The sequence below is a fragment of the Micromonospora sp. LZ34 genome, from assembly GCF_052981855.1.
The window spans coordinates 57,672-158,354 of sequence record NZ_JBRIQN010000015.1 but is presented as its reverse complement, the minus strand read 5'-3'; the positions used below and the strand labels follow the sequence as shown (position 1 = coordinate 158,354).

The 100,683-nt window shown below is 72.5% G+C and carries 81 protein-coding genes and 1 pseudogene (1 of these 82 cut by a window edge); 49 read left to right on the top strand and 33 right to left on the bottom strand.

Annotated features, from left to right (window positions below; translation table 11 throughout):
• Window positions 1-562 precede the first annotated feature (562 nt).
• The 7 genes and pseudogenes from ACVCAH_RS18240 to ACVCAH_RS18210 form a co-directional block, all read right to left on the bottom strand.
• A complete protein-coding gene (locus ACVCAH_RS18240) occupies window positions 563-1,702 on the bottom strand; it encodes a low temperature requirement protein A (protein ID WP_447137349.1) in 1,140 nt (379 codons plus the stop codon).
• Between the two features lie 614 nt (window positions 1,703-2,316).
• A pseudogene (locus ACVCAH_RS18235) lies at window positions 2,317-3,462 on the bottom strand (low temperature requirement protein A).
• Window positions 3,463-3,564: 102 nt separating this feature from the next.
• Complete coding sequence (locus ACVCAH_RS18230; RefSeq protein ID WP_447137348.1) at window positions 3,565-4,518, bottom strand: redoxin domain-containing protein; 954 nt, start codon at window positions 4,516-4,518, stop codon at window positions 3,565-3,567.
• Window positions 4,519-5,745 carry an epoxide hydrolase family protein gene (locus ACVCAH_RS18225; RefSeq protein WP_447137347.1) on the bottom strand — a complete coding sequence of 409 codons (1,227 nt, stop codon included), beginning with the start codon at window positions 5,743-5,745 and terminating at the stop codon, window positions 4,519-4,521.
• 369 nt (window positions 5,746-6,114) lie between these two features.
• Entirely contained in the window at window positions 6,115-6,633 is a 519-nt protein-coding gene (msrA, locus tag ACVCAH_RS18220; RefSeq protein WP_447137346.1) for a peptide-methionine (S)-S-oxide reductase MsrA, read from the bottom strand.
• Between the two features lie 90 nt (window positions 6,634-6,723).
• On the bottom strand, window positions 6,724-7,554 hold the full coding sequence (locus tag ACVCAH_RS18215; protein ID WP_447137345.1) for a hypothetical protein: 831 nt from the start codon (window positions 7,552-7,554) through the stop codon (window positions 6,724-6,726).
• Between the two features lie 189 nt (window positions 7,555-7,743).
• Window positions 7,744-7,866: a 50S ribosomal protein L36 gene (locus tag ACVCAH_RS18210; RefSeq protein WP_447137344.1), complete on the bottom strand. Its 123-nt coding sequence runs from the start codon at window positions 7,864-7,866 to the stop codon at window positions 7,744-7,746.
• A 155-nt stretch (window positions 7,867-8,021) separates the two neighbouring features.
• On the opposite strand from ACVCAH_RS18210, the gene ACVCAH_RS18205 reads away from it, so the two are divergent.
• Window positions 8,022-8,954 carry a lytic polysaccharide monooxygenase auxiliary activity family 9 protein gene (locus ACVCAH_RS18205; protein WP_447137343.1) on the top strand — a complete coding sequence of 311 codons (933 nt, stop codon included), beginning with the start codon at window positions 8,022-8,024 and terminating at the stop codon, window positions 8,952-8,954.
• A 3-nt stretch (window positions 8,955-8,957) separates the two neighbouring features.
• Here the strand turns inward: ACVCAH_RS18205 and mgrA are convergent, their stop codons facing one another.
• Window positions 8,958-9,953 (bottom strand): L-glyceraldehyde 3-phosphate reductase, encoded by a 996-nt coding sequence (gene mgrA, locus ACVCAH_RS18200; protein WP_447137342.1) that lies wholly within the window; start codon window positions 9,951-9,953, stop codon window positions 8,958-8,960.
• Between the two features lie 102 nt (window positions 9,954-10,055).
• Here mgrA and ACVCAH_RS18195 point away from each other — a divergent pair, with 102 nt between their 5' ends.
• From ACVCAH_RS18195 to ACVCAH_RS18155, 9 genes are all read left to right on the top strand, one after another.
• Entirely contained in the window at window positions 10,056-10,553 is a 498-nt protein-coding gene (locus ACVCAH_RS18195) for a hemerythrin domain-containing protein (protein ID WP_447137341.1), read from the top strand.
• A 56-nt stretch (window positions 10,554-10,609) separates the two neighbouring features.
• A complete protein-coding gene (locus ACVCAH_RS18190) occupies window positions 10,610-11,854 on the top strand; it encodes a sensor histidine kinase (RefSeq protein ID WP_447137340.1) in 1,245 nt (414 codons plus the stop codon).
• Complete coding sequence (locus tag ACVCAH_RS18185) at window positions 11,851-12,528, top strand: response regulator transcription factor (RefSeq protein WP_447137339.1); 678 nt, start codon at window positions 11,851-11,853, stop codon at window positions 12,526-12,528. Before ACVCAH_RS18190 ends, ACVCAH_RS18185 begins: the two co-directional genes overlap by 4 nt.
• A gap of 77 nt (window positions 12,529-12,605) precedes the next feature.
• A complete protein-coding gene (locus ACVCAH_RS18180; protein ID WP_447137338.1) occupies window positions 12,606-13,682 on the top strand; it encodes a hypothetical protein in 1,077 nt (358 codons plus the stop codon).
• Between the two features lie 57 nt (window positions 13,683-13,739).
• A complete protein-coding gene (locus ACVCAH_RS18175) occupies window positions 13,740-15,203 on the top strand; it encodes a magnesium chelatase (protein WP_447137337.1) in 1,464 nt (487 codons plus the stop codon).
• 2 nt (window positions 15,204-15,205) lie between these two features.
• Window positions 15,206-17,158 carry a vWA domain-containing protein gene (locus ACVCAH_RS18170; protein ID WP_447137336.1) on the top strand — a complete coding sequence of 651 codons (1,953 nt, stop codon included), beginning with the start codon at window positions 15,206-15,208 and terminating at the stop codon, window positions 17,156-17,158.
• Window positions 17,159-17,228: 70 nt separating this feature from the next.
• Window positions 17,229-17,723: a hypothetical protein gene (locus ACVCAH_RS18165; protein WP_447137335.1), complete on the top strand. Its 495-nt coding sequence runs from the start codon at window positions 17,229-17,231 to the stop codon at window positions 17,721-17,723.
• A 4-nt stretch (window positions 17,724-17,727) separates the two neighbouring features.
• Window positions 17,728-18,810 carry an FUSC family protein gene (locus ACVCAH_RS18160; protein WP_447137334.1) on the top strand — a complete coding sequence of 361 codons (1,083 nt, stop codon included), beginning with the start codon at window positions 17,728-17,730 and terminating at the stop codon, window positions 18,808-18,810.
• Between the two features lie 89 nt (window positions 18,811-18,899).
• On the top strand, window positions 18,900-19,460 hold the full coding sequence (locus ACVCAH_RS18155) for a hypothetical protein (protein ID WP_447137333.1): 561 nt from the start codon (window positions 18,900-18,902) through the stop codon (window positions 19,458-19,460).
• A gap of 27 nt (window positions 19,461-19,487) precedes the next feature.
• Here ACVCAH_RS18155 and ACVCAH_RS18150 read toward each other — a convergent pair whose 3' ends face one another.
• On the bottom strand, window positions 19,488-20,504 hold the full coding sequence (locus ACVCAH_RS18150; RefSeq protein WP_447137332.1) for a GlxA family transcriptional regulator: 1,017 nt from the start codon (window positions 20,502-20,504) through the stop codon (window positions 19,488-19,490).
• Between the two features lie 53 nt (window positions 20,505-20,557).
• Between ACVCAH_RS18150 and ACVCAH_RS18145 the strand changes: the two genes are divergently transcribed.
• The gene (locus ACVCAH_RS18145) at window positions 20,558-21,862 is read left to right on the top strand and encodes an MFS transporter (protein WP_447137331.1); all 1,305 of its coding nucleotides are present in this window, start codon (window positions 20,558-20,560) and stop codon (window positions 21,860-21,862) included.
• A 4-nt stretch (window positions 21,863-21,866) separates the two neighbouring features.
• On the opposite strand, the gene ACVCAH_RS18140 is transcribed toward ACVCAH_RS18145, so the two are convergent.
• Together ACVCAH_RS18140 and ACVCAH_RS18135 are read right to left on the bottom strand one after the other, a co-directional pair.
• Complete coding sequence (locus ACVCAH_RS18140) at window positions 21,867-22,583, bottom strand: RICIN domain-containing protein (protein WP_447137330.1); 717 nt, start codon at window positions 22,581-22,583, stop codon at window positions 21,867-21,869.
• A 66-nt stretch (window positions 22,584-22,649) separates the two neighbouring features.
• Entirely contained in the window at window positions 22,650-22,934 is a 285-nt protein-coding gene (locus tag ACVCAH_RS18135; protein ID WP_447137329.1) for a DUF427 domain-containing protein, read from the bottom strand.
• Window positions 22,935-23,104: 170 nt separating this feature from the next.
• On the opposite strand from ACVCAH_RS18135, the gene ACVCAH_RS18130 reads away from it, so the two are divergent.
• Window positions 23,105-24,322 carry a sialidase family protein gene (locus ACVCAH_RS18130; protein ID WP_447137328.1) on the top strand — a complete coding sequence of 406 codons (1,218 nt, stop codon included), beginning with the start codon at window positions 23,105-23,107 and terminating at the stop codon, window positions 24,320-24,322.
• Between the two features lie 53 nt (window positions 24,323-24,375).
• Here ACVCAH_RS18130 and ACVCAH_RS18125 read toward each other — a convergent pair whose 3' ends face one another.
• Window positions 24,376-26,367: a beta-galactosidase gene (locus ACVCAH_RS18125; RefSeq protein WP_447137327.1), complete on the bottom strand. Its 1,992-nt coding sequence runs from the start codon at window positions 26,365-26,367 to the stop codon at window positions 24,376-24,378.
• Between the two features lie 226 nt (window positions 26,368-26,593).
• On the opposite strand from ACVCAH_RS18125, the gene ACVCAH_RS18120 reads away from it, so the two are divergent.
• From ACVCAH_RS18120 to ACVCAH_RS18110, 3 genes are all read left to right on the top strand, one after another.
• Complete coding sequence (locus ACVCAH_RS18120) at window positions 26,594-27,292, top strand: FadR/GntR family transcriptional regulator (protein ID WP_447137326.1); 699 nt, start codon at window positions 26,594-26,596, stop codon at window positions 27,290-27,292.
• Between the two features lie 172 nt (window positions 27,293-27,464).
• Window positions 27,465-29,405 (top strand): exo-alpha-sialidase, encoded by a 1,941-nt coding sequence (locus ACVCAH_RS18115; protein WP_447137325.1) that lies wholly within the window; start codon window positions 27,465-27,467, stop codon window positions 29,403-29,405.
• A gap of 75 nt (window positions 29,406-29,480) precedes the next feature.
• Window positions 29,481-30,506 (top strand): acetylxylan esterase, encoded by a 1,026-nt coding sequence (locus ACVCAH_RS18110; protein ID WP_447137324.1) that lies wholly within the window; start codon window positions 29,481-29,483, stop codon window positions 30,504-30,506.
• 5 nt (window positions 30,507-30,511) lie between these two features.
• Here ACVCAH_RS18110 and ACVCAH_RS18105 read toward each other — a convergent pair whose 3' ends face one another.
• The 7 genes from ACVCAH_RS18105 to ACVCAH_RS18075 all read right to left on the bottom strand — a co-directional run bounded on the left by ACVCAH_RS18105 (window position 30,512) and on the right by ACVCAH_RS18075 (window position 38,803).
• Window positions 30,512-31,216, bottom strand: coding sequence for an N-acetylmannosamine-6-phosphate 2-epimerase (locus tag ACVCAH_RS18105; protein ID WP_447137323.1), 705 nt, complete (start codon window positions 31,214-31,216; stop codon window positions 30,512-30,514).
• Window positions 31,213-32,115 (bottom strand): ROK family protein, encoded by a 903-nt coding sequence (locus ACVCAH_RS18100; RefSeq protein WP_447137322.1) that lies wholly within the window; start codon window positions 32,113-32,115, stop codon window positions 31,213-31,215. Before ACVCAH_RS18100 ends, ACVCAH_RS18105 begins: the two co-directional genes overlap by 4 nt.
• Before the next feature lie 121 nt (window positions 32,116-32,236).
• On the bottom strand, window positions 32,237-33,166 hold the full coding sequence (locus ACVCAH_RS18095) for a dihydrodipicolinate synthase family protein (protein WP_447137321.1): 930 nt from the start codon (window positions 33,164-33,166) through the stop codon (window positions 32,237-32,239).
• Window positions 33,163-34,185, bottom strand: coding sequence for an oligopeptide/dipeptide ABC transporter ATP-binding protein (locus tag ACVCAH_RS18090; protein ID WP_447137320.1), 1,023 nt, complete (start codon window positions 34,183-34,185; stop codon window positions 33,163-33,165). Before ACVCAH_RS18090 ends, ACVCAH_RS18095 begins: the two co-directional genes overlap by 4 nt.
• 5 nt (window positions 34,186-34,190) lie before the next feature.
• On the bottom strand, window positions 34,191-36,155 hold the full coding sequence (locus tag ACVCAH_RS18085; protein ID WP_447137319.1) for a dipeptide/oligopeptide/nickel ABC transporter permease/ATP-binding protein: 1,965 nt from the start codon (window positions 36,153-36,155) through the stop codon (window positions 34,191-34,193).
• On the bottom strand, window positions 36,155-37,114 hold the full coding sequence (locus ACVCAH_RS18080; RefSeq protein ID WP_447137318.1) for an ABC transporter permease: 960 nt from the start codon (window positions 37,112-37,114) through the stop codon (window positions 36,155-36,157). The genes ACVCAH_RS18085 and ACVCAH_RS18080 overlap by 1 nt, the downstream gene beginning before the upstream one ends.
• A gap of 72 nt (window positions 37,115-37,186) precedes the next feature.
• A complete protein-coding gene (locus tag ACVCAH_RS18075; protein WP_447137317.1) occupies window positions 37,187-38,803 on the bottom strand; it encodes an ABC transporter substrate-binding protein in 1,617 nt (538 codons plus the stop codon).
• 209 nt (window positions 38,804-39,012) lie between these two features.
• On the opposite strand from ACVCAH_RS18075, the gene ACVCAH_RS18070 reads away from it, so the two are divergent.
• Entirely contained in the window at window positions 39,013-39,735 is a 723-nt protein-coding gene (locus tag ACVCAH_RS18070) for a FadR/GntR family transcriptional regulator (protein WP_447137316.1), read from the top strand.
• Window positions 39,736-39,759: 24 nt separating this feature from the next.
• Here ACVCAH_RS18070 and ACVCAH_RS18065 read toward each other — a convergent pair whose 3' ends face one another.
• Window positions 39,760-40,230: an aminoacyl-tRNA deacylase gene (locus tag ACVCAH_RS18065; protein WP_447137315.1), complete on the bottom strand. Its 471-nt coding sequence runs from the start codon at window positions 40,228-40,230 to the stop codon at window positions 39,760-39,762.
• Between the two features lie 94 nt (window positions 40,231-40,324).
• Here ACVCAH_RS18065 and ACVCAH_RS18060 point away from each other — a divergent pair, with 94 nt between their 5' ends.
• The 12 genes from ACVCAH_RS18060 (at window position 40,325) to ACVCAH_RS18005 (ending at window position 52,157) form a co-directional block, all read left to right on the top strand.
• On the top strand, window positions 40,325-41,725 hold the full coding sequence (locus ACVCAH_RS18060) for an FAD-binding oxidoreductase (protein WP_447137314.1): 1,401 nt from the start codon (window positions 40,325-40,327) through the stop codon (window positions 41,723-41,725).
• Window positions 41,722-43,065: a class I SAM-dependent methyltransferase gene (locus ACVCAH_RS18055; protein ID WP_447137313.1), complete on the top strand. Its 1,344-nt coding sequence runs from the start codon at window positions 41,722-41,724 to the stop codon at window positions 43,063-43,065. The genes ACVCAH_RS18060 and ACVCAH_RS18055 overlap by 4 nt, the downstream gene beginning before the upstream one ends.
• Window positions 43,066-43,176: 111 nt before the next feature.
• Window positions 43,177-43,683, top strand: a complete 507-nt coding sequence (locus tag ACVCAH_RS18050; protein WP_447137312.1) for a SigE family RNA polymerase sigma factor — start codon at window positions 43,177-43,179, stop codon at window positions 43,681-43,683.
• Between the two features lie 13 nt (window positions 43,684-43,696).
• Window positions 43,697-44,632 (top strand): hypothetical protein, encoded by a 936-nt coding sequence (locus ACVCAH_RS18045; protein ID WP_447137311.1) that lies wholly within the window; start codon window positions 43,697-43,699, stop codon window positions 44,630-44,632.
• A gap of 92 nt (window positions 44,633-44,724) precedes the next feature.
• On the top strand, window positions 44,725-45,282 hold the full coding sequence (locus tag ACVCAH_RS18040) for a helix-turn-helix domain-containing protein (RefSeq protein ID WP_447137310.1): 558 nt from the start codon (window positions 44,725-44,727) through the stop codon (window positions 45,280-45,282).
• Window positions 45,275-46,153 (top strand): SRPBCC domain-containing protein, encoded by an 879-nt coding sequence (locus ACVCAH_RS18035; RefSeq protein ID WP_447137309.1) that lies wholly within the window; start codon window positions 45,275-45,277, stop codon window positions 46,151-46,153. The genes ACVCAH_RS18040 and ACVCAH_RS18035 overlap by 8 nt, the downstream gene beginning before the upstream one ends.
• 356 nt (window positions 46,154-46,509) lie before the next feature.
• Complete coding sequence (locus ACVCAH_RS18030; protein ID WP_447137308.1) at window positions 46,510-47,370, top strand: CHRD domain-containing protein; 861 nt, start codon at window positions 46,510-46,512, stop codon at window positions 47,368-47,370.
• A 130-nt stretch (window positions 47,371-47,500) separates the two neighbouring features.
• On the top strand, window positions 47,501-47,734 hold the full coding sequence (locus ACVCAH_RS18025; protein WP_447137307.1) for a zinc-ribbon domain-containing protein: 234 nt from the start codon (window positions 47,501-47,503) through the stop codon (window positions 47,732-47,734).
• Window positions 47,735-47,742: 8 nt separating this feature from the next.
• Window positions 47,743-47,916 (top strand): hypothetical protein, encoded by a 174-nt coding sequence (locus ACVCAH_RS18020; protein ID WP_447137306.1) that lies wholly within the window; start codon window positions 47,743-47,745, stop codon window positions 47,914-47,916.
• Window positions 47,917-48,027: 111 nt separating this feature from the next.
• Entirely contained in the window at window positions 48,028-49,422 is a 1,395-nt protein-coding gene (locus tag ACVCAH_RS18015; protein WP_447137305.1) for an MFS transporter, read from the top strand.
• A gap of 81 nt (window positions 49,423-49,503) precedes the next feature.
• Window positions 49,504-50,601: a hypothetical protein gene (locus ACVCAH_RS18010; RefSeq protein ID WP_447137304.1), complete on the top strand. Its 1,098-nt coding sequence runs from the start codon at window positions 49,504-49,506 to the stop codon at window positions 50,599-50,601.
• Complete coding sequence (locus ACVCAH_RS18005) at window positions 50,598-52,157, top strand: hypothetical protein (RefSeq protein ID WP_447137303.1); 1,560 nt, start codon at window positions 50,598-50,600, stop codon at window positions 52,155-52,157. Before ACVCAH_RS18010 ends, ACVCAH_RS18005 begins: the two co-directional genes overlap by 4 nt.
• 72 nt (window positions 52,158-52,229) lie before the next feature.
• On the opposite strand, the gene ACVCAH_RS18000 is transcribed toward ACVCAH_RS18005, so the two are convergent.
• Window positions 52,230-53,156 carry a S41 family peptidase gene (locus tag ACVCAH_RS18000; RefSeq protein ID WP_447137302.1) on the bottom strand — a complete coding sequence of 309 codons (927 nt, stop codon included), beginning with the start codon at window positions 53,154-53,156 and terminating at the stop codon, window positions 52,230-52,232.
• A 56-nt stretch (window positions 53,157-53,212) separates the two neighbouring features.
• Between ACVCAH_RS18000 and ACVCAH_RS17995 the strand changes: the two genes are divergently transcribed.
• From ACVCAH_RS17995 to ACVCAH_RS17980, 4 genes are all read left to right on the top strand, one after another.
• A complete protein-coding gene (locus ACVCAH_RS17995; protein WP_447137301.1) occupies window positions 53,213-53,740 on the top strand; it encodes an ArsR/SmtB family transcription factor in 528 nt (175 codons plus the stop codon).
• Between the two features lie 379 nt (window positions 53,741-54,119).
• On the top strand, window positions 54,120-56,234 hold the full coding sequence (locus ACVCAH_RS17990; RefSeq protein ID WP_447137356.1) for a putative bifunctional diguanylate cyclase/phosphodiesterase: 2,115 nt from the start codon (window positions 54,120-54,122) through the stop codon (window positions 56,232-56,234).
• A 123-nt stretch (window positions 56,235-56,357) separates the two neighbouring features.
• Window positions 56,358-57,116 carry a MerR family transcriptional regulator gene (locus tag ACVCAH_RS17985; protein WP_447137300.1) on the top strand — a complete coding sequence of 253 codons (759 nt, stop codon included), beginning with the start codon at window positions 56,358-56,360 and terminating at the stop codon, window positions 57,114-57,116.
• Window positions 57,117-57,221: 105 nt separating this feature from the next.
• Window positions 57,222-57,974 carry a hypothetical protein gene (locus ACVCAH_RS17980; RefSeq protein WP_447137299.1) on the top strand — a complete coding sequence of 251 codons (753 nt, stop codon included), beginning with the start codon at window positions 57,222-57,224 and terminating at the stop codon, window positions 57,972-57,974.
• Window positions 57,975-57,976: 2 nt separating this feature from the next.
• On the opposite strand, the gene ACVCAH_RS17975 is transcribed toward ACVCAH_RS17980, so the two are convergent.
• A complete protein-coding gene (locus ACVCAH_RS17975; RefSeq protein WP_447137298.1) occupies window positions 57,977-59,248 on the bottom strand; it encodes a serine hydrolase in 1,272 nt (423 codons plus the stop codon).
• 136 nt (window positions 59,249-59,384) lie between these two features.
• Between ACVCAH_RS17975 and ACVCAH_RS17970 the strand changes: the two genes are divergently transcribed.
• Window positions 59,385-59,669: a putative quinol monooxygenase gene (locus ACVCAH_RS17970; RefSeq protein WP_447137297.1), complete on the top strand. Its 285-nt coding sequence runs from the start codon at window positions 59,385-59,387 to the stop codon at window positions 59,667-59,669.
• A 45-nt stretch (window positions 59,670-59,714) separates the two neighbouring features.
• Here ACVCAH_RS17970 and ACVCAH_RS17965 read toward each other — a convergent pair whose 3' ends face one another.
• Window positions 59,715-61,268, bottom strand: a complete 1,554-nt coding sequence (locus tag ACVCAH_RS17965; protein WP_447137296.1) for a gluconokinase — start codon at window positions 61,266-61,268, stop codon at window positions 59,715-59,717.
• Window positions 61,269-61,433: 165 nt separating this feature from the next.
• Between ACVCAH_RS17965 and ACVCAH_RS17960 the strand changes: the two genes are divergently transcribed.
• Window positions 61,434-62,177, top strand: a complete 744-nt coding sequence (locus ACVCAH_RS17960; RefSeq protein ID WP_447137295.1) for an MBL fold metallo-hydrolase — start codon at window positions 61,434-61,436, stop codon at window positions 62,175-62,177.
• Window positions 62,178-62,331: 154 nt separating this feature from the next.
• Window positions 62,332-64,674: an acylase gene (locus ACVCAH_RS17955; RefSeq protein WP_447137355.1), complete on the top strand. Its 2,343-nt coding sequence runs from the start codon at window positions 62,332-62,334 to the stop codon at window positions 64,672-64,674.
• Window positions 64,675-64,731: 57 nt separating this feature from the next.
• On the opposite strand, the gene ACVCAH_RS17950 is transcribed toward ACVCAH_RS17955, so the two are convergent.
• Window positions 64,732-65,520 carry a DUF2637 domain-containing protein gene (locus tag ACVCAH_RS17950; RefSeq protein WP_447137354.1) on the bottom strand — a complete coding sequence of 263 codons (789 nt, stop codon included), beginning with the start codon at window positions 65,518-65,520 and terminating at the stop codon, window positions 64,732-64,734.
• 1,327 nt (window positions 65,521-66,847) lie between these two features.
• On the opposite strand from ACVCAH_RS17950, the gene ACVCAH_RS17945 reads away from it, so the two are divergent.
• Window positions 66,848-70,090 (top strand): S8 family serine peptidase, encoded by a 3,243-nt coding sequence (locus ACVCAH_RS17945; protein WP_447137294.1) that lies wholly within the window; start codon window positions 66,848-66,850, stop codon window positions 70,088-70,090.
• Window positions 70,091-70,137: 47 nt separating this feature from the next.
• Here the strand turns inward: ACVCAH_RS17945 and ACVCAH_RS17940 are convergent, their stop codons facing one another.
• Together ACVCAH_RS17940 and ACVCAH_RS17935 are read right to left on the bottom strand one after the other, a co-directional pair.
• Window positions 70,138-72,411, bottom strand: coding sequence for a helix-turn-helix domain-containing protein (locus ACVCAH_RS17940; RefSeq protein WP_447137293.1), 2,274 nt, complete (start codon window positions 72,409-72,411; stop codon window positions 70,138-70,140).
• Window positions 72,408-72,551 carry a hypothetical protein gene (locus ACVCAH_RS17935; RefSeq protein ID WP_447137292.1) on the bottom strand — a complete coding sequence of 48 codons (144 nt, stop codon included), beginning with the start codon at window positions 72,549-72,551 and terminating at the stop codon, window positions 72,408-72,410. Before ACVCAH_RS17935 ends, ACVCAH_RS17940 begins: the two co-directional genes overlap by 4 nt.
• 265 nt (window positions 72,552-72,816) lie before the next feature.
• Here ACVCAH_RS17935 and ACVCAH_RS17930 point away from each other — a divergent pair, with 265 nt between their 5' ends.
• The gene (locus ACVCAH_RS17930; protein ID WP_447137291.1) at window positions 72,817-73,962 is read left to right on the top strand and encodes a hypothetical protein; all 1,146 of its coding nucleotides are present in this window, start codon (window positions 72,817-72,819) and stop codon (window positions 73,960-73,962) included.
• 85 nt (window positions 73,963-74,047) lie between these two features.
• Here the strand turns inward: ACVCAH_RS17930 and ACVCAH_RS17925 are convergent, their stop codons facing one another.
• Entirely contained in the window at window positions 74,048-74,632 is a 585-nt protein-coding gene (locus ACVCAH_RS17925) for a hypothetical protein (RefSeq protein ID WP_447137290.1), read from the bottom strand.
• A 144-nt stretch (window positions 74,633-74,776) separates the two neighbouring features.
• Between ACVCAH_RS17925 and ACVCAH_RS17920 the strand changes: the two genes are divergently transcribed.
• Window positions 74,777-75,259: a WapI family immunity protein gene (locus tag ACVCAH_RS17920; RefSeq protein ID WP_447137289.1), complete on the top strand. Its 483-nt coding sequence runs from the start codon at window positions 74,777-74,779 to the stop codon at window positions 75,257-75,259.
• A 113-nt stretch (window positions 75,260-75,372) separates the two neighbouring features.
• Window positions 75,373-76,620, top strand: a complete 1,248-nt coding sequence (locus ACVCAH_RS17915) for a hypothetical protein (RefSeq protein ID WP_447137288.1) — start codon at window positions 75,373-75,375, stop codon at window positions 76,618-76,620.
• Between the two features lie 101 nt (window positions 76,621-76,721).
• Here the strand turns inward: ACVCAH_RS17915 and ACVCAH_RS17910 are convergent, their stop codons facing one another.
• Both ACVCAH_RS17910 and ACVCAH_RS17905 read right to left on the bottom strand, forming a co-directional pair.
• Window positions 76,722-77,084: a VOC family protein gene (locus tag ACVCAH_RS17910; RefSeq protein ID WP_447137287.1), complete on the bottom strand. Its 363-nt coding sequence runs from the start codon at window positions 77,082-77,084 to the stop codon at window positions 76,722-76,724.
• A gap of 21 nt (window positions 77,085-77,105) precedes the next feature.
• Window positions 77,106-77,474, bottom strand: coding sequence for a VOC family protein (locus tag ACVCAH_RS17905; protein ID WP_447137286.1), 369 nt, complete (start codon window positions 77,472-77,474; stop codon window positions 77,106-77,108).
• Between the two features lie 98 nt (window positions 77,475-77,572).
• Here ACVCAH_RS17905 and ACVCAH_RS17900 point away from each other — a divergent pair, with 98 nt between their 5' ends.
• Both ACVCAH_RS17900 and ACVCAH_RS17895 read left to right on the top strand, forming a co-directional pair.
• Window positions 77,573-78,346: a PPOX class F420-dependent oxidoreductase gene (locus tag ACVCAH_RS17900; protein WP_447137285.1), complete on the top strand. Its 774-nt coding sequence runs from the start codon at window positions 77,573-77,575 to the stop codon at window positions 78,344-78,346.
• Between the two features lie 50 nt (window positions 78,347-78,396).
• Complete coding sequence (locus ACVCAH_RS17895) at window positions 78,397-79,221, top strand: LLM class flavin-dependent oxidoreductase (RefSeq protein ID WP_447137284.1); 825 nt, start codon at window positions 78,397-78,399, stop codon at window positions 79,219-79,221.
• A gap of 24 nt (window positions 79,222-79,245) precedes the next feature.
• Here ACVCAH_RS17895 and ACVCAH_RS17890 read toward each other — a convergent pair whose 3' ends face one another.
• On the bottom strand, window positions 79,246-79,689 hold the full coding sequence (locus tag ACVCAH_RS17890; protein WP_447137283.1) for a MarR family winged helix-turn-helix transcriptional regulator: 444 nt from the start codon (window positions 79,687-79,689) through the stop codon (window positions 79,246-79,248).
• An 80-nt stretch (window positions 79,690-79,769) separates the two neighbouring features.
• Between ACVCAH_RS17890 and ACVCAH_RS17885 the strand changes: the two genes are divergently transcribed.
• Entirely contained in the window at window positions 79,770-81,002 is a 1,233-nt protein-coding gene (locus ACVCAH_RS17885; protein WP_447137282.1) for a multidrug effflux MFS transporter, read from the top strand.
• 54 nt (window positions 81,003-81,056) lie between these two features.
• Here ACVCAH_RS17885 and ACVCAH_RS17880 read toward each other — a convergent pair whose 3' ends face one another.
• The gene (locus ACVCAH_RS17880; RefSeq protein ID WP_447137281.1) at window positions 81,057-81,725 is read right to left on the bottom strand and encodes a hypothetical protein; all 669 of its coding nucleotides are present in this window, start codon (window positions 81,723-81,725) and stop codon (window positions 81,057-81,059) included.
• Between the two features lie 103 nt (window positions 81,726-81,828).
• Between ACVCAH_RS17880 and ACVCAH_RS17875 the strand changes: the two genes are divergently transcribed.
• Complete coding sequence (locus ACVCAH_RS17875; RefSeq protein ID WP_447137280.1) at window positions 81,829-83,067, top strand: aminoglycoside phosphotransferase family protein; 1,239 nt, start codon at window positions 81,829-81,831, stop codon at window positions 83,065-83,067.
• On the opposite strand, the gene ACVCAH_RS17870 is transcribed toward ACVCAH_RS17875, so the two are convergent.
• Together ACVCAH_RS17870 and ACVCAH_RS17865 are read right to left on the bottom strand one after the other, a co-directional pair.
• A complete protein-coding gene (locus ACVCAH_RS17870; protein ID WP_447137279.1) occupies window positions 83,056-83,550 on the bottom strand; it encodes a hypothetical protein in 495 nt (164 codons plus the stop codon). The genes ACVCAH_RS17875 and ACVCAH_RS17870 overlap by 12 nt on opposite strands.
• A gap of 60 nt (window positions 83,551-83,610) precedes the next feature.
• Window positions 83,611-86,634 carry a DUF3427 domain-containing protein gene (locus ACVCAH_RS17865; RefSeq protein WP_447137353.1) on the bottom strand — a complete coding sequence of 1,008 codons (3,024 nt, stop codon included), beginning with the start codon at window positions 86,632-86,634 and terminating at the stop codon, window positions 83,611-83,613.
• A gap of 579 nt (window positions 86,635-87,213) precedes the next feature.
• On the opposite strand from ACVCAH_RS17865, the gene dpdE reads away from it, so the two are divergent.
• The 6 genes in view from dpdE to dpdJ are tightly spaced (each overlapping or abutting the next) and all read left to right on the top strand, a layout consistent with a single transcriptional unit that may run on beyond the window.
• On the top strand, window positions 87,214-90,510 hold the full coding sequence (gene dpdE, locus ACVCAH_RS17860) for a protein DpdE (protein WP_447137278.1): 3,297 nt from the start codon (window positions 87,214-87,216) through the stop codon (window positions 90,508-90,510).
• Entirely contained in the window at window positions 90,497-93,046 is a 2,550-nt protein-coding gene (gene dpdF / locus ACVCAH_RS17855) for a protein DpdF (protein WP_447137277.1), read from the top strand. Before dpdE ends, dpdF begins: the two co-directional genes overlap by 14 nt.
• A complete protein-coding gene (gene dpdG, locus ACVCAH_RS17850; protein WP_447137276.1) occupies window positions 93,040-93,942 on the top strand; it encodes a protein DpdG in 903 nt (300 codons plus the stop codon). Before dpdF ends, dpdG begins: the two co-directional genes overlap by 7 nt.
• Complete coding sequence (gene dpdH / locus ACVCAH_RS17845) at window positions 93,935-97,012, top strand: protein DpdH (RefSeq protein ID WP_447137275.1); 3,078 nt, start codon at window positions 93,935-93,937, stop codon at window positions 97,010-97,012. The genes dpdG and dpdH overlap by 8 nt, the downstream gene beginning before the upstream one ends.
• A complete protein-coding gene (locus ACVCAH_RS17840) occupies window positions 97,005-97,676 on the top strand; it encodes a hypothetical protein (RefSeq protein WP_447137274.1) in 672 nt (223 codons plus the stop codon). The genes dpdH and ACVCAH_RS17840 overlap by 8 nt, the downstream gene beginning before the upstream one ends.
• On the top strand, window positions 97,673-100,683 hold the 5' portion of the coding sequence (dpdJ, locus tag ACVCAH_RS17835; RefSeq protein ID WP_447137273.1) for a protein DpdJ. Its footprint extends 1,411 nt past the window's final position; the window shows 3,011 of its 4,422 coding nt (coding positions 1-3,011); the start codon lies at window positions 97,673-97,675; the stop codon falls past the right edge of the window. The genes ACVCAH_RS17840 and dpdJ overlap by 4 nt, the downstream gene beginning before the upstream one ends.

Here is a 100,683-nt window from a genome sequence, read left to right as displayed (position 1 = left end):
GCCGACTATTTCGACACGCGCATCGACAAACAGCGCAGGGCCCGAAACCTCGCCACGCAACTCCAGGCCGTCACCGGTCAAAAGATCACCATCCGCGACGGCAAGGCCATCATCGCCGAACCCGAAGCCGCCTGACCCAGCCACCCACACCCGGCTCCGCTGCGCTGCGCCGGGTGCTGCCGCCTGCCCATTCACCATTGGATTTTCGGGTCTGAGCTTGCGCCGGTCAGCCCTTGGGCTTCCACCAGGCCGCGAGCAACCCTACGACTGCCATGAGGAAGAGGCAGGAGAACCCCGCGCAGAGCAGTATGCCGAAGCCGGCGAAGGTCCCGAATTCCACCAGGCGACTGTAGGTGAACCATTCTCGATCAATGCCGTCAGGAGACGCTGGCAACTTGGGGCACACAGGGGGCACAAGACACCGTGAAACGTTGCCAACCAGCGACCAACTATGGCAGACCGGAACGCCGTGCGAGCAGGCGTCGGGCGCTGTTGCTGGTGGGTCCGCCGGGACTCTAAGTTCCGCTTCAACGTCTGACACTTCGCGTAGGGCGGCTGATTCCTACGGCGTGGCGGCGCGCGGCGCCGGATGACGGGGACCGATGAGCAGCATGGCGGTAAGCAGCACGATAATTGCGGCGAGCTGCACGCCGGCGGCTGTCCGGGCGCCGAGGGGCACGGTGGCGAGGACGGCAGCGGCGCCGGCGGCCCGGCTGGCGGGCAGGCCGAGACGCAGGGCGAGCCGGGTGGCTCCGGTGCCGGCGAGGTAGAGGGCGACCCCGCCGGCGAGGGCGAGTGTGGCAGCGGTGCCGGCCGGGGCGTCGGGGTGGGCGACGGCGGCGTGGATGCCGGTGGCGGTGCCGACGACGCCGAGCAGCAGCAGGAAGTGGGGGAGGACGTAGGTGCGGGCGGCGATGTGGGTGCGGGCCCGCGGGTCTGCGGCGTCGAGCGTGCTGGCGGCATGGCGGGTGTCGGTGAAGTACGTCCACCACAGGGCGGCGGGCAGGGCGAGGGCCATGACGATCGCGCCGACCGTGCCAGGGGTGAGGTGACGAATGTCGACGCGGGCGCCGATGGCGACGACAGATTCGCCGAGCGCAACGATGACGAGCAGGCCGTGGCGTTCGACGAGGTGTCCGGCGGCCACCTCGTAGCTGCCGGCGACGCGGATCCAGGAGTGTTGCGGGGTGACGTACGGCAGCGCGGCCTGGACGATGGCGGCAGCAACCCACAGGGCGTAGGCGGCGGGGCCGGTGACGAACGCGGCGGAAACGATGAGCAGCACCGCGCCGAGGTTGTAGGGGGCTAGCCGGATCGCGGCGACGCGGGCTTCCGAGCGGCTGAACATGACCAGATGGACGGTGGTGAGGACGAGGAAGCCGAGGGCGAAGAGCAGCCCGGTGCCGTTGAAGACGGCGGGGATGGCGACGCTGGTGAGCAGGAAGCCGGCCATGCCGGCGAAGAGCGGGATCTTCTGGGCGGCGCCTCGGGGGGGCACCTGGTTGGTCAGCCAGGCGTATCCGGTGTACGGGTACCAAAGGACCGCGAAGACGAGGACGATGCGGCCGAGACCGGCCCAGGTCAGGTCGCCTTCGAGGACGCCGGTGAGCTGAGTGACGGTGAATACGAACACGACGTCGAAGAAGACCTCGACTGGGGTGACCCGGCGGGCGGGATCCAGGCGGGGGTCGGTCGGGCTCATGGATTCGGAGGGTACTGGCGCGGATGGGGGTGGAGGTCAGGGTTTGGAAGGCACGTCGCCCGGCACTTGCGGGTTGCCGGGGGAGGCTGGGTCGGCTGGGTCGTTGCGATGGGCTGCCATCGGGGACGACGAGATCCGGAACATTCGCGGAATGATCAACCGTAAGGCCGGCGAGGGATCGAGCGTCTGTCCTGGTAGGAGGACCGCTCGCCCGGCAAGCGCAATTGCCTTCCTATCGTGTGTCAAGGCGGCAAGGCGGCAAGGCGGCAAGGCGGCAAGGCGGCAAGGCGGCAAGGCGGCAAGGCGGGGCATGCTGGCCCGGCCCCGGCCTGCTGGCGACCTCCGGCCGGCATCGGCCGGGTCAGCCGGCCATGCACACGAGGGCGCAGCGTGCCAGATCCATGCCAGGTCAGTAGGTTGCGGCGGGTGATTGACGGGGACTAGCGGGGAGAGTGACCGCCTGGCCGCAGGTCACGGCCACCGCAGGCGAGGGCGATTCGAGAGAGCCCCCCTGGCAGTGTGGGGGTCAGGGGTTCGAGTCCCCTCGGCTCCACCCTTCACGACCAGGGCGTTCGCCGCAATGGCGGACGCCCTTCGTCATTTCGGACACCGGTTCAGGACGCCCGTGCGAGGACGGTCTCTAACCCGTCGTTGACACTACCGGCTAGCCCGGGTGGTGACGGCGGCTCGGGTGGGCGCCCGCGGGCGCGGGCCGCGTCGGCGATGGCGATCCCGGCCAGGACCGCGGTCGCGGCGAGGGCGGCCAGCAGCGGCGGCAGGAACAGCATCGCCGGTGCCAGGGCGGCCAGCACGAGCAAGCCGATCGGCCGATCCCGGGACACGCGGGCGAAGACGGCGTATTCGAAGCCGGCACGCCCGGCCAGGAACAGCGCGGGTCCGCCGAGAATGACGGCGACCCAGGCCGGTTGCGGGTGTCCGAGTGGATGGGCGATGACGAGTTCGACGCCGACGGCGGTGACGACGACGCCGGCCACCATGATCGGGTGGGAGTATGTCGCCGAGAAGCCGACGCGGGTCGGGTCCGGGGCCGCTGCGACAGCCTCGGCCAACAGTTCCCCGGCGCGGTAGATGTAGATCCGCCAGAACAGCACCGTGGTGGCGAACGACACCACGCGCGCCGCGCTCCGATCAGCCGCGAAGCCGCTGATGTAGAGGGTCAGACCGGAAACCAGGATCAACTCGCCGAGCACGATGATGAAGAACTGCCGGTAGCGGTCGGCCAGGTGCTCGCCCAGGATGCCCAGATCCGACTTGGTCGAGCGACCCAGCCTCGGCATGGGCCAGCGGAACGCGACCGCCGTGTAGTTCACCGCCACCGCCAGTGCCACAGCGTCCCACGCGCCGCACCGTGCGCGGCCGCTCCAGCGATCCACGGCACCGCGGACACACAGAACCAGAACAGCACCCGGATGCTTCTGCGCTGCAACTCGTGACCACGCAGGGCGACGACGAGGAAGAGCTGGCGGCCGACATGGATGGCGACGTACGTGCCTGCGAAGACCAGACCTCGCTCGCCGAACGCGTGGGGCACCGCGACCACCATCACCAAACTGCCGAGCATGGTCGCGGTGACCAATAGCTGTGTCGCCGGCTCGCGGGTCGTACAGGTCGGTTGTCCACGCTGTCATGGTCCAGACCCACCACATGGCCAACAGCAGCACCAGCGTCTGGAAGGCGCCGCTCCACCGGAGATCCTGGATCAGCCCGTGCGAGAGCTGGGCGAGCCCGACGACAAACACCAGGTCGAAGAACAGCTCCAGAAAGTTTGTCCGCGGCTCCTCGGGTCCTCGGGTCCTCGCAGCAGCTTCGCACCGCTCGGCATCATCGACTCGACGCTCCGGCTACCCGAACGTGAACACGTACGCCTCGGCCCCGGCCTCGAGAAACGTGATCTCCAGGGTGCGTTCACGGACCGCGTCGCGTTGGCGCACGAGCTGGTACAGGCGGCCGTCCCGGAGCAACCCGTTCCCACCCTCGTCAACGTCGACGCCGTGTGACGGTCCCGGGGCTTCGCCGTCGAGGAGCACGCGGAAAGGGATCGGCTCGCGCGCTCCGGGGAACAGCACGAGATGGGCGTCGCGCGCGTGGAACCGGTAGGCGATGCTGCCGCCGGGCTGGTCGAGCACGACGTTCTCCGGCCCGATCGTCCACTCGCCGGCGAGGGCCCAGTGGTTGAGCGGCAGGCCCTCGGGGAGCTCGTAGGAGCGGCGTTCGTCGTACGCGGCGCCGCCCGGCGACGCCAGGTGCTCGCTGCGCTGGTAGCCGAGGTACGTCTCGGGCGTACGCAGGTGGTCCCAGTCGGCGTCCGCCTCCACGCCGAGCCCCTCGACGGGTACGGGTTCGCGCTCTACGCCGAGCAGCCGTTGGATGAGGCGCTCCGATTGCTCGTAGCGTCCCTCACCGAAGTGGTGGTCGCGGATGACGCCCTCCGCGTCGACGAAGTAGAGCGCCGGCCAGTAGTGGTTGTCGAAGGCGCTCCAGACCTGGTAGCCGTTGTCGATCACCACCGGGTAGTCGATTCCCCGCGCCGTGACCGCCTGCCGCACCTGGTCGATCTCGTGCTCGAACGAGAACTCCGGCGTGTGGACTCCGACGACGACCAACCCGTCGTTCCGGTAGGCCTGCGACCACGCCCGGACGTACGGCTCCTGGCGCAGCCAGTTGATGCACGTCAGCGTCCAGAAGTTCACCAGGACGGCGCGGCCGCGCAGCTCGGCGGGGCCGAGTGGCTCGGAGTTGAGCCACTCGGTCGCCCCGCCGAGCGAGGGCAGGTGCTGACGTGCGAACACGGTCATCTAGCGAAGCGACCGGAATGCGGTGCGGAGCTCTTCGGAGAGAAGCTTCGGCTGTTCCCAGGCAGCGAAGTGCCCGCCCTTGTCGAGTCGGTTGTAGTGGATGAGATTGGGATACGCCCGCTCCGCCCAACTCTTCGGGGTCTGATAGAGCTCATCGGGGAAGACGCTAACGGCAGTCGGGACGGTGACGCCCTTGGCGGCGAAGAAGGAGAGCTTGTTCTCCCAGTAGATGCGAGCCGCGGAGGTCCCCGTGTTCGTCAGCCAGAAGAGCGTGATGTTGTCGAGGATGTCGTCTCGCGTGAGGCCTCCGGGTTGTCCGGCGAAGGCCTGGCAGATCAGCTCCAGGCTGGCCGCGTCATGGTCGAGCATGTAGCTCGCCAGAGCAATGGGCGAATCCGCGAACCCGGTCAACGTCTCCGGGCGGGTCCCCATCATGAGGGCGTAGGCGGAATGCTTCCAAAAGAAGTCCAGCTGCTCGTAGGCCCGCTTCTCCTCGTCGGAGAGGTTGGCCGGCATCGAGCCGAGGGCGTTGTTCGCTCCGGTGATGTCGCCCTGGATGAACGCATCGATGTCGGGCGGAACAGTACCGGGCATGTTGGTGTGGATGCCGAGCAGTTCCGGAGGCGCCTGCAGACCGATGAGGTCGGTGATGAGCGCGCCCCAGTCGCCGCCCTGCGCCACGAATCGCGTGTAGCCGAGGCGCTTCATCAGCTCGATCCAGGCAGCTGCGATGCGCTCCGGGCCCCAGCCGGGCGTGCTCGGCTTGCCCGAGAAACCGAAACCGGGCATCGACGGGATGACCAGGTGGAAGGCGTCGGACGCGTCCGCGCCGTGCGCGGTGGGGTTGGTGAGCGGGTCGATGATCTTCAGCTGCTCGACCACCGAGCCCGGCCAGCCGTGCGTGACGATGAGCGGCAGTGCGTCCTCGTGTTTCGACCGGACGTGCAGGAAATGGATGTCGAGCCCGTCGATCTCGGTGATGAACTGCGGTAGGGCGTTCAGTCTCGCCTCGACCTTGCGCCAGTCGTACTCCTTCTCCCAATAACGCGCGAGTGCCTGGCTCGTCGCGAGCGGTACGCCCTGCGACTGGTCGTTGACGGTCTCCGGTTCGGGCCAACGGGTGGCCGCTATGCGTGCCCGCAGCGCCTTGAGTTCCGATTCGGGGATTTCTATCGTGAACGGCCGGATCTCTGTGGCGCGCGGCGGCGCTACGGTCTTGACAGCCACGTAGGACTCCCTTTCGTTCGCGCTCATTGATGGTCGAGCGAGGGCTTGCGGCTCTTCTCTCGCAGCAGGCCCGGACGCCCCGCTCGTGCCTCGCGGACGCATCGTGGGTGAAGGAGCCGCCCGGACTCGTGCCAGTTCGGCCAAGGGACGCCGCCCCTGCATCCGACCCTAGAACGCCTTTTCCCTGATCGCGGGCCGATACGCGCAATCCCGCACGGCCCTCCCCGGGACGGGCGCCGGCCGGCGCGGGTCATGGACCCGAGCCCACCGGGCTCGTTTCATTCGTCGTCCGAACGGCGACGTTCGGCGGCATTCGGCACACACCAACCCGAGGCGGCCGTCCTAGTCAGAAACGCTGCTGACCGCGCACTAACCGGCGCTCTCCCCGCGTCGGGGCAGCTTCCAGTTCGGCCGGACGTAGTGGCAGGTGTAGCCCTCGGGATACTTCTCCAGGTAGTCCTGGTGTTCCGGCTCGGCCTCCCAGAAGGGCCCGGCGGGGCTGACCTCGGTGACCACCTTGCCGGGCCACAGGCCGGAGGCGTCCACGTCGGCGATCGTCTCTTCGGCGACCCGCCGCTGCTGCTCGTTGCAGTAGAAGATGGCTGACCGGTAGCTGGTTCCGATGTCGTTGCCCTGGCGGTTCTTCGTCGTCGGGTCGTGCACCTGGAAGAAGAACTCGAGAAGATCTCGGTAGGACAGTTCCGCGGGGTCGAAGACGATCTCGATCGCCTCGGCGTGGGTCCCGTGGTTCCGGTAGGTCGCGTTCGGCACGTCCCCGCCGGTGTACCCGACCCTGGTGGCGAGCACGCCGGGGCGCTTCCGGATGAGGTCCTGCATGCCCCAGAAGCAGCCGCCGGCCAGGATCGCCTTGTCAGTCGTCTCGGTCATCTCTTCGCCTCCCCGTCCGACACCGTCTTCAACGGGCCACCCCGCGCGCCTACCCCGGTTGCGGTCGACTAACCGCCGCTGCGCGGTCCGTTACTTCTTCACGAGGTTGCGCAGCGCCGCGACCGCCGCCCGGTTGCTGACCTCGGCGTAGATCTTCTTGTCGGCGTAGACCATGACGACGCTCGGGCACGCCTGGTCATCGCCGGGCATGGCCTTGTCGAGGAGCTTGCGGCCGGTCGCCACCTCGTACACCCGGAGACGCCAGCCCGCTCGCAGCAGCGTCACCGTGAGCGGCTTCGGGTCGTCGTACTTGCAGCGGCGGATCGTCGAGCCGGTGCTGACCCGGTCGAGGCAGGCGACCATCTGCACGTTCCTGGGGTCATCCGCCGCCCAGGTCTGCTCCACCCGCTTCGACAGGCCCTCGTCGTAGTAGTAGGTGCCGTTCTGGAAGCGAATGCCCGAGCCGTCCGCGACGAGCAGCACCACCGGGTGCGGGGGCTTGCCGGCGCGTTTCGGGGACTGCGGGTAGTAGACGTTCTCGTCGCACACCCGGTCCAGGTCCCGGATGTCGGTCGCGGGATACGTGCTCGCCTGCGGCCCCTCCTGCGCGGGCTGCTCGCTGGCGCTCGGCTCGGCGCTCGCGGTCGGGCTGGTGCCGGTCACGGGCGACAGCGGCGCCCCCGACGCGGGGCTGGACGCGGCGGTCTTCGTGGAGCGGAGCAGGACGGCGCCGCCGGCCAGGCCGAGACAGGCCATCAGCAGCACCGCGCCGACGGTCACGGCGGCGATGACGACGCCGCGGTTGCGGCGGGCGGGCGGCGGAAACGCGGGCCAGCCCACCGGCGGCTGCTGGCCGGGCGCTGCCTCCACCGTGGGTGGTCCGGACGGCTGCTCCGCCGCGGTCGCCGGTGTCGATGCCACCTCGGGCGTCGATGCCACCTCCGGAGCCGGTGTCGGCTCCGGTGTCGAACGTGCGCCAGGTTCGGCCCCCGTGCCGGTCATGCTGACGTCCTCTTCCTGATCAAGGCGAAGCGCGACTGTACCAAGGCGGGGGCCAGCGGTGGTGACGTCGAACCGGCCGGGCGCCGGTGACGACGCCCGGCCGATAGATCAACCCTGGCGGCCCTTCCACCTCGGGTTGGCGCGATTCACCACGACCACCCGGCCACGGCGGCGGACCACCACCGAACCCGGCTTCTGCTTCAGCGCGCGCAGGGAGCTGCGTACCTTCATGGCTGCCTCTTTTCGGCCTCGGGTCTGGCCTCTTGCGGTTCCGGCGGTGGAAACGCCGCAGTCGGTACCGGGATTCCCGCCGGAAGGGGGAGCGCCGGCACGATGTCGAACCCTTGGCGAGCCGTGCCCGTACCAGTGCACGGGAGGTCGAAACCATGACCGTACGCCGAGCCGCCGTCGCCGTGCTGGTCGCCGTCGCGACCCTGCCCGTCACCGCCGTACCGGCCGCCGCGCACGGCGCGCCGACCGATCCGCTCAGCCGCGCGGCGGCCTGCGGTCCGGAGGGCCGGCACGCGGCCACCCCGGCCTGCCGGGCGGCGGTGGAGGCGGGCGCCGCCGTCCGGGAGTGGGACAACGTCCGGGTGGCCGCGGTGAACGGGCGGGACCGGCAGCGGATCCCGGACGGGGAACTGTGCAGCGGCGGGCTGTCGGCCTATCGAGGGCTGGACCTGCCGCGCGCCGACTGGCCGGCCACCGAGGTGACGGCCGGCGGCAGGTTCACCTTCCGCTACCGCACCACGATCCCGCACCGGGGCACCTTCCGGCTCTACCTGACCCGCCCGGGCTACTCCGCCATGAACCGGCTGACCTGGGACGACCTGGAGTCGGTGCCGTTCCTGCGGGTGACCGACCCGCCGGTGCGCGACGGGGCGTACCAGCTGCGGGGGCGGCTGCCGGCGGACCGGACCGGCCGCCACCTGATCTACACGGTCTGGCAGAACTCCGACACGCCGGACACCTACTACTCCTGCTCCGACGTGGTGCTCCGGCCCCCGGCCGGCAACGCCGGCCTCGGCGGGCCGGCCGCCACCCCGGACCGAGGTGCGGCGAGCCCGGCTCCGCCGCCGCGTACCGGCGCGGCGGAGCCGAACGGCGCGGAGCCGGCGGCCGGCGAGCCCGGCGTGGCGGTGGCCTCGCTCCGCGACGTCGACGGCGGCGGCCGGCCGCTGCTGGCCGGCGCCGCCGTCGCGCTCGCCGTGCTGCTGCTCACCCTCGGGTGGGCGCGGCTGCGCCGCGCCGGCAGGGCTCCGGTGGGCCGGCCCTGCGAGGTCCGCAACCACCGGGCCACCCGGCCCCGCATCTGGTGAGGCTCAGCCGAGGTGCCGGTCGATCTCGGCCAGCTCCTCGGCGGTGAAGTCGAGGTTGCCCAGCGCGGCGGTGTTCGCCTCCAGCTGGGCCACGCTGCTCGCCCCGATGATCAGGCTGGTCATCCGCGGGTCGCGCAGCGCCCAGGCGAGCGCCAGCTGGGCCAGCGACTGGCCGCGCCGCTCGGCGATCGCGCCGAGCGCCCGGATGGTGGCCATCCGCTGCTCGTCCAGGTCGCTCTCGTTGAGGAAGACGCTGGTGCGCACCCGGGAATCCGCGGGGATCCCGGCGAGGTAGCGGTCGGTGAGCAGGCCCTGCGCCAGCGGGCTGTACGCGATGCAGCCGGCGCCCACCCGCTCCAGCGTGTCGAGCAGGCCGTCGGACTCGGTCCACCGGTTGAGCATCGAGTAGGACGGCTGGTTGATCAGCAGGGGCGTGCCCAGGTCGCGCAGGATGGCGGCGGCCCGCTCGGTCTGCTCGGAGTTGTAGTTCGAGATGCCGACGTAGAGAGCCTTGCCGGAGCGGACGATGGCGTCGAGCGCACCCATCGTCTCCTCCAGCGGAGTCTCCGGGTCGAAGCGGTGGGAGTAGAAGATGTCGACGTACTCCAGACCCATCCGGCGCAGCGACTGGTCGAGCGAGGAGACCAGGTACTTGCGGGAGCCCCATTCGCCGTAGGGGCCGGGCCACATGAGGTAGCCGGCCTTGCTGGAGATGACCAGCTCGTCCCGGTAGGGCGCCAGGTCGCCGGCGAGCAGCCGGCCGAAGTTCTCCTCGGCGGCGCCGGGCGGCGGGCCGTAGTTGTTGGCCAGGTCGAAGTGGGTGATCCCGAGGTCGAAGGCGCGACGGACGATGTCCCGCTGCCGCTCGAAGGGCCGGTCCGGGCCGAAGTTGTGCCACAGGCCGAGGGAGATGGCGGGCAGCCGCAGGCCACTGCGCCCGCTGCGCCGGTAGGTCATGGTGTCGTAGCGGTCGTCCGCGGCGAGGTAGTTCACGATCATGAGCCTAGTCGCCGGGTGGGACACGCCCGCGGGTCGCGTCACCCCGCCGGGCGCCGGGGAGTTGACCACCACGGCCGGCATCCGAAACGGGGGAATGACCAGATGGACGACATCACCGCGCTGATCCTCGACGACCACACCGCGTTCCGGCGCGGGTTCGCCCGCCTCGACGACGCCCGCGAGGAGCACGAGCTGCTGGCGATCTGGGAGGCGCTCGCCCTGCACCTGGACATCCACGCCGAGGCCGAGGAGGCGATCCTCTACCCGCACCTGGTCCGGCACGGCGACGACGGCGAGGCCGAGACGGCGGACGCGGTCGGCGACCACAACAAGATCCGCGACGCGATCGCCGAGGCGAAACTGCACCCGGTCGGCTCCGAGCAGTGGTGGGCGGCGGTGTGGAAGGCCCGCCGGGAGAACAGCGAGCACCTCGCCGAGGAGGAGGACGAGGCGCTGCCGGACTTCCGCCGGCACGCCGGCACCGAGCTGCGCGCGGAACTCGGCCGGCGCTGGCTGACCTTCTACGGCGAGCACAAGAACGGCCGGGACCTGCCGTTCCGGGACAAGGACCCGCAGCGCTACGTGCAGGAGCACCGGTGAGGATCTCCCCGGCACGGGGGAGTCGCCCGGCCGGGTGACGGCGGCAGAATGGGCGGATGACCCCCCGGGCGGCCCTGGTCCCGCTGGTCGCCGGCAGCACCTGGCGGCGCGGCGTGTTCCTGTTGCTGGGCGGGGTGCTGGTCCTGCCGTACGTGCTGCTCGCGGTCACCTTCGGGCAGCTGTTCGCCCAGGCGGACGTACAGCGGCCGCTGGCGCTCGGGCTGCTGGTGGTGGCGGCGGTGATCGCCGTGGTGCCGGTGTTCCTCGAGGGCAGCCGGGCGCTGGAGATCGCCGCGGCCCGGGCCCTGCTCGGCGTCGAGCTGCCCGACCCGGCCCCCGGGCACCGGGCGGACCGGGAGACCCGACTGCGGTCCGCGCTCTGGATCGCCACCCACCTCACCGTCGGCGGGCTGGTGATGTTCGCGCTGATCAGCGCGCTGCCGATGGCGCTGGCCTTCATCGCCCAGCAGTTCGGTCTCGGCGTCGACCTGATCAGCCGGCAACGGTTCGGGCCGCTGGACGGTTGGGACACCGGCTGGTTGACGCTGATCGGCGTGCTGATGCTGGTGGGCCTCGGCTACGCCGTCGCCGGGCTGGGAGCGCTGGCCGCCTCGATGGCGCCGGTGCTGCTCGGCCCCGCCCCGGCGGAACGGATCGCGGCCCTGGAGGCGCGGGCCACCCGGCTCGCCGAACGCAACCGGCTGGCCCGGGAACTGCACGACTCCGTCGGCCACGCGTTGACCGTGGCCACCCTCCAGGCGGGCGCGGCCCGCGAACTGCTGGACCGGGACCCGGAGTTCGTCCGGCGGGCGCTCACCGCGATCGAGGAGACCGCGCGGACCGCGACCGAGGACCTGGACCACGTGCTCGGGTTGTTGCGGGACAGCGAGGGCGGGCGCGCCGCGCCGGCGCCGCAGCGTACGCTCGCCGACCTGGACCGCTTGGTCGCCGACACCCGGGCGGCCGGGCTGGCGGTCGAGGCGCGGTGCGCCGGCGACCCGGCGGACCTGCCGGCGGCGGTCTCCCGGGAGGGCTACCGGATCGTGCAGGAGGGGCTCACCAACGCCGCCCGGTACGGCCGCGGGCCGGTGACGCTCCGGCTCGACGTGGGCGCGGAGGCGCTGGAGCTGGAGCTGGTGAACCGGCTGGCCGGCGACGTCGTGGCAGACCCGGGGCGCGGCGGGCGGGGCCTGGACGGGATGCGCGAGCGGGTGCTGCTGCTCGGCGGCCGGCTGACCGCCGGGCCGGAGGGCGACCGCTGGCGGATCCGGGTGCGACTGCCGCTGGAGGGGGCGCGATGACCGACGGCGTGACGACCGACCGCGCGACGACCGGGCTGCTGATCGTCGACGACGACGAGCTGGTCCGGATCGGCCTGCGGGCGATCCTGGACGCCCAGCCCGACCTGCGGGTGCTCGCCGAGGCCGCGGACGGCGCCGAGGTGCTGCCGCTGGTCGCCCGGCACCGGCCCCGGGTGGTGCTGATGGACGTGCGGATGCCGGGCATCGACGGCATCCAGGCCACCCGGTCGCTGCTCGCCGCGTCGGCCGACCCGCCCCGGGTGCTGGTGGTGACGACCTTCGAGAACGACGAGTACGTCTACGACGCGCTGCGCGCCGGGGCGAGCGGCTTCCTGCTCAAGCGGGCCCGGCCGGCCGAGGTGGTGGAGGCGGTCCGGGTGGTCGCCCGGGGCGAGTCGCTGCTCTTCCCGGCCGCGATCCGCCGGCTGGTGGGGGCGTACGGGGGGCGGGGCGCGGACCGGCTGGCGGCGGCCCGGCTCACCGATCGGGAGGCCGAGGTGCTCCGGCTGATGGCGACCGGCCGGTCCAACCCGGAGATCGCCGCGCACCTGGTGGTCGGGGTGGAGACGGTGAAGACCCACGTCGGCAACGTGCTGGCCAAGCTCGGGGTGCGCGACCGCACCCAGGCGGTGATCGCCGCGTACGAGTCGGGCTTCATCACGCCCGCCGGCTGACCCGTTCCCCCGGGCGGGGGAACGGGTTCACCGGCGCACGGGAGGGATCGCGGGGGCCGCCGGCCGAGGCTGGAGCCATGACGACGATCACCGCCACCCGCCACCGTCCCCTGTCCCGCTGGCCCGACCGCTTCGCCCCGCTGGGCGCCGGCTGGCTCGGCCTCTGGGGCGTGCTCGCCCTGGTCGCCACCGTCACCGGCGACGGCTACCCGTTCGGCGCGAACGACCCGCGCGGCGGCGACACCAACCTGCTCCGGCTGGTCCCGGTCAGCGTCGGGCCGCCGCTGTTCGCCGCGCTGCTGCTCGGCGCGGCGGTGGCCGCGCTGGCCATGGCCGGCCCCGTCGCCCGGGCGTCCCGGCCGCTGCGCGCGCTGCTGGCCGGGTACGCCTGGGCGGTGGCCGCCCTGCTGGCCGTGGTCGTCCCGGACGCCCAGGTGCTGGTCCTGCTCGGCTACGCGCCGATGCTGATCCTCGGGGCGCCGTTCGGCTGGCCGCCGGTGGACTACGCCGACGTCTTCACCTGGACGCTGTTCGCCCGGTTCGCCGCCCTCGCCGGCGGCGTGCTGCTGGCCGGCGCGGTGCTCGTCTGGCAGCGGCGGACCGTCGACGCCTGCGTGGGGTGCGGCCGCGGCGGCACCGGCCGGGGCTGGACGAGCCGGGCCGCCGCCGCCCGCTGGGGCCGGTGGGCCGCCTGGACCGCCGCCGCGATCCCCTTCGGGTACGCGCTGACCCGGTTCGCCTGGGCCGCCGGCATCCCGCTCGGCATCTCCCGCGAGTTCCTCACCGAGATGCAGGGCAACGGCATGGTCTGGGCCGGGTTCGGGCTGGGCGCCTTCGCCACCGTCGGCGCCCTGCTCACCCTCGGCCTGGTGCAGCGCTGGAGCGAGCGGTTCCCCGGCTGGGTGCCCCGCCTGGGCGGTCGCCCGGTGCCGGCGAAGCTGGCCGTGGTCCCGGCCACCCTGGTCGCGGTCGCGGTCACCGCGGCCACCGTGGGACTGGTCGCCAGCCCGGGCTTCTGGTCGCTGGCCGGCGGGTTCACCATGGCCAGCGCGCCGATGCTGCTCTGGCCGGCCTGGGGGCCGGCGCTCGGCGCCGCCGCCTACGCGTACCACCTGCGCCGCCGGGGCGGCTGCCGGCGCTGCGGGCGGGGCTGAGGGTGGGAGCGGGGGTACCCGTCAGCGTACGGGCGCCTCCGCCCGCACCGCGCTAGCGTGGGTCGGGTGACTGCGCCCTCCCAGCTGATCCCGGTCCCTCCGGCCGACCTGCCCGGCACGCTCGGCGCGCTGCGGGCGGCCGGCCACCGGTACCGCACCGTCAAACAGGAACTCCGCGACAACCTGCTGGCCCGGATGCGCGCCGGCGCCGACCGCTTCCCCGGCATCGTCGGTTACCAGGACACGGTGCTGCCGGAGGTCGAGCGGGCCCTGCTCGCCGGGCACGACATGGTGCTGCTCGGCGAGCGCGGCCAGGGCAAGACCCGGCTGATCCGCTCGCTGGTGGCGCTGCTGGACGAGTGGACCCCGGTGATCGCCGGCTCGGTGCTCAACGAGCACCCGCTGCACCCGATCACCCCGGCCTCCCGGGCGCTGGTCGCCGAGGCCGGCGACGACCTGCCGGTCGGCTGGCTGCACCGCTCGATGCGCTACGGCGAGAAACTGGCCACCCCGGACACCAGCGTCGGTGACCTGATCGGCGACGTGGACCCGGTCCGGCTGGCCCAGGGGCGCAGCCTCGGCGACCCGGAGACGATCCACTTCGGGTTGGTGCCGCGTACCAACCGGGGCATCTTCGCGGTCAACGAGCTGCCGGACCTGGCCGAGCGGATCCAGGTGGCGCTGCTCAACGTGCTGGAGGAGCGGGACATCCAGGTGCGCGGCTACCAGTTGCGGCTGCCGCTGGATCTGTTCCTGGTGGCCAGCGCCAACCCGGAGGACTACACCAACCGGGGCCGGATCATCACCCCGCTCAAGGACCGGTTCGGCGCCGAGGTCCGCACCCACTACCCGGTCGACCTGGAGCTGGAGCTGGCCCTGATCCGGCAGGAGGCCGACCTGGTCGCCGAGGTGCCGGAGCACGTGCTGGAGGTGCTCGCCCGGTTCGCCCGGGCGGTGCGCGAGTCGCCGTCGGTGGACCCGCGCTCCGGGGTCTCCGCCCGGTTCGGCATCGCCGCCGCCGAAACGGTCGCCGCCGCCGCGTTGCGCCGCGCCGGCCTGCTCGCCGCCGCGGGGACCACCGCGGGGGTACGCCCCGAAGCGCCGGTGGCCCGGGTCGGCGACGCGGTCTCGGTCACCTCGACCCTGCGCGGCAAGGTGGAGTTCGAGAGCGGTGAGGAGGGGCGGGAGATCGAGATCCTCGGTCACCTGCTGCGGACCGCCACCGCCGAGACCTTCCGGGCCCGGCTGGCCGGGCTGGACCTGTCCGGCTTCACCGGGTTGGTCGCCGAGGGCACCGTGATCGAAACCGGTGAGCTGGTCAGCTCGGCCGAGCTGCTGCGCCAGGTGGGCACCGTGCCCGGGCTGGCCAAGGTGCTGGACAAGCTCGGCATGGGCGACGCGCCCACCCCGGAGGAGGCCGCCGCCGGCGTGGAGTTCGTGCTGGAGGGGCTGCACCTGACCCGCCGGCTCGGCAAGGACGTCACCGAATCCGGCCGCACCCGCTACGGCGGCCGGGGCTGAGCGTGGCCGGCAACCGGTTCCGGTACGGGCAGTGGCGCGGCGGCCCCGACCCGCTGGCGCCCCCGTACGACGTGCGCGAGGCGGTGGACGCGGTCGGCGCGGAGGTGCTCGCCGGCGGCAGCCTGCGGGAGGCGCTGCGCGACCTGCTGCGCCGGGGCCCGCAGGGCCGGGGCGGCCTGGACGACCTGGCCGCCCGCGCCCGGCGGCTGCGCCGCGAGGCGCTGCGCCGGGGTGACCTGGACGGGGCGGTGACCCGGTCCCGGGCGCTGCTCGACCAGGCCCTCGCGGCGGAGCGGGACGAGCTGCGCGGCCGGGACGACGACGCCGCCCGGTTCGCCGAGTCGATGCTGGACAACCTGCCCCGCTCCACCGCCCGGGCGGTCGAGGAGCTGGCCGGCTACCAGTGGGCCAGCGACGAGGCCCGCCGGTCGTACCAGCAGATCCTGGACGGGCTGCGCGACGACGTGCTGGGCCAGCGGTTCGCCGGGCTGCGCGACGCGGTGCGGGCGTCCGCCGACCCGGCTGCGCAGCAGCGGCTGGCCGAGATGATGCACGACCTGAACGACCTGCTGGCCCGGCACGCGCGGTCGGAGGACACCACCGACGCGTTCGCCGAGTTCATGCGCCGGCACGGCGAGTTCTTCCCGGAGCAGCCGAAGGACGTCGACGAGCTGGTGGACGTGCTGGCCCGGCGGGCGGCGGCCGGTGAGCGGCTGATGCGGTCGCTGTCCGACCGGCAGCGCGAGGAGCTGGCCGGCCTGATGCGCCAGTCGCTCGGCGACCGGCTGGCCGGGGAACTGTCCGCGCTGGACGAGCACCTGCGCGCGCTCCGCCCCGACCTGGCCTGGGGGCGCGGCGAGCGGGTCCGCGGCGAGCAGCCGCTGGGCTACGGCGAGGCGGCCGGCGCGCTCGCCGAGATCGGCGAGCTGGACGAGCTGCTGGACGCCCTGGACCAGGACTATCCGGGGGCGACCCTGGACGACGTCGACGTGGACGCGGTGGCCCGGACGCTGGGCCGGGACGCCGCCGACGACGTACGCCGGTTGCGGGAGCTGGAGCGGGAGCTGCGCCGGCAGGGCTGGGTGAGCCGGGACGCCGACGGGCTGACCCTGAGCCCGAAGGCGCTGCGCCGGCTCGGCGGCACCGCGCTGCGGCGGGTCTTCGCCGACCTGACCGCCGGGCCGCGCGGGCAGCACGACCTGCGTTCGGCGGGCGCGGCCGGCGAGGTCAGCGGCGGTTCCCGGCCCTGGGAGTACGGCGACGAGCAGCCGCTGGACGTGGTGCGGACGCTGACCCGGGCGGTCCGCCGGGCCGGGCCGGGCGTGCCGGTGCAGCTCGCGGTCGAGGACTTCGAGGTGGTGGAGACCGAGCGGCGGGCCTCCGCCGCGGTGGCGCTCTGCGTCGACCTGTCCTACTCGATGATCTCGCAGGGCCGCTGGGGGCCGATGAAGCAGACCGCGCTGGCGCTCTCGCACCTGGTGGCGACCCGGTTCCCGCAGGACGCGCTGCAGATCATCGGGTTCGGTCGGCAGGCGCTGCCGCTGAGCCAGCAGGAGCTGGCCGCGGTGGAGCCGGACATGGAGCAGGGCACCAACCTGCAGCACGCGCTGCGGCTGGCCGCCCGGCACCTGCGCCGGCACCCGGACGCCGAGCCGGTGGTGCTGGTGGTCACCGACGGGGAGCCCACCGCCCACCTGGATCCGGACGACGGGGAGGCGCTGTTCCACTGGCCGCCGCTGCCGGAGACGATCGAGGCGACGATCCGGGAGGTGGACCGGCTCACCCGCTACGGCGCCACGCTCAACCTCTTCATGCTCGGCGAGGACGAGGGACTGCGGCGCTTCGTCGACGCGGTGGCCCGCCGCAGCCGCGGCCGGATGTTCACCCCCGACCTCGACGACCTGGGCGAGTACGTCGTCTCCGACTACCTGCGCGCCCGCCGCGGCCGCCGCTGACCCGCCCGTCCGGGTGAACCGGGCGCCACAACCGCCTGATCGGCGTCGGCGGAGCGGGTTGACTGAGCGTATGGACAGTGCGGCGATGCGGGAGGCGTACGAGGAGGTGCTCGCGGAGGTCGACGCGGGTGGGTTCGGGCCGCCGCCGGGGGGACAGTTGAGCGCCGAGCAGATCGTCGCCCACCTCGCCGCGAACGACGAGCTGATGACCGAGGCGACGGAGGCGGTCATCGCGGGCTCCCCGTTCGCGTACTACGACCTGGAGACGATCCACCGTCCGCAGGTCGACGCGCTGGTGGCCGAGTGCGGCGGGTTGGACGGCCTGGCCGCCCTGCTGCGGGCCACCAGCCAGAAGCTCTGCGCGCTCACCGAGCGGCTCGGTCCGGCCGCGGAGACCCCGGTGGACACCCATCTGCGGGAGGGCTTCGACCTGGTGGTCGACGACACGCTGCCCTGGGGTCGCACCCTCGACCTGCACACCCGGGTGCACCTGCCCAAGCACCTGGCCCAGCTCCGCATGCTCCGGACCGGGGGCGACGGCTCCGCCGGCTCGTCGGCGATCTGACCGGATGAGCCCGCGCCGGCCGACGCTGTCCCTGCACGCGGCGGTCGACGTCGCCGAGCCGCGTTCGGTGTGGCACCGGATGCGGCAGGCGCTGCCGGTGATCGGGCAGTGTGCCGTGACGGCGGGCGCGGCCTGGTGGATCGCCGGATCGGTCTTCGGCCATGACACGCCGGTCTTCGCGGCCACGGCCGCGGTTATCTGTCTGGCGGCCGGCGTGGGTCGCCGGGGCCGTCGGGCCGTCGACCTGATCGCGGGTGTGCTGTCCGGGGTCGCGGTCGGGCAGGTGATCCGCCTGCTGGACGTCGGCGTCGGTTTCTGGCAGATCGTGCTGGCGGTCGCGCTGGCGATGGCACTGGCGGCACTCTTCGACGCCCGGCCGGTGGCCTTCATCCAGTCCGGCACCGCCGTGCTGATCGTGCTGACGCTGGAGCCGCCGGATTCGCCCCTCGACCATGTCCTGGACGCCGCCGTCGGCGGCGCGCTCGGTCTGCTCGGCAGCCAGGTGCTCTTCAGCCCCGACCCGGTGAAGCTGATGGTGGCACCGGTCCGGGAGATCCTCGATGACGCCGCCGAGGCTCTCCGGGTCGCCGCCGAAGCGCTGCGGGAGGGTTCGACGCAGCTGGCGGATGCCTCCTGTGAGCGCGCCCAGGACGCGCACGCCCGACTGGGTGAGCTGGCCCGGGCCCGGATGACGGCGCGGCGGGTGACCGCGCGCACCGTACGGGGGCGCGATCAGGCCGCCCGGCTGCGTCACGTCGACCAGCGGCTCGACGACATCGACGTCCTGGTCGCCGCCGTCCTGCTGCTCTGCGACGACGTGCGGGACCATCTCGCGGCGCGTCCCGTGCCGGCCCCGGCCCGGCTGCCCGACCGTCTGGTCCAGCTGGCCGCCGGGCTGGCGGAGCTGGCGGCCCGGCCGCTGTCGTCGACCGCGGACATGATGAGCGGCCCGGAGGTCCGCCGGCGGGCCCCCGGCGCACCCGGTCCCGCCGCGCCGGCCGTCCCTGACGAGGTGCCGGACGCCGATGTCCACCTGCGCCACGCGGCCGCGGCGCTGCACCGGCTCCGCGCCGCTACGGAAGGCTGACTGACGCTCACGCTGCCTCGGGACGGCGGGACGGGACGGCGGGGCGACGGGGCGACGGGGCGTGGCGGTGGCCACCTACCCTCGCGGGCATGTCACGGGTGGGGCGATGGCTGCTGCGGCGGGTGGATCACGTCTGGGACCTCGGGTGGCTCAACCTGGTCGGGCTGGCGCTGGTCGGCTTCTTCCTCTTCCTGGCCTCCATGCCGCTGCGCGACGGCATCGACCAGCTGCGCGCCGAGAAGTGGGGGGTGGGCGGGACGGTCAGCCTCTCCCGGTGCGCCATCGACGACTGGCGCCGGGGTGACCCGTGGCGGTGCGAGGGCACGTTCGTCTCGGCCGGCGACGCCGTCCGGATCCACCGGGTCGTGTACGAGTGGGACTTCGACGAGGACCCCCGCGTCGAGGGTGGACCAGTCATCCGGGAGGCCCGGGTGACCGGTGCGGCGGCGTCGAGGGCGTGGCCGCCCGGGACCGAATGGCAGGCGAGCCTGATCGTCGGAATCTTCTGCCTCGTCCTGACGGCGATCGTCTTCGGCTGGTGGGTGAGCCCGGGCGAGGACGTGCAGAGGGCCTCCCGGCCCGCCGGCCGTCGCCGCCCCCGGTCGGCCAAGCCACCCGCCCGGCTGAGGATGCGCCGGCGCCGGCGGTGAGCCGCCGGTCGGCGACGGGTGGCGCGATCAGCCGGGTGTCGGGCCGGCCGGCTCGGGTTGGCGGCGGAAGGCACGGCGGTACGCCGACGGGGCCACCCCGATCCGCAGGTGCAGTTGCTGGCGCAGCGCGGCGGCGGTGCCGAAGCCGCAGCGGCGGGCCACCTGGTCGACGGTGAGGTCGGTGGTCTCCAGCAGCAGCCGGGCGTGGTCGGTGCGCTGCTGGAGCAGCCACTGCGCCGGGCTGAGCCCGGTCTCGGAGCGGAAGTGCCGGGTGAAGGTGCGGACGCTCATCCGGGCCTGCTCGGCCAGGTCGCGCAGGGTCACCGGCTCGTGCAGCCGCTGCCGGGCCCACTCCCGGGCGGCGGCGGTGCTGGCGCCGGTGGCCCGCGGCACCGGCCGCTCGATGTACTGGGCCTGGCCGCCCTCGCGCCACGGCGGCACCACGCACCGGCGGGCCGCCCGGTTGGCCACCTCGCTGCCGTGGTCGGTGCGGATGACGTGCAGGCACAGGTCGAGCCCGGCGGCCACCCCGGCGGAGCTGAGCAGCCGGTCGTCGTGGATGAAGAGCACGGCGGGGTCGAGGTCGACGTCCGGGTGCAGCCGGCGGAACCGGTCGGCGTACGCCCAGTGGGTGGTGGCCTGCCGGCCGTCCAGCAGTCCGGCGGCGGCCAGCACGAAGGCACCGGTGCAGATCGAGACGAGTCGGGCGCCCCGCCGGTACGCCGCGCGCAGCGCCTCGGCCACCTCCGCGTCGAGGGTGCCGTCGGTCAGCGGCGGCCCGCCGTGGATCCCGGGAACGATCACCGTGTCGGCGGTGGCGAGCAGTTCCAGGCCGTGGTCGGGGAGCACCCGGTAGCCGCCGCTGCTGCGGATCGGCCGGGCGCCGGGGGTGCAGACGTCGACGGTGTAGAGCGGCCGCTCGTCGTCGTCGCGGGCGGTGCCGAAGACCTGGGCGGGGGTGCCCAGGTCGAGGCCGACGACGTCGTCGAGGGCGAGCACCGCGACCCGGTGCCGGTGGAGGGTCATGGCCCGATTATTGCGCATGATGGCTTTCCGGCCACTCGTCGTCCGGGGCGCGGATCCCGAGACTCGATATCGTGACCCGATCCCGTCGCCTGCACCCGGCCTGGACCGTCGCCGCCGTCGCCTTCGTCGCGCTGGTCGGGGCGGCCGGCTTCCGCGCCGCCCCCTCGGTGCTGCTGCACCCGCTGCACGCCGAGTTCCGCTGGCCGCTGGCCACCATCTCCGCCGCGGTCTCGGTCAACCTGCTGCTCTACGGGCTCACCGCGCCGTTCGCCGCCGCCCTGATGGACCGGTTCGGCATCCGGCGGGTGGTCGCCGCCGCGCTGCTGCTGGTCGCGGCGGGCAGCGGGCTGACGGTCTTCATGACGGCGAGCTGGCAGCTCATCCTCTGCTGGGGCGTACTGGTCGGGCTGGGCACCGGGTCGATGGCGCTGGCCTTCGTGGCGACCGTCACCGGGCGCTGGTTCGTGCACCGCCGGGGACTGGTCACCGGCGTGCTCACCGCCGGCGGCGCTACCGGTCAGCTGGTCTTCCTCCCGCTGGTCGCGGTGCTGGTCCGCGAGCACGGGTGGCGGGCGGCGGCACTCGTCGTGGCCGGGGCCGCGCTGGCGGTCGTACCGCTGGTGGTGTGGCTGCTGCGCGAGCACCCGGCGGACCTGGGCCTGCCGGCCTACGGCGCCACCGAGGTGACGCCCCCGGCGCCGCCAGCCGGCGGGGCGGCCGGGCGGGCCCTCGGCGCGCTGGCCCAGGCCGCCCGGACCCGGCCGTTCTGGCTGCTGGCCGGCGGCTTCGCGATCTGCGGCGCGACCACCAACGGGCTGGTCGGTACGCACTTCGTGCCGGCCGCGCACGACCACGGCATGCCGCAGACCACCGCGGCCGGGCTGCTGGCGCTGGTCGGGCTCTTCGACATCGCCGGCACCATCGCCTCCGGCTGGCTGACCGACCGGGTGGACAGCCGGCTGCTGCTCGGCGGCTACTACGCGCTGCGCGGCGGTTCGCTGCTGGTGCTGCCCGGGCTCTTCGCGGCCACCGCCGAGCCGAGCATGCTGGTGTTCATCGTCTTCTACGGGCTGGACTGGGTGGCCACCGTGCCGCCGACGGTGGCGCTGTGCCGGGAGTACTTCGGCGCGTCCGCCGCGGTGGTCTTCGGCTGGGTGTTCGCCGCGCACCAGGTGGGCGCGGCGCTCGCCGCGACCGGCGCGGGGCTGGTCCGCGACCAGCTCGGCGACTACGCGCCGGCCTGGTACGCCGCCGGGGCGCTGTCGATCGGCGCGGCCGGGCTGTCCCTGCTGCTGCGCCGCCGGGGCGCCCCGGCCGCGCCGCCGGCCGTCGCGGTGCCGGTGACCGGCCGGCGGGCGTGGAACTACCGGGGCTGACCGGTCAGGCCAGGTTCCACTGCTGTTCGACGGCGCCGGTGCAGGCGGCCTGTTCCACGTCGTCGCCGACCTCGGTGCCGCCGTCGTCGACCTGCCCGCACCGGCCGCTGTGCACCGCGACCAGCAGCACCGGGCCGGTGCCGGCAGCGGTCAGCCGCCACTGCTGGTTGGCCTGGCCGTGGCAGGGAAACTGGAGCAGCTTCGTGCCGTCGTCTGTGCTGCCGCCCTCGACGTCGAGGCACTGCCCGGAGGCGGCGTTGGTCAGGGTCACCACGTCCGGGCCGGCCGGGTTGACCACCCACTGCTGCTCCGGCCCGCCGGTGCAGACGGCGAGCTGGGCCGGCGCCCGCTCCCCGGCGCCGTCCAGGCCGAGGCAGAGCCCGGACGCCGCGGCCCGGAACACCCGCGGCCCGGCGGTCGGCGCCGCCGGGGTGGTGGGAGCGACCGCCGTCGGCGAGGGCGCGGCCGGATCGCTGGGCGCCGGCCCGCTCGCCGTGGTCTCGGGTGCTGTCGACGGGGTTCCGGCGGCCGCCGGCACCACCGGCTCGTCACCACCGCCGCCGAGCACCCCGGTGGCGAAGAACGTCCCGAGCAGGACACCGGCCAGCCCGACGCCGAGCGCCGCCCGCATCAGCGGGTCGCGGGGCAGCCCCGGGCGGGACGCGCGCCGGCCGCCGTAGACCGTGCCGGCCGGGTCGTTGCGCTCTTCTCCGACGCTCATACCGGCATCCTGGCCCACCCCGGCCGGCGACGGCCAGCCGGCCCCGAGCCGGGTGACCCGATGCGCTCAGTCGACGACCTGGACGTCCTTCCAGAAGGCGACCCGGTCGCGGACCATCTCCGCCTCCGGCTTCGGGTCGGGGTAGTACCAGACCGCGTCGGGGCTGGTCCGGCCCGCGTGTTCCAGGGTGTAGTAGGAAGCGGTGCCCTTCCACGGGCAGACGGTGTGGGTCGCCGACTCGCGGATCAGGTCCGCGCGCAGCGCGGCCCGGGGGAAGTAGTGGTTGCCCTCCACCAGCACGGTGTCGTCGCTCTCGGCCACGACCAGGTCGTTCCAGACGGCTTTCGGCATACCGGCCAGCCTAGGCCGCCCCATCGACCTTGACCACATCGAATTCCGCCATTACCGTCTGGACCCGGACAGTGGACGTCCTACCTCCTCCGGTGACAGGCATCTTTCGCACCGACGTCGCCGGCTCCACTGCCGCCACAGGGCCACCCACCACCACGAAAGAGGTGTGCATGTCCGTGATGACAGTCCAGTCACCCCGCCCGATGATCGCCCTGGCCGGGGTCGCACTCGCCGCGTCCCTGACGCTCGGCACCGCGCCCGCGACGGCGGGTTCGGCGGCCGGCGGGCAGCGATGCGACGTCTCCGTGCCGTTCGTCGCCGGCACCGACGGCTACACCGGATTTCGGATCCCGGCGGTGGTGAGCGCCCGGTCCGGGACCCTGCTGGCCTTCGCCGAGGGACGACAGGGCTCGCTGAGCGATGCCGGGAACATCGATCTCGTCCTGAAGCGGTCCGGCGATGGCGGATGCACCTGGGGACCGCTGCAGGTGGTCCACGAGCGGGGGCCGGACACCGCGGGGAATCCGGCGCCGGTGCTGACGGCGAGCGGCCGGGTGGTGCTGCTGTCCACCGTGAACGCCGGCGACGCCTCGGAAGCCGAGATCATGCGTGGCGACGTCACGGCCGAGCAGAGCCGCCGGGTCTTCGTCCAGCACAGCGACGACGAGGGCGTGAGCTGGTCGGTTCCGCGCGAGATCACCGCACAGGCCAAGGCGTCGAACTGGCGGTGGTACGCGACCGGCCCCGGTCACGCGGTGCGGCTGACCGCTGCCGCCCACCGGGACCGGCTGGTGGTGCCCGCCAACCACTCGATCGCACCGCCGGCTGGTTCGTCCGATCTCGGCACCGAGGCCAAGTACTACGGCGGTCACCTGCTCTACAGCGACGACGGCGGTGAGAACTGGCAGATCGGGGCGGTCGACGACAACCCCGACGGATACCTCAACGTCAACGAGTCCACCGCCGCGGAGCTGCCGGACGGCCGGCTCTACCTGAACACCCGGGAGCACAACGGCAGCGCGCCCGGCAACCGGGCCGACACCTACAGCGCCGACGGCGGTGCGACGCTCGTGCAGCCGTACCGGCCGCAGGCGACCCTGGTCGGGCCGGTCGTGCAGGCCAGCGTCCTGCAGCTGACCGGGCCGAAGGCGCCCCTGCTCTACTCCGGCCCCGCGGACCCGGCCAGCCGGGCCGCGATGACGCTGCGGATCAGCACCGACCGGGGAGTCACCTGGCGACCCGCCAGGGCGCTGTCCGGCCTGCCCGCCGCCTACTCCGACCTGGTGCAGCTGGACTCCCACACGGTCGGCGTGCTGTACGAGACGGGCAGCTTCGGTCCGTACGAGACCATCACGTTCCGGCGGGTGCCGATCCGCGATCTGACCTGAGCTGATGGAAGGCCGGGTGTGCGCCGTGGCTCGAGCCGCGGCGCACACCCGCGTCACGAACGCAGCACGGCGACGCCGCGGGGCGCCAGGGTCACCAGGTCGATCGGGCGGTCCCCGCCACCGAGCAGGTCGACGGCCGGCGTCGGCAGCGGCACGGTGACCTCGACGCCACCGTGGTTGAGCAGGAACAGGTACGACCGGTCGGGACCGTGCCGGCGGACGGCCTGCACGCCGTCGGGCAGGCCGGGCAGGACGGGTTCGACTCCGGCCTCCGCGCGGACCCGGTCGAGCACCGCCCGCATCAGGGCCGGATCGGGGCGGGTCGCCAGGTACCAGGCGGTGCCGGCGCCGTGGCGGTGCCGCAGGACCGCCGGCCGACCGGCCAGCTCGCCCTCGGTGAAGGTGCCCACCACCTCCGCGCCCGCCGGCTCGACCCATTCCGACCACTCCAGGCCCCGACCCTGGCGGCCCTCGACGTCCAGGCCGATCGTGCCGTCCACGGGCAGCGGCCAGAACTCCTCCACCCGCAGCCCGAGCAGCTCCTGCAACGGGCCCGGCGCGCCCCCAGGGTGCAGGCGTTCGGTCTCGTCGACCACGCCGGAGAAATAGGACACCAGCAGCGTGCCGCCGCGCTCCACGTGATCGCGCAGCGCGGCCGCCGTCTCGGCGGTGAGCAGGTAGAGGTTGGGTACGACCACCAGGCGGTACCCGTCCAGGTCGGCGTCCGGTGGCAGCACGTCGCAGGTGACGTGGGCGTCGAACAGCGGCGCGTAGTGTGCCCGGTGCGCCGCCAGCAGGTCCAGCGGGGCCGGGTGGGCGTCTCCTTCCACCGCCCACCAGTTCGACCAGTCGTGCAGCAGCGCCACCTCGGCGCGTACCCGGGTGTCGGCCAGTTCCGCCGCCGCCGCGATCTCGGCGCCGAGGTCACGGATTTCCCGATGGGTACGGGTGTGCGCGCCGGCGTGCGGCAGCATGGCCGAGTGGAACTTCTCGGCGCCGCCCGCGGCCTGCCGCCACTGAAAGAAGAGCACCGCGTCCGCGCCCTGGGCGACCGCCTGCCAGCTCCACAACCGCATCACCCCCGGCGGCTTGGGGGCGTTGCGCTCCCGCCAGTTGACGGCGCTCGGCGCCTGCTCCATGAGCAGCCACGGCTGGCCGCGGCGGGCGGAGCGGACGAGGTCGTAGCCGAACGCGGCATCGAGGTGCGTCCGCGGGTCGTACGGGTCGGGATAGCTGTCGAGGCTGACGACGTCCTGCTCGGCGGCCCACCGGAAGGAGTCGATCGGCTTGTGCACGAGGCCGATGAAGTTGGTCGTCACCGGGACGTCCGGGGTGTGCCGGCGGAGGATGTCGCGTTCCATCGTGTAGCAGGCGAGGATCGCGTCGTTGCTGAACCGGGCGAAGTCGAGCTTGTGGGCCGGGTTGCCGAAGGTCGGCGCGGTACGCGGCGGCAGGACCTCGTCCCAGTCGTCGTAACGCTGCGACCAGAACGCCGTCGACCAGGCGGCGTTGAGCGTGGCCACGTCGTGGTAGCGCTCGCGCAGCCAGCGCCGGAAGTCCGCCGCGGACACGTCGCAGTAGCAGGCCCGGACGTGGCAGCCGTACTCGTTGCCGACGTGCCACAGCCGCAGGGCCGGATGGTCGCCGTAGCGGGCGGCGATCCGTTCCACGAGCCGGCCGGCGTGCTCCCGGTAGACCGGGCTCGACGGGCAGTAGTGCTGGCGGGCGCCGGGCCAGAGCCGGACCCCGTCGATCCGGCGGGGCAGCACCTCGGGGTGCAGCCGGGACAGCCACGGTGGCGGTGAGGCGGTCATGGTGGCCAGGCTCGCCCCGATGCCGGCCTCCGCCAGGTGGTCCAGCACCCGGTCGAACCAGCCGAAGTCGTACTCGCCCGGTCGCGGCTCGACCTGGGCCCACGCGAAGATGCCCACCGAGACCAGCGAGACGCCCGCCTCGGTCATCAGCTTCATGTCCTCGGCCCAGACGTCCTCCGGCCACTGTTCGGGGTTGTAGTCACCGCCGAACAGGATTCGAGGCATGGTCATCCTGGATCCACTCCTTGTCTGGGACGGGGGAAGACCGCCCCGGAACGGTGCCAGTTCGGGCGAGGCGGACATGGGATGTCTGGCGTGCTGGAGGCAATCTAGGTCGGGGTGCGGTGACCGTCAAGGCGCTCAGGGTGTAAATTCGTCCCACCGCCCCGCCCTGTCGGTGCCATGACATGGGATGTTTGGAGCGCGAGGAGAGTCCCGGCGCGGAGTGGGAGGCAGCATGCGGGCACGCACCAAGGAGAGCCTGCAGGAGCGGATCGTCTCCCTCATCCACGAGCGGCGACTGGCGCCCGGCGCCGCGATGCCGACCGAACCACAGTTGATGGATCTGCTCGGCGCCAGCCGCAACAGCGTGCGGGAGGCCGTGCGCGCCCTGCAGGCGCTGGGCATCGTGGAGATCCGGCACGGCTTCGGCACGTTCGTGGGGCACGCCCCGCTGGACGTGCTCACCCCGTCGCTGACCTTCCGGGTTCGTACCCGGTCCGGGCACGGGATCCGGGCGCTGCACGACCTGGTCGCCGTCCGCGAGATCCTCGAGACCGGGCTGATCGCCTCGGTGGCGCAGGACATCAGCGAGGCCCGGCTGGCGGCGCTGGACGCCCTGGTCACCGCCATGGCCCGGGACAAGGAGGCGGACCGGGCCTTCCACTCCCTGCTCTACGAGTCCCTCGACAACGAACTCGTGCTCCAGTTGATCGGGCTGTTCTGGGACGTCTACCACGAGGTCGAGCCGGCACTCGGCCCGCCCGAGGACCGGGCGGCGGATGTCGTCGCCAACCATCGCCGGATCGTCGAGGCCCTGCGCAACCGCGACGGCGGCGGCGCCCAGGAGGCGATGCGCCTGCACTTCGACGACGTCAAGGCCAGGATCGCCCGGGCCGAGCGCTGGCTCGCCGAGGCGGGCCAGCAGCCCGCCTGACCTGTCAGCGGTGCCGCCGCAGGCGGCGCCAGGAGCGTGGTGCCCGGCACCCGCGACCCTCGCCGCCGGTCGTCCTCCGCGTTGGCCGGGAATCGATAGTCACCTCTTCCGGACATCCTACGTCCCACGTAGGGTGACTGATGCCAACCACCATCGATCCGGAGGGCTCGACATGAGAGATGGTCATCGAACACGGCACGTCATCGGCGGGTGGTCGATCCGCCGACGGGCGGGTGCCCTGCTGGCCGTGGCGGGCATGATCGTCGGCACGCTCACCGCTCCGAGCACCGCCGGCGCGGCGGAGGATGCCGGCGCGCCGGACCAGGCGAGCGGCGCGCCGTTCGTTGACGAGCAGGTGCTCTACGAGCGGGGCGACTTCGGATACGCCTGCTTCCGGATCCCCGCGGTGGTCCGGGCGAAGAACGGCATGATCCTCGCCTTCGCCGAAGGGCGGGTCGACGACTGCGGCGACGACGGGGACATCGACCTGGTGCTGCGCCGCTCCGCCGACGGCGGACGCACCTGGGGTCCGCTCCAGGTGGTCGTCGAGGGCAACGGCCAGACCCGGGGCAACCCGGTGCCCATCGTCGACGAGCGCACCGGGCGGGTGGCGGTGGTCGGCACCGGCAACGGCCCGACGCCCTGTCCGAACGGCTGCGACCGGGACCCGTACCTGGTGACCAGCGAGGACCACGGCGCGACCTGGTCGCCGGTACGGGAACTGACCGAGGCCAAGCGCCCGGAGTGGAACCACTGGTACGCCACCGGGCCGATGCACGGAATCCAGCTCCAGCGCGGCCCGCACGCCGGCCGGCTGGTGGTGGGCGCCAGCTTCGAGAGCTACGACGGGGTGGGCGCCCACGTCTACGGCACCCACCTGCTGTACAGCGACGACGGCGGCCTGAGCTGGCAGATCGGGGCCGAGACGTTCCGGGACGACGGTTCGGTGATCGCGCAGGAGGTCACCGTCGTCGAGCTGACCGACGGGCGGATCTACGCGCTGGCCCGGGAACGGGGCACCGACCCGGGGCACCGGGCGTACGCGACCAGCAGCGACGGCGGGCAGACGTTCGACGCTGCGTTCCGGACCATCCCCGACCTGGAGATGCCCGACGTGCAGGCGTCCATGCTGCGATTCAGCGCGACCGACGCCGGCGACGCCCGCAACCGGATCCTGCTCTCCTCGCCGGCCCATCCGGTGGCGCGCGAGGTGATGGCGGTCCGTTCGTCCTTCGACGAGGGGCGGAGCTGGCAGACCTGGGACGAGGGCAAGGTCTTCTACTGGGGTCCGACCGCGTACTCCGACCTGCTCCGGCTGGACGGGGACGAGGCGGCGCTGATGTACGAGGCCGGGCAGGCCACTCCGTACGAGACGATCCGCTACGCCCGGTTCAACGAGGCGTACCTGGCCACCCCGAACGGGACGCCCCCAGGGATCCCGGGACCGCCGGCGCCGGGACCCCGGAGCCCGGACACCTCACCTCACCTCAACCCTGCCTACGTGCGCGGCGGCGCGCAGCCGGTGCCCGGCCGGTTCGGCGACGGGCTGGCCCTGGACGGTGTCGACGACCGGGTGGAGGTGCCGTTCGACGACTCGATCGACGTGGCCGGACAGGACTTCACCTTCGCCACCTGGATCCGGTACGCCGAGCCCCGGGGCTCGCACGCGATCATGTGGGCGTACCGGACCGGGTCGGGCACCACGCCGCAGGTGTGGTTGCGGGCGGAGCCGGCGAGCAACCGGATCCGAGCGCTGATCATGGTGGACCGGTTCAACATCTCGGTCTCCTCGCCCGAGGCGTACAACGACGGGCAATGGCACCACGTGGTGCTGCAACGGGTCGACGGCCGTCTCGCGCTCCGGGTCGACGGCGCCGAGGTCGCCTCGGCGGCGGTGCCACCCGGGTCCGTGACGGCCGGGAAGGAGTTCGGCGTGCAGGGGATCCACCTCGGCCAGCGGATCGACGGCGTCGACCGGTTCCGCGGCACCCTGGACGAGGTGGCGCTGTACCGTCGCGCCCTGTCGCCCACCGAGCTCGACCTGCTCCGCGAGGGGAACCTCCCGATCGGCGGCCGGCTCGGGCTCCGGCTTCCGCTGGAGCAGGTGGGCTGACCGCCACCCCACCTCCGAGCGGCGCCCGCCGTAGCGGCGGGCGCCGCTCGCCGCCCCTCGTAGAAAGGACGACACATGCTGGTCGACCTGCCCCTGGACCACCTGCGTGACTACCGGCCCGCCCGCACCGAGCCGTCCGACTTCGACGACTTCTGGGCGGACACGCTGGGCGAGGCGGCCGACGCCGGCTGGCCGGCGCGGTTCGAGCCGTACGACGCCGGCCTGGCCACCGTGGAGGTCCATGACGTCACCTTCGCGGGCTTCGCCGGCCAACCGGTGCGCGGCTGGCTCCTGCTGCCCCGGCACACCGCCGGGCCGCTGCCCTGCGTGGTCGAGTACATCGGTTACGGCAGCGGTCGCGGCCTGCCGCACGACTGGCTCTTCTGGAGCGCGGCCGGCTATGCGCACCTGGTCATGGACACCCGCGGGCAGGGCGGCCGGGGGTCGCTGACCGGCGCCACCGCCGATCCGGACCCGGTCGGGGCGCCGCAGGGCAACGGCTTCCTCACCCGCGGCGTCACCGATCCCCGGCACTACTACTACCGGCGGCTGATCACCGACGCGGTGCGCGCCGTCGACGCCGCCCGGTCCCATCCCCGGGTCGACGCGGGCCGGGTGGTGGTGGCCGGCGGCAGCCAGGGCGGCGGACTCGCCCTCGCCGCCGCCGGGCTGGTCGACGGCCTCGCGGCGGTCCTGTCCGACGTGCCGTTCCTGTGCCACTTCCGGCGGGCCACCGAGATCACCGACGCCGGCCCGTACGCCGAACTGGTGGAGTACCTGAGGACCCGCCGCGACGAGGTCGACACGGTCTTCGCCACCCTCGGCTACGTCGACGGGGTGAACTTCGCCGCCCGCGTCGACGCTCCGGCGTTCTTCTCGGTCGCCCTGATGGACGCCGTCTGCCCGCCCTCGACCGTGTTCGCGGCCTACAACCACTGCGCCAGCCCGGACAAGGAGATCGCGGTGTGGCCGTACAACGGGCACGAAGGGGGCGCCGCCTTCCAGCGCCGCGCGCAGCTGCGGTGGCTCCGGCTCCGGACGCCCCCGGCGGCCGGTCGACTGTTGCCGGCCGACGCGGAACTCACCGCGGCGTCGGGCTGACCACCTCAACCACGCCGCCGGGCGGCCGCCGCCCGGGGAGTGACCGGCACGAGCCGGCGGGTGAGCCACAGCGGCGAGGTGACGGCGTTGCCCATCACCACCGCGTGCGCGCCGGCCTCGAAGGCCCGGCCGATCTGCTCGGTGGTGCGGTACCGCCCTTCGGCGATCACCGGCACCGGCAGCAGTGCGGCGAGCCGCGCCACGAGGTCGAGATCCGGCCCGTCCGTCGGTGGACTGGCCGGCGTGTAGCCGGACAGGGTGGTGGCGACCGCGTCCGCTCCCGCCTCCACGGCGGCGACCCCCTCCGCCGGCGTGGAGATGTCGGCCAGCACCAGCGCGTCGGTCCGCTCGCGGACCGCCCGGACCGTGTCGGCGAACCGCCGCCCGTCCGGTCGCGGCCGGTCGGTGGCGTCAATCGCGACGATCTGCGCGCCCGCCCGCGCCACCTCGACGGCGTGCGCCGCGGTCGGGGTGATGACGACGCCGGCCGCGCCGTGCTTGTACAGGCCGATCAGGGGTACGTCGACGGCGGCACGGATCGCCGCGACGTCGGCCGGTCCGTTGGCCCGGATGGCCACCGCCCCGCCGCGCACGGCGGCGGCCGCGACGCGGGCCTGGACGTACGCGTCCCGCATCGGGTCGTCGGGTTCGTCGGGCAGCGGCTGACAGGAGACCACCAGCCCGCCGGCGAGGTCGTCGAGGATGGTCACCGGCCCTCCATCGCCAGTCGGGCCGCGCCCACCGCGACGGCGTCCTGGCCGAGTGCGGCGGGCAGCAGCGGTACGTCCGCCCAGGCCGGCAGCAGCTCGCCGCGGTACGCGGCGGTCGCGGCCGGCAACAGTACGGCCCCCGCGCCGCCGGCGAGCACCACCGCCTCCGGATCGAGCAGGGCGACCAGCCCGGCGAGGGCGCGGCCGAGGGCCTCCCCGGCGCCGCTGACCACCTCGGCGGCGGCCGGGTCGCCGGCGATGGCCCGGGCGGCCACCTCCCGGCCGGTGACGGCCGCGCCGGTCGCCAACCGGTACGCCGCGCCGAGTCCGGTGCCGGAAGCGACCGCCTCCAGGTGCCCGTACCGGCCACAGCCGCAGCGCAGCCGCTGCGCCGCCGGAGCGGGCAGGTGCGCCACCTCGCCCGCCGCGCCGCGGGCACCATGCTCGATGCGGCCGGTGCGGACGATCCCGGCGCCCAGCCCGGTGCCGACGGCGACCAGGAGCAGGTGTCCCCGGCCGCACCCCGCGCCCGTCCACGCCTCGCCGAGCGCGGCGGCGTTCACGTCGTTCTCCACCCGCACCTCGCGGCCGAGCCGCGCGCGCAGCCCGTCGGCGATGCGGGTGCCCCGCCAGCCGGGGAGGGAGTCAGTGGCGTAGCGGACGGCACCGGTGGCCGGGTCGATGGTGCCGGCGGAACCGATCCCCACGGTCGCGGCGCCCGCCGCCTCGAGCAGCGGCCCGGCGAGCCGGGCGGCGGCGTCCAGCACCGCCGCCGGGCCCAGCCCCGCCGGGGTCTGGCCCTCCGCCCGCCGGACCACCTCGCCGGCCGGCGTCACCAGCGCGGCGACCGTCTTGGTGCCGCCGATGTCGACGCCGACGGTCGCGGACGGCGCGCTCACCGGTCGGGATCCGGCCGCGCGGGCCGGTCGCGGCGGCCCCACGCCGGCACCGCCCGGCGCGGGAGCTGCCGGGCCGGCGCCCGGCCCGGGTCGCCGCCGGAACCCGGTGTCGCGTCGCGGGTCACAGCAGCCCGGCGTCGGCCAGGTAGCGGCCGATCCGGGCCGTCTCCTCGCTGTTCAGCGGCACCTGCGGCAGCGCCGTGGTCGGGTGGTCGATGATCCCCCGCAGGTGCAGCGCGGCCTTGAAGGCCCCGAGCGCGGACGAGCTCATCCCCATCCGGTGCGCCCCCACGAACACCAGCTCGAACATCCGCAGCAGCCGCTCCTGCTCGGTCCGCGCGGCGGCCCAGTCGCCCTTGCCGGCGGCGTGGTAGAGCCGCACGTAACCGTCGGGGTCGACGTTGCCGAGACCGGGCACCACCCCGTCGGCGCCCATCCACAACGCGGAGTCGACGGTGAGCTCCGACCCGGTCAGGACGCTGAACCCGGTGATGTCCGGCCGGTCACGTCGGCCCAGGATCAGCCCGCGCAGCCCGGCGTCGTCGCCGCTGGAGTCCTTGACGCCGGCGAGAACCCCGTCGGCGGCCAGGCCAAGCACCAGGTCCGCGCCCAGCTTGTTGTGCACCGACACCGGCAGGTCGTACGCGTACAGCGGCAGGCCGGTCCGGTTGGCGATGGCCCGGAAGTGCGCGTCGATCTCCACCGGGTGGGTGCGGGCGTAGAACGGCGCCGTGGCCACCAGCGCCGCCGCTCCGGCCTCCGCCGCGACCCGGGCGTGGTCGAGCACCCGCAGCGTGGTCATGTCGATCACCCCGGCGAGCACCGGCACCTGGCCCGCGACGTGACCGACCACGGTGTCCAGCACGACCTTCCGGTGCGCGTCCGGCAGGAAGGCCGCCTCGGACGAGGAGCCCAGCACGAACAGCGCGTCCACCCCACCCCGCAGTTGGTGGTCCACCAGTCGGGTGAGCGACCGGGTGTCCACCTCGAAGTCGGGGGTCAGCGGGGTGCACACCGGGGGGATGACCCCGGTGAGTGCGGGGTTGGTCATGAACGCTCCTGTGCTTGGCTGATCAGTTCCAGGTCGGTGGCGCCGTCCGGCACGGGGTGGTGGCAGCGGAAGAGATGTCCGCCGGCCAGCTCCCGCATGGCGGGCAGGTCGCGGGCGCACACCTCGTCGGCCCGCCAGCAGCGGGTGCGGAACGGACACCCGGACGGCGGCCGGGTCGCCGACGGCAGGGGGCCGGACAGCGGGATCGGGTCGATCGGCGAGAGCAGCCCCGGGGACGCGGAGAACAGCGCCCGGGTGTACGGGTGGCGTGCCTGCCGGGGCACCGACCGGGCCGGCGCCTGCTCGACGATGCGTCCGAGGTACATGGTGACCACCCGGTCACTCATCCGGCGGACCGTCTGGATGTCGTGCGACACGAAGACCATGGCCAGGCCCAGCCGGTCCTTCAGGTCCAGCAGCAGGTTGAGGATCTGGGCCCGCACCGACACGTCCAGCGCGCTGGTCGGCTCGTCCGCCACCAGCAGGTCCGGTTCGAGCGCCAGGGCCCGGGCGATAGCGACCCGCTGCCGTTGCCCTCCGGAGAGCTGGCCGGGCAGCAGGTCGGCGGAGCTGGCCGGCAGCCCGACTAGGTCGAGCAGCTCCTGTACCCGCCGTTCGCGGTCGCCCGGCGCGTCGCGTCGGTGCACGTCGAGCGGGTCCCGCAGGATCTGCCGGACGGACAGCCGGCGGTTCAACGCGGTGGACGGGTCCTGGAACACCATGCCGGTGGTCGCGCCGATCGTCCGTCGGCGCCACGACTCCGACGCCGACCACACGTCCTCGCCCCGGAAGCGGACCGTCCCGGCGGTGGGACGCTGCAGCGCCACCAGCACCCGGGCCAGGGTGGACTTGCCGCAACCCGACTCGCCCACGATGCCGACGGTCTCGCCGGGCTGGACGGTGAGGTCCGCGCCGGTCAACGCGTACACCCGGTCGCGGGAGAAGATGCCGCCGGAGCGGGCCCGGTGCACGACGTGCACGTCGGCCAGTTCCAACACCGGCGTTCGCGCCGGTTCCATCGGCTTCACCGGGCCTCCGTTCCCGCCGCCACCGGCTGGCTGAGTTCGATCGCAGGGTGATGACAGGCGGCCGTGTGCCGGCGGGGGTCGCCGGCCAGCTCGGGCGTGCTGGTGCGGCACACCTCGGTCGCCATCGGGCAGCGGTCGGCGAAGCGGCAACCGGCCGGGAAGTCGGCGGGAGAGGGCACCACGCCGCGGATCTGGGTCAGCCTGGGCGCCCCCGCCTCGAGCGAGAGCACCGCGCCGAGCAGGCCGCGGGCGTAGTGGTGGGCGGGCGCGCCGACCAGGGCGGCGGTCACTCCGGTTTCGACGATCTGGCCGCCGTACATCACCACGACCCGGTCCGTGACGTCCGCGACGAGCGCGAGGTCGTGCGACACCAGGATCAGCGCGAAGCCCAGTTCCGCCCGCAGCCGGAGCAGCAGCTGGATCACCTGCGCCTGCACGGTCACGTCCAGGGCGGTGGTGGGTTCGTCGGCGATGATCAGCTTCGGGTCGCGGGACAGGGCCATCGCGATGAGCACCCGCTGCCGTTGCCCGCCGGAGAGTTCGTGCGGGTACGCCGACAACGTCCGGGCCGGGTCCAGCCCGACCAGCTCCAGCAGTTCGGTGGCGGTGCGCCGACCGCCCCGGCGGACGACCTGCTTGAGCTGAGCGCGGACGGTCATCGCCGGGTTCAGCGAGGAGAGCGCGTCCTGGTAGATCATCGCCATGTCGTGACCCAGCAGCCGCCGGCGCGCCGAGGCGGACATGCTGAGCAGTTCGTCACCGGCGAAGCGGATGCTGCCGCGCACCCGGGCCTCCCGCGGCTGCAGGCCCATGATGGTCAGCGCGGTCAGCGACTTGCCGCAGCCCGACTCCCCGACGAGTCCGAGCACCTCGCCCGGCCGGACGTCGAACGAGATCCCGTCGACGATGTCCACCCCGTCGTGCCGGCCGTCGAAGCCGATGGCGAGGTCGGTCACCCGCAGGATCGGCGGGCCTTCGGGCAGCGGGCGGGCCCGTTCGGCGAGCCGGCGGGCCGCCTCGGCGAGCCCGGGCAGCTCGGTGACCTCGCCGGAGCCGGGCCGGGCCTGCTCCAGCTCGTCGACGTCGTCGGAGCGGCGTGCGGGCGGGCGCCGGGCGGTCGGCGTCGCCCAGGCGTCGGAGATGCCCTCGGAGAGGATGTTCAGCGCCAGCACGGTGAGCAGGATCAGCAGGCCGGGGAAGACGGTGGCCCACCATCCGCCGAGCAGCACCAGGTTCTTGCCGTCGGCGATGACGCTGCCCCAGGACGGGTCGGGCGGGCGGACGCCCGCGCCGATGAAGGAGAGCGACGCCTCGAACACGATCGCGTCGGCGACCATGACCGTGCAGAACACCAGGATGGGCGCGGCGCAGTTGACCGCCACGTGGCGGACCAGGATGTACGGCGTACGGGCCCCGATGATCTTCTCGGCGGCCACGTAGTCCTCCCCGTACTGGGCGAGCACGTTGGCGCGGACGATGCGGGCCACGGGCGGGGTGTTGAGGAAGCCGATCGCGGTGACCAGGACGCCGATCCCACCGCCGAAGACCGCGACCAGGACCGCGGCCAGCGCGATTCCGGGGAAGGCCATGACCACGTCGAGGACCCGCATGACGCCCTCGTCCACCCACTTGCGCGAGGTGGCCGCGATGGCGCCGATCAGGGAGCCGGCGAGCAGGGCGACGCCGGTGGCGCCGAGGCCGATGATCAGTGACCAGCGGGCGCCGTGCAGCAGGCGGCTGAGGATGTCGCGGTTCGCGCTGTCCAGCCCCATCCAGTGGCTGGCGGACGGCGCGCCGCCGGCGGAGTGCTGGGTCAGCGGCGAGTGCGGCGCGATGACCGGGGCGAGCACCGCGGCGAGGGCGACGACCAGGAGCACGCTGAGCGCGACCCAGGACAGCGGCGGGAGCCGGCGGAACCCGATGCCCGGTCGGGACAGCCGTTCGGCGAGTCGTCGGCGCATCAGCCAGCACTCCTCAGACGTGGGTTGACCAGCAGGTAGAGGATGTCGACGACGAGGTTCACCAGGACGAATCCGATGGCGATGGTGAGCACCACGCCCTGCACCACCGCCGGGTCGCCGTTGGTCACCCCCTCGATCATCAGCTTTCCCATCCCGGGCAGCGCGAAGATGGTCTCGATGACCACCGCGCCGCCGAGCAGGTAGCCGACCCGCAGGCCGAGCACGGTCAGCGGGTTGATCAACGCGTTGCGCAACACGTTGCGGCCCACCACGACGACCGGTGGCAGCCCGCTGCCGATCGCGGTGCGGACGTAGTCCTTGTCCAACTCCTCGACCATGGAGGTCCGGACGATCCGGGTCAGCTGGGCCGCGACGGGCAGCGACAGGGCCAGCGCCGGCAGGGTCAGCGACCGGAGCCAGCCGGTGAAGGAGTCGGCCGGGTTGATGTAGCCGCCGGTGGGGAAGAGCCCGGCGTCGACGGCCAGATACTGGATCATCAGCAGGGCCAGCCAGAACGACGGCGCGGCGACCCCGGTCAGCGATACGACCCGGATCAGCTGGTCGGGCCAGCGGTCGCGGAAGATCGCCGCGGTGACGCCGAAGACCAGCGCGGTGACCACGCCGATCAGCAGGCCGAGGAAGGTCAGCTGGAGGGTCAGCGGGAGGGCGGTGAGCACCGAGTCGAGCACCGGTGCCTTGGTCAGCACGCTGGTGCCCAGGTCGCCCTGCGCCAGGTCGCCGACGAACCGCAGGTAGCGGATCGGCAGCGGGTCGAGCAGGCCGTTCTCCTGCTGGAACTGGTGGATCTGTTCCGGGGTGGGGTTGGCGCCCTGGAAGTACGCGTACTCCGGCTTGTTCTCGGAGAACCGCATGACGACGAAGACGAAGAGGATCACGCCCAGCAGGAGCGGGATCAGGACGAGCAGGCGGCGGACCAGCATCCTGGCGATCACTGCCACGGTGGACTCCTCGGCGGGTGGGACGTGCGGGGCGTCGGCGGGCGGCGGCGGGGACCGCCGCCGCCCGGTGGGTCAGACGCGCTCCGCCTGCAGCAGGTTGATGCCGGGATACGGCTGCGGACGGATGCCGGAGATCTTCTTCGGGTCCCAGGCGGTCATCAGTTCGGTGTGCACCACCGGGTAGAGCACGGCCTGCTCGGCGATGACGTCGAGGTACTGGTGGGTCAGCGCGAGTTTGCGGGCCTGGTCCGGCTCGCGGGTGGCCTGGTCCATCAGCGCGAAGAGGTTCTTGGCGACGGGGCTGCTGTCCCACTTGGTGTATTTCATCCAGGTGCCGCCGGCGGTGTAGTTGTAGCGGAGGATGAGGTCGGCGTCGAGGCCGAACTGGTTCGGGTTCGAGGCGGCGGCGACCACCTGGTAGTCCTGGGACTGGTCCATCTTGGTGAACAGCGCGCTGGTGTCCTGCGGCTGGAGCGTGGTCTTGACGCCGATCGCGTTCCAGGAGTTCGCGATGGTGGGCAGGCAGTCGGCGATCCAGCTGACGTTGACTGCCATGAGGGTCACCGACAGGTTGGTGACGCCGGCCGCCGCCAGCAGTTCTTTGGCCTTCGCCGGGTCGTAGCCGTAGACGGTCTTCGCCTTGGCGTACGAGGGGTTCTGCTCGTTGAGGAAGCTGGTCGACGGGGTGCCGTGGCCCTTCAGCGCGACGTCGATCATCGTCTTCGTGTCGATGGCGTAGAGCAGCGCCTGCCGGACCCGGACGTCGTCGAAGGGCTTGGCGCTGGTGTTGAACATCAGGAACATGTGGTTCATGCCCTTGCCGCCGTCGACGGTGAGGCCGGACTTCTTGAGCTGGTCGATGTTGGCGTACGGGATGTTGTCCGCGATCTGCGCCTCGGCGGACCCGCCGGAGATCTTGGCCACCCGGGCGGAGCTGTCGACGATGGAGAGCCAGTTCATCTTCTTGAACCGGGCTTTGCGCGGCCCGTTGTAGTCGGCGAAGGCCTCGAAGGTGTCGTTCGACTTGGGGTTGTGGGCGGTGAGGCGGTACGGGCCCGAGCCGACCGCCTTGCCGCCCTTGGCGGCGTCCCAGCCCCCGGCGGCGCCGAACACGTGCTTCGGCATGATCTTCGCGATGGTCAGCCGGGGCAGGGCATCGGGGAAGGCGAAGTTGAACACCAGCTCGACGGTGCGGTCGTCGACCTTCCTGACCTCCTTGAGCCAGCTCCGGAAGAAGGAGCTGACCAGGGTCGAGGGGTCGAGCACCCGGTCGAAGGTGAAGAGCACGTCGTCCACCGTCACCGGCTGGCCGTCGTGCCACTTGGCGCCCTCGCGCAGGGTGAACCGCCAGGTGGTGGCGGCGGTGTCAGTGGGCAGCGCGGTGGCCAGCGCCGGGTAGGGCTCGCGTGTGACCGGGTCGGTGTCGATCAGGCCTTCGTAGATGTGCTGGTTGGCGGCCATGGAGAAGGCCGAAGCCGTCATGGTCGGGTCCCAGCTCTGGTCGTTGCCGTAGCCGATGACCGCGGTGACGAGGTCCTTGTCGGCGCCGGCGCCCACCGAGCTCGTCGAGGCCGGGCCGGAGTCGCAGGCGGAGATCGTGGCGGCCACGGCAGCGGCCGCGCCGAGGGTGCCGCTGAAGCGCAGGAAGTCGCGCCGGCTGTAGAAGGGCCGGGATACCGGGACGCTCACGGTGCCTCCCATTGAGTGGTGTGAGATTTGTCGACCGGACATAGGACGTTCCACATCCCATCTCCGGTAGAGTGGAGGCTAGAGCGGCACGGTGGTCGGGTCAAGGGCGGAATACGGCAATGTTTCCAGCAGGTTGCCGTTCCGCCGGATGGAAAGAGTCGGTCAACGGCCGTGGTCATAGGATGTCCAGCGAAGGTTGAGTGCAGAGCATGAGCGTTGCCGACCGATCCGTCCGCCCGCGGCTCAGCCGTGCCGCCGAGGCTCGGGAAGCGGTCAAGAGCCTGATCCTCGAGCGGGGCCTCGGCGTCGGCGATCCACTGCCCACCGAGACGGAGCTGATGAAGGAGCTCGGCATCAGCCGCAACTCGGTGCGGGAGGCGTTGAAGGCGTTGCAGGCCGTCGGCATCGTGGAGATCCGGCACGGCTTCGGGATGTTCGTCAGCCGAATGTCACTGGGTGGACTCGTCGACGAACTGGCCTTCCACGGCCGGATCATCCCCGCCGATCGCGGCGACCACCTGGCGCACCTCGTCCAGATCCGGGAAGCCCTGGAGAGCGGCCTGGTCATGCAGCTCATCGACCGGCACGCCGAGGTCGACCTCTCGGCCGCGGCCGAAGCCCTGGGCCGGATGGCGGCGGAGGCGCGGGTGGGTCCGGTCAGCCCGGAGACCGACCGCCGCTTCCACGACGCGCTCTACCTCCCGCTGGGCAACCCGCTCGTCGGGCAGCTCCTCGGCGCCTTCTGGGACGTCTACCACCAGCTACAGGTGGATCTCGGCGCGCCGACCGAGCCGCCGGACGAGGTGCTGCGCCGGCACCAGGCGATCCACGACGCGGTGGTCGCGGGCGACAAGGCGGCCGCCGTCATCGCGGTCCAGGCGCACTTCGACGGCGTACGCGGGCGGCTGGCGCGGCTGCGCGGCCAGAGCTGACCCCGCTGGTTGGCCGGCGGCGGCTCAGCGGGTCGGCTCGGGGTCGGTGACGTCCGCGACCGTCGCCGCCAGCACGTCCAGCGTGCGGTCGGCGTCCACCGCCACGGCCACCCCGTGCTCGCCCGCGCCGAGGGTGATCTGCCGGCCGCGCAGCCCCTCGTCGGCGACCACCGGCCAGGCGGTGGTGGCGCCGAACGGGGTGATGGTGCCCCGCTCGTAACCGGTCACCGCCTTCGCGGTCGCCGCGTCGGGCAGCGAGAGCCGGCTGACCCCGAGCAGCGCGCGCAGCTTCGGCCAGGAGATCACCCGGCCACCGGGGGCGAGCACGAAGAGGTGGTCGTCCGGGCCGCGCCGGACGACGATGGTCTTCACCACGTCCGGCACGGCGACGCCGCGCGCCTGCGCGGCCTCGGCCAGGCTGGTGACCGGCCCGTGCCGGATCACCCGGTAGGGCAGGCCGCTGGCGTCCAGGGCGGCGAACGCGGGGGAGGGCATGCCGGCCACGGTAACCGCCTCGATCGTCCCGCGATGCGAAATGGCCACCGTGGACATCCCACGAATTTCACCTCGTGGCGCGTACAGTGATCTCATGTGCGCGGTCCGTGTGGATCATCATTCGGTCGACCATGACGGTGCGGTGGCGCAGCTGCGGCGGTCCTACGCCGCGGTGCCCGCCGGTGAGCCGGTCCGGCTCGCCAAGCGCACCTCCAACCTGTTCCGCCCGCGATCCGCGCCCCGCGCGCCCGGGCTGGACGTCAGCGGGCTGAGCGGGGTGCTGGCCGTGGACCCGGCCGCCCGCACCGCCGACGTGCAGGGCATGTGCACCTACGAGGACCTGGTCGACGCGACCCTGCCGCACGGGCTGATGCCGCTGGTGGTGCCGCAGCTGCGCACCATCACCCTGGGCGGCGCGGTGACCGGCCTGGGCATCGAGTCCACCTCGTTCCGCAACGGCCTGCCGCACGAGTCGGTGCTCGAGCTGGACGTGCTCACCGGCGCCGGCGAGATCGTCACGGCCCGGCCCGAGGGCGCGCACGCCGACCTGTTCGCCGCGTTCCCCAACTCGCTGGGCAGCCTCGGCTACGCCACCCGGCTGCGCATCGAACTGCAGCCGGTGGGCCGGCACGTGGCGCTGCGCAACGTGCGGTTCACCCGGCTGGAGGAGCTGGTCGACGCGATCGCCGAGGTGAGCGCCACCCGCTCCTGGGCCGGCGTCACCGTCGACGCGATGGACGGGGTGATGTTCAGCCCCGGCGAGGCGTACCTGGTGCTGGGCACGTTCACCGACGACGCGGGCGAGGTCAGCGACTACACCGGCCAGAACATCTACTACCGGTCGCTGCGCCGGCGCACCCGGGACGCGCTGACCGGGTACGACTACCTGTGGCGCTGGGACACCGACTGGTTCTGGTGCTCGGCGGCGTTCGGGGTGCAGCACCCGGTGGTCCGCCGGATCTGGCCGGCGCGGTGGCGGCGCAGCGACTTCTACCACCGGCTGGTCCGGCTGGAGCACCGGCACGGGGTGGCCGCGCGGATCGACCGGTGGCGCGGCCTGCCGGCGCGGGAGCGGGTGGTGCAGGACGTGGAGATCCCGCTGGAGCGGACGGCGGAGTTCCTGCGCTGGTTCGCCGGCGCCGTCGGGATGAGCCCGGTCTGGCTCTGCCCGCTGCGGCTGCGCGAGCCGGCCGGTCCCGGATCGGCCCGGGCCTGGCCGCTGTATCCGCTGCGGCCGGGCCAGGACTACGTCAACATCGGATTCTGGGGGAGCGTGCCGATCGCGGAGGGCGCCGCCGACGGCGACGTCAACCGCGCGATCGAGCGCGAGGTGTCGGAGTTGGGCGGGCACAAGTCGCTTTACTCCGACGCGTACTACGACCGGGCGTCCTTCGACCGGCTCTACGGGGGCGAGACCTGGCGCGCGGTGAAGGACCGTTACGACCCGGACCACCGGCTGACCGGACTGTACGAGAAGGCGGTTGCACGAGCATGAGCCTGACCGATCGAGACCAGGGAGCGGCGAGCACTCCCGCCACCCCGCCGGCGGGGGGCCGGCGTACGGGTTTGACCGTGGCCGACGTGATCCGCGCGGTGACCACCGGCGCCCTGCCGGTACGGATCACCGCGTACGACGGCAGCGCGGTCGGCCCGACGGACGCCGGGATCACCCTGGCCGTCCGCTCCGAGCGGGGGCTGTCCTACCTGCTCACCGCCCCGGGTGACCTGGGCATGGCCCGCGCCTACGTCAGCGGTGACCTGGCGCTGGAGGGGGTGCACCCGGGCGACCCGTACGAGGCGCTGCGGGTGCTCAAGGACGAGCTGCGGCTGCGCCCGCCGTCGCTGGCCGAGGGGCTGAACCTGGTCCGCCGGCTGGGTTGGGAGCGGCTGCTGCCCCCGCCTCCGCCGCCGCAGGAGGCCCTGCCGCGGTGGAAGCGGGTGGTGAACGGGCTGCGGCACTCCCGCACCCGGGACAGCAACGCGATCTCCCACCACTACGACGTGTCGAACGCCTTCTACGAGAAGGTGCTCGGCCCCTCGATGACGTACACCTGCGCGCTCTTCCGCAGCCGCGACGACACGCTGGAGCAGGCCCAGGCGGCCAAGTACGACCTGGTCGCCGGCAAGCTGGCGCTCAGGCCGGGGATGCGGCTGCTCGACGTGGGCTGCGGCTGGGGCGGCATGGTCCGGCACGCTGCCCGCGAGTACGGCGTCAAGGCGCTCGGCGTGACGCTGTCCAGGGCGCAGGCGCAGTGGGCGCAGGCGGCGATCGAGCGGGAGGGGCTGACCGAGCTGGCCGAGGTGCGCCATCTCGACTACCGGGACGTGCCGCCCCAGCAGTTCGACGCGATCTCCTCGATCGGCCTGACCGAGCACATCGGCGTACGCAACTACCCGGCCTACTTCAGCTTCCTGCGCGACCGGCTGCGTCCGGAGGGGCGGCTGCTCAACCACTGCATCACCCGGGCGGACAACCACGCGCCGCACCGGTCGGGCGCGTTCATCGACCGGTACGTCTTCCCGGACGGGGAGCTGGCCGGGCCGGGCCGGGTGATCAGCGAGCTGCACGACGTGGGGCTGGAGGTGCACCACGAGGAGAACCTCCGCCAGCACTACGCGCTGACGCTGGCCGGCTGGTGCCGCAACCTGGTGGAGCACTGGGACTTCTGCGTCGACGAGGTGGGGAGCGGCACGGCCCGGGTGTGGGGGCTGTACATGGCCGGCTCCCGGATGGCGTTCGAGCGCAACGGCATCCAGTTGCACCAGGTGGTGGCCACCCGCAACGGGCCGGACGGGGCGAGCAGCTACCCGCTGCGCCCGGACTGGCTGCCCTGAGCACCACCCGCTGACGAGAAGGCCGCGCGATCGCGCGGCCTTCTCGTTTTGCGTCCCGAGTCAACCTCTGGCCGGCACCCGTCGTCCTTGGTGGGGACGGAAGGAGAGCCGGTGGGGCGGAAGAAACGCTTTGACGGGTTGGACGTCCTCGTCGCCGAACGTGGCAGCGCATTGCTCGCGACGGCCGTGCTGTTGACCGGTAGCCGGGTCGCCGGCGAGGACCTGGTGCAGGCGGCGCTGGAGCGGCTGATGCGCAACTGGGGTCGGGTGCACGGCGACAAGGAGGGCTACCTGCGGCGCACGCTGTACCACCTCGCGGTCGACCGGTGGCGTTTGCGCAGGCGACGGCCGGAGGTGCTGGCCGAGATCGAGCCGCCCAGCCAGGGGGACGGCACCGACGCGCTGCATGTCCGGCAGGCACTCACCCAGGCGCTGGCCATGTTGCCACCGCGGCAGCGGGCCGTGCTGGTGCTTCGCTACTGGGAGCAGTGCAGCGAATCGGAGGCCGCCGAGGTGTTGGGCTGCTCGGTCGGCACGGTCAAATCCTCCGCCTCGCGCGGGCTGGCCCGGCTGCGCGAGTTCACGGCCGACTGGGCGCTCGAGGACGCGCGGGTATGAAGGAGAGCGGGAGATGAACACGAATCTTGAGGAGCGGCTGGCCGCCGGGATGCGGGAGCGGGTCGCCGGGCTGGCGCTGACCGGCGACGTGCTGGCGGAGGCCACCCGACGCCACAGGCGCCGGACGGCGCTGGTCCGCACGGCGTACGCCGTCGGTGTGGTCGGCGCGCTGGCCGCGGTCGCGACCCTCGGCACCGGTGTCCCCGGGCGCACGGGAGTCTCGCCCGCCCCGGTGGCCGAGCGGCCTCCGGGGGCGGGTGTCGAGTCGCCGCAGCTGCGGCTCGCCGCCGCCGCCGAGGCCAGCGAGAACATCAGTTACCGGGTGAAGGTCACGACCACTTGGAAGGACAAGGCACCGGCGAACGGCGAGCTGCCCGAGCCGGTGAGCCAGAGCTGGGTCACCATGGGAGCCTTCGATCCGACGACGGCCACCGGCTACCTGGAATCGCCGTACACCGGTCTGCGTCCGGTGGTCGCGGCGGGCTTCGAGCACGAGCGGCTGATCGACGGCGTCCGGTACATCGGGGCCCCGAACGGCAGCGTGGGCAGCAATGGCGAGATCGTCTGGAGCCAGGAACCGGGCAGGCACGACCGCCTCAACTTCGACCTGGCGTTGGACGGCGGTCTGGGCGCTTCGGCGGATCCGCAGGACCTGTTCCGCGCGCTGGGGCAATCCGGGGCCAAGGTCACGGAGACCGCCGGTGGGGGCTACCACTTCGAGGTCACGGTTACGGATCTCCGCAACGAGATCGCCGCCGACAGCTTCGTCGGCGACGTGACGCTCGGCGCCGACAACCGGATCGCGACGGTGACCTACGACCGTGTGGCGCGGTCGACCATCAAGGGTGAGAACTTCACGTACCACCTCCACGTGGTCATCGAGCTGTCCGGCTACGGCCTGCCAGTGCAGGTCGAGCGGCCAGCGGGCGCCCGGGTGCGATTTAAGTAGGAGCCTCGCCGTCACGAAAGCCGCGCCGGGTCGGCGCGGCTTTCGTCGAACCCATTGACAAAGAAGTTTTGTACGTACAAACTGATTTTGCCATGAGAGAAGTCCTGTACCTGGAGCAGATCGAGCAGGCCGAAGCCCTGCTCAAGCCGCAGCGCGTCGAGGTGCTGCGGCAGCTGGCCGAGCCCCGCACCTGCACCGAGGTCGCCGCCCGGCTGGAGCAGACGCCGCAGCGCGTCTACTACCACGTCAAGCAACTGGTGGCGGCCGGCCTGGTCGAGCGGGTCAGCGAGCGCAAGGTCCGCGGCATCACCGAGGGCATCTACCAGGCGGCCGCCCGGTCCTACTGGCTCTCGCCCCGGCTGGTCGGCCGGATCGGGCTGCGCCGGGCGCGGGACGAGCTGAGCCTGGGCTACCTGCTCGACCTGATGGAGGAGGTCCAGGCCGACATCGCCGGGCTGGACCGCGCCGCGCCCGAACTCCCCTCGGTCGGGGTGTCCGGGGAGATCCGGGTGCCGGCGGCGCAACGCCAACAGTTCCTGCACGACCTGCAGACCGCCCTGCAGGACCTTTTCACCCGCTACGGCGGCGCCGAGGGAGACGCCTTCAAGCTCGCCGTCGCCTGCTATCCGAAGGGGAAAGACCGTGAGTGAACCGATGAAGCTGCACGCCCGCCTCGCCGCGCCGGTCGAGACCGTCCGCCGCGCCCTGACCGACCCCGCCGAGCTGCGCGTCTGGCTGGCCGAGCACGCCGAGGTCGACCTCCCGCACCGCTACGAGTTCTGGGGCCGGCACACCCCCGAGGGCGACGCCCCGCACCAGCGGCTGCTGCACGTCGACGACGACACCCTGCGCTTCGCCTGGACGCTCGACGGGGTGGAGACCACCACCGAGTTTACGCTGCGCGCCGAGGGCCCGGAGAGCACGGTGATCACGCTGACCCAGAGCCACTTCGACTTCAACGAGGCGATGACCGGCAGCAGCATCCGGGGCGTGCTGCAGACCTTCTGGAGCCTGTCGATCGCCAACCTGGCCGCCCACCTGGAGGGCGGACCGCTGCTGCCCAAGGTCGACTTCACCTCGGCGGAGATGCGCGGCGAGCTGCTCATCGACGCCCCGATGGCCAAGGTGTACCAGTCGCTGACCGACTCCGAGCAGGCCAGCGCCTGGTTCGGCTACCCGATCGGCATCGAGCCCTGGGTCGGCGGCCGCTACGCGATGGGCGGCTTCGAGGCCGGCTACGCGGCCAAGGTCATCGACCTGGAGCCCGGCCGGAAAATGTCCGTGGACTGGGGTCCGACCGGCGTGACCACCTGGGAGCTGGCCGAGTCGGCCGGAAAGACCAAGTTGACCTTCGTGCAGAGCGGCTTCGACGAGCAGCACCCGCCGTACGCGGCCTGGGCCGGGTCGGTGGCCGGGCTGGCCGAGCTGCGCCGCTACCACGAGGTGGCGGACTGGCAGCCGATCTGGCTGGAGGCGGAGATCCCCGGCCTGGAGACCGAGACGGCAAACGCCGCCGGCTGACCCGCCCAGGCCTCCGGGCCGGCCGGCGCCCGGCGAACCGAAGTGCCTGACCGCTGACGGCGGTCAGGCACTTCGGCGTGTCCCAGGAGAAACGCCGCACGCCGACCGGCCGACGGCACAGGTCGCAGTCCGCTCATAGCGCTCGTAGGTCACTGACGGTCGGATCAGTGAAGATGTCTCAGGTTTCCGCTGAACATGGGACAATTTCACCATAGGGCGCTAATCGATCCCGAGCGCCGGAGGTCTCGACGTCACGTCGCTCCGGCGCGCGGCGCCTTCGCATGCCTGCGCCCGGGGCGGACGAGCACTAGGCCGTCGGTTCCGGGCTCGGGCCCCGGCTAGGAGGGGAACGACAGATGCTGATCCAACGGACCCGACTGTGGACAGTGGCGGTAGCGGCCAGCGCGGTGGTGGCGGCCACCGCCGTGGGAACCGCGGCCATGGGCGACGGGCGGGACGACTCGGGCGACAAGCGCGAGTCGCACGACTCCCGCGACGGCTCGTGGGACTGGAACGACTCACGGGGCAAGCAGGTCGTCCGGGCCAAGCTCAGCGGCTACGAGGAGGACCCACTGACCATCTCCACGCCCGGCTTCGGCCGGTTCGTGGCGCACATCGACGAACGCAACAAGGAGATCAAGTACAAGCTGACCTACGACGAGCTGAAGGACGTCGAGCAGGCGCACATCCACTTCGGGGGCCGGCACCAGAGCGGCGGGATCGCCGCCTTCCTGTGCTCGAACCTGAAGGACGCCAAGGGCGGGGCGCCGAAGCACGTCCCGGCCTGCCCCAAGTCCCCGGCCAAGGTCGAGGGAACCATCAAGCGCGACGACGTCGTCGGCCCCGCCGCACAGGGCATCGAGCCGGGCGAGTTCGACGAGCTCGTCGACGCGATCGAGGCCGGTGTCACGTACGTCAACGTGCACACCAAGAAGTACCCGAACGGTGAGATCCGGGGCCAGATCAAGAGCGACGAGGACCGGAAGTGCGACGAGGACCGGAACCGGGACAAGGACCACGAGGACCGGGGCTGGAACAAGGACGACAAGGACCGTGACCGGGACAAGGATCACGAGGACCGGGACCGGGACAAGTGCGACGAGGACCGGAACCGCGACAAGGACCACGAGGACCGGGACTCGGACAAGAAGGACGAGGACCGGGACCACGACAAGGACGGCGACCGCTGGCCCGCGTGGATGAACTCCGACGAGTGACCTGTCGACGCGACAGGCTGAACGCCCGACCCGGCATGACGGGACGGGCGTTCAGTCGCTCCGTCGCCGGGTCCCTCACGAACGAACCATCAGTGGTGAGAGACAACGTCCCGCTGGGTAATGCCGGGCGATGTTCTTCATCTTCGGACTCCGCACCAAGGTCACCCAGTCGGGCGTGATGCAGCAGGTCTGCCGCAACTGCGGGAACCACGCCGCGCAGGTGATCACCCGCCGGTCGACGAAGTTCAGCCTGTTCTTCATCCCGATCATTCCGATTCGCACCCGCTACCTGCAGCAGTGCACCTTCTGCGGCGCCCAGTACGAGATCCCCAAGGCCGACGCCCAGCGCCTCCCGGTCGGCTGAGCGCCCCGATGACCCGCTTCCTCTGCTGGCTGATCGCCCGGCGACCCGACGCCGCGACCCCGATGCACACCGTCTCCCGGCCGCCCTGCACCCCCGGCCGCCGCCGGCGCCGGCGCGACCGCCGCCCGCTGGCCGGCACCGCCCTGCCCCGGTCACCCTGGAACCGCTCGACCGGCCGGTAGCTCCGCCGACGGCCCGGCGCCGCCGCCGGCCTCGTGTGATCTTCGACCCGGAGCGGATCGCGCCCTCACCTGCGGCACTTACGCTGGGGCGGCCGTCCGAACGGGGGAATCGTGCGCAACCATCCGGCCGTCGTGCTGGTCGCCGTCCTGCTGTCCACCCTCTCGCTGCCGGTGTCGCTGACCGGCGCGTCGGTCGCCCTGCCGGACATCGGTCGTGACCTCGACGCGGGGCTGGCCGGCGTGCAGTGGGTGGTCAACGCCTACAACGCGACCTTCGCCAGTTTCATGCTGGCCAGCGGTGCGCTCGCCGACCTGCTCGGCCGGCGTCGGGTCTTCGCCACCGGCGTCGCGATCTTCTCGGGTGCGGGGCTGCTCGGCGCGGTGGCCGACGACATCGTGCTGCTCGACGCGGTCCGCGCGCTGGCCGGTGTCGGCGCGGCGGCCGCCGCGACCAGCGCGTCGGCGATCCTCGCCGGCACGTTCCACGGCGCGGCCCGGGCCCGCGCGTTCAGCGTCTTCGGTACGACGATCGGCGTCGGCCTGGCGTTCGGCCCGTCCATCGCCGGGCTGCTGATCGACGCGTTCGGCTGGCGGTCGGTCTTCGCCGCGCCGGCGCTGGCCGGTCTGGTGGTGCTGGCCCTGGTGCCGCTGCTGCCCGAGTCTCGCCAGCCGCACGGCGGCCGGATCGACTGGCCGGGCACGGGGTCGTTCACCGCCGCGTTGCTGCTGCTGATCTTCGGTTTCGTGCAGGGCCCGGAACACGGCTGGGACGATCCCGTCATCGTCGCCGCGTTCGCCGCCGCGCTGGCGCTGCTGGTGCTCTTCGTCCGGGTCGAGCGGCGCCGCGCCGAGCCGATGTTCGACCTGGCGCTGCTGGCCAGCCCCCGGTTCCTCGGCATCTGCCTGGCGGCGGCCACCATCGTGGCCGTCCTCGTGCCGCTGCTGGTCTACCTGCCGTCGTACCTGACCACGGTGGTCGGGCTCAGCCCGGCCGAGGCCGGCGCGACGCTGATCCTGCTGACCGCGCCGACGCTGGTCCTGCCGCTGCTCAGCGGGGCGCTGACCCGGGTGGTCCCGGCCCCGGCGGTGATCGTCGCGTCGGTCGCGGTGGTGGCCGTCGGCGCGGCCTGGGCCACCGTGCTCGGCCCGGACAGCGACCCCGCCGCGCTGGCCGGGCCGCTGCTCACCATCGGCGTCGGGGTGGGACTCTCGATGGGGCTGCTCGACGCGCTGGCCATCGGCAGCGTCGCGCCGGCCCGGGCGGCGACCGGCGCCGGGATGATCAACACCGCCCGGCTGGCCAGCGAGACCGTCGCCATCGCGGTGGTCGGCGCGGTGGTCGCCAGCACCACGGCCGGCCGGCTCGCCGACCCGGGGTTCACCGGCGGGCTGCGCGTCGTGCTCTGGTCGATGGCCGGGGTGGCGCTGGTGGCCGCCGCGCTCGTCGCCGCCCTGGTGCGCCGTGGCGTACCGGCACCGGTGCCCGTCGCCGCCGGCAGCCGCTGAGCCCGCCGCTGTCGGCGGCCGCAGGTGTTCGGTCGCGGCGCGGGTGGCGCGCAGCGGCTCCGGGCCTATCCTGGGCGGATCATGACGAGCAGCGAGCACCGACTGGCCGCGATCCGCGGCGGGGTGCCGGCCCGGCGGCACAACGCCCGTACCATCGCCGCGCTGACCGGCAACCCGGGCTGCACCCGGCGGGCCGTCCTCGACGGCGCCGGGGTGGACAAGCCCAAGCTGGCCGAGCGGATCGGCTTCCCGGCCCGGTTCGGGCAGTCCCGGTTCGCCATCACCCGGGGCAACGCGTTCGAGGCGCAGGTCAAGGCCGACGGCGGCGCGGAACTGCTGCGGCTGGTGGCGGACCGGCGGGGGGTGCCGCCCGGCGACCGGGCCGACTGGACCGACCTCGGCGCCGACGACCTGCCGGACCGGCAGCGGCGCTCCCGCGAGGTGCTCACCGCCGCCGTGCCCACCGGGGCGGACGAGCCGGCCGCGCTCTTCGACCACCCGCTGCTCGGCCTGGACGTCGCCGGCCGGCGGGTGCACCTGGAGCCGGACCTGGTGGCGGCCCGGCTCGCCGGCCGGTTCCACGTGGTGGAGATCAAGTCGTTCCCGGTGATCGACGGGCAGGCCGACCCGGGCAAGGTGGCCGCCGCGGCGATCCAGTCGGCGGTGTACGTGCTGGCGCTGCGTGAGCTGCTCGCGGCCGAGGGGCACGACCCGGAGCTGGTGTCGCACGACGTGGTGCTGGTCTGCCCGCGGGACTTCGCCAACCAGCCGGTGGCCAGCCTGCTCGACGTGCGCAAGCAGTTGCTGGTGCTGCGCCGGCAGCTGGCCCGGATGGACCGGATCGACGCGCTGCTGGCGGCCGTGCCCGAGGACTTCACCGCCGACCTGACCGCCGATCCGGCGACGCTGGCCGCCGCGCTGTCCACCGTGGAGGCCCGTTACGCGCCGGAGTGCCTGGCCGCCTGCGAGCTGGCGTACTTCTGCCGGCAGGAGGCGCGCGAGCAGACCGCGGTGCTGGGCCGGCCGGTGCGCGAGGCGCTCGGCGGCGTGCCGACCGTGCCGGAGGCGCTGGCGCTCGCCGCCGGTGAGCGCACCCCGGAGCCGGAGCAGGCGGAGGCCGCCGCGTTGCTGCGCGCCGCCGCCCGGTTGCGGGCCGACGCCCTCGGGCTGCCGGCATGAGTACGCTGCGCGCGCTGGCGAAGGCGCAGGCGCTGGCCGCCGGGGTGGCGCAGCCGGTGGCCACGGTGCGCCACCTGCACCTGTCGGGGCGGCCGCTGGTGCTGGTGCCGCTGGCGATGGCCGGCGAGGCGAACGCCCCGCTGGCGATGCTGGCCGGGGCGGCGCCGGACGAGGCGCGGCTGCTGATCGTGCCGCAGCCCCGCAACCGGGACCAGCGCTTCGCGTTCGCCGCCGAGCTGGCGGCGGTGCTGCTGCCGTACCTGGACGGGCATCGGGCGGTCAGCGAGGCGGTGGCGGTGGACCGGGGCCGGGACGTCCGGTACCGGTACGTCGACGCGCCGCAGCTGCTGGTGCCGAACCCGGCGGGGATCACCTTCCTGCGGCTGCTCGGCCGCTCCACCCGGTTTCGCCGGCCGGACGGCGACTATCCGGTGCACCCGTCGGTGCCGCTGCTGGGCCGCTGGCTGACGTACTTCGCCGAGCGGGCCGAGCATCCGGGCTCGTCGGCGCTGGTGGCGATGACCGACGCGCTGACCCTGCACTGGGCGACCGGGCAGAGCGCGGTGGAGGACCTGCACCTGCCGGCGCTGCTCGGCTGGATCGACCCGCCGGCCGGGCTCACCGGCGCCGAGGCGGCGGCCCGGGCCGAGGACCCGGCGGTCTGCCCGCCGGCCGGGCCGGCCACCGATCCCGACTTCGACAACCGGCAGCTCGCCCCGGCGATCGCCCGGTACGCCGCCGCCGAGGCGGATCCGGTGGCCCGCGCGCAGGCGTACGCGGAGCTGGAAGGGCTGCTGCGCGACCAGCTCACGCCCACCTGGGAGCTGATGTGGCGCGGCGTGGAACTGCTGCGCGCGATGCCGCCGGGCGCCCGGGTCGAGGGCCGGTGGGCCGGCGACCGGGACGCGTTCACCGGCTACGCGGAGCACGTCGACTCCGGCGGCGGCCCGCAGCCGCGGCGCGACGGCGCGGTGGCCGCGGCCCAGCGGCTGCACCGGCTGGAGCGGGCGCTCACCTCGTACGCGGTGCAGCGCGCCTACGACGACCCGCTGGTGATGGCCGAGCACCGGCTGGCCGGCGCGGCGTTCGTCGGCGAGGTGACCCTGGCCGACCCGAAGCGGGTGGATGACAGCGGCAAGCGGCCGGTGCTGCGGCCCCGGATCCAGTTGGTCACCACCGAGCCGGTGCTGGTGCCGGTCGGCACGGCGCTGTACTCGCCGGCCCGGCCGGCGCAGAAGGCCCGGGTGGTCTTCCTGACTCCGGCCGCCGACGGCAAGACCGACGTGGTGCTGGAACTCTCCGGTGGGATGGGCCGCGGCCTGACGGCGGCGCCGGGCAGCGTGCCGGAGGTGGGGGAGCGGCTCTGCTACACCACCCTGTCGGAGGCCTTCCTGCCGGCGGCGACGTTCCCCGCCGTCGAGGAGACCCCCTGGACCCACGGCGGCCCCCCGGTGCTGGCACCCGTCGCTTCCGACCCGGCCCCGCCGGTGGCCGCCCACCCGCCGGCAGCCCCGCAGTCCGGCTTGGACGCCGATCCCGACGAACCCTGGACCTGATCCCGCCCCGGACCCTGTTGATCATGAGGTTGGCGGCGGTGTCGATCTCTGTTCCTGCCGCTAACCTCATGATCAACGAGCCTCGGCGGGGGTTCGGGCGACGGTGCGGTGGGCCGCCTCGAGGGCGTCGGGGGCGGGGACCTCGATGTCGGGGGTCACCCCGATGCCCTCCCAGTTGGTGCCGGTGAGCGGGTTGACCGGCCGGGCGACCGGGACCGAGAGGTGCAGGTGCGGGTGGATCGGGAACCCCGTGCGCGGGTGGGCGCCGCCGCCGGTGCGTTCGCCGACGACCGTGGCGCGGCCGTGCTGCTGGAGGGCGTACGCGAGCGACTCGCCGCCGGAGAAGGTCGCCGCGCTGGTCAGTACGGCCAGCGGCCGGCTGCCGCCGAAGCGCACTCCGCTCGGCGGCGCCGGGCTCCAGAACTGGCGGTCCGGCAGGTGGCGCTGGCACATGGTGTAGAGGTGCATCGGCCGGTCGAACAGGTGGCCGCAGACCAGCAGCTCCATCTCCGGGTCGCCGCCGATCGTCTCGCGCAGGTCGAGGATCAGGGCGTCGGCGTCGGCGACCAGCCGGAGCGCGGCGGTCATCGCCGGCCCGGCGAGCGCCGGGGCGAATAGCGCGGGTTCGACCCGTACCAGGCCGACGTTGCCGGGCAGCCGCTCCACCCGGTGGATGCCGCCCATGCTGTCGCGGGCCATCCGGGGCAGCTCGTCGGCGAGCGGGTCGCCGCCACCCTCCGGCAGCGGCTGGTCGTGGAACGTCACGCGCAGGTGGCGGTCGCCGTTGATCGACTGGAGCGTCCCGGTGAGCGTGTCGGCCAGCGCCGCCCAGGACGACACCTGCCGGCCCGCCGCCAGCTGGGTCCGCAGCAGCCCGGCGAGCCGGGCGGCGACGTCCGGAAAGATGTAGTGCTCCTCGACCAGCCGAGCCGCGCGCTCGACCACCTCGGCGACCTCGGCCTGCTGTGCGGGCTGTTCCCGGGTGTGGAGAGTCGTCATGTCCGCAGTAGAGCAGTCGCGTTGACAAAGCGTCAAGAAGCGCAGACACTTTCTTAGTGGCCGACGAGATTCCCGACCAACCGCCCGACGAGCTGCTGGAGGTCACCACCCCGGCGCAGTTCAAGGCGCTCGGGCACCCGCTGCGGCAGCGGCTGCTCTTCGCGCTCGGGCAGCGCCCCGCCACCATCAGCCAGCTCGCCGCCTCGCTCGGCGCGGCCAAGGGCAACGTCGCGCACCACCTCAAGGTGCTCCGCGAGGCCGGCATGGTCCGGGTGGTGCACACCCGGCCGGTGCGCGGTGGCACCGAGCAGTACTACCAGCGCAGCGCCCGGCACCTGCGGGTCGCGCCCGGGCAGACCGCCGCCACCGCCGCGATGTTCGGCGCGGTCGGCGAGGAGGTCGCCACGGCCGCCGACGAGCCGCTGGTGCAGCTGCGCCACCTGCGGCTCACCGCGGCCCAGGCCGACCAGCTCGCCACCGCGCTCAGCGACCTCGTTGACGGCGCCGAGGACGCCGGCGACGGCGCGCCCCGCTACGGCGTGCTGGTCAGCCTCTACCGGCAGGGCACGCCGGCACCGTCCTGAGGGGTCAGCCGTACCCGTCCGGCCCTGGCGGGGCGACTGAGCACCTGACTAGGCTTTCGGGGTTTGCCGGACCGGTCCTCGCCGTCGAGGGTGCGCAGGAGAGAGAGCCGGAGCGATCGGATCGCGACAGGACGTCGAGCAGGCCGCCGGGGGCACCCCCGCGCCGGCCGCTTCGACCCGCCCCGGGCACTCCGACCCGCCGGCCGGGCCGGTCGACGCCGACCGGCCGACGCTGTGGGGCCGCTCCCGCCGCCCAGCCGCGGGGCGTACCGCTCGGCTGGGGCTGCTCGGCGCGGGCGCGGTCCTGGTCGGCGAGGCCGGCTGGCTGGTCGCGGCGCTGCCCGGCGCCGCCCTGGTCAGCGACGTCGGCGCGTTGCTGGTGGCGGGTTGGGCGGCGTTGGCCTGCCGGGGTGCGGGCCGCCGGCATCCGCCGCCGCTGCGCCGGTTCTGGACGCTGCTGGCGCTGACCATGGCGCTGGCGGCGCTGGGCCGCGCGGTGTGGACCGTGGACCGGCTGGTCGGCGGCGGCCTGCCGCACACGCCGCTGGTCGGTGCGATCTTCACCGCGAGCATCCTCACCGGCACCGGCGCGCTGCTCTGCTCGCTCGCCGCCCCGCGCACCGCCGTGGGCCGGGCCCGGACCGTGCTGGACGGGGTGATCGTCGGGCTCGCCCTGGTGCCGATCGGCTGGGTGGTCGTCTTCCGCGACGTCGCCGCCGCCGACCTGGCCGATCCGGTGCGTACCCTCGGCCTGCTCTTCCCGATGCTCGACCTGATGCAGCTGACCATCCTGGTCGCGGTGGCCGGGCCGGGCCGGCGGGCCTGGCGGCCGATGACGGTGATCGGGGCCAGCCTCACGCTGCGGGCGGTCGCCGACACCGTCTACGTGTCGCTCGCCGCGCGCGGCGACTACGTCGCCGGCCACCCGATCGACGTCTGCTGGCCGCTGAGTTACCTGCTGGTCGGCCTGGCCAGCCGGTACCCGCCGCTGCCCGAGTGCGACGACGCGGACGAGACGGAGTCGCCGCTGCCGCCGTGGTGGCGGGTGGCGCTGCCGTACCTGCCGGTGGGCGGGGCGATCGTGGCCGTGGTGCTGGCCCGCCAACCGACCGGGCAGACCCCGCACCTGGTCTTCATCGGCTTGATGGCGCTGCTCGCCGCGCTGGCGCTGCGGCAGGGGCTGGCCGCCAACGAGAACCTCCGGCTGGTGGTCCGGCTGCGCCGGCTGGCCTACGCCGACCAGCTCACCGGCCTGCCCAACCGGCTGATGTTCACCCGCCGGCTGCGCACCGCGCTGCGCGACGGCGGCCCGGTCGCCGTGCTGCTGCTCGACCTGGACGGGTTCAAGCAGGTCAACGACCGGTTCGGGCACGCCACCGGGGACAGCCTGCTGACCGGCGTCGCCGACCGGATGCGGGCGGCGGTCGACGGCGACGGCACGATCGCCCGGCTCGGCGGCGACGAGTTCGCCGTGCTGGTCGACGGCGACCGGCAGGTGCCGCCGGAGCGGCTGGCCGAACGGCTGCTCGCCGCGCTGGAGCCGACCGACGACGACGACGGCGACCTGGGACTGCACCCGTCGGCCAGCATCGGCATCGCCGAGTACGGCCCGCAGCACGCCTCGCACACCGACCTGCTGCGCGACGCCGACATCGCCATGTACGCGGCCAAGGCCGCCGGCAAGTCCGCGTACCGGACCTGCACCCCGGGCCTGCGCGAGTCGGCGGTGACCCGGGCGGAGCTGATCGCCGACCTGCGGCGCGCGGTCGACGAGGATCAGCTGCACCTGGATTTCCAGCCCATCGTCGACCTGGCCACCGGGGCGGTGCGCAGCGCGGAGGCGCTGGTGCGCTGGCGGCACCCCCGGCTCGGGCTGCTCAGCCCGGCCCGGTTCCTGCCGCTGGCCGAGGAGACCGGGCTGATCGTGCCGATCGACCGGTGGGTGATCCACGAGGCGTGCCGGGCGGCGGCGACCTGGCAGGACCGGCGGACCGAGGCGACCGTGGCGGTGAACATCGCCGCCGCGCACCTGCGCCGGCCGGACCTGATCGCCACGGTGACCGCGGCGACCGCGAGCGCCGGCCTGGCGCCCCGGGCGCTCACCCTGGAGCTGACCGAGTCGGCACTGATCGACGGCAGCGAGGCGGTGCTCGACCGGCTGCGTCAGCTGCGCGAGCTGGGCATCCGGATCGCCATCGACGACTTCGGCACCGGGTACTCGGCGCTGAGCTACCTGCACCGGATCCCCGCCACCGAACTGAAGATCGACCGCTCCTTCGTGGCCCGGCTCGACACCGACGCCCGGGCGTACGCGACGGTGGAGATGGTGACCCGGCTCGCCGGGGCGTTCCAGCTGTCCGTGGTCGCCGAGGGAGTGGAGACCGAGCGGCAGCACGCCGCGGTGGCCGCGATCGGCTGCGTGCACGGGCAGGGCTACCGCTACGGCCGTCCCGCCGGGCTGGCCCAGCTGCGCACCGCGCTCGCCCGAGCCTGACCGGGCCGGCCGCGCACCGCGCTCCGGCGAAGCCGGAGCGCCCGGGTGACCGGCGTCGCAGAATCGGCCTTGACCCTCACGTAGCGGCAGGCGGGAGCCTGGTTTCCGGAAGGGAGGGAAACCATGGCGTACACGGTGGGACAGGTGGCCAAGCTGGCCGGGGTGACCGTGCGGACGCTGCACCACTACGACGAGATCGGTCTGCTCTCGCCCAGTGGTCGCAGCAGCACCGGCTACCGCCGCTACGACGATGCGGACCTGGAGCGGTTGCAGCTCATCCGCTACTACCGGGAGCTGGGATTCCCCCTGGAAGAGATCGCCGCGATCCTCGACGACCCGGCGAGTGACCCGGCGGCGCACCTGCGCCGCCAGCACGAGCTGCTGACCGTACGGATCAAGCGGTTGCAGGAGATGGTCACGGCGATCGAGTTCGCGATGGAGGCGAGCAAGTTGAACATCCAACTGACCCCGCAGGAGCGGTTCGAGGTCTTCGGCGACTTCGACCCGGACGCGCACGCCGAGGAGGCGGAGCAGCGGTGGGGCGGCAGCGAGGCGTACCGGGAGTCGAACCGGCGCGTGTCCCGCCACACCAAGGAGGACTGGCTGCGGATCAAGGCCGAGAACGAGGACTGGGGCCGCCGGATCGTGGCGCTGATGTCCGCCGGCGCGCCGGCGGACAGCCCGGAGGCGACGGAACTGGCCGAGGAGCACCGGCAGATCATCAGCCGGTGGTTCTACGAGTGCTCGTACGAGATCCACACCGGCCTGGCCGACATGTACCTGGCCGACGAGCGGTTCACCGCGCACTACGAGGCCATCGCGCCGGGCCTGACCGCCTACCTGGCCGAGGCGATCCACGCCAACGCGATCAGCCGGGCGTGAGCACGCCGGTGCGGTCCGGCTACGCTGGCCGGACCGCACTGTCGTGAGCGTCGATCGGTGATCCGCCGGCGGGCCCATAACACCCCTGCCGGAGGAGACGTCGCCGTGAATCGTCGCAAGCTGGTCGCCGCCGGCGCCGTCCTCGCCGCCACCGCGGTCGTCGGCGGCTGGGCCGCCTTCGGCCGGTCGGAGCCGCCGTCGGAGACCGGACGGCCGGCGGCGGGCACCGACCCGGCCAGCGTGCTGGTCGACGCCGCCGCCCGGGTCGAGCGGGAGTCGTACCGGTTGACCGTCGGCACCGGCGCGGACGGGGACGGCACGGTGCTGGTCTGGGACCCGCGGGCGCGGCGGGGCCTGGAGACCACCTCGCTGAAGGTGCCCACCGGCGAGGTGAAGATCGAGCGGCTGGTCACCGGGACGGACGTCTACGTGCGGGTGAGCGCCCCGGACCGGCGGGTGCCGGAGTGGGACGGCCGCACCTGGTGGCACGTGCCCGCCGACGGGGGCCGGGGCCTGGACAACATCCGGCTGGCCAGCACCCTGCGGGCCCCGGCCGGGGTCCGGCAGACGGGGGTACGCGCCTACGCCGGCACCGTCGACCTGCGCGACAGCGCCGACGTGCTCGGCGAGGGGGTCGGTGGGGTGCTCGGTGACCGGGCCGGCGCGGTGCCGTTCACCGCCACCGTCGACGAGCAGGGCCGGCTGGTCCGCTACCAGCTCGAGCTGACCGCCGAGCCGGGGCGGACGGCGCGGCTGGACATGGCCTACGCCGACTTCGGCCTGCCGGTGTCGGTGCAGAAGCCGGCCGCGGAGCTGGTGCGGGAGGACCCGCCGGCCAACATCCCGGGCGCGGCCTGAGCTCACTCCTCATGCCCCCCGTCGCCGGGCGGCACCAGGTAGTCGTAGACGGTGCGGGCGAGCCGGCGGACGGTCTCGTCGCCGCTGGTCACCGGCGCCGAGGTGAGGAAGGCGACCGCGGTCTGTGCGCCGGGAATCAGGTAGTAGCCGACATCGTGCGAGGCGTCGGGGAGGTCCCCGGTCTTGTGCGCCACCGGCACGCCGGGCGGCAGCGCGGCGGGGATCTTGGTGTTCAGGGTCTGCCCGCGCAGGAAGCCGATCATCAGGTGGCGGGTCGCCGGGGTGAGGATCTCGGCGTCCCAGACCGCGCCGAGCAGCGAGATCACGTCGTCCGGGCTGGTGTAGTTCTCCTCGCCCCGCCGGGCGGCCTCGGTGTCGAGCATCTTGCGGGCCAGCACGGTCTCGCGCTGGTTCATCGAGTCGATCAGCGCGTTGACCGGGGCGAACCCGCCCAGGTGGTCGATCAGTACGTTCGCCGCCGTGTTGTCACTGTAGATGATCATGTATTCGGCGAGCCGGTGAACCGTGACCACCTGCGGGAACGTCTCGAACTGCAACTCGCCGGTGCCGTCGACCACGTCGGCCGGGGTGACCAGCACCCCGTCGTCCAGCGACACCTGGCCGCAGTCGACCCGGCGCAGCAGTTCGACCAGGATCCACAGCTTGATCACGCTGGCGGCCTTGGGGCGGAAGGTGCCGTTGACCGCGATCTGCTGCTCGCCGTACCGGCCGGAGAGGTCGCGGACGGCGACCCCGGCCGGGTTGGCGGTGGACTCGGCCACCACCCGGGCCAGCCGCCCGGTGAGCGGGAGCAGCCGCCGTCCGGCGACCGGGTCGGTGGGCGGTTGCGGGTCGGTGACCACCTCGCCGACCAGCGCCGCCGGCCGGGTGCCGGGGCGGACCACCTCCACCACGCCGGGGATGCGCCCGACCAGGGGGATGTCGTAGACGTAGGTCGTACCGCCGACGGTGACCTCGCCGCTGGCAACCCGGCGGGCGACCCGCATGTCCGGGTCGGCGACCCGACCGGTGTCACCGTCGCAGGCCCGGTAGCGCACGGTGCGCGCCACGGTGTCCACCGAGAACACCCCGCCGGGGAAGGCCAGCCAGGCCAGCGCGGCCGCCGGGGCCTGCGGCGCGGCGGGCGGCGCCGCCGGCCCGCCGCCGTCGGCCGCCGCCGGCGCCACCGGCCCGAGCAGAGCGAGCGCCACCAGCGCCGACAGGGCTCGCCGTGCGTGCCGGGAAGATGAGCCCTTCTTGCCGGTTTTACTCACGTTTGTACCATAAGGAGCTGCCCGGACGGCCGGCGCCGGTGGCGTTGGCGTCACTCGTCCGGTGCGGCGAGGGCGCGTCGGTGTCACACCGGGGGACTATGACTGAATCGTCACCCCGTTCCGAGGAGGGTCCACTGTGCTCATCGTCGCCGGCAGCCTCTACGTCGACCCGGCCGAGCGGGGCCCTTACCTGGCGTCCTGCGTCGAGACGGTCCGGCAGGCGCGCTCCGCGCCGGGCTGCGTCGACTTCGCGATCAGCGGGGACCCGGTCGAGCCGGGGCGGATCAACGTCTACGAGCGCTGGGAGTCCGACGAGCAGCTGCTCGCCTTCCGCGGCTCCGGTCCCGCTGAGGGGCAGGCGGCAGCGATCCTCGGCGCCGAGGTGCACAAGTATCGGATCTCCGCCGTCGAGGCACCCTGACCTCCGGCCGCGTCCACCGGTCCGGGTGAGCCACCTGGGCGGGCGTTACAGCGGCGGCGGCGTGGGGACGGGCTCCGGCGGCAGGCCCGGCGCCAGCCGGCGCAGCGAGGTGAACGTCGGCACCAGCGCGTCGTACAACTCGGAGAAGAGCGGCAGTAGCGTCGCGTACGTGGCGGCCGCCGCCGGATCGGGGTTGACGGTCTCCTCGATGGTGACCATCTCGGCGGCCACGTCGACCGAGGCGATCTGCCCCAGCGCCTGCATGCCGAGCAGCGCCGCGCCGAGGCTGGACCCCTCGTGCCCGGCCGGGAACCGCACCGGCATGCCCAGCACGTCCGCGAGGATCTGCCGCCACAGCCCGCTGCGGGCGAAGCCGCCGCTGGCCCGTACCTCGTGCACCTCGTTGCCGGCCGCCCGCACCGACGCCAGCACCAACGCGAGCTGCTGGCAGACCCCCTCGACCGCGGCCCGCACCAGGTGCGAGCGGCGGTGCCCGTGGGTCAGCCCCACGTAGGCGCCGCGCGGCAGCGCGCTCCAGTGCGGGGCCCGCTCGCTCAGCAGGTACGGCAGCATGATCAGCCCGCCCGAGCCGACCGGGGCGCGGGCGGCCAGCGCCAGCAGCTCCTCCTCGGCGTCCTCGCCCAGCTCCGGGGCGAGCGCGTTCCCGGCCCAGTCGAGCACCACGCCGCCGTTGTTGATCGCCCCGCCGACCACCCACCGCCGCTCGGTCAGCGCGTAGCAGTACACCCCGCCGAGCGGGTCGACGCCCGGGTGCTCCACCACCACCCGCATCGCGCCGCTGGTGCCGATCGAGCAGGCCACCACCCCCGGGGCCACGGCGCCCAGGCCCAGGTTGGCCAGCGGCCCGTCGCCCGCGCCGACCACCACCGGCGTGTGTCGCGGCAGCCCGGTCACCTCGGCCGCCTCGGCGGTCAGGCCGGGCAGCACGGCGGTGGTGGAGACCAGCCGGGGCAGCTGCGCCTCGGTGATGCCGGCGATGCTGAGCGCCTCGGAGTCCCAGGCCAGCCGGTGGATGTCCATCAGCCCGCTGCCGGAGGCGACCGAGTGGTCGGTGACCAGCTCGTCGCAGAGCCGCAGCAGGATCCAGTCCTTGATGCTCACCCAGTAGGCCGTGCGTCCGAACAGCTGCGGCTCCTGCTCGGCCAGCCAGAGCAGCTTGGGCAGCGGCGCCATCGGGTGCACCGGGGTGCCGGTGCGGCGGTGCAGGGCCAGCCCGGACGGGACCGCCCGCAGCCGCTCGGCCTGCCGGCTGGCCCGGGCGTCGGCCCAGGTGATCGAGGGGGTGATCGGCTCGCCGTCGCCGTCCAGGCCGATCAGGCTGTGCATCGCGGTGCTGAACGACAGTCCGGCCACCGGCCGTCCCAGCTCGGCGACCACGGCCGCGATCGCCTCCAGGACCGCCGTGTGGACCCGCAGCGGATCCTGCTCGGCCCAGCCGGGCTGCGGCTCGTCCAGCGGATAGGCGACCCCGTACTGGGTGAGCTGGCGGGCGTGGCTGTCGTAGGCGACCGCCTTGGCGCTGGCCGTGCCGATGTCGACGGCGATCATCGCGTCGCGACGGCCACCCGTCTCGGTCACCGGCGCTCACCCCTTCCGCCCGCCGCCGGCGTCACCGGCTGCGGCTGACGTTACCCAGCCCTGGACCGCCTCGTACGGCGAAAGCCGGCGGCGACCCGGCACCGAGGGTGACGCGTGCCGGCGAGCTCCCCCACAGCTTGCGAGCCGGTCGCTAGGGTTCCGGACATGCGGCTCACGGTTCTCGGCGGGTGTGGGGCGTGGCCGGAAGCGGGCCAGGCGTGCAGCGGGTACCTCGTGGAGCATGACGGATTCCGGCTGCTCGTCGACCTCGGCTACGCGACGGTGCCGCGGCTGTTGGAATGGATCACGGCGGACCAGGTCGACGCGGTGTTCGTCGGCCACGGACATCCCGATCACTGCGCCGACCTGAACCCGCTGCTGCGGGCGCGAGCGCTGCGCGACGACCCGCCGGCGCCGCTACCGGTGTACGCGCCGCCCGGGGCGCTCGACGCGGTGCTGGCGCTGGACCGCCCCGGGATGCTGGCCGACGCCTATGCGCTGCACGAGATCACCGTCGGCAGCCGTCTCGAGATCGGCCCGTTCCGTGCCCAGACCTTCCTGTTGCCGCACTGGGTGCCGAACGCCGGCGTACGGCTGACCGCGGGTGATCGCGTTCTCGCCTACACCGGTGACACCGGTCCGAGCCCCGACCTGGTCGACCTGGCGGGTGACGCGGACCTGCTGCTGGCCGAGGCAACCTACGTGGATCAGGTGCCGGAGGACTCGCGGCGTTACCTGTCGAGCGCGCGGCAGATGGGCCGCCTGGCCGCCGACGCCGGCGCCGGACGGCTGCTGCTGACCCACCTGTGGCCGGGCACGGACCCGGCGGCCACCCTGGCCGCCGGCACTGACGAGTACGACGGTGAGATCGGCGTCGCCACCGCCGACCTGGTTCTCGACCTCCCCTGAACCAGGCTGCCGCAGGGCAGGGGGTGTACGCGACGGCCCGGCCGGGGTGAGAATGCCGAGGAACGTGAATGTCTCTGGACGATGACGTCCGGCGGGGAGGATGCACGTGACCGGTCCAGCTCTTCGCCTCGGCGCCGCGGTGGCCGCGCTGGGCATGGTCGTGTCGGGGCTGACCGTCGGCGCGGCGCCGGCCGCCGGCGAGCAGCGCGACGGGTGGGGCTATTCCGCCGAGATCCGGCGGGCGTCGTACGGCGTCCCGCACGTCACCGCGCACAGCTTCGGCAGCCTCGGCTTCGGTGTCGGTTACGTGCAGGCCGAGGACAACCTCTGCGTCATCGCCGAGAAGGTGGTCACGGTCAACGCCGAGCGCTCCCGGTACTTCGGGGTGACCGGGCCGACGGACCCGAACGTGCGCAGCGACCTGTTCTATCGCAAGGCGATCGAGGACCGTACGGTCGAGCGCCTGCTCACCGGCCGCCGGGACGGCGTCCACTCCCCGTCCGACGACGTCCGCGACCAGATCCGCGGGTTCGTCGCCGGCTACAACAACTACCTGCGCCGGGTCGGCGGCCCGGCCGGCCTCACCGACCCGGCCTGCCGGGCCAAACCCTGGGTGCGCCCGCTGACCGAGCTGGATCTCTGGCGGAGCACCTGGGCCAGCATGGTCCGGGCCGGCTCCCGCGCGCTGCTCGACGGCATCGTCGCCGCCGCCCCGCCGACCGCGACCGGCCCGGCCGCCGCCCAGGACGCGCCCGGCGCTGCGGCCGTGCTCGCCGCCGCCGACGGCGCTCCGGCCGGGGTGGGCAGCAACGCGTACGGCCTGGGCGCCGGGGCCACCACGCACGGCGGCGGGATGGTGCTGGCCAACCCACACTTCCCGTGGGACGGCGCGGAGCGGTTCTACCGGATGCACCTCAAGGTGCCCGGCCGCTACGACGTGGAGGGCGCCGCGCTGATCGGCGACCCGATCGTGGAGATCGGGCACAACCGCACCCTCGCCTGGAGCCACACCGTCTCCACCGCCCGCCGGTTCGTCTGGCACCGGCTCGCCCTGGTGCCCGGTGACCCGACCTCCTACTACCTCGACGGCCGGCCGCGGAAGATGACCACCCGCACGGTCACCGTGCAGGTGCCCGGCCCGGCCGGCGGCACGGTACCGGTCAGCCGCACCTTCCACGACACCCACTACGGTCCGGTGGTCGTGGTGCCCGGCACCTTCGACTGGACGGCCGACGCCGCGTACGCCATCACCGACGTCAACGCCACCAACAACCGGGCCTTCGACGGCTGGTTGCAGATGGGCCGGGCGAAGACGGTCCGCGAGCTGAAGCGCGTGCTGGACCGCTACCAGTTCCTGCCCTGGGTCAACGTGATCGCCGCCGACGCCCGTGGCGAGGCGCTCTACGCCGACCACTCGGTGGTGCCCCGGGTCACCGACGACCTCGCCGCCGCCTGCATCCCGGCGCCCTTCCAGCCGCTCTACGCCAGCAGCGGCCAGGCGGTCCTGGACGGGTCCCGGTCGGCGTGCGCGCTCGGCGCCGACCCGGACGCCGTGGTGCCCGGCATCCTCGGCCCGGCGAACCTGCCGATCCGGTTCCGCGCCGACTACGTGACCAACTCCAACGACAGCCACTGGCTGGCCAGCCCGGCCGCGCCGCTGGAGGGCTACCCGCGGATCATCGGCAACGAGCGCACCCAGCGCAGCCTGCGCACCCGGCTCGGGCTGGACCAGGTGCAGCGGCGCCTCGCCGGCACCGACGACCTGCCGGGCACCCGGTTCACCACCGGCCGGCTCTGGCAGACCGTGTTCGGCAACCGCGCGTACGGCGGCGAACTGGTCCGCGACGACCTGGTCGCGCTCTGCACCGCCCAGCCGACCGCCACCGCCTCCGACGGCAGCACGGTGGACCTGCGCGACGCCTGCGCCGCGCTGCGGCGCTGGGACCTGCGGGTGGACACCGACAGCCGGGGCGCCCACGTGTTCACCGAGTTCGCCCTGGCCGGCGGCATCCGCTTCGCCGACGCCTTCGACGCCGCCGACCCGGTGCACACCCCGGCCCGGCTGGCCACCGCCGACCCGCGGGTGCTGCGGGCGCTCGCCGACGCCGTGCGCCGGCTCGCCGGCATCCCGCTGGACGCCCGCCTCGGCGACATCCAGACCGAACCGCGCGGCGACCGGCGCATCCCGATCCACGGTGGACCGGCCGAGGCCGGCATCTTCAACATGATCATCAACCCGCTGCGGCCCGGCGTCGGCTACCCGAAGGTGGTGCACGGCTCGTCCTTCGTGATGGCCGTCGAGCTGGGCCCGAACGGCCCGTCCGGCCGGCTGATCCTCACCTACTCGCAGTCGACCAACCCGAATTCGCCCTGGTACGCCGACCAGACGCGGCTCTACTCGGGCAAGGGCTGGGACACTGTCAAGTACACCGAGGCGCAGGTGCGGGCCGACCCGAACCTGCGTACCTACCGGGTGGGGGAGGGCCGCCGGCACTGACCCGCTCACCCGCCATCGCCGCGTCCGTCGGTTGCTACAGCGGCGGACGCGACGCGTTCAGTCGTTGCCAGGCTTGCCCGTTTCGATCTGCTCTTGCCGTAGGTGTGCCAGCAGCTCGGACACCCGGGAGTTGCGGACCGCGTGGCCGTTGAGCCTGAGCTGATCGGCGAGCGTGTCGCGGGTCAGGGGACGGCCCTCGCTAACAAGCCTGGTCCGGGCCTGACGGGCGGCGGTCAGCAACAGCTCACTGGCGTTGTCCGGCTCGACCGCACCCGCGCTGGCGCGCACGCGTCCCGACCGGGGACGCCCGGAGGCCTCACGGACTGCCGCATTGTGACGGTGATCGTCCCTGTCAAGGCCCGTCCGGGGACGATCACGGGCTGACCTGCGGGACGGGGACGACGGCGAGGCGGTACGGGACGACGTCACCGAACTCGCGGGGACTGCCAGGCTGCTGCACGAGACATCAGGTGGCGAGGCGGGGTCGGTTGTCCGGTGAGTGGTCGACGGATGGGCCACGGGCGCGTGACCCATGGCGATCTTCACCATGACGAGGAAGCCGAGAGCAGGTAGTGCCGCGGCGATCCACCCGATCACGGAGGCTTCGGCTTCGACGACCTGGGCGGCGATGGACAGTGCCACGGCGCAGATGAGAACGGCGACCGGGAAGGCCGCGGATGCGTGGTGACGCTTGCGGCGTCGGATCTCCAACCCGGCTGCGATGGACATCAGTTCCAACACGACTGCGTCAGCCCAGCCCAGCCAGCCGTTCTGACCGTGCGAGGCGGCCACGTTCCGTACGTGGGTGAAGCTCGCGGCGCCGGCGGCCGCGCCGATGGCGAGCATGATGACGATCTGGACGAGGCTTTCCACCCGGTGGCTGCCGGGGTGGGGCTGGTCAGGTCGAGGGTGCTGGTCGGCTCGGGTCGGTGTCGCCGTTGTGGTGCGGTCGTGGTGATCAGCCGTAGCGGCCGGGGTCTTTGTGGGCATATGGCTCCCGTGCTCGTACGGGGTAGGTGATCGGTGGAGCGACGCGGGTCATTGGGCCTCCCTGCGGCTGGCGCGGTAGCGCGAGCGACGGATGGTTTGTCTGGTCACTCCATGGACGCTCGATGCGGTGGCGGTGTCAAGACTGATCTCGCGCCGGCCGGCTGTCAGCCTGCTCTCCGGGCACACGTGCAGGGGCGCCGATAGCGATCCCGCGGGTTTCCCCTGGGGAAGAGGCCATCCTGTTAAGGAGTCGGGGCCGAACGACCGTGGCAGATGACCCCTGTCAGGGCAGGTCAAGGCCCTGACAGGTGCCTCCGCGGCTCCCTGATCCGAACGAGGACCCAAACGAGCACGGAAACGAGGACCCAAACGAGGACCCAAACGAGCGCGGCTCGTCCTCAGCTGGTCTGCATCAACGAAGGTCCGTTGTCTGCCGTCCAAGACGGCGAACATCGCGATCACGCCGGGCTGCCGAGCACGGCGTACGGAACGATCGCCGACATCGTCCCGCGGGGATGTGCCAGCTCGTGTCAGGTGCTGACAGGTAGGTGGTCCCCGCCGTTGGTCAGTCGGCGGTCACGGATCCGTCCCTCATCGCACTTCGCGGCTCACATCCGTGAGAACGCCCTCGTCACTGCTTCGGTCCACGACGGCGATCGGTGTCGTGGACATCGGTGAGCAGCAGGGGAGCGTGCACCGCTGATCTCCCGGGTGTCCGGGACGGAGCAGGAGGGCGACGAACTCGACCGCCGAGACGACCAGCGCCGCGGAGCCGCCGATCCAGGCCGATCGGCGCGGACGTCCCTGTGGCGCTCGTCGGCGGCAGTTGCGCCGGCACCAGTCGTCGATCCTGCGTCGCACATACGACCGACGCTCCGGGCACAGCGACTCGTGCGGACCGGCACACGCATGTTCGTGCTCGACCTGAGCTCCGGCAGAACAACAGGCAGAAGTTGCTGCGGAAAATGCGTCCATCGGCGCGACGAATGTCACATCCGACTTCGCGGATCCTCGCTCTGAGCTGGGCGAACGTCGCCGATCCCGGTGACCGCCACCGCCGGCGAAACCGTTGTGGCACGACGGTGCCGCCGCTACGAAACGTGCAGATGGACTCATCCGGAACACCCATGTACCTGGATTGAGCGATCACGCCGATCGACGCACCGAAGTGGAGACGACCCCCATGCGACAACGCCGCTTACTGGCGTACGGCACACTCGGCGCCACGCTGGCCACACTATTCATCGGAGTCACGCCCGCCACCGCCGACCCCGCGCCGGCAACGGCTCCGGTGGCACCCGTGGCCGCCGAGCCGGAACCCGCGCGCAAGCTGACCCTGTTCACCGGCGACCAGGTCACCGTTCGCGGCAAGGAGGTGAGCGTCGCTCCGCGCGACGGCGTCCACTTCGTCCGCTTCCAGCGGGACAAGGCCGACTACGTCATTCCGTCCGACGCCATCCCCCTGCTGAAGGCGGACCGGCTGGACGAGCGGCTGTTCAACGTCACCGCCCTGCTCGAGTTCGACTTCGACGAGCTTGCGTACCTGCCGCTGGTGGTCTCCGACGCGACCGCCGTGCGCGGCCTGTCCACCGGCGCGGAACTGGACGCGGTCGACGGCTTCGCCACCAAGGTGCCGACCACCGAGCTGGCCAGGGCCTGGCAGACGACGCGGACCTCGCTGTCCCGCGGCAAGATCTGGCTCGACGGCATCCGCAAGGCCAAGCTGGACACCAGCGTCCCGATGATCGGCGCGCCGACCGCCTGGGCGGCCGGGTTCGACGGCACCGGCGTGAAGGTCGCGGTGCTCGACAGCGGCATCGACGACAGCCACCCCGACCTCGCCGGCAAGGTGGTGGGGCGGCGCAACTTCGTCCCCGAGATCGAGACCGGCGTGGACCTCAACGGACACGGCACCCACGTGTCGTCCACGATCGCGGGCAGCGGCGCCGCCTCGGACGGCAAGTACAAGGGCGTGGCTCCGGGCGCGTCGCTGCTGGACGGCAAGGTCTGCTGGAACGTGGAAGGTAACGGCAGCTGCTCCGATTCCGCGATCCTGGCCGGCATGCAGTGGGCGGCCGAGTCCGGTGCCGACATCGTCAACATGAGCCTCGGCGGGGACGACTCGGTCGGGGTCGACCCGCTGGAGGCGGCGGTCAACGACCTGACCGCCGAGTACGGCACGTTGTTCGTCATCGCCGCGGGCAACTACAACGGCTGGCAGTTCCGGGTCGGCTCGCCGTCGACGGCCGACGCGGCGCTGTCGGTGGCGAACGTCGACAGGGCCGGCGAGGTGAACTGGTCGTCGCTGCGCGGCCCGCGGATCGGTGACTTCGGCGTCAAGCCGGACATCGGGGCACCGGGCACCGAGATCACCGCCGCCCGGTCGCCGAGCGCTCTCAGCCACCTGCCGGCGGGTCAGTACTTCGCCGCCACCGGCACCTCGATGGCGGCTCCGCACGTGGCCGGTGCCGCCGCCCTGCTGGCTCAGGCCCATCCGGACTGGAAGGCCACGCAGGTCAAGGAGGCGCTGATGGCGACGGCGTCACCGAATGCGTCGTACGACGTCTTCGCGCAGGGCGCCGGCTTCGTCAACGTGGCCAAGGCGCTGATCCAGCCGGTCACTGTCACGCCGGCGTCGCTGAGCGTCGGCGTGCTCGAGTGGCCGCACACCGAGCAGCCCACCGCGCGGACCATGACCTACCACAACCGCGGCGACCAGCCGGTGACGCTCGACCTGGCGCTGGACGGCAACGCGCCAGCAGGGCTGTTGACGCTGAGCGCGACGACGCTGACCATCCCGGCCGGCGGCGACGCGACCGTCCAGGTGAGCGTGGACGAGCGTGCCAGCACCGCGTACGGCCTCTACAGCGGGCGCCTGGTGGCCACCGGCGGTGACGTCAAGGTGCAGACGCCGTTCAGCGTCTACCACGAGGAGCCGGCGGCGGGCGTGACGATCTCCGCCATCGGGAAGGACGGCGGCGCGCCCGGCACGGTGCTGATCGAGATGGTCAATCCCGACCCCGAGAACTACGCCAGCTACACGTTCTACGCGGCGAGCCAGTCGGTGCGGGTGCCGCTGAACAGCTCCTGGAACGTCTCGGCTTACATCGAGAACTCCGACGGCACGGTCGCGTTGCTGACCAACAACAAGGTCGTCGCCGACGGAAACCAGGAGGTGGTGCTCGACGGGCGCAAGGCACGACCGCTCGACATCACCGTCCCGGACCGGCAAGCCCGTTCGTACGACGCCTCGGTGCTGGTGCAGCGCACGGCCGATCCGATCCTGACGTACGCCGGCGTCTCCGGTGAGCTGGACACGATCCTCACCGCGGATGTCGGTCCGACCGATCTGCCGGGCGTTACCACCCAGGTGCACGCGGTCTTCCAGGGCCCCGCCGAGAAGAGCAGTGCACCGGACGTCTACCAGCTGGGCTGGCGGGTGCAGGGCTCCTTCATCACCGGCCTGGTCAAGCACGTCTCGCGGCGCGAGTTGGCCACGGTTCACGCCGAGTACGCGCAGAACGCGACCGGCGTGGTGGCCTGGCGCAGCAACAGCACCCCCGACCCGGACCTGGCCGGCGGTGGGTACATGCTGACCAGCCAGCTGCCGCCGGTGGCGACGCCCGGGCGGCGTACCGAGTTCTACAACGGCGACGTGTCGTGGCGCTCGCATCTTCTCGAGAAGACCGCGGCGGACGACCTGTGGATTCTCGACCTGGAACAGACCCAGGACGCCGGTTACCGGGCCGGCCGCCACTACACCGAGCGCTGGAACGGCGCGGCGCTCAACACCACCCTGATCCCGGTGTACCCCGGCTCGCCGGTCGCGGTGCGGCAGGGCAACACCGTGCGGGCCGCATTCAACGGCTACACCGACGGAGAGGGCCACGTGGGCCTGCCGTACACGATGACCAACCACCAGGTCACCCTGCACAGGGGCGACACGCTGGTGGGCACCTTCGACTACCTGTACGGCAACTGGGACGTGGCCGTCGAGCCGACCACCTACCGGATGCGTTACGCGTTCGACCTGCCTGACCCGTACCGGCTGGCTCGCCGGATGGAGACGGAGTGGACCTTCACCACCTCCGCCGACCAGGCGGGGGCGCTACCGCTGACCTCGATCGGGTTCCGGCCGGCGCTGGCGCTGGACAACAGCGCCCGGGCGGGCAGCAGCCTGACCATCCCCCTGACGTTCGCCCAACAGGCGACCGCGGGCCGGGTGACGTCAGCGACGGTGTCGGTGTCGTTCGACGACGGCCGCACCTGGGTGGCGGTTCCGACCGCGGAGAAGAGTGGGCAGTACACCGCCGCGGTGTCCCACCCGAAGGCCGCGTCGGGCTTCGTGTCGCTGCGCGCCACTGCCGAGGACAGCAACGGGAACACGGTCACCACCACCGTCTACCGGGCCTACCAGGTCAGGTAACGGGTGCGGGTGTGCGGGGCCGGGCGGCAATCGCCCGGCCCCGCTGCTCAGGGGACCCCACGGCCTGCCTGCGAATCGAGTTCGGCGAGCCGGCCGAGGGCCTGGTCCACCAGGTCCACCGGCCCGACCCGCCGGGCGATCCGCACGACGCGCCGCAGCTGCCCCCGGGCCTCCTCCGCCCGACCCAACCGGGTGAGCGTGGTGCCCAGCCCGAGCCGGCAGCGCGCCTCGCTCTGCCGTACCCCCGAACGCTGCAGCATGGGCAGCGCCACCCGGAAGCTGGCCGCAGCCGGTGCCCACCGCCGCAGGGCCAGCAGGCTCAGGCCGACGTTCAGGTGAAGGTGTCCCGCGGTCACCCCACTGACCGTCGGGGACGGTGCCCGCAGCGGGTCCGCCAGCAGTGCCTCCAGCCGCCGGTACTGCTCGATGGCGTCCCGATGCCGGCCAGCCTGAGCAAGGCTGCCGGCCAGCAGTGACAGTGCCTGCGAGTATCCGTCCCAGTCCGCGGCGGCGTCGAACAACGGCAGCGACTGCCGGGCCGCCGCCTGCGCCTGGCCGGCATCGCCACGACGCCTGGCCGCCGATCCCAGGTAGATCCACGACCACCCCTGCTGGCTGAGGTCCCCAACCGCGCCGGCCAGCCGCAGGGCCTCCCGCGCCGGCGTCTCAGCCAGATCCGGACGCATGGCACAGACGGTGTACGCCCACGACACGTAGTTCAGGTGGATCGCCTGGCCGCGGGGGTCACCGAGCGCCTCGGCCGAGGCCGCCGACAGCTGGAACACCTCCAGCCAGTTCTCCCAGTGCGTCCACCGGTCGGAAAACCAGTGCATGGCGTCCGCGACTGCCATCACCTCGGCGTACCGGCCCGCGGCGAAGGCTGCCCGCAGCGCGCCGAGCCAGTTCAGGCTCTCCTGCTCGATCCAGCGGCTGGCCTCCTCGGCCGAGGCTGGTCCGCCCCGCGTCTCGCCGGCGTGCTCCGGCTCGAACCACCGCCCCGCGGCGACCGCGGTGCCGAGCAGCCAGGTGACCACCTGGTCCGCGGCGTGCCGCCGCGCCTGCGTGGATTCCTCCGCGGCCAACCGTGCGCGGGCGAACAACCTGATGAGGTCGTGGAACCGGTAGCGGCCGTCACCGGCCGGCTGGAGCAGCCCGAGCTCGGCCAGCTCCTCCAGGGCCAGCTCGGTCTCCCGGACGCTCAGGCCGGCCGCCTGGGCGGCCAGGTCCAGGCCGGCGTCCGGGCCGGGAAGCAGTGACAGCCGCCGGAACGTACGGGCGGCGGCAGCGGACAGCTGCCGGTAGGAGAGCATGAACGGTGCCGCGACCTGAAGGTCCCCGGCAACCAGCAGGTCGAGCCGGTCGTCCTGGCCGGCGAGCCGGCGCACCAGGTACTCGACACTCCAGTCCGGGCGGCTGAGCAGGCGGTTGCCGGCGATCCGCAGCGCCAGCGGCAGGTTTCCGCAGGCGTGCGCGAGGCCGAACAGCATGGCGTCCGGCTCGGCGGCCGAGCGTTCCGGTCCGATGATCCGCTGCAGCAGCGCGACCGCCTCCCCCGTGGGGAGGGCCGCAAGGGGGAGCCGGTCGACCGCTTCCAACCCGGCCAGGGCCCGCCGGCTGGTGACCACCGTCATCGTGGTCCCGGCACCCGGCAGCAGCGGCCGTACCTGCGTCTCGTCGGCGGCGTTGTCCAGCAGCAACAGGCAGCGCCGCTCGCGCAGCAAGGCCCGGTACTGGGCACTTCGGGCGTGCTCGTCGCCGGGCACCCGGGTCTCCTCCACGCCGAGCGCGGTCAGCAGGCGCAGCAGCAGGTCGGCCGGGTGTGGCGGATCATCGTCCAGGCCGCGCAGGTCGAGGTAGAGCACACCGTCCGGGAAGGACGTGGCGTGTCGGGCCGCGACCTGCAGCATGAGCGCGGTCTTGCCCAAGCCGGGTGACCCGGACAGGATCGCGACCACCGGAGCGCCGTGCTGGTCGGGTGGTTCGGCGGTGCGGGCGACGAGGTCGCCCAACCAGCGCAGCTCGCGATCCCGGCCGGTGAAGTCGGCAACGATCCGCGGCGGCGCCAACGCCGGCGCCGGCCAGGTGGCGTGCCGCCCGGCGCGGGCGGTCTCCCGCAGTACGGTGGCCGCGCCATCCTGTAGCCCCAGCGCCCGTACCAGCGCCTCGACGGTACGCCGCTGCGGCACCCGGCTACGCCCGCGTTCCATGTCGCTGATCGCCCGGACGCTGATCCGCGAGGCCGCGGACAGCTCCTCGATCGTCAAGCCGGCGTCGCTGCGATGCCGCCGCAGCAGCAGGCCGAATCGGTTCGGTTCGGTCATCGGATGGTCGGGCCGGACAGGTGGAACCGAGCGACGTGGTGCCGCCTGCGCTTCGACAGGTGGACACCGATGGCCACCGGTGCGGATGGAAGCGCTTCCAAATCGAGGGCAGAAGCGACGCCAGCGGCTTCGATCTGCATGCCGGAGATCGTACCCAGGTCGTGTCACGCCGACGTCTCGCCGACATCCCGGGCCGTCGCCGCGGCAGCAAGGGTGCCCCGCCCGCCTCGCGCCGAGGTGTGCACCCCGGGACCGAAATATGAATTGATGCCGCAGAACCGCCCTATGGTCCGATCTGGTCAGCCGATCGGGTGATTCCCCCGACGCGGCATGTCCACGCCGGACGCCGCCGGAGTTAACACCTGTGACACCCCGGTGGTAGTTCTGCGCGGCGAAGGAGTCGGCGTGGCACGGACTGATTCGACGGGTTCCACATGGCGCTACCGGTGGGCGCACCGGCAGAACGATCGGCGGCTGCGGATGTACCACGGCGCCGAGACGGCATGGCGACGACGCGACGACGAACTGCGCCGGCTGCGTACCCTCGCCGGTGAGTTCCACGGGTCGGCGGCGGCCGGCGCCGGGCTGCCCCTGGAGCTCGGCCCCGGCGAGGTGGTCCTCTGGGCGCTGCCCGCCGCGCAACTGGTCGAGGTCCGGCACTCCAGCGTGCTCCCGGCCCCCGACCTGACCGTCACCGTCGACGCCGCGCCGCTGCGACCCCGCCGTCCCGACGGGATCCGTATCGCCGACGCCGGCATGGCGGTGATCACCAACCGCCGGCTGGTGCTGCTCGGCGGGCGCGGCCGGCGCGACTGGGCGTACGGCCGGATGACCGGCCTGACCCACGACCCGGCGGCCCCGGTCACGCTGATCCAGGTGCTGGACCGGCGGCGCACCTCCGGGCTGATGCTGCCCGCCGACGCCGCCGCGGACTTCCGGTTCAAGCTGACCCTGGCCTTCGCCGACGCGATCGAGCAGCGCGACGCCGTCATCACCCAGCTCGACGAGCTGATCGCCGAACACGCGCAGCTCAAGCCGATCCGGCCGGGCATCGCCACGCCCGGGCAGGCCCGGCTCGGCGCGATGCTGCCCGGCGGTCGCCGCACCGTGGCGGTGGCCGCGGCCATCGCCGTACTGGTGCCCGCCGCGCTGATCGAATCCGACCCGTCGGACCCGGGCCGCGGCGAGGTCGCGGTCGCGGCCGCCCCCGCGCCGACCGGCGTCCCCCGGCTGGGCCCGTCGGTACCGCCGGTCGCCGCACCCAAGCCGAAACCGAAGCGCAGCACCCCGCCCGCCCCGGCGCCGTCGAAGACCGCGTCCGGGGAGCGGCTCTGCGGCGCGCCGGCCAACCCGATGGGGTACGACTTCTGCGGCGGCAACCGGATCCGCCGGCCCGTCGCCGAGATCTGCGACTGGTTCGACTGCGCGCCGCAGTTCTGGGCCGGGCGGGGCTACCTGGTGCAGTGCCGCGACGGCTCGGTCAGCCTGACCGGCGGGCAGCGCGCCGCCTGCGCCGAGCACCGCGGCGTGCGCCGCACCGTCTGGACCTGACCGGCCGCCGGCCGGCTCCCGCGTGTCGGGCCGCCGGCCACCTGTCTTCGGCCGCCGTGATGACTCTGAGGCATCAATATGACTCTCAGGTATCACGTTCGCCAGGGCGAGGCTCGGTGAGCCGCTGCAGCGGGAGCAGGCCGCCGAGGATGAGGGCCGCGCCGAGCGGCAGCAGGTCGAGGTTCACCGCGATCGGCAGGAAGCCGAGCAGCACCAGGACCGGGCTCCAGCCCGGCAGCAGCCGCGGCTGGGCGGTCGCGGCCTGCACCAGCAGGGTGAGGATGCCGACCTGGAACAGCAGCGGCCCGAGCGCCACGGCCGGGTCCGGCAGCGGCGCGGCGTCGGAGAGCCGGGGGAACAGGTCGCCGAGGATCACCCAGAGGAACCCGGCCGCGCCGGCCAGCCCGAGCGCCGTCGCGGCCTCGGTGAGCGGTCGCTGCCGTGGCGCGGCCTGGCGCAGCAGTCGCCGCAGCCCGAGCAGGAGTACGGCGAAGAGCACGAACGCCACCAGGAAGAGGGTGTGCCCGACGTTCCAGGCCCAGCCCGGTCCATGGTGGCCGTCCAGCCCGTCGACCAGCCGCAACAGGCCGTAGAGCAGCAGGAGCGTCGGTGCGCCGAGGGCCGCGGTCGGTACGAGTTTCGTGGTGGTCCGGGGGTGGACTGTCGTCATGTCCCCAGCCTTGCCGCGGCGGCAGCCTGGCGGCATCGGGGACTACCCGTACCGGCCCCCGACCCGCGATCCTGAGGGGCTGGCCGGTGACGCTGACCGGGGAAATCGCCCTGATTGCGGCCTGATGTCCGAGATGATGGGCGGATGGAGATCCGCTCCGACGACGGCGCCCGGGTGAGGATCCGCCCGGTCGGCTACCAGCCGGGCGTCGAGCCGCCGGTCCATCCCGACGAGGGCTGGGACGACTGGCTGCTCATCGAGACGGACGCCCGCACCGCCGACGGGCAGGCGTGGTCGCACCTGGAGCCCTGCCTCACCGTGGCGGAGGCGGAGGCGCTGACCGGCTGGCTGCGGTGGCGGGCCGAGTCCGCGGTGGACCCGGCGGCGCCGCCGGCGGTGGTGCGGTTCATCGAGCCGAACCTGACGTTGCGGAGCCGGGTCATCCGGCGCCGGCGGGTGGAACTGATCGTCGAGTTCTCCTACGAGTCACTGCCGCCGTGGATGCCGCGGCGCCCCCTCAATGCGGTGTATCCGCTGGCGCTGACCGTCTCGGCCGACGCGCTGGCGGCGGCAGCCGAGCAGTGGGCGCGGGAGGCCGAGGGGTACCCCCGGCGGGTCATCTTCTAGGCCGCACGGCCGGTTCCACGCCCCCGTCGGGTCAATTCTCTCCTTTCGGGAACAACGCGGATATATCGATCGTCATGCGTGTCCTGTAGGTGAGACAAGCGGTTGTACCGGGCGTGACGGCGAAATCACCGGCCATCATCATGTTCCCGGCGGCGGCGGAGTCCCGCTGGCGCATCACCTGGTCGGAGCGCGAGAACGACCGGCGGCGGCGCGCGTACGACGCCGAGACCGCGGACTGGCTCCGACGCCACGACCAACTGATCCGGCTCCAGATCGAGGCCGCCAGCTTCCTCGGCTGCACCCAGCCACGAACCGGGCTGCCCGTGGACCTCGCCGACGACGAGGTCATCTACCGGGTGCTGCCCGCCGCCGAGCTGGTCGAAGCGGAGGCCCGGCACGTCGCCGGCCTGCCCACCCCCGGACTGGCCGGCGCCGCGACCGGCCCCGACACCCCGCACCGGGCCCTGCCGAAGGGCGTGCGGGTTGTCGACGCCGGCCTGGCCGTGGTGACCAACCACCGGGTGGCCTTCACCGGGCGGGAGCACCGGCGCGAGTGGACCTACCCGGACCTGGTGGGGCCCGCACACCACCCCGACGTGCCGCTCACCCTGCTGCACGCCACCGACGGGGGGCGGCTCGCCGGGCTGCTGGTGCCGACCACCGCGGCGGTGAACTTCCGCTTCTATCTCACCCTGGCCTTCGCCACCGCCACCGGGGAGCGCGCCGCGGTCGCCGCGCAGGTCGACGACCTGCTCGACGCCCACCAGCGCGCGCGGCCGGTGCCGCCGCCGGTGGCCGCGCCGGCCCAGGCCCCGCTGACCGCGCTGCGGCGGGACCGGCGAGCGGCCATGGCCACCGCCGTCGCCGCGGTGGCGTTCGCGACGCTGGCCGCCAGCGCCATCGAGCCGGAGCAGCCGGGCGTGCCGTACCGGGCGGAGGCGGGTGGCTTCGCCGCCGCGCCCGACGCGGTGCCTTCGGGCGACACCGCCCCGACCACGTCCGGCGAGCCGCCGGGCGGAGGCACGGCGGCGTCGGTCACCGGCTCGGCCGCGCCCCGGCCCACCGGCGGCACGGGGGAGCAGCCGACCGCGCCCGAGAACCCCGGCGTTGCAGTTCGGCCAGCAGCCGGGGCGCACCGGCCGGCCGCCCCGCCGCCCCCGGCCCCGACCACCGCACCGCCGCAGACCAGGGCTCCCGCCCCGGGCACCGCACCGCGGACCACGGCGCCGCCCCCGACCACGGCCCCACCGCCGACCACGGCGCCGCCGTCGTCGGATCCCGCCGCCCTGATCACGCTCTGCCTGGACCCGCTGGAGCTACCGCTGGTGAACGGGCTGCTCTGCCCGTCGCCCAGTTCCTGACCGGAGCCGCGAAGCCGGCTGACTCAGGCCGGGGCGCCGAAGTCGGGGACGGTGATGGTGCCGTCCGGGCCGAGCGGGAAGCCCGGGTTCCAGGCGATCTCTCAGACGTGACCGTCCGGGTCGGCGAAACAGCCGGCGTACCCGCCGTAGAAGGTCTCCCGGGCCGGGCGGGTCACCGTTGCGCCGGCGGCCGCCGCCGCGGCGAGCAGGTCGTCGACCTCCTCGCGGGAGCGGAGGTTCTGGGCCAGCGTCAGGCCGCCGAACCCGCCGGCGCCCGGGTCGTCGTCGACGCCCGCGTCGGCGGCCAGCTTCGCCCGGCCCCACAGCACCAGCACCAGGCCGCCGGCCTGGAAGAAGACCGTCTCCTCGATCTCCTGGCCGCGCCAGCCGAGCCGCTCGTAGAACGCCCGCGCCCGGGCCACGTCGGCGACCCCCAGGGTGATCAGGCTGATCCGCTGTTCCATGCCCGTCAACCTAACGCCGGATCACTCGGGGGCGTGGCAGACCGCCTCGACGTTGTTGCCGTCCGGATCCCGGACGAACGCGCCGAAGTAGCTCGGGTGGTATTCCGGCCAGACGCGGGGAGCGTGCAGCACCTCGGCGCCGGCCGCGACGGCGGCGTCGTGGAACGCCTGGACGGCGCCGCGATCCGGCGCGGTGAACGCCAGGTGCACCTCGCGGGCGCTGCCCCCGGTGGTCGTCGGGCCCAGCCAGAAATCGGGCCGGTCGACGCCGTAGCCGACGACGTTCGGGAACTCCAGCAACCGCCGGCCACCCAGCGGGGCGAGCACCGCGTCGTAGAAGGCCGCGCTGGCGGCCACGTCGCGGACCTGGACGGACAGGTGGTCGATCATCGCCGTTGCCTCCTCCGCAGCGGACGTCGGTCGTAACCTAACGCCGGGCTGTGACACAGGCGATGTCACCTCACCGGGGCCCGTTCCGTCAGGAGGGCATGAGAGGCATCGTCCGTGGCATCGTCGCCCTGCTCGGTCTGTCCGCCGTCGTGATCGGAGTCTGGGCGCTGACCGCGCCGGAGTCGTTCAGCGCCGCGGTCGATTTCCCCCCGAACCGGCACTTCGTGCACGACGTGGGCGCCTTCCAACTCGGCATCGGGGCCACCCTGCTGCTGGCCCTGATCTGGGCGGACGGGCTGGCGGTCGCCCTCGCCGGCTACCTGGTCGGGGCGGTCGCGCACACCGCCTCGCACGTCATGGACCGGAATATCGGCGGCGCCACCGGACAGACCGCGTTGATCGCGGCCTTCGCGCTGGTCGCGGGGTGGGCCCTGGTGCTGCGCTCGCGCGAACTCGGTTGGGTGCTCGGCCGGGTCGAGCCGGAACCGGCACCGCCGTGGGCGCCGTTCACCCGGCAGAAGACCGTGGCGCTGACCAGCTACCGCCGGGACGGGACCCCGGTCGCCACGCCGGTGAGCATCGTCGTCCGCGGCGAGCGGGCGTACGTGCGCAGCTTCGAACGCGCCTGGAAGACCCGGCGGATCCGGAACAACCCGGCGGTCACCGTGGCCGCCTCGACGGGACGCGGCACCCCGACCGGCCCAGCGGTGCCGGCCACCGCCCGGCGACTCACCGGCCCCGAGTACGCCGCGGCCGCCCGCGCGCTGCGCCGCAAGTACCCGCTGCTGCACGGGGTGCTCGTACCCCTCACTCACCGGCTCGGGCGAAGGCGCACCGGCCGCACCGTCCACTTCGAACTGCGGGCCGACTGAGCCCGCCAGCGTGGCCACCACGCGAGGCGGACCCTGGCTAGGGTTGGGCGATGCCCCGATTCGCTGTCGGTCTACCCAACGTCGGGCCCTTCGCCGATGCCGCCACCCTGGTCGAGCTGGCCGTCACCGCCGAGGAGCAGGGCTGGGACGCCGTCTTCCTCTGGGACCACGTGCTCTACCACGACCCGGACTGGCCGGTGGTGAACCCGGTCGTGGTCGCGTCCGCGATCGCGGCCCGGACCTCCCGGATCAGACTCGGGGTGCTGGTGACCGCGCTACCCCGGCGGCGGGTGCAGATCGTGGCGCGGGAGACGGCCACCCTGGACACGCTCGCCGCCGGCCGGCTCGTCTTCGGGGCGGGCATCGGGTCGATGGACCTCGAGTACGCGGCCTTCGGTGAAGACCCCGACCTCCGGGCCCGCGGCAGGCGCCTCGACGAGTCACTGGAGCAGCTCACAGCCCTGTGGTCGGGCCGGGAGGTGACCATGCCGTCGGGTGAGCGGGTGCGGATGCTGCCGACGCCGGTGCAGCAGCCGCGCGTACCCGTGTGGTGCGCCGGCCGTTGGCCCAACCGTCCGGGCTTCCGCCGCTCCGCCCGGTGGGACGGAGTCGTGGCTACGTTCCGCGACGCGGGCCGGGACGTTCCGGTGCCGGTCGAGGACTTCGCCGACGCGGTACGGTTCGTCGCCGCCGAGCGAGGATCGCTGGACGGGTTCGACGTCGTCCTCGAAGGCTGGACGTCGCCCCAGGACGCGGAACCGATCATCGCGCCCTACGCCGCCGCCGGGCTGACCTGGTGGATCGAGGCCATGGGTTGGTGGCGCGGCGGCGTGGACGCCGCCCGGGAACGGATCCTGGCCGGCCCGCCCCGCTGAGTCCAGGCGCCGGCCGGCCCGGGCTCAGCGTTGCTCGGTCACCCGGTCGACGAGCCGGCCCAGCGCCGGTACGGCGGCGAGCACCGCCTCCCGCTCCGGCCCGTCCAGTTCGGACAGCGCGGCGCTGAGCAGGTCCCGCCGGTGCCGGGCGTACGCGGCGATCCGCTCCCGCGCCGCGTCGGTCAGCTCCAGGCGGACGCTGCGCCGGTCGGCCGGGTCCCGCTCCCGGCGCAGCAGGCCGGCGCCGGTCAGCTCGCCGACCAGCGTGCTGACCGTGTTCGGCGCGATGCGCAGCCGCTCGGCGGCCTCCCGGACGCTGACCCCCGGCTGCCGCTGCACCAGGCGCAGCACCTCCACCTGGGCGTCGGGCAGGGCGACCCGGCCGGCCCGCTGGATGGCCCGCCGGCGCAGCGCCCGGTGCAGCTCGCCGAGGGCTCCGCCGAGGCGATCGAGCGTCTCGTCCGTCACAAATCCACCCTCTCCAACCGGCAAAAGCTCTGTATCCAGAGCTATCGTAGCCGGGCCGATCCGCCACGGAGGGGACAACCATGTCGCACACCATCGCGCCGCCCGTACGCCCGGACGAGCGCGTCGCCGCGCCGACCGGACGGGCCGCCGTCGTGCTGCTGGTGCTGCTCGGCACGCTCACCGCGTTCGGGCCGCTCTCCCTGGACACCTACCTGCCGGCGTTCCCCGAGATGACCCGCGACCTGGCCGCCAGCCAGGCGCAGATCCAGCTCTCGCTGACCACCTGCCTGGTCGGCATGGCCGTCGGTCAACTGGTCACCGGTCCGCTCAGCGACCGCTGGGGGCGCCGCCGGCCGGTGCTCGCCGGCGTCGCCGCGTACGCCCTGCTCTCGCTGGCCTGCGCCGCCGCGCCGTCCGCGGAGACCCTGGCCGCGGCGCGGTTCGCCCAGGGCTTCGCCGGCGGGATGGGCGTGGTCGTCGCCCGCGCCGTCGTCCGCGACCTCTACGCCGGGCGGAACGCCGCGAAGTACTTCTCCCGGCTCACCCTGATCTTCGGCATCGCCCCGATGGCCGCCCCCGCCTTCGGCAGCCTGGTGCTGCGCTTCGGCGACTGGCGTACCGTTTTCGTCGCGCTCGCGGTGATCGGCGCGCTGCTCGCCGCGGCCGTCGCGTGGCGGCTGCCGGAGACGCTGCCCGCCAGGCGGCGCAGCACCGGCGGCCTCGCCGCCACCGCCGCCGCCGGACGCGCGCTCTTCACCGACCGGATCTTCCTCGGGTACGCGCTGGCGCAGGGCCTCGCCTTCGCCGGGCTGTTCGCCTACATCTCCGGATCGTCCTTCGTCTTCCAGGACGTCTTCGGCGTCTCCGCCGTCGTGTTCAGCGCGATCTTCGGCGTCAACGCGCTCGCCCTCGTCGCCGTCGGCCAGCTGAACGCCCGGCTACTCGACCGCGTCGACCTCCGCCCGCTGCTGGTCCGCGCGCTGGTCGTGGGCGTGCTGGCCGCCGCCGCGGTGCTCACCGGCGCGCTGCTCGGCAGCCTGCCGCTGGTGGCGGTGGCGCTGTTCGCCTTCGTCGGGTCGCTCGGCATGGTGACGCCGAACGGCACCGCGCTCGCCCTGGACCGGCACGCCGCGCACGCCGGCACGGCCGCCGCGCTGCTCGGCGGGATCCAGTCGGTGGTCGGGGCGCTGGCCGCGCCGCTGGTCGGGCTGGGCGGCGAGGGGAGGGCGCTGCCGATGGCCGTGGTGGTCACCGGCGCGGCGGTCGCCTCCCTCGCCGTCGTCCTCACCCTGGCGCGGGTGCGCCGCCCCTGACCGGCAGGCCGTCCGGCAGCGGTTCGGCGACGGTCGGCTCGACCGCCCGGTCGTTCAGCGACCGGCTCCCGCGGCCCGGTCGGTCCTCGGCGCGGGCTCCCACCGCCACCAGGTCACGGCGGGGTGGCCCGGTAGCTCGCCCCGGCCGGTCGCCCAGAGCAGCGTCGGCCAGGGGTCGGTGTCGGCCGGCGCGGCGGGGAAGAGCCGGTGCCGCGCCCGGGCGCACAGCGCCGCGTCCGGCTGCCACGGCAGGCCCAGGCCGGTCGCCACGTCGTGCAGGTGGACCAGCGTCTCGACCACGCCCATCGCCGCGAAACCCTCCGGGTCCGCCGCGCCGTCCGGGTGGTAGGCACGCACCGACGGGGGGGCGCGGACCATCGCCGCCAGCAGCGCGCCACACCCCTCCAGCACCTGGAGCAGACCCGCCGGCCCCGCCGCCGGTTCAGCGAAGATGGTCGACGCCGGGCCGCCCGGCCGACGGGCCGCATAGGCGACCGGCACGTGGGTGTCGGGCGTCGGTCGCCTCGGGCCGAGCTGGATCGCGTACGTGAAGAGGTCGTCGGCGACGTGCTCGACGGTCTCCCAGCAGGTCCAGTCCAGGCCGCCAGCGGGGACGTGCCAGTCCCGATCGAGAGCCGGGGTGAGGGTGGTGACCGCCGCGTCGACGGCGTGGAGCACGTCGTCGGCGGTGACCCGCCCGGGCTGTCCGTCAGTTTGCTGCATCGCCCAGCACGTTACGCGTCGCTGTCCGGGCGCCGGGGCCCTGCGTCAGATCGTCGGGCGTTAACCGATCGCTGCGGTCGTTGCCCGGCGGTAGCGTGCGCGCGTGTCCCGCACCGTGACCCTCGTCCTTCTCGACGCCGCCGGCGCGCCGCTGGGCGCCCTGCCACCGTTCGACGTGCCCACGCCCTGGTGGCAGGACATCGCCCCCGTCGTCCAGGAGGCCCGCGAGCGGTACGGCGTCGACGTACAGGTGCTCCGGCTGCTCGGCGGCGACGCCACCGGCACCATCGGCGGCGCCGTGACGTACCTCGGACAGGTCACCGAGCGGCCCACCACGCCGCTGCTGCCGACGGACGTGCAACTGACTGCGGACCCGCTGCGCGCCCCCTACGCCGAGCCGTGCGGACCGGCTCGCAGCCTGACCTGGGCGCGGGCGGAGCTGCGGCGGCTCGGCCGGCCGGTCGAGACCGTCACCCAGCAGCGCACCTGGAACCTGTCGGCGATCTGGCGGCTCGACGGCGCGGGCGGGACCGCCTGGCTGAAGCAGGTGCCGGTGTTCTTCCGGCACGAGGCCGCGGTGCTGCGCCGGCTCGGCCGGGCGGTGCCGGGCCGCACCTCGGCGCTGCTCGCCGAGGACGGCGACGGGCGGATGCTGCTGGAGCACGTGCCCGGCGAGGACCGGTACGGGGCGCCGCTGGACGAACGGCTGGCCATGGCCGCCGACTACCACCCGGTGCAGGTGCGGTCGATAACGGACGTGGCGGAGCTGGTGGCGGCGGGAGTGCCGGACCTGCGCGGTTATGCCTTGGCTGGTTGGATCTGCGGCTACCTCGCTGCGCACGACACCTCGTCGGTGGAGCCGTTGCTGGCGGGGCTGGAGGGGCGGCTGGACGAGGTGCGGCGGTGTGGGCTGCCGGAGACGCTGGTGCACGGGGACCTGCACCCGGGCAACGTGCGGGTGTCCGGTGACCGGCGGACGGTCATCGACTGGGGGGACGCGTTCGTCGGGCACCCGGCGTTCGACGTGCTGCGGTTGAGCGAAGGGCTCGAGCCGGCGGCTGCCTCCGTGGTACTGGCCGAGTGGTGTGCGCGGTGGCGGGAGAGCGTGCCGGGGTGCGAGCCGGAGCGGGCCGTGGAGCTGCTGCGACCGGTCGCGGCGCTGCGGCTGGCCGCGGTGTACGGGATGTTCCTCGCCGGGATCGAAGCGAGCGAGCGGGTCTACCACGCCACGGATGTGGCCGCTTGCCTGAAGCAGGCGGTCGAGGCGGAGAGCCCGCCGACCCTCGAACCGAGCAGCGGGTCCCCGAGCGGACTGGCCACGGCGGAGTGGTCAGCCGGGTAGCTCGATGCGCAGCCGCCGGGCGAGCTCCCGGTGCGCGGCCGACAGAGCGCTCACGGCCACGGCGAGCATCTCGTCGGCCCGGAGCGGACTGGCGAGAGTCACCTCGAAAACCTCGCGATCCGGGTGCTGCGCCTCAGCCACCTCGGGGCGCTCTGCGAGCGCCGCCAGGAGAAGATCGTCGTCGACCACGTCGGGCCCCGTGTCGACCACGGCCTTCAGCTCCTCGGCGAGGCTCACCGCCCACGACAATCCGTCGTTGGTGCCCACCGTGACGCCCGCCAGGAACTTCTCGCGGCTGAGCGCCATGTCCGGGTCGCCGGGGGAGGAGACGAGGTCGGCGAACTGTCGTGGCGCCCGGTCCAGCGCCGCGATGACCACGGGACGGTCCGCCAGCCGAGCGCCGTCGTACTCGTTCCAGCCATCGTGCGAACTGTTCGGCGAGACACCTGGCACGGAATAGCGGCGACGGCGCAACCAGGACATGGGGCCAACTGTCCGACACCCGGCCCCCATACGCAAGCGTCCGTCCTTGAGACCCGAGGGTCAGGCGGCGATGGCCCGAGCTGCGGCGTACGTGTCGGCGGGGAGCGGATGGTGCAGCTGCCAGATGATGCGCATGGGTCGGTCGCCGGTATGCTCGCGGTAGGTCATGGTGCCGGCGTAGAGGTAGGCCGGTGCACCGAGGTCGCGATCGGGCATCTTCGTCTCGCGGATGAAGAGGTGCACCGTCGAGCCGCGGGATGCGTGGTGGATGTAGCGCTGACCGGTCGCCGAGGCGGCCGACGTCGTGCTCTGCGACTCCCACTGGAACAGTTCGTCGGTGATGGCCCGGTCGGCGTACATCGTGGTGGGGGAGTAGTGCTCCTCAGACTTGGCCAGGGTGACGAAGAAGAGGTCGGCCTGGGCATCCGGCAGCCACTTCACCCCTTCCCGCAGCGAACCCGGGTTCGCCATGCCGAACGCGGCGCACGCATCGTTGCGGCTGTAGCGGGCATGCACCCGCAACGGCAGCCCACCCTCTGCCGGCGGTGTCACCCGGTGGATTCGATCGCGCAGCACCTCGGCCACTTGACGCAGCTCCGCGCATCGGGCCGGCTCGGCCCAGAGCCGCGCCAACCGTTCGTCGCGTTCGGTGAGCGACGCGTTCGGCCCCCACAGGTCGAAGTGCAGCATGCCCCACAGCCGCCCGGTGTCCGGCCGCTTACCGGCCGCCACCCGGGCCAGCAGGTCCAGCCGGTCCGGGTCGTCGATGTGCAGCATCCGCCCGATGGCCCGCCCCAACTCCCGATCGTCCGGCCCCGGCTCCGACGTCTCCATGCCGGCGAGCCGGCGTAGCCCGGTCCAGCCGCCGACGCTCGCCGACCGGTACACGTCCTCGACCTCCAGGCCGCTCTCCCGCAGGAACTCGGCCAGGCTCACGTCGCCGAGCTGCCGCAGCTCCGCCACCAGGCCCGGCTTCGACGTGGGCAGCGCGGACTTCAGGTTGCGGAGGACGATCTCCTTGGCGACCCGGTCCAGCTCGATGTGGCACCCGCTCGGCAGGAATGGGAAGTCGTGCTCGACCGCCTCATACACCGCCCGCCGGCTGACCCCGGTCAGCGCCCGCCAGCGTAGGTCGAACCGGAAGTTGGCGTGCTGTCCGCCGATGAAGTCGAGCACCGTCAGGCACGGCTTGTCGTCGTCGAGGCGCAGCCCGCGGCCGAGTTGCTGCAGGAAGATGGTCGCGCTTTCGGTGGGCCGCAGCATCAGGATCGTGTCGACCATCGGCAGGTCGACACCCTCGTTGAACAGGTCCACGGTGAAGAGCACATGTAGCTTGCCGGCCTTGAAGTCCCGGAGCAGCGTCTGCCGCCCGGCGGCGTCAACCCGCGACGTGACCGCCGCCGACGTGACGCCGTGCTTGCTGAACCAGTCCGCCATGAACTCGGCGTGCCCGATGCTCACGCAGAACCCCAACGCCCGCATCCGACCGACGTCGACCGTGTCGCGTACCGCCCGCAGCACCGCCCGGGCCCGGGCATGGTTGCCGGTGTAGACGCCGTCCAGCTCCGCCGGGTCGTACCCCTGCCCGCGCTTCCAGCGCAGCTGCGACAGGTCCACGTCGTCGTGCAGCCCGAAATACTGGAACGGCGCCAGCAACTGCCGTTCCAACGCCTCCCACAGTTGCAGCTCCACGGCCGCGCGGCCGTCGAACCACCGGCGCACGTCGCCGCCGTCGGCCCGGTCGGGGGTCGCGGTCAGCCCCAGCAGTACGCGCGGCCGAAGCCGCTCCAACAACCGAGTGTACGTCGGCGCCTCCGCGTGGTGGAACTCATCGACGATCACCATGTCGTACGCCTCGGGGTTGATCTCCCGCCGGTGCAGCGACTGGATGGAGGCAAAGACGTGCCGCCAGTGCTGCGGCTCCTTGCCCCCGACGAGCGTTTCGCCGAAGCTCCCGTCGCCCACGACCTGGCGGAAGGTCGACAGGCTCTGCCGCAGGATCTGCTCCTGATGGGCGACGAAGAGCAGCGAGTCGACCTCTCCGGCCTTGTGCAGCCGGCGGTAGTCAAGGGCGGCGACGATAGTCTTGCCCGTACCGGTGGCCATCACGACGAGGTTGCGCCAGCGCCCGTGCACTCGCCGCTCCGCGTCCAGGTCGGCCAGGATCTCCGCCTGATACGGGTACGGCCGCACGTCCAGGTTGGCGATCTCGGTTGGCGCCTCGTCACGGCGCTCGCCGCTGAGTGCCGTCCGAAGCCGCTCGGCGTCCTTGGCCGGGTCGTAATCCTCGAAGGCCGGGTCGTTCCAGTAGTCCTCGAACGTGGCGGTGAAGGTGTCGATGACGTGCGGCTGCTCCAGGTTGGAGATGCGCACGTTCCACTCCACGCCGTCGACCAGAGCGGTCTTGGAGAGGTTCGACGAGCCAACGTAGGCGGTGCTGGTGCCGTTGTGGCGGCGGAACAGCCATGCCTTGGCGTGTAGCCGGGTGGTCCTGGTCTCGTAGGACACCTTGAGCTCGGCGCCTAGCTCGGCCAGCCGGTCGAGGGCTCGCTGGTCAGTCGCGCCGAGGTACGTCGTGGTGATGACGCGGAGCCGGCCGCCGCGGGCGATTAGCTCGCGGATGGCCGGCTCGACGATGCGCAGGCCGTGCCACTTGATGAACGCGCAGAGCAGGTCGACCTGGTCGGCGGAGGCCATCTCGTGGGTGACCTCGTGGCCGATCCGCGGCTGGTGGCGGCCGTTGACTAGCAGCGCGCCGGTGGAGAGCGGGGTGGTGGGGCGTTGCGGGAAGGCGGGCTGCGCCGGTGGGGTCGGCGGGGCAGCGATGGCGTGCAGGAGGTGTTGAGCGTCGGTCACCTGGTCCTCTGTGGTCGCCGCCTGTGGGCTGAGGGCGGCGATCGCGTCAGCGATGCGGTTGGCGAGGTCGACCTGGCGGGCGAGCTTGTCGTCGCCGCTGGCGAGGGCTTGCAGGGCACGGCGGGCCAGGGTGGCGATGTGGCGGGCGAGGGCTTCGGGGGCGTCGGCGGGGTCGAGCTTGTCGCGCTGGACCAGGGCCGGGTCGACGTGCTGGAGGAGGTTGTCCATCTCGCGGGTGATCAGGTGCTCGTAGATGCCCCGCTCAAGATCGGTCACCCCGGCAACCTAGCGGGCTTCGGTGCTGCCGCGCTGTCCGCCGCAGGGTCCACTTCATCTGTCGGGTTAGCGACAAAGGGTGCTTTCCATCGTTGCAGGACTTGCTCGACTCGTCCACGTCGCCGGTAGGCCACGGCGGTGCCCCTGCACTGCTTCGATCTGTGCTTGACCGGCGGAAACGCGCAACCGCGGCAAGTTGTTGTCTTGTAGCAATCTCAACTACGGAGGTTATTGACAGCGCAAACAGCTTAGGTGGGACCGGCTGATCGGCTGAGTACATCGGGGTCCCGCTCCCAGGGCTTCCGCCGGTAATGTCCGCGGCACCTTGTGGGGAGGTGAGGTCGATGCTTGCCGGGCTGGAGATGCCACCCGCGGTCGAAGTGGGGCAGGTCATTACCGCCGTGCTGGCCGACTTGCGATCGGGCGACCGTCGCGGCGTGGTGGTGGAATCGCCTCTCGGTGCGGGAAAGTCGACCCCAATTGTGGGGGCCCCTATTGAGCAGGCCGAGGCCGGCGAGCAAGGGGTCCTTGATGCTAGGTGACACTGCAAAGCCCGCACTGACCTCCGCGCGCATACCGTCGGCACGTCATACGACCATCGCGCCTGGACAGTTCGTGCGACACCCGCGCATTCCAGGGATCGGCCGGGTCGTAGCCCGAGTCGACGCCAGCGTGCAAGTTGAGGCGTTCGAATCTGTTGCCGAACCGGTCGTTGCGTCCTGGTCACTACCCGCCAGTGAATGTCGACCGGTCATTCTGCCGCCAGAGACCCGTGTGTACTGGCGCGACGCCGCGACCGGTATGTGGCATACCGGCCGAGTGATCGCCGGTGGGCCGGACGACTACGCAATCCGACTCCCCAACAAGGAATTCGACGTACGGGTGCCGGGCGCCGAATTGCGGGTGCGCTGGCATCGGCCCGTGCGCTCTCCCGTGGAAGTGCTGGCTGTGCGGGCGAACGAATCCCCGTACTACCGCGGCGCGCGCCTACCGATGCTGCACAGCCTGGTCAACCAGCGCGCAGCCTCGGCCAATTTCTCAGCGTTGGTTTCCTCCGCCATCGAAATCTACCCGCATCAGATCGACGCAGCGCTGACCGTGCTCACCGATCCCGTGCAGCGCTACCTCCTGGCTGACGAGGTAGGCCTGGGTAAGACTATCGAAGCTGGGCTGATCATCCGCCAGCACCTCATCGATCATCCAACCGCCCGAATCGCTGTTCTGGCCCCAGACATCCTGCGCCGGCAATGGAGTAGCGAACTGCGCACCAAGTTCTTCACCGAGGATTTCCCTCGGGCGGACATCCGGATCGGCCAGCACGAAACCCCGGAACGCTGGAACGAGTATCACCGGTTCGACTTGGTCGTAATCGACGAGGTGCACAACCTCACGCGGGCCGGCAACCCCCATGACGAGCCGTACCCGCAACTGGCGGCCCTAGCCCATGCCGTTCCCCGGTTGATCCTGCTGTCGGCGACGCCGGCCACCGCTCGCCCGGAGTTGCACCTGAGCCTGCTGCACCTGCTTGACCCCCACTTGTACCGGTGGGCGGATCTCGAACAGTTCCGGCAGCGCTTCGCCGATCGGCGGCGACTTGCTAACGCGGTCCACGGGCTAAACGCGGATCTCGAGATGCTGTTGCCGGATGTGCTGTTGGAAATCGCGGAACTGATCCCAGGCGATGCCGTCTTCACTCGACTCGCGGACGACGTCCGCCAGTTCCTCACCGAGGACGACGAGTTGCGCGAAGAGGCTGACCGGCCGCGGCTGGCCGGCGCCCTGGAGGTGCTGCGCGCGCACATCAGCGAGACCTACCGGCTGCACCGGCGCATGATTCGGCACCGCCGAACGCAGGTGCTGCGCGTGACGGACGACGACCTCTTGCCGTTCGAGGTCAGTGGTCGTCGCCGCCCGGAGACGCTGACGTTGGGCGGCCAACGGGCAGACCTCGTCGACCAGGCGCTGCTGGGTTGGCAGCAGCGGGTGGCTCAGTGGCTGCTGGACCACGATGACAACCAATGCGCGCACCGGTATGGCCAGGTGCTGGCGGTGCTCGCTAGTCGGGCCGCCGAAGTATCTGACGACCTTGCTGACGCGCTTCGGTGGCGGCTCGACGGAGACGAGGCCGCCGCCGACCGAGCCGGCCTGTCAGCGACCGAGCGGGCACTGTTGCGGCAAGCGCCGCCTCTGCCGTTCGAACGTCAGACACTGACCGAGTTGGCCGTCGCCGCTGGCACCGCCGCGCTGCGCCTCAACGGCCTGGCCCAAGCAATCAAAGGCCGGCAACGGCCGGTCGTATTCTGCGGTCCAGGCCAGCTAGCCGACGACCTCTCGGCGGTGTTAGCTCGACGCACCGCGTGGACGGTACTGCGTCATACCCGCACCCGTACTGCCGCCCAGGTTGCCGCTGACCTAGACCGCTGGCGCGCTGGCGGGGCGCTGCTGCTGGTCGACGGCTCGGGTGAGGACGGCCTCAACCTGCAGGACGCCGATCTTGTCATTCACTTGCGGCTCCCCTGGTCGCCTAATCGGCTGGAGCAGCGACTGGGCCGGGTAGACCGGTTCGCCGGATGCTTCGGCGCAAGCGGTGAACCCGCTCTCCAGTACTGCGAGGCGGGCGGCAACGCGGACGAGTCGTTCGTCGCGGCCTGGCGTGAGTTGCTGATAGGGGCATTCGCCGCATTCGACGGTTCGTTGTCGGCACTACAAGACATCTTGGAAGAGCTGCAGGTCCAAGCTTGGGAGGTGGCCCTGCGCGAGGGACCGACCGCTATGAGAGCAATGGTTGATTCGGTTACCGCTGCCCTCGGTCGGGAGCGCCGGGAAATTGAGGCAATGGACGCCTTGGAGTCCGTCCATCACGGCACGCTGGGAGTGCGCCTGGCTAAGCGCATCGACCGGATGGAGCAGAGCTGGCCGCAGCACGAACGAGCCCTACGTGCACTGATCCACGGCGCCAGCGGCGGACTGCGACTGACGGTGGAGCCCGACAGTGGGCCGGTAGCCACGATCGGAGTCGACCACCGGAATCCACCACTGATCTCACCGCTGATCCTGGCCGAGGAAGGTGGCCGTCTGCCGGCTGACAGCATGACCGGTGCATTCAACCGCAACGTGAGCCTGCGCCGGCCCGGGGTGCGACTATTCCGCATCGGCAACCCTCTCATCGAACTACTCGCCGCCGTCATGGCAATAGACGATCGGGGCCAGGCCTCCGCGCTGTGGCGGCCGGGACGATCGCAGGAGGCAGTGTACTTTGGTTTTGACGTCATTGTTGAAGCCGACTTGGATGCTGCGCTCTCCCATCCGGCGGCAGGCGCGGAAGCCCGACATGCCATCCGGCGTCAGGCCGATCTGCTGCTGCCGCCGTTTATGGACCGCATATGGTTGAACACGGCAGGCGCGCGAGTCAGTGACGAGGCCTTGCTGCGCTGGTTGAACGCCCCGTATCCGCACCAGCGAGACGTCAACTTGAACGCTGATCGAATCAGCCCGCTCTTGGACAGTTTCGGCGGCGCTGATCGTTTCGCCGCGGCCGCGCGGCGTGCCGAGGCCACCGCCCTGCATGTGGTCGCCCAAGGCGATCGCGTACGTGACCGGACTGCCGCTGCCTACGACGAAGGCAATAGAGCACTGGCTGTTCAACGGGCGCAGGCACTGGCTCGGAAGGCAGCCGGCCGACTGCTATCAGACACCGAAAGCTACGTCACCGACGTCGCGCTGAGTAACCTTCTCGTCAATGGCCTGCGCACGCCGAAGCTGCGGGTTATGGCCGCGATATGTGTCGCCGGGGGCGACCTGTGGGGAGCCAGTCATGTCCCACGATGATTGGACCACCGCCCAGTCAATCTGGCGGGCGTGGCCGCGCGGTCACGCCGACATTCCGGCTGCCGGCACGTGTCGGCGACTACGCGATGCGCTGGCTGGGCTCACCCACGGCACGGCCCGGTGGCGGGACGTCACCGCCCTGACCCGTCAGGTGCTTCTGGAAAACCACGCCCGCACCGACGTCCAGTTGTCGCTGGTGGTGCCCCTGGATCCTGCGCTGCCGGACGCCCGGCAATGGGAGTCGGCGCTCTGCGCGACATTGGCCATCCAGGACGGGCTGCGGATAAGCGCTGAACCATGGACTCCTCACAGTGATGAGACCGCCAAGGCCGACATGTGCCAGGTCTACGCCGAAGCTTCCAGCCGTTCACTGACGGTGCCGGCAGACCCCTTCTGGACCGAGGCGCTGGGACCACGGTTTACCCATTACACCTCTCAGGGGCAGCGCCAGGCCGCGCGCACCGTGGCTACGGCGCCGCCCGGCGCCACCGTCATCGCCTGTCTGCCGACGGGCCAGGGTAAGACGGAGGTGGCGTGGGCCAGCGTGTTGCCGGCGACGCGACACGGTGGCGTGGCGGTGATGGTGGTACCGACCGTGGTCCTCGCCCTGGATATGGAGCGGCGACTCCGCCAGCACCTGCTTGAGTGCGATAACGGCGAGGGTGCGGCGCGCACGTACGCCTACACAGGCGGTCAGGACCAGGCGACGAAGGAGGCGATCCGCCGCGAAATCCGTTCGGGCCAACAGCGCGTGGTAATCGCTGCTCCTGAGGCGCTGATGACCGGCCTGAGCAGCGCGCTGGACGCGGCCGCGGCGGCCGGTCACCTGACCCATCTGATCATCGATGAGGCGCACATCGTCGAGCAATGGGGCAACGATTTCCGGCCGGAGTTCCAGGCGATTGCTGCCAAGCGTCGCTCCTGGCTGGACCAGGCCCCGCCCGGCCGGCAGGTGGTGACCGTGGCGATGAGCGCCACACTCACCGCCGGACAGGTTCAGACGCTGACCAGTGCCTTCGGTGGCCCTGGGCCCCTGGAGTTGGTCTGGGCGTCGCACACCCGACCTGAGCCGATCTATCTGGTTGACGAGTTCGGCGACCTGGACGCGCGTGACGCGGCGGTGCTGGAGGCGGTCAACGCCCTGCCCCGGCCGCTGATTCTTTACACCACCACCCGCGAGGACGCCGAACTGTGGTGCGACCGACTGGACCGGGCGGGCTTCGGCCGCATCACCCGGCTGACCGGGGAGTCCAGCGAGACGGAGCGACGTGCGGTGATTGCGGGGTGGCGCGGCGAAGATGCCACCGGAGCGCCGACCAACACTCGGTTTGACGTCGTCGTCGGTACCTCGGCGTTCGGTCTGGGCGTGGACATGCCCAACGTCCGCGCGGTGGTACACGCCTGCCTACCTGAGACCATCGACCGCTACTACCAGGAGGTGGGGCGCGGGGGCCGAGACGGCCGCCCCTGCGTCGCGTACCTGGCGACGGCGCCAGGCGACCTGAACCTGGCCGAGCGGATCAATCGGATGATTCTGATCGGTGACGACCGCGGCTGGCTACGGTGGCAGGCTATGCGCAGCAAGGCGCGGTGGTTGCCGGACGGCAGGCTGGAGATCGACCTGATTCAGCTACCGCCGCACCTGCGCGACGAATCCGCCCGCAACGTCCAGTGGAACGTCAAGCTGCTTAACCTGATGGAGCGGGCGCACTTGATCCGCCAGGAGGCGCCGGCCCAGCGGCAGGACCAGAGCGAGGCCGCCTCGCCTGCGGGAAACCACCCCGTGCTCCGGGTCGTCGCCGAACTGGACGGCCGGCTCAACGACCCTGCCTACTTCGAGGAAGTATTCAACGCCCAGCGCGCCCAGGTGCAGGAGCAGCAGCGCGCCTCGCTGCGCCAGCTGTCCACCCTCATCACGGGAGACCGCTGCGTGGCGAACGTACTGGCCGAGCATTACCGGGTGCCGTGGGACGGCGGGGTGCTGACGACCGCGCGTTTCTGCCGCAGCTGCCCCTACTGCCGTCGCACCGCCCAAGTCGTCGACTCTGGCGGCCTGCGCCGGCGCGGGACCGAACCATGGCCGGACAACGCCCGCTGGCCTGCGCCGCCCGACCCACTGGCCACGTACCGGGGGGGTGGTCCCCTGCTGAGCATCGCCTGGTCTCAGCGTTCCCGATTCGACGACCTGATACCGGACCTGATTGAAGCGCTGGCCCGCCGTGGTTACGCGGTGGTCGGCGGCCCCGGCGTGACCGCGGCCGTGATGCGCCGAGCACAGCATCGGGCTGCACCGAACCCCATCATCGTGGACGGCGACAACAGCATGCTCAACACGTACGAAGGACCACTGGTCTGGCTGCTGGACGACGCTCAGGAGCCATTGCCGGCGGCGGTGACCGAACGCCTGGCCGGGCCGGGACCAACCTACCTGGTCCATCCGGCCGAACTGCCTGACCCGCAGCGGCCGGATACTCCGTTGCGGTACATGAATAGATCCATCGCGCTCGACATCTTGGTGAGGGACTCCGCATGGTAGCGCTGATCAACGTCGAGTCGTCGCTGCCGCGACCGCTGTGGGCCCTGGTCCGCCACCTCGCCGGCCAGCCGCGCAAGCGGCAGCGACTGCCCGACGCCGAGGCCGTCCTCAGCCCACCGAGCCTCATCCCCGGGGGTGACAAGCAGCGGACCTTCGAACGGGCGGTGGGCACCGCCGAGGAACTCGGCCTGGTCGAGCGGATCGAGGAGAACCTCGTGTTGTCCGCCGACGCGGCGGCGGTCGGCGGCGAAAACATCGAAGCTTTTTACGACCTGCTGCGCCGGCGCGTGCTCACCCGGGTCGATGCCGAGACACTCGCCACCGACCCGTCACAGACGCGGGGGAAGGACCTGCTGCGCTCCCTGTGCTGGTTCCTGACCCTGGACAGCCAGGTGGCCCTGGTGACGGCGAACACCTTCGGTAGCGAACAGCACAACGCACTGGCCGAGGACCTTGGGAATCCGCTGAAGAACATGGCGCGGTGGAACGGCTTTACCTACTGGGCGCCGGCCCTGGGCTTCGCCGACACGCCACTGCTGCCATACAGCGGGGCGCGGGCACTGGTGCCCGACTGCACCCGGGCGGTACGGCGCACGGTGCGGCAGACGTGGCGGCCAGGTACCCAACTGACCGCCCGCGAGTTCGTCGACGGGCTGCTCGAGGCGCTGCCGGTGCTGCCCGGTGGGCGGTCCAGCTTGGCACTGGGTCTCGAACCGGGTCTGCATGACGTGTCGGCCACGCTGTCGTTCGCGCTGCAACGAGGCTGTGAAGAAGGCTGGTTGACCTTGAGCGCGCCGTCGGACGCCGCCGGCGGCGTCCAGTACAGCGACCCGCGCGCCGCCGGTGGCGTAGGCCGGTTCACCGACGTCCAGATCGGAGCAGACGACAATGTCTGACCTGCGGGAAAGGGTCTGCTGGGAGGTTTCCACAGCGATCGCCACGCTGAGCACCGAGGCGGTCAGCCCGTCCACCTCGGTGTTCCTGGCCACCCACGCGCCGCTACGGATCAGCCGACGCGACCCGCAACTGCGCACCGACGTAACTGGCGCAGCGGTCACCGAGGAAGAGGTACTGCAGGATTTCCTGCACCGTCCGCTGGGCAACGGCGTGCTGCTCATGCCGGTCATCGGTCAGTCCGGCACCGGCAAGTCGCACCTGGTGCGCTGGGTGTACGAACGCACTCGGCGGCGGCCGGCCGACAACCGTGTGGTGATCCACGTTCCCAAGGCAAGCACTAGTCTGCGCGCCCTGGTGAGGATCCTGCTGGACCGCGAGGACATCGTCAGCGAAAAGCTGATCCAACTGCGCCGGCAGGTCGATGACCTGGCCAGTGGAATGGACGAGCAGGCGCTGCAGCGCCATCTGCTGTTCGCCCTCGCCGAGGCGGTCGCCGCGGCCGACCCCGGTACCGACAGGAACCGTCGAGCACTGGTCGGCTCCGCGAGGCTGGCCATGGTGCTGCGCGACGTCCACGTCAGCGGCTACCTGACCCAAGAGGGCGGACTGATCCCCCGCCTGGCGGCCAGCCTGCTGCATGACCGGGGTGACGGCGAGTCGGACCGACCGACGCAGTTCACCCCGGAGGACCTGCCGCACATCGCCGACGTCAACGCCGCCGCCGCCGACGTCCGGTCTCTGCTCACGCTGATCATGGGCCGGCCCCAGTTGCAGAAGGCCGCTGCCGACCTGATCACAGAGAACCTTTCCACCGCAGTACAGCAGGTGTTCAAGCTCGGCGGCCGACTGCAGGACGCCATGCTGACCATTCGCGAGGAGTACTACAAGCAGGGCAAGGAAATCATCCTGCTGATCGAGGACTTTGCGGTCATCCAGGGGCTGCAGCGCGACCTGCTCGAGGCGCTGATCGAAGCCGGCGTGCGCGACGGCCAGCAGGTGCTGGCCCCGGTACGCACGCTGATGGCGGTGACCACCGGTTACTACCGCAACCTGGCCGATACCGTCGTGACGCGCGTCGAAGCGGCTACCCCCTATGTCTACGACCTCGACGCCCCGTTCGACCCGGATACCGAAGGTCCCGGGTACACGATGAACTTCGTCGGTCGGTACCTTAACGCCGCCCGAATCGGAGCGGAGAACCTGGACGCGGCCGGTGTGGCCGACAACGCGCCCGTGCCAAACGCGTGCGCCGAGTGCCAGTTCGGCCCCTCCTGCCACGAGGCGTTCGGCGTCTCAGAGGACGGATACGGCCTGTTCCCGTTCAACTGGGAGGCCCTGCGCCGGGCCGTCGAGAGCACCGCCGGCGAGGACGACACGTTCAACCCCCGTCGGGTTATCGGGCGGGTCATCCGGCCGGTACTGGAGGACGCCGAGTCACTGGCCACCGGCCGTTTCCCCAGCCCTCGGTTCAGGGAGCAGTTTCCGGTGGCCCGTGGCCAGTCTGCGCTTTCGCCGGCGGTCAAGGTAAACATCGAGGACCTAGATCCGGTGGATTACGAACGTCGGGGACTGCTGCTGGAGTTCTGGGGGGGCGCTCCTACGGGAGTGCGCAACCTGAAGTCGGGCATCCATGAGGCATTTGGGATCAACATCCTCTCCACCGCGCCGACGGCGTCCGTCACTCCTCCGCCTCCTCGACGCTCACCCGACAGCCCAGGCACCGCCAATCCGCACGTCCAGAAGCCGGCGCCCGTCGTCGATCCGCAGGACAAGTGGCCGAGTTCACTACGGGCCATGGTCGACTACGTTGCCGAATGGGAGGCAGGCCGTCGCCCGCTGCACCAGAACACGGCATCGGAGATCCGGCGCATCATCAGTACCGCAGTTGTCAACCGGTGCGACTGGAGCAGACCACTGATGGCCGAGCCGAGCGCTGATGTGAAACGCGTGGCTTGGCCGGCCAAGTCCAGCGTCGTGTCCATTGAGGATGCCGAGGCCGAGGCGCAGAGCGCCGGGGCGCCGATCCGCTTCAAGCGCAACGCGCGGAACGCCGTTTTCTTTCGCCAATTGCTTACCTTGGAGCAGGGGGTCGATGATCCCGGTAATGCCGCCGCCCTGCCGCAGTTGGCCCGAATCGCCGAGCGGTACCAGGGCGACCTCGTCCGGGCGGTGCAGCGGGTCCGGTCCGCCGAGGAGGAGCACCTGATGGCGGGCCTGACCGTGTCGTTGATGGGCGCTTCGCTGGGTGGACTGGCCTGGCCCGGCATGAGCGATGCCGATCTGATGGATGTGGCGTTCGACGACGGCGCCTCGTGGCGCCTGGCCGACGCCGCCCTGCGCACCGAGCGCTGGGTCGACGCCTACGAAAAGCATCGGACCCACCGCCGCGCGCTAGTCGCGGAGTTGCGTCAGTTGCTGGGTGCCCGGCAGGGCACCACCGGCGCGGACGCACGGATCCTCGACGCCGCCCGGGCCCTGCCGCTGGTACGCCGCGCCGCTACCTTGTGGACATGGGAGCCCGGCGCGACCACGGCGCCCTGGTACCGGGGCGCCGCGGCTTCGCTCCGCACTTTCGAGACGCTGGTGGAAGGCCAGCTGACCGTGTTGCGCCAGCACCGTGACCGGCTCGCTGGATGGCTGCCGATCGGTGTGGGCCTCGGCGAAACGCTCGACGCCGTCGAGCAGGCGTTCCAGGAGGCGACGGCAGTCGGGCTGGTGCCCAGTGGCGAGATGCGGCAGACGTTCCCGGCGCGACTGGCTGAGATGCGAGCCCGCGACGGGCGAGCCGTCGACCAACTGCGCCGCGACCTGGAACGGATCGAGTCGGCCGATGACGGCCAGTGGCAGCGGGCCCGCATCACGGCGGCGGTCCGTGACCGCGGCGTCGACCTGGCGCCCCTGATGGAGTTTCTGCATGACTGCGATGAGTGGCTGACTGGCGGCCTGGAGTCGGCCCGCCTGCGCACCGGTGGGCTGGGCGAGGATCTTGCCGAGAAGGTCCGCGAGGTGCGCACCGAGTGGGAACTGATCGTGGCGGACCCGCACCGTGGAGAGGAATCCCATGAGTGACCAGTCAGTGCGGGACAAGGCCCTAATGGTGGCCTCGGAGGCCCGGCGGATCGGGTTAGGCCAGCAGGAGGAGGCGACCGCCGTAGCGGTGAGCACCAGGATCAGCACCCTGCGCGACAAGCTGGACGGGTTGCGGACCACGCTGGAGGCGGCGCGCCGCTTGAACCGGTACGGTGCCGCCATCCCGCTGAGCAACGTCGACGATGGCCTGGACCGTTTCCGCCAGCGCGCCGGCGAGGGCCTGCCCTCCAAGGCGGCCCTCGACGCCGCGGCCCGTACGGTGGAGCGGGTGGAGAACCAGCTGCGACAGGCGTTGCGGGGGGCGTGGCGGGTTTGGTGCGAGCAGCGCCTGGCGGAACTGCGCCAGGACCGGCTGGTGATGCTCTCCGCCGGGGAGGCGTCCGCCGCCGAGGAGGCCCTGGCCGACCTCGAGAGGCTGCGCCGCGGTGATCCGCGGGCGGCGGCCGTCCAGCAGTTTGTGATCAGCCACCGCGAACTGCGCGCACAACTCGACAACGTCCCAGATCCCGATCCCGAGGTGCTCGAACTGCTACGTCGTCTGCAGGTCGGGACAACGCTGGACAAGCTGACACCGGCCGATCTGCAGTTGCTGTTCGACCGGCAGCTCGCCCGCACCGTCGAGGTCCGGCGGAGGGCGACATGATCGACGACCGGCGGTTCCTGTCCGGGGTTCTCGACGACCTGGAAGATCTGGAACTGCCGCTGCTCAGTTGGGGCGTGACCAGCGGCGTCATCGCCCGCGACGAGGTGCTGGCCGCGATTGAAGAGCGCCTGCTCCATCCGGATGCGCCCGACGTGCTCGCCGATGAGGTGCTGGAGGAGTTGGAGCGGCGCGGCCTGGTAATCGAGATTCCTCGATCATCGCCACGGAGCTACCGGACCAGGTTGGCCGAGACGGTGCGGCTCACCGCCGCGCTGCGTCAGATGTTCCCGACAGCTAACCGGACCGGCCGCTGGTGGGATCATTCACCGAAGCTGGTCGCCGACTACCGCCTGCACGTCGCCCGGCGCCGATACCCAGCGCGGAACATCCCCGCCAAGTCGCTGCTGGCGACACTGTCGTCGCTCGACGAGAACGGTCTGGACGAGCGACAGGAGGCGATAGTACGGACCCTGCTCGGCAAGCGTGATCTTGCCCGGTTCCAGGTGGAGGCCAGCGCCGTGATCCGGCGCCACATCGCCGCCGGCGTTGCCCGGGCGGTGATCGTTGGCGCGGGTACCGGTAGCGGCAAGACCTTGGCGTTCTACCTGCCGGCGTTGATAGCGATGGCCGACCACGTCCAGGCCGGCGGTAGCGGTGTGCATACCCTGGCGCTGTACCCGCGTAACGAACTGCTGCGTGACCAGCTCCGCGAGGCGGTGGCGAACGTCGCCGCGGTGAACGAGGCGCAGCGCGCACACGGCGGCCCACCGCTGCGCATCGGCGTTCTATACGGCGACACCGTCCATCAGGTTGACGACCGTCGGCTGGGCCACCGCGTCGACGGGGCGTGGCGTCGGCACGGCGCCGACGCCGTGTGCCCTTACCTCAAGTGTCCCACCTGCCGTGGCGACCTCGTCTGGCCCGAGGCCGACCGCACAGACGTGCCCCCGCGGGAGCGCCTACGCTGCGCCGATCAGCGGTGCGCCCAGCCAGTGATCACACACCTGGTCCTGACCCGGGACGGCCTGCACCGCGACCCGCCGGACCTGCTGTTTACTACCACTGAAATGCTCAACATCAGCAGCACGGACCCGCGGCAGGCCCCATTGCTCGGCTGGACCGGCCGAAAGGTACCCAAACTAGTTCTGCTCGACGAGGCGCACACCTACGGCGGAATGCACGGTGCGCAGGTCGCGCTGCTGCTGCGCCGGTGGCGCAGCGGCCTGGGCCGCCAGGCCACCTTCGTGGGACTGAGCGCGACGCTGCGCGACGCTGCTGACTTCTTCAGTGAGCTTACCGGTATCAACCGCCAAGATGTCGACTACCTGGCCCCCCTGCCCGCGGACCTAGAAGAGGAGGGCCGGGAGTATGCGATGGCGCTGCGGGTGGATCCGGTATCCAGGGTCAGTCCGCTGTCAACCACTATCCAAGCGGCCATGCTGCACGCCCGCACCCTGGATGTGCGCGGGGCCGAACTGCTGTACGGGTCTCGCGGGTTTGTGTTCACCGACGACCTCGACGTGACCAACCGCCTGTTCAACGACCTCACCCACGCCGAGGGGGGCCGGACCGCGGGGCCGCAACGCCGGCCCCAGGTGCTGGCCGGTCTCCGCTCGGCGAACGGCGCCACCCACGACCAGTACGTCGCTGGCCAGTCCTGGGAACTGGTGCACCGCATCGGCCGGCACCTCGACGCGCAGGCGACGACCCACGGCCTGCGGGTCACCCGTACGTCGTCGCAGGACAGCGGGGTGGACCAGGACGCCGACCTGGTGGTGGCCACCGCATCGCTAGAGGTCGGCGTGGACGACGACCGAGTTGGCCTTGTCATGCAGCACAAGGCGCCACGCGACGCCGCGTCATTCCTGCAGCGGCGCGGCCGGGCCGGCCGACGCCGCCTCACCCGGCCGTGGACCGTGGTGACGTTGTCGGACTTCGGCCGCGACCGGCTCACCTATCAGGCCTACGACCAACTATTCGCCCCGGAACTGCCGGCCAGGCGGTTACCGGTGGGCAACCGGTTCGTGCTGAAGATCCAGGCGACCCAGGCGATGCTGGACTGGATCGGCCGGCGTACCCAGTCCGACTCTCGCCGCGTGGTCCGGGCCCAAGATCCGAGGGCCCGTGACCCACATCCGGGCACAGAGGCCGTGCTCAAGCAACTGCAGGTGCTGCTTGAGGACGCCAACGTCCAGGCCGACCTGGCCAACTGGCTGCGGCGGGCACTGGACATTTCCCCCGACGAGGTGATCGCGCTTCTGTGGGAGCCGCCACGCTCGCTACTGCTCAGCGTCGTTCCGACCATCCTGCGCCGACTGGAGTCGCGCTGGCGCGCGTACGCGCCCGAGCCAGGAGCGCGGCTCGGATCCCTGCTGCCGGAGTTCGTGACCCGTACGTTGTTCGATCCGCTCAACGTGCCGGAGGTGTACTTCCGGCTGCCGTTTAACGCCGGCGACGAGTCTATGCCGATCGAACGGGCGCTACGCGAGGCGGTGCCGGGCCGGGTCAGCCGCCGCTACGGCTACCGCAGCGCCCACGACCGCACCTGGCTACCGCTGCCCGACCCGCAGGCCGCAGGTGCTCTGGAAATCTCCTCGTTCGCCGCACAGTACGACGACGAAGGCTGGTGGGAGCCGTCCGGCAAGCCGCGGGTACGTGTGGTGCGTCCACATTTGATCACATTGGCGAAACCGCCGCCCGAGGTGCTTGACCAGTCACAGGGCATCCCCGTGTGGGCATCGCAGTTCGTTCCCGACCACCTATATGAGGGAGCAGTCCCCCGGCCATCGAGTTGGCAGGACCGCGTACAGTCGGTGGAGTTTGCCACGGCCGCTGGCGGCAACCCAGTTCAGGTCCGGCGCATGACTACCGGCGCTGCCTGTACCACGGTGAGCGGCACCGGACGTACGACAACGGTCACTAGCAGCGTGGAGTATCGGCACCGCGGTGAGCCTGCGGCGCTGGGCTTTAGCTTGGACGTCGACGCAATCCGGTTCACCTTGGCGCC

Excerpts from the sequence above, each read along its gene's own strand:
- ACVCAH_RS18240 (WP_447137349.1), bottom strand. The coding sequence starts at position 1,702 with ATGAGCCCGACCGACCCCCGCCTGGATCCCGCCCGCCGGGTCACCCCA.
- ACVCAH_RS18230 (WP_447137348.1), bottom strand. The coding sequence starts at position 4,518 with ATGACCGTGTTCGCACGTCAGCACCTGCCCTCGCTCGGCGGGGCGACC.
- msrA (WP_447137346.1), bottom strand. The coding sequence starts at position 6,633 with ATGACCGAGACGACTGACAAGGCGATCCTGGCCGGCGGCTGCTTCTGG.
- ACVCAH_RS18210 (WP_447137344.1), bottom strand. The coding sequence starts at position 7,866 with ATGAAGGTACGCAGCTCCCTGCGCGCGCTGAAGCAGAAGCCGGGTTCG.
- ACVCAH_RS18205 (WP_447137343.1), top strand. The coding sequence starts at position 8,022 with ATGACCGTACGCCGAGCCGCCGTCGCCGTGCTGGTCGCCGTCGCGACC.
- mgrA (WP_447137342.1), bottom strand. The coding sequence starts at position 9,953 with ATGATCGTGAACTACCTCGCCGCGGACGACCGCTACGACACCATGACC.
- ACVCAH_RS18195 (WP_447137341.1), top strand. The coding sequence starts at position 10,056 with ATGGACGACATCACCGCGCTGATCCTCGACGACCACACCGCGTTCCGG.
- ACVCAH_RS18190 (WP_447137340.1), top strand. The coding sequence starts at position 10,610 with ATGACCCCCCGGGCGGCCCTGGTCCCGCTGGTCGCCGGCAGCACCTGG.
- ACVCAH_RS18185 (WP_447137339.1), top strand. The coding sequence starts at position 11,851 with ATGACCGACGGCGTGACGACCGACCGCGCGACGACCGGGCTGCTGATC.
- ACVCAH_RS18180 (WP_447137338.1), top strand. The coding sequence starts at position 12,606 with ATGACGACGATCACCGCCACCCGCCACCGTCCCCTGTCCCGCTGGCCC.
- ACVCAH_RS18165 (WP_447137335.1), top strand. The coding sequence starts at position 17,229 with ATGGACAGTGCGGCGATGCGGGAGGCGTACGAGGAGGTGCTCGCGGAG.
- ACVCAH_RS18160 (WP_447137334.1), top strand. The coding sequence starts at position 17,728 with ATGAGCCCGCGCCGGCCGACGCTGTCCCTGCACGCGGCGGTCGACGTC.
- ACVCAH_RS18155 (WP_447137333.1), top strand. The coding sequence starts at position 18,900 with ATGTCACGGGTGGGGCGATGGCTGCTGCGGCGGGTGGATCACGTCTGG.
- ACVCAH_RS18150 (WP_447137332.1), bottom strand. The coding sequence starts at position 20,504 with ATGCGCAATAATCGGGCCATGACCCTCCACCGGCACCGGGTCGCGGTG.
- ACVCAH_RS18140 (WP_447137330.1), bottom strand. The coding sequence starts at position 22,583 with ATGAGCGTCGGAGAAGAGCGCAACGACCCGGCCGGCACGGTCTACGGC.
- ACVCAH_RS18135 (WP_447137329.1), bottom strand. The coding sequence starts at position 22,934 with ATGCCGAAAGCCGTCTGGAACGACCTGGTCGTGGCCGAGAGCGACGAC.
- ACVCAH_RS18130 (WP_447137328.1), top strand. The coding sequence starts at position 23,105 with ATGTCCGTGATGACAGTCCAGTCACCCCGCCCGATGATCGCCCTGGCC.
- ACVCAH_RS18125 (WP_447137327.1), bottom strand. The coding sequence starts at position 26,367 with ATGACCATGCCTCGAATCCTGTTCGGCGGTGACTACAACCCCGAACAG.
- ACVCAH_RS18120 (WP_447137326.1), top strand. The coding sequence starts at position 26,594 with ATGCGGGCACGCACCAAGGAGAGCCTGCAGGAGCGGATCGTCTCCCTC.
- ACVCAH_RS18115 (WP_447137325.1), top strand. The coding sequence starts at position 27,465 with ATGAGAGATGGTCATCGAACACGGCACGTCATCGGCGGGTGGTCGATC.
- ACVCAH_RS18110 (WP_447137324.1), top strand. The coding sequence starts at position 29,481 with ATGCTGGTCGACCTGCCCCTGGACCACCTGCGTGACTACCGGCCCGCC.
- ACVCAH_RS18095 (WP_447137321.1), bottom strand. The coding sequence starts at position 33,166 with ATGACCAACCCCGCACTCACCGGGGTCATCCCCCCGGTGTGCACCCCG.
- ACVCAH_RS18090 (WP_447137320.1), bottom strand. The coding sequence starts at position 34,185 with ATGGAACCGGCGCGAACGCCGGTGTTGGAACTGGCCGACGTGCACGTC.
- ACVCAH_RS18085 (WP_447137319.1), bottom strand. The coding sequence starts at position 36,155 with ATGCGCCGACGACTCGCCGAACGGCTGTCCCGACCGGGCATCGGGTTC.
- ACVCAH_RS18070 (WP_447137316.1), top strand. The coding sequence starts at position 39,013 with ATGAGCGTTGCCGACCGATCCGTCCGCCCGCGGCTCAGCCGTGCCGCC.
- ACVCAH_RS18065 (WP_447137315.1), bottom strand. The coding sequence starts at position 40,230 with ATGCCCTCCCCCGCGTTCGCCGCCCTGGACGCCAGCGGCCTGCCCTAC.
- ACVCAH_RS18060 (WP_447137314.1), top strand. The coding sequence starts at position 40,325 with ATGTGCGCGGTCCGTGTGGATCATCATTCGGTCGACCATGACGGTGCG.
- ACVCAH_RS18055 (WP_447137313.1), top strand. The coding sequence starts at position 41,722 with ATGAGCCTGACCGATCGAGACCAGGGAGCGGCGAGCACTCCCGCCACC.
- ACVCAH_RS18045 (WP_447137311.1), top strand. The coding sequence starts at position 43,697 with ATGAACACGAATCTTGAGGAGCGGCTGGCCGCCGGGATGCGGGAGCGG.
- ACVCAH_RS18040 (WP_447137310.1), top strand. The coding sequence starts at position 44,725 with ATGAGAGAAGTCCTGTACCTGGAGCAGATCGAGCAGGCCGAAGCCCTG.
- ACVCAH_RS18030 (WP_447137308.1), top strand. The coding sequence starts at position 46,510 with ATGCTGATCCAACGGACCCGACTGTGGACAGTGGCGGTAGCGGCCAGC.
- ACVCAH_RS18025 (WP_447137307.1), top strand. The coding sequence starts at position 47,501 with ATGTTCTTCATCTTCGGACTCCGCACCAAGGTCACCCAGTCGGGCGTG.
- ACVCAH_RS18020 (WP_447137306.1), top strand. The coding sequence starts at position 47,743 with ATGACCCGCTTCCTCTGCTGGCTGATCGCCCGGCGACCCGACGCCGCG.
- ACVCAH_RS18010 (WP_447137304.1), top strand. The coding sequence starts at position 49,504 with ATGACGAGCAGCGAGCACCGACTGGCCGCGATCCGCGGCGGGGTGCCG.
- ACVCAH_RS18005 (WP_447137303.1), top strand. The coding sequence starts at position 50,598 with ATGAGTACGCTGCGCGCGCTGGCGAAGGCGCAGGCGCTGGCCGCCGGG.
- ACVCAH_RS18000 (WP_447137302.1), bottom strand. The coding sequence starts at position 53,156 with ATGACGACTCTCCACACCCGGGAACAGCCCGCACAGCAGGCCGAGGTC.
- ACVCAH_RS17985 (WP_447137300.1), top strand. The coding sequence starts at position 56,358 with ATGGCGTACACGGTGGGACAGGTGGCCAAGCTGGCCGGGGTGACCGTG.
- ACVCAH_RS17960 (WP_447137295.1), top strand. The coding sequence starts at position 61,434 with ATGCGGCTCACGGTTCTCGGCGGGTGTGGGGCGTGGCCGGAAGCGGGC.
- ACVCAH_RS17955 (WP_447137355.1), top strand. The coding sequence starts at position 62,332 with ATGGTCGTGTCGGGGCTGACCGTCGGCGCGGCGCCGGCCGCCGGCGAG.
- ACVCAH_RS17950 (WP_447137354.1), bottom strand. The coding sequence starts at position 65,520 with ATGCTCGCCATCGGCGCGGCCGCCGGCGCCGCGAGCTTCACCCACGTA.
- ACVCAH_RS17945 (WP_447137294.1), top strand. The coding sequence starts at position 66,848 with ATGCGACAACGCCGCTTACTGGCGTACGGCACACTCGGCGCCACGCTG.
- ACVCAH_RS17940 (WP_447137293.1), bottom strand. The coding sequence starts at position 72,411 with ATGACCGAACCGAACCGATTCGGCCTGCTGCTGCGGCGGCATCGCAGC.
- ACVCAH_RS17935 (WP_447137292.1), bottom strand. The coding sequence starts at position 72,551 with ATGCAGATCGAAGCCGCTGGCGTCGCTTCTGCCCTCGATTTGGAAGCG.
- ACVCAH_RS17925 (WP_447137290.1), bottom strand. The coding sequence starts at position 74,632 with ATGACGACAGTCCACCCCCGGACCACCACGAAACTCGTACCGACCGCG.
- ACVCAH_RS17920 (WP_447137289.1), top strand. The coding sequence starts at position 74,777 with ATGGAGATCCGCTCCGACGACGGCGCCCGGGTGAGGATCCGCCCGGTC.
- ACVCAH_RS17910 (WP_447137287.1), bottom strand. The coding sequence starts at position 77,084 with ATGGAACAGCGGATCAGCCTGATCACCCTGGGGGTCGCCGACGTGGCC.
- ACVCAH_RS17905 (WP_447137286.1), bottom strand. The coding sequence starts at position 77,474 with ATGATCGACCACCTGTCCGTCCAGGTCCGCGACGTGGCCGCCAGCGCG.
- ACVCAH_RS17900 (WP_447137285.1), top strand. The coding sequence starts at position 77,573 with ATGAGAGGCATCGTCCGTGGCATCGTCGCCCTGCTCGGTCTGTCCGCC.
- ACVCAH_RS17895 (WP_447137284.1), top strand. The coding sequence starts at position 78,397 with ATGCCCCGATTCGCTGTCGGTCTACCCAACGTCGGGCCCTTCGCCGAT.
- ACVCAH_RS17885 (WP_447137282.1), top strand. The coding sequence starts at position 79,770 with ATGTCGCACACCATCGCGCCGCCCGTACGCCCGGACGAGCGCGTCGCC.
- ACVCAH_RS17880 (WP_447137281.1), bottom strand. The coding sequence starts at position 81,725 with ATGCAGCAAACTGACGGACAGCCCGGGCGGGTCACCGCCGACGACGTG.
- ACVCAH_RS17870 (WP_447137279.1), bottom strand. The coding sequence starts at position 83,550 with ATGTCCTGGTTGCGCCGTCGCCGCTATTCCGTGCCAGGTGTCTCGCCG.
- ACVCAH_RS17865 (WP_447137353.1), bottom strand. The coding sequence starts at position 86,634 with ATGGACAACCTCCTCCAGCACGTCGACCCGGCCCTGGTCCAGCGCGAC.
- dpdE (WP_447137278.1), top strand. The coding sequence starts at position 87,214 with ATGCTAGGTGACACTGCAAAGCCCGCACTGACCTCCGCGCGCATACCG.
- dpdF (WP_447137277.1), top strand. The coding sequence starts at position 90,497 with ATGTCCCACGATGATTGGACCACCGCCCAGTCAATCTGGCGGGCGTGG.
- dpdG (WP_447137276.1), top strand. The coding sequence starts at position 93,040 with ATGGTAGCGCTGATCAACGTCGAGTCGTCGCTGCCGCGACCGCTGTGG.
- dpdH (WP_447137275.1), top strand. The coding sequence starts at position 93,935 with ATGTCTGACCTGCGGGAAAGGGTCTGCTGGGAGGTTTCCACAGCGATC.
- ACVCAH_RS17840 (WP_447137274.1), top strand. The coding sequence starts at position 97,005 with ATGAGTGACCAGTCAGTGCGGGACAAGGCCCTAATGGTGGCCTCGGAG.